Below are 112,159 nucleotides of genomic sequence, written 5' to 3' on the forward strand. Positions count from 1 at the left end.
TGGGCTGACGATCAGATCGCCCGAATTGCCCAGGGTGCCCGCCGTGATCACCACCGGCGCGAAAGACCCCACGGCGCGCAAGGTGGCCTTGCCCAGCCAACGCACGGGTTGCGGGCCATGGTCGCGCGTCAGTACCTTGTCGCCGGGTTGCAGGGTTTCGATCGGGCATTGCCGGCCATCGGCCAGCGAAATCATGGTGCCCCGGCCAAAGGACACGCAGACCAGATCAACCAGCGGCACCCGCTCAGGGGCGTCGTCAATGGCGACCAGCGTATAGTCAAGCTCTGCCCCCATGGGCGACAGGGGCAGGGCGACCGCTGCCCCGCTGTCAAGGCGCAGGAACAGCAGATCCACCGTCGTGGCATCAGGCGCCATCAAAGTATAGCGCCCGACCAGCGTCAGGGCCTCACCCGGCGTGCCGATCTGGCTGCCCGGTGCAATCCGCTCGCCCTGCACCCCGTGGGCCAAGACCAGCCGCAGGGGTTTTGCCTGATCTTCCAGCGTGTAAATATCGCCTTCGCACAGGTCGGCAGGGTTGCCCAAGCTGTCGCCCGCATTGACGCCATGGCTGACATAGATGGCATCCGCCTCAAACACTTGGCAGACATGGCCGGGCAGATTTTGACGTGGCACGGCTGTCATCTGGAATTCCTGTATCGGTCGCGGCTGATAATGTCGCAGGCATAATATAATTTTGGGTTCAGATAATCGTTGGTTTTTTCTGCGTCAATGTGGCTTGCCTTCAACTGTGTGATCAAGCCTGCTAAATGAATGGGGCAGCAGGATGGAGGACATGCGATGGATCTGGGGATCAAGGGGAAAACAGCGCTGGTTTGTGCGGGGTCCAAAGGGTTGGGGCGCGGTTGTGCGATGGCCCTGGCCGAGGCGGGCGTCAATCTGGTGCTGAACGCACGCGGAGAGCAGGCGCTGAATGCCACGGCACGCCAGATCCGCGACGCCTATGGCGTGACGGTGGTCACGGTGGCCGCCGATATCACCACCGAGGAGGGCCGCGCCAAAGTGCTGGCCGCGGCGACGGGCATCGATATTCTGGTGACCAACGCGGGCGGGCCACCGCCCGGCCTGTGGTCAGACTGGTCGCGCGATGATTTCATCAAGGCGATTGATGGCAACATGCTGACCCCGATTGCGCTGATGCAAGCGGCCCTGCCGGGGATGATTGCCAAAGGCTGGGGCCGGGTGGTCAATATCACCTCGGGTTCGGTCAAGGCGCCGATCCCGCAACTGGGCCTGTCAAACACAGCGCGCGCGGGCCTGACCGGCTTTGTCGCGGGAACGGCCCGGCAAGTGGCCGGGCATGGGGTGACGATCAACAATCTGCTGCCCGGCATTCACGATACTGACCGCGCCGTGGCGCTGGATACGGGCGTCACCAAGGCCGAGGGCATAACGATGGAGCAAGCCCGCGCCAAACGCGCCGCAACCATTCCGGCCGGGCGCTATGGCACGGCATCCGAATTCGGCGCGGCCTGTGCCTTTTTGTGCAGCCAGCATGCCGGGTTTATCGTGGGGCAGAACCTGCTGTTGGACGGCGGTGCCATCAATGCCACCCTGTGAAGGCTGGACGCTGTGGCGGGGGGCTGCTAGGGGATGCCTGAGAGAAACGCTAGGATACCCATGCCGCAAGATCGCCCCCCTGTTGCAGGCCCTCGTCTGATCGCCCGGCACCTGAGCCGCGCCTTTGGCGGCCGCAAGGTGGTGCAGGATCTGTCGCTGTCGGTGCTGCCGGGGCAGGTGACCTGCCTTTTGGGCCCGTCGGGCTGCGGAAAATCGACGACCCTGCGCATGATTGCCGGCGTGGAACGCGCGGATGAGGGCGAGGTGCTGATCGATGGCACGCTGGTCGAAGGGCCGGGCCTGCACCTGCCCCCGGAAAAGCGGTCGGTTGGCCTGATGTTTCAGGACTTTGCCCTGTTCCCGCATCTGACTGTGGCCGACAATGTGGCCTTTGGGCTAAAGGCCGACAAAGCGGCCAAGGCCGCGCGCGTGGCCGAGTTGCTGGAGCGGGTGAATCTGTCGGGGTTTGGCCCCAAACATCCGCATCAACTCTCGGGTGGAGAGCAGCAGCGCGTGGCGCTTGCCCGCGCCTTGGCCCCGCGCCCCAAAGTCATGCTGATGGACGAGCCGTTTTCGGGGCTGGACAACAGGTTGCGCGACGGCATCCGCGACACCACGCTGGAAATCCTGAAAGAGGAAGGCGCGGCAGTCGTTCTGGTGACGCATGAACCCGATGAGGCGATGCGGATGGCCGATGAAATCGTGCTGATGCGGGCGGGCCAGATGGTGCAGATGGGCGCCCCCTATAACGTCTATAACGCCCCGGTTGATAAGGCGGCGGCAGCATTTTTCAGCGATATCAATGTGATCCGTGGCGTGTCGCGCGGTGCGTTGACCGAAACCCCCTTTGGTGCCTTTCTGACGCCCGGCCATGCCGACGGCGGCAAGGTTGAAATCGTGATCCGGCCCCAGCATCTGAAGATCGATTTTGACAGGGCAGGCCGGGGGCCGAACCCCACACCGCAAGACGGCACGCCTGCGCGCGGCACCGTGACCCGCGCGCGCTATCTGGGGCGCGAAAGCCTGGTTGATTTCCGCATGGATTTCGATGGCTCGATCCTGACCGCCAGCGTGCCGGGGGTATTCTTGCCCAAGGCGGGCACGGCGCTGTGGCTGATGATCCGGCGCGACCGCTGCTTTGTGTTTCCCGCCCGCTGATCGCTAGCGGTCGGGCACGGGCTTGGCTTCCTGGTCCATATGGGCGCGATAGTCCTCTGGCCCGCGTCCCGGTTCTTGTGGATAGGGCTCGCCCGTTTCATCCAGCGCCACGATCCGATCCACGCGAAAGGCCCGGAAATCGCCCCGCGCCTCGCACCATGCCGCAAGCGTCCAGACCTTGCCCCAGAATTCAAGCTGCAAGGGGCGGATGTCGCGATGCGTTTCGCGGCCATCATGGTCGATATAGGTGATGGTCAGCCGCTCTTTTTGCCGCACGGCCTTGCGGATGGCAGGCAGATGGGGGGCGGCGCGTTTGGCCTCTTGGCCGGTGAACAGGAACAGGTCATCTTCATCGCCTTCGGGCGGGGCGGGGGTCACGCTGGCGATCTTGGTGGCCAGCAGCCGCGCCGCCCGCGACAGGCCCGGATCTTCGCCTTCGGCCACCAACCGCACCCCCAGGCGCAGCGCCTCTAACTCGGCCCCGGTCAGGATCATTGGCGGCAAGGTGATCGGCGCCCGCAGAATATAGCCCACACCGCGCTCGCCCTCGACCGGCAGGCCGCTGGCCATCAGCGTGGACATGTCGCGCCAGATGGTGCGCACGCTGACCCCCAGCTTTTCGGCCATCTCGCCCGCACGGTGCAGCCGCCCGTCGCGCAGGATCTGGATCAGGTCGAACAGGCGGTCAGTGCGTCGCATGGGGCCAAGGTGACCGGGCTTTGCACCGGCGTCAATCCATGGGCCCCGCAAACCGCCATCAGGGCTTTTGCGCCGGGGGCAACTGACATATAGCTGTCAGCTATCTGCCCCCCCGGCCAAGGGGGAAGGGTGGAATTGACCTAGGAAGTGCCCCAGATGAGGGGTAATGGAATGATCAGACGGGCAGCCCCCCTGCGGGCAAACCCCAGTGAGAGGATTTGACATGCTGAACAACATCGGCCTTCCCGGCCTTCTGCTTATCGCCGTCGTGGTGCTGGTCCTGTTCGGGCGCGGCAAGATTTCGGGCCTGATGGGCGAAGTTGGCAAAGGCATCACCGCCTTCAAGAAAGGCGTCAAGGATGGCACCGAAGAGATCGAGAATGCCTCGGCCACCACCGCCAAGGACGTGACGCCCGAGACCGAGAAAGACAAGGTCTAAGCCGTCTTATCGTCACAGCGCCCCTGAACGGAGCCTCATATGTTCGATCTCGGGATGTCCGAGCTTTTGGTCATCGGTGTTGTCGCGTTGATCGTGATCGGCCCGAAAGACCTGCCACAGTTGTTCCGCAGCTTTGGCAAGTTCACTGCCAAGATGCGGGCCATGGCGCGCGAATTCAGCAGCGCGATGGAAGCGGCCGCCGATGAGGCGGGTGTGAAAGACGTGGCCAAGGATCTGAAAGAGGCGACCTCGGCCAAGTCGATGGGCCTTGATAAGGTGCGCGAAGCGGCCGAGCGGTTCGAGAAATGGGATCCGGTCAAGAATGCCGCCCGCCCCTCGACGCCCAGCACGCCCGCCACCCCGGCCACCCCGGCCGCCGAAGACAAGCCGCGTGGCCCGGCGACTGCGGCGCTTGCCGAAAAGCAGGCCGCGCGCAAGGCCGCCGCCCTTGACGCCGCGGAAAAGCTGAAAGCGGCGGGTTCTGCCCCGGCCGCGCCCGCAACAGAACCCGAACCCAGCCCAGCCCCCGCGCCCGAACCCCCAAAGGCCCAAGCCTGATGAGCAACGATCACATTGACGACAGCGCGGCCCCGCTGGTCGAGCATCTGGCCGAATTGCGCAACCGCCTGATCTGGGCGGCAGCGGCCTTTATCGTGGCCATGATCCTGTGCTTTGTCGTGGCCGACCCGATCCTGCGCTTTCTGCTGCGCCCGATCGAAGATGCAATGCGCGCCTTGGGCAATCCCAATCCGGTGATGCAATATACTGCGCCGCAGGAATATTTCTTTACGCTGGTGCGGATCTCGATGGTGGGGGGGCTGGCGATTTCTTTCCCGGTGATCGGGTATCAACTGTGGCGTTTCGTGGCGCCCGGCCTTTATCGCAGCGAAAAGCAGGCTTTTCTGCCCTTCCTGATCGCCTCGCCCGCGTTGTTCATCCTTGGCGCGCTGTTTGCCCATTATGTCGTGACCCCGCTGGCGATGAATTTCTTTCTGGGCTTTGCCGATGCCGCATCGCTGCTCTCGGCGGTGATTCCGGCGCTGGTTGATACCCCCGCTGATGTGCCCCTGGCCGAGACGGCACCCGCGCTTCCGGCCGAAGGCATCAACATCATCTTTCAGGGCAAGGTGAATGAGACGCTGGATGTGTCGCTGAAGCTGATCATTGCCTTTGGCCTGTGTTTCCAGTTGCCGGTGTTGCTGACCTTGATGGGCAAGGCGGGGCTGGTGTCGTCCAAGGGTCTGGCGGGCATGCGCAAATATGCCATGGTCCTGATCCTGATCGTGGCCGCCTTGGTCACCCCGCCCGACGTCATGAGCCAGATGATCCTGTTTTTCGCAGTCTATCCGCTGTACGAAGTGTCGATCTTTCTGATCCGCCGGATCGAAAAGAAGCGTGAAGCCGAGTTGCGGGCGCAGGGCCTGTGGGAAGACGAAGACGAAGACGAGACTGCATGACCGACGATACCCTGACCCGGATTGCCGCCGCCCTTGAACGTCTGGCCCCGGCGCCAATGCCCGCCCCTGATTTTGACAGCGCGGATGCCTTTGCCTGGCACACCAGCCCCGACCGGCTGGAGCCGGTGGGCAAGGTCAGCCGGGTGGATCTGGCCTTGCTGGTGGGGGTGAATCGGTCGCGCGATACGCTGCTGGAAAACACCCGCCACTTCGCGCGCGGCTTGCCCGCCAACAATGCGCTGCTTTGGGGCGCGCGGGGGATGGGGAAATCAAGCCTGGTCAAAGCGGTGCATGCCGCTGTGGTGGCCGAGGGGCTGGCGCTGAAAATCGTGGAGCTCAGCCGCGAAGATCTGCCGTCGGTGCAGCGGTTGCTGGCCCATCTGCGGGCCAGTGCGTCGCGCTTTATTCTGTTTTGCGATGATCTGTCGTTCAGCCATGATGACCAGCATTACAAATCACTGAAAGCGGTGCTGGATGGTGGCATCGAGGGGCGGCCCGAGAACGTGCTGTTCTATGCCACGTCGAACCGACGTCACCTGATGCCCCGCGACATGATCGAGAATGAGCGGTCTTCGGCCATCAATCCCTCTGAGGCGGTGGAGGAAAAGGTGTCGCTGTCGGATCGGTTCGGGCTGTGGCTGGGCTTTCACCCCTGCAGCCAGGATGACTATCTGGACATGATCCGCGGCTATTGCGCCGCGCATGGGGTTGTGGTGGCCGAAGACAGGCTGCGTGCCGAAGCGATCGAATGGCAGGCCACGCGTGGCGCGCGGTCGGGCCGAGTGGCCTGGCAGTTCTTTTGCGATCTGGCCGCGCGTGAGGGCGTGCGGCTGTAGGGCATCGCCGCGCTGCCGGGGGGAGGGTATCAGGGGGCGCTGCCCCCTCTGGGCCTGCGGCCCATTCACCCCCGGAGTATTTGGGCCAAGATGAAGGGCAGCCGGGGCGATTTATCCTTGTGGCCCGGATTACTGCAAAAAGGCCATCGGGTCGGTGCTGTCGACGCCGCGCCGCACTTCGAAATGCAAGAAGCTGGGGGTGGCGGCGCGCACTTTGGCGATGGTCTGGCCCCGGCTGACGCTGTCGCCTTTCTTGACCGCAATTCCATCGACGCCGGCATAAACGGTCAGGATATTGTCCGCATGCCGGATCACGATGATCGGCGTTTGCTCGGTATCTTTGGTGATGGCGGCCACGGTGCCGGCGGCTGCGGCTTTGACCGCGCTGCCCGCGGGGGCGGAAATGTCGATCCCGTCGTTTTTGCCTTTGGCATAGGGGCGGATGATCGCACCGGCGACGGGCATTTGCATTTTCGACGTGCTGGCCGAGGTCTGCTGCTTGCCCAGATCGGGTGATGCCGGCGTTTCCTTGGGTTTCTGGGCCGCGGGTGTGGTCTTTTCATCGGGCAGCGGCTTGGTGGCCGAGGGCGGAACCGGGGTGGGAGATCCTGCCCCGGGGGCGGTGGTGCCTGCGGTTTGCGGGGGCGCTGCATTGGCGACCGGAATGATCAGATACTGGCCTTCGCGCACGTTCAGATCCGCGCCGAGCCCGTTCCATTCGCCCAAGGCCTTGGCCGAGACATTGTAAAGCCGGGCGATCGAAAAGGCGGTTTCGCCGCGCCGCACCTGATGGCGCACCGGCTCGCCCGAGGCGCGGGGGGTGGTGGTGGCGGGCGGGGTGGGGGTGCCCACCCGGTCAAGCGCTGTGGTGGCAATGGCCGACACATCGACAGCCCCCGGTGCTGCGCTGCTGCCCGCACCGGCAAGCCCCTGCACCTGACCCTGATCGGCCACCCGACGGGGCAGGGCCAGAACCTCACCCGCGCGCAGCGGATCGGTGGGCATCAGCGCGTTATAGCGGGCCAGTTCATCGGACGTCAGCCCCACACGGGCCGCGACCGAAGCCACGGTATCGCCACGGCGCGCCACCGCCACCTGATAGCCGGGGTAAGAGATGACACCGCGAGAATCGGGGCTGGGGCGGTTTTGGGTGGCCTGACGGGCCGCCTCGCTGGTGTCCAGCGCGCCGCCACCGCCGCGAAAATCCCAGTCCATCGTCTCGAACGGGCCTGTCGTGTTGCAGGCGGCCAGTGCCAGAACGCTGCAGCCCAGGCCAATGGCCCGCAGTCGGTAAGAGATATGGGTCATGCTCTGCCTCTTCGTTCTTGCCGGGCGGTATGCTCCGCCCCTTGTTGCAACCACGGGGACCGGCCCCTAATCATTCCCAAGCCCTTCGACCAGCGGCACGAACCGCACGGGACGCAATTCTTCGTAATCAAAGCCGCGTTCGCCGCGGGTGACCTTGATCAGGCTTTGCACTGTATCAGACTGGCCGACAGGCACCACCATGATACCGCCAACTTTCAGTTGCGCCAAGAGGGGGCCGGGCGGGTCTTCGGCGGCGGCGGTCACAATGATGCGGTCAAAGGGGGCCTGATCGGGCAGGCCAAAGCTGCCATCGGCGGAAAAGGCGGTGATGTTGACCAGCCCCAGATCGCGGAACACCCTTTGCGCATCGGCCACCAGTTTGCGGTGACGGTCCACCGTATAGACACGGCGGCACAGCAACGACAGCACCGCCGCCTGATAGCCCGAGCCTGTTCCCACCTCGAGCACCGTGTCGCGCGGCTGCACATTCAGCGCCTGTGTCATCAGCCCGACCACCGACGGCTGGCTGATGGTTTGCCCGCAGGCAATGGGCAAAGGCATGTCTTCATAGGCGCGGGCGGCGAAATGGCCGCGCACGAAATGGCCACGGTCCACCCGTTCCATCGCGGTCAGCACCCGGGCATCGGTCACCCCGCGCGAGCGCAAGGCATACAGAAAGCGCATCTTGCGTTCGGCGTCCGTTGCTTCGGGTGCGCCTTCCTCTGTCATGCCAACCGCGCCTCAAGCTCGGCCAGGGTGTCATGGGCGGTCAGATCGGCGCGCATTGGGGTGATGCTGATCCAGCCATCAAGGTTCACGGCGGCATCGGTGCCGGGCAAGGTGGGGCGATGCTGCGGCCCGCCCTTGATCCACAGATAGCGCCGCCCGGTGGGCGAGGTTTGCGGCTCGCACGAAAAGGCGGTGTCGCGGCGAAAGCCCTGGGAGGCAACTTTCATCCCCTTGACCAGATCGCCGGCCACAGGGGGGAAATTCACATTGTAGAACAAACGATAGTCATCTTGCGTCCACAGGCCCTTGTCCAGCAGCGCGCGCACCACGCGGGTGCCATGCTGGGCAGCGGCCTGAAAGGGGCTGTCCAGATCTTCGGTGCCACGGCCCAGAAACTGCGACAAGGCAATGGCCGGAACGCCTTGCAACGCTGCCTCCATCGCGCCGCCGATGGTGCCGGAATACAGCGTGTTTTCGGCGGCATTGTTGCCCCGGTTCACCCCTGACAGCACCAGATCGGGCTTGGCGCCATCCAGCACATCGTAAATCCCGGCCAGCACACAATCGGCCGGGCTGCCCTCGGCGGCATAGCGGCGGTCTGACAGGCGCGCGATCATCATCGGGTGGGTATAGGAGATGCAATGGCCGACGCCCGATTGCTCAAAGGCCGGGGCCACGGTCCAGACCTCACCCTTTGGGCCGGCGATGTCATGGGCGATGGTGGTCAGCACCGCAAGGCCCGGGGCATTGATGCCGTCGTCATTGGTGATCAGAATGCGCATATATTCACCCCTTTCCCTTTGATTAAACGAGGGGCGGGCAGGCGGCAAGGGCGGGTGTCGCCCAAGGCCAGATTCGCAGGGCGCGACCCTTGACTTGTGGCCCTGCCACGGCCTTGCATGGGGCCAGACCAGCACGGGGAACGCCGATGACCGACCTTTCACCCCTGATCGCCTTTCGCCATGCCCTGCACCGCCAGCCCGAACTTTCGGGCCAGGAAGAGCAAACGGCAGCGCGGGTGGCGCAGGCCTTGCGGGCGCTGAGCCCGGATCACCAGATCACCGGGCTTGGCGGTCATGGGGTGGCGGCGGTGTTTCAGGGCAGGGCCCCTGGCCCCACGGTCATGCTGCGGGCCGAACTTGATGCCTTGCCCATCCCCGAAACCTCGGGCGTTGGACACGCCAGCCGGGTGCCGGGGCGGGGGCATCTGTGTGGCCATGATGGGCATATGGCGATCTTGCTGGGCGTGGCCGTTGCCTTGGCGCAGGCGCGGCCCGCTGCGGGGCGGGTGGTGCTGATGTTTCAGCCCGCCGAGGAGGACGGATCAGGTGCCGCGGCGGTGCTGGCTGACCCGGCCTTTGCGCCGCTGCGCCCGGATTGGGCCTTTGCGCTGCATAACATGCCGGGGCTGCCGCTGGGGCTGGCGCAGGTGTCGGCGGGGCCTGCCAATTGCGCATCCGTCGGGGTGCGGCTGCGCTTTCTGGGGCGCACCGCCCATGCCGCCACGCCGCAAACCGGGGTCTCGCCGCTGCCTGCCCTTCAGGCGCTGATCCCGGCGGTTCAGGCCTTGGGGCCGGGTGGTGATCTGGGGCCGGATTTCCGCCTTGTCACCCTGACCCATCTGCGGATGGGAGAGCCAAGCTTTGGTATCGCCCCCGGAGAGGCCGAGATCTACCTGACCCTGCGGTGCCTGCTGGATGATCCGATGGCCGCGCTGAAGGCCCAGGTTGTGGCACTAGCTGAGGCCGCCGCGGATCAGGCCGGTCTGGTGCTGACCCTGTCGTGGCACGATGATTTCGCCGCCTGCCGCAATGATCCGCAGGCAGTGGCGCAGATCACGGCGGCGCTGCGCGCCACGGGCATCGCCTTTGGCCCGGCCAGCCCGATGCGCGCCTCTGAGGATTTCGGGCGCTTTGGTCAGCCCGGCACGGCCTCGGCCATGGTCTTGCTGGGTGCGGGCGAGGGGCACCCGGCGCTGCATGATCCGCGCTATGACTTTCCCGATGCGCTGATCGGGGTGGGGCGCGATGTCTTTCTGGCGATCTTGCGCAATCTTTTGGGCTGATCCGCGCATTCGTGCACAAGTCTCGCGCGGGGATGGGCGATGCATGGGGGGTGGTTTGCGCCTAGATTGGGGGCATCACAGCAGATGGAGGCCATGATGAGTTGGAACCCCGCGCTCGATCCGTCGATTCCCATCGGCGATGCCGTTGACAGCATCGAGACTGTCATCATCCCCCGTGCCCGCGATCTGGGCGGGTTTGAGGTGCGCCGGGCGCTGCCCTCGGCCAAGCGGCAGATGGTGGGGCCGTTCATCTTTTTCGATCAGATGGGCCCCGCCGAGTTTCTGACCGGGCAGGGCATTGATGTGCGCCCGCATCCGCATATCGGGCTGGGCACGGTGACTTATCTGATGCAGGGGCGCATTCACCACCGGGATTCGCTGGGCACGGATTCGTGGATCGAACCGGGGGCGGTGAACTGGATGCTGGCGGGCCAAGGCATCACCCATTCCGAGCGGCAGGACGGGGCACAGCGGCAGGGGCCGCATGGGCTGTTTGGCTTGCAGACCTGGCTGGCGCTGCCACTGGACCGCGAAGATGATCCTGCCGCCTTTTACCACGCCCCCAAGCAGGCCCTGCCGGTGCTGGAGGGCGAAGGCAAGGAGGTGCGGCTGATCCTGGGCGAGGCCTATGGCGCGGCGGCGCCGGTGGCGCTTGGGTTTGAAACCTTTTACGCCGATGCCCTGCTGCGGCCCGGCGCGGCGATTCCCTTGCCCGACAACCACGAAGATCGCGGGGCCTATGTCTTGCAGGGCGAGGTCGAGGTGGCGGGCCAGGTGTTCGAAGCGGGGCGCATGCTGATCTTTCGCCCCGGTGACCGGATCTCGCTGAAAGCGGGGGCGCAGGGGGCGCGGGTGATGTTGCTGGGCGGGGCCACGATGGAGGGGCCGCGGCATATCTGGTGGAACTTCGTCGCCTCATCGCGCGACCGGCTGGACGCAGCGCGCGAGGCGTGGCGGGCGGGGGATTGGGCGCATGGGCGGTTTCAATTGCCGCCGGGGGATGATGCCGAGTTCATCCCCGCACCTGAGCGCTAGAAAAACGTCACAGACCCGCTTGACGCCGCCTGCGGGCTTGTCTATCAGACGCCTCACGAAGATTGCGCGGTTGTAGCTCAGTTGGTTAGAGTACCGGCCTGTCACGCCGGGGGTCGCGGGTTCGAGCCCCGTCAACCGCGCCACTTCGTTCCTGAAAGGCCCCCACCGCTGTGTGGGGGCCTTTCGTGTTTCCGGGGGCGCCTTTGGGCGGCTGTTTCTGGCAGACACACTTTGGTTTTCGTTGAAAATCAGCGGCTTACTTTCAGATTTTAACCCGTTCTTCACGAATCGGCCCCGCAATCGGCATATTCTTTGGCCCGCGCAAAAGATTTGCCATTTCGCGCTTGACGCCCCTGCGCCCCCCGTTTATCAGCCCCCCATCGCGCGGTTGTAGCTCAGTTGGTTAGAGTACCGGCCTGTCACGCCGGGGGTCGCGGGTTCGAGCCCCGTCAACCGCGCCACTTTCCTCCATATGCAAAAGATTGCATGTCTGCTATCCGGTGCCCCAGAGCATCGGAGACATCATGACCCTGCTGGACCAAATTCCCCTGAACATTGCCATTCTGGCCGCCCTGACGCTGGGCCTTGCGCCGTTTTTTCCCGAACCGCATCTGGTGGAAAAACTGCGGATGCTGTTTGCCGGCACGTTGACGCGGCCGATGGATATTTTTGATCTGCTGATGCATGCGGCCCCCTGGCTGGTGCTGGGGGCCAAATTGCTGCGGATGGCGCTGGTGCGTTAACCCAGCAGGCGCGGATCGAACGGGTATTTCGTCAGATTCTCGTATCCCGTTTCGGTGATCAGCACCTGTTCTTCCAGCTTGATCGAGAAATCGCCGTCCTCGGGGCTGGCCAGAACCTCGACACACAGCACCATGCCCGCCTCGATCGGATAGTCAAAAGCGCCGTCGACCATGGCGTCGGGATAGGCGACCAGGGGCCATTCATCGCACAGACCCACCCCATGCATCATGCAGCCGTATTTCTGCTTTTGCAGATGATCAGGCAGGCGGTGGCACTTGCGTGACAGATCATTGATCATCACGCCGGGTTTCAGCATTTGCATATTATGTTCAATATGTTCCATGGCGATCTTCATAGTATCTATCATGTCTTGGCGGGGCTTTTTATCACCGATCCACCACGTGCGGCTGATGTCGATGCAGATGCCATAGCTGCCGACCAGGTCAGTATCAAAGGCCACGATTTCATTGTTCTGAACGATTCGCGGGCCGCATTCCTGAAACCACGGATTGGTGCGCGGACCAGACGACAGCAGACGGGTTTCGATCCATTCGCCCCCGCGCCGGATGTTTTCGGCGTGCAGCACAGCCCAGATGTCATCCTCGCTCATATTGCCCAAGGGCACGCCGGTGCGGGCGGCGGTTTCCATCTCGGCAATGGCAGATTCGCAGGCGTGATGGGCGCAGCGCATGGCCAGAATCTCATCCGGGCCTTTGATGCTGCGCACCTTTTCGGTCAGCTCCTCGCCGGGAATCACGGTAAAGCCCTGCGCCTCTAGTGCGCGCAGGCCGTGCAGCATCACCTTGTCGACGCCAAGGCGCATGTTGCCGCCCCCATGTTCGGCGATCAGGGCGCGCACCTCGCGGCTGAAGGCATCGGCGGCGACATCCACCTTGTCGCCACGGTCAAAATAGAACAGATCGGCGCCCGAGCGTTGTTCGCGCACCAAAGGGTTGAAGCGCGACAGGAACATGGCCTGTTTGTAATCCCAGACCACCATATAGCCATCGGCGCAGACAAGGCAGGCGCGAAAGGCGTTATGGGTGTTCCACAACTGCATATTGGTGCTGTCGGTTGCATAGCGGATGTTCAAGGGATCAAACATCAGGATGCCGCCGTAATCGCGGGAAACCACGCCCTGCACCAGCCGCGCCCACCGAAATTCGCGCATGGCGGCCAGATTTGGCAGGGTCAGCCCCGCCGCCTGCCATTCCTGCATGGCCAGTTGGGTTGGCCCGATCTCGACGCGGTCATTGTCATTCAGGCTGCCATCGTCAAGGCGCGCGCCCTTGGTCGGATCAATCTTGCGGCGTGCGACGTAATGGGTGTTCATGGCCGGCCCCCTGTTGATGTCGAAATCCTGAAAGACTGCGGGGATTGCGGCTGTTCTGATGGCGACATGCTTTTGTCGTTGTGCAGCTTTGCATCTGGAAAAGCCTGCGTTAGGCAGGGCTATGGACGTTATCTTGCAAAAAAGCCTGCCGTTTGCGCCCTGGGCCGACCCGCGGACGCGGCGTCTGCCGGGGATCTTGCCGCTGGATATGGCCGATTGGCTGCGGGTGGATGACGCCTATGCCGCGCAGATGGCGCTGCGGGCGCGGCTGCTGGCCGAGCGAGAGGCCGAGGTTGTGGCCGAACTGCCCGATGCTTCGGCGGCGGTCGAGGAGCTATATGCCTTTGTGCTGGCGCATCTGCCGCCGGGCTTTGCGCGGGCGGGCGATGTGGTCACGCGGCCCGACGGGGTGGCAGTGCGGCTGGACCCGGCGCGCAAGCTGTGGACGCTGGGCCATCTGGTGCAAGAGGATTTGTGCCTGATGCAAGAGGATGGCGCGGGCGAACATCTGCTGTCGGCGGCGCTGCTGTGCTTTCCTGCGGGGTGGCGGCTGGCCGAAAAGCTGGGGCGGGCGATGATGCGGATTCATGCGCCAGTGCCGAAATATACCGAAGATCTAGGGCGCAGGGTGCAGCGGTTGCTGGATGCCGTGCGGGTTGAGACGCCGCTGTGGCGGGCCAATGCGCATCTGTCGCGCGCGCCGCTGTTCAACCCGCTGTCCGAGGCGGCGGCAAAAGACACGGTTGATCAAGGCGAGATGCCCTATGTGCGGTCAGAGCGGCAATGTCTGATCCGGCTGCCGCAAAGCCGGGCGGTGCTGTTTTCGATACACACCTATGTGGTGCGGCGGTGTGATCTGACGGCGGCGCAGGACGCGGCGTTAGAGGCCTTTCCGATTCACCGGGCCGAATGACGGGACAAGAGGACCGGCTGTTCGGCAAAGTCAGCCGCGCCGATCAGTCCGAACAGGCCCTGCAGCGTTTGCGGCTGTTTGGCCAGATCAACCAGCGATTCGGCGGCACTGTCCTGCGCGGCCGTGGCCGGGCGCGCGCGACGGGCCCGAAGGCGGGCGGTGGCAGCAGAAAAAGAGATCACATTTGACATAGAATTACCTTTGGCCGGAACCGATGGGATGATCTTACCGCTGAATGTGCCGATTTCTGGGCGAATCTGGGCGAACTGGTGACAGTTACGGGTTTGGCAGGCAATTGTTTCGATTTTCCTAATAAATTGCGACAATCCCGCAACGGCTGAAAAAGGGCGCCCGAAGGCGCCCTTTCGTTACTCTGCCGATCAGCAGGAGTAATACATCGCATATTCGATCGGGTGGGGCGTATGCTCGTAGGCATAGACCTCTTCCCACTTGAGGGCGATATAGCCTTCAAGCTGGTCTTTGGTGAACACGTCACCGGCCAAGAGGAAGTCGTGATCCTTTTCCAGCTCTTCCAGAGCTTCGCGGAGCGAGCCGCAAACGGTGGGGATCGCGGCCAGTTCTTCGGGCGGCAGATCATAGAGATCCTTGTCCGAAGCCGGGCCCGGGTCGATCTTGTTCTTGATGCCGTCAAGGCCAGCCATCAGCAGGGCTGCGAAGGCCAGATAGGGGTTGGCGGCCGGATCGGGGAAGCGGGCCTCGACGCGCTTGGCTTTGGGCGATTCCGTCCACGGAATACGCACGCAACCCGAGCGGTTGCGGGCCGAGAATGCGCGCAGAACCGGGGCTTCGAAGCCGGGGATCAGGCGCTTGTAGCTGTTGGTGGACGGGTTGGTCAGCGCGTTCAGGGCCTTGGCATGCTTGAGGATGCCACCGATGAAATACAGCGCCTCTTGGCTCAGATCGGCATATTTGTCGCCTGCAAACAGCGGCTTGCCGTCTTTCCAGATCGACATGTTGACGTGCATGCCCGAGCCGTTGTCACCCTTCATGGGTTTGGGCATGAAGGTCACGGTCTTGCCGTAGGCGTGGGCCACGTTGTGGATCACATATTTGTATTTCTGGATGTTGTCGGCCTGTTCGACCAGACCACCAAAAATCATGCCCAGTTCGTGCTGGCAGGTCGCCACTTCGTGGTGATGCTTGTCGACCTTGATGCCCATGCGCTTCATGGTGCTCAGCATCTCGCCGCGGATGTCCTGCGCCTCATCGACCGGGTTCACCGGGAAGTAGCCGCCCTTGTGGGCTGCGCGGTGGGCCAGGTTGCCACCTTCCATCGGGGTGTCGGTGTTCCAGGCGGCGGCTTCGGCGTCGATCTGATAAGACACTTTGGCCGGAGTGACCGAATAGCGCACATCGTCGAACAGGAAGAATTCGGCTTCGGGGCCGAAATAGGCGGTGTCGCCGATGCCCGAGGCCTTCAGATAGGCTTCGGCCTTGGCGGCGGTGCCGCGCGGGTCACGGCTGTAGGCTTCGCCGGTGTCGGGTTCGACCACGTTGCAATGCACGCACAGCGTTTTTTCGGCGTAGAACGGGTCGAGATAGACCGAGGAGGCGTCGGGGATCAGTTTCATGTCGGACTGGTCAATCGACTTCCAGCCGGCGATCGACGAGCCGTCGAACATGAAGCCTTCTTCGAAGAAGTCTTCATCAACCAGATCTGCGACCAGGGTCACATGCTGGAGTTTGCCTTTGGGATCGGTGAAGCGAATATCAACATATTCGACTTCCTCGTCCTTCATCAGTTTCAGAGCCTTCGCAATCGCGCTCATCATGCTGCCTTTCGTTGGGGGTTTTTCGTTTGGCCCTGCACGGGGCAGGACCGGTGTTCAGGAAAAGGGGGACCGCCGCGTCTGTGATCAGACGGCGTCGTCACCGGTTTCGCCGGTGCGGATGCGGATGGCCTGTTCAACGGGGCTGACGAAAATCTTGCCGTCGCCGATCTTGTCGGTGCGCGCCGCTGCGATGATCGCCTCGATCGCAGCCTCGACCATGTCATCGGCAAGGATGACTTCGATTTTCACCTTGGGCAGGAAATCGACGACATATTCGGCGCCGCGATACAGCTCGGTATGGCCTTTCTGGCGCCCGAACCCCTTGACTTCGGTGACGGAAAGCCCTTGAACGCCTGCTTCTTGCAGGGCTTCTTTGACTTCATCCAGCTTGAACGGCTTGATGATCGCCTCGATCTTTTTCATGGGCCGACTCCCCCCGGTTTTTCAACTCTGTGCCTGTCTGACCACTTCACGCCGATGGGGGCAATTCGCTAGGGTTTTTCCAGCGGATTCCGGGGCGCGATTCCAGAGTGTGCGATTAAAAAATGTGCAAATAGCCGATGGAATGGGCGGTTTGTAAAGAATAGAGGCGCGAAAATGACCGAAGTTCTGATCTCTGCCCAAATGCGCGCCATTGAAGCGGCGGCGATGGCCAGCGGGGCTGTGACCGGTCTGGGGTTGATGGAGCGCGCGGGGGAGGGGGTGGTTCAGGCGATCTTTGCCCAATGGCCCGCCTTTGCCCCACCCCCCGGGGCGCTGCCCCGGACCCCGGAGTATTTGGGCCAAGATGAAGGGCGGCGCGCGGTTGTGCTGTGCGGGCCGGGCAATAATGGCGGCGACGGATTTGTCGTGGCGCGATTGTTGCGCGAAAGGGGGTGGCGTGTGCGGGTTCTGGCGGCCGCGGCCCCGGAGCGGATGCCGCCCAATGCCGCCGAGAATGCCCGCCGGTGGGGCCGGATGGGGGCGGTGGAGCCTTTGACGGCACAGGCGCTGCGTCGGGGGGGCGCCAGCGATCTTTATGTGGATGCCGTTTTCGGCACGGGGCTGTCGCGGCCGCCCGAGGGCGAGATTGCGGATGTTTTGGCGCATATCGGGGGCAGGAACGGCGATCGTGGCTATTATAGCCCTCGATTGGTGGCGATCGATGCGCCCTCGGGGCTGTGTCTGGACAGTGGGCGCAGTTTGATGGCGGCGGGGTATGTGCCGAAGGCACAACTGACGGTGACGTTTGACTGCCTGAAAGCGGGGCATCTGCTGGGGCAGGGGCCAGAGCTTTGTGGCCGGATGGCGGTGGTGGACATCGGGATTGCGCCGTGGCGCAGGTTTGATCGCCCGCGGTTTGTGGAGGGGCGTTGGGTGGGGGCTGTGCGGCCTGTCCGGCTGGGTCTGGTCGGCCCTATTTTGGAAAGTGATGCTTTCACGACCATGCAGCCGGGGGCAATTCGAGCCAAGATGATTGGCAAGGCGGGCTGGGTCGAGGATCATCGCGCCCATAAATTTACCCACGGCCACGCCCTTGTCCTTTCTGGCCCGTCCGGTCGCGGCGGGGCGGCGCGGCTTGCGGCACGGGGCGCGCTCAGGATCGGGGCCGGGTTGGTGACGGTGGGGTGCCCGCCCTCTGCGTTCGCCGAGAACGCCGCTCGCTTAGATGCGGTGATGCTACGGCAGGTGGCGGATGGCGCGGTCTTGGGTCAGGTGCTTGAGGACCGGCGGATCAACGCGCTGTGCCTTGGGCCGGGGATGGGGATCGGACTATGGGCGCAGAGGCTGCTTTTCAAAGCCCTCATGACACGGCGTTCGGGCGTTGTGCCCGATCATCTCGCTCATTTGCCAGAAAGTTTCCTTGCAACCTTTCAAAAGCGGGCCGAAACGCGGCTCTGCGTTGTTTTGGACGCTGACGCCCTCACGATCCTTGCGCAGAACTCCGCACTCTTCGAAACCCTTCATGAGGACTGCGTCCTCACTCCGCATGCAGGGGAGTTTTCACGCCTCTTCCCCGAAATCGCAGCGAAACTGGTGGCCCCCGCAACCAAAGGCCCCTCTTATTCCAAGGTCGACGCCACGCGCGAAGCCGCCGCCCGCGCCGGCTGCGTTGTGCTGTTCAAGGGGCCTGACACGGTGATCGCCGACCCCACCGGGCGCTGCGCCATCAACTCTGCCCATTATGACCGCGCGGCGCCTTGGCTGGCCACGGCCGGATCAGGCGATGTGCTGGCTGGCTTTATCACAGGACTGCGGGCGCGTGGGTTCAGCCCGTTTGACGCGGCCTGCATCGGGGCCTGGCTGCATGTGGAATGCGCGCTCAGCTTTGGCCCGGGCCTGATTGCCGAGGATTTGCCCGAAGCCGTGCCGAAGGTGTTGCGAGCGTTGGGGCTGTAGCGCACAGCAAAAGGCCGCCCGGTGGGCGGCCAGATGGCTTAGGCATTGGGCGGATCAGACCAGCGCATTCACCGGTTCGCAGATCAGCTCTAGCCCGTTGGCATAGATGATCTCGGTTTCGTCGAAATGCAGCGAGATCATCCAGACTTCGTCCACCGCGAGTTTGCGCACATATTCGCCATCGACCAGACGCGCGGCGGGGATCAGGGTCTGGCTGGTGCTGGCCAGCGCCTTGGCGCGCCAATCGCGGATCAGGATGGGTTGTTCGGGAGAGACAGAGATGTCTTGCTCGGGCCGATCTTTTGCAAGCACGCCTTCCGAGATGCGGACGACCTCGGCCGATTTTACCACCGAGATCTGCACCGAGCGGACGGTTCTGGCACCGCTGCGGGTGATCACACGGTCACCGGGGGCAATATATTCGACGAGAACGGCGCCCATCAGGGTCAGCACGTTGGACCCTGCGGCGATGGCACAGCGAGGCATCACATGGGATGCGCGGATTCCGCCAGCTTTTGTGCCAAAAGTCATCTCGACCATGGTGGTCTCCTCCACTGTGACGAACTGCCTCAAGTCTTTTTTATTACACGCCAGACTAAGGCAGAAACGGGGCGTGGGCGAGGCAATGTTGCGCCGACAGGGCTTAACAAACTCTGTCTGTTGCGACGCCGCCATAAAATCTGCCCGCAAGGCCCCGGGCGGCGAGCGGGGCCAAGGGGCGTTGCTTCGTCGCGGGGGGGCTTATTTTCCTCTCGCATATAGTTTGGGGCTTTGTTAGAAGGGCGCGGAATTTCAGGGCGCTTCGGCATCGGCCCTTGTGGCTGATGGGGGCGCTTTGATGAATTTGCGGGTGTGGCGGAATTGGCAGACGCACTGGATTTAGGTTCCAGCGCCGCAAGGCGTGGGGGTTCAAGTCCCTCCACCCGCACCAGGTTTGGATAAGAAGGACGACAATATGCAGGTCACCGAGACCCTGAACGAAGGCCTCAAGCGCGCCTACACCATCACGGTGACGGCAGCAGAACTGGACGCGAAGGTTCAGGAAAAACTGATCGAGGCACAGCCCGAGGTCGAACTGAAGGGCTTTCGCAAGGGCAAGGTGCCGCTGGCGATCCTGAAAAAGCAATTCGGTCAGCGTATCTTGGGCGATGCGATGCAGGATGCGATCGATGGCGCCATGAAGGACCATTTCGACAAGTCGGGTGATCGCCCGGCGCTGCAGCCTGAAGTCAAGATGGTGGGTGGCGAAACCTGGGCCGAAGGTCAGGATGTGGTCGTCGAGATGTCGTATGACTGCCTGCCGCCGATCCCGGAGCTGGATGCCAGCCAGATCACGCTGGATCGTCTGGTCGTCAAGGCCGATGACGCATCGGTTGAAGAGGCGCTGAAGAATCTGGCCGCGACGGCGCAGAATTTCGAAGACCGCAAGAAGGGCACCAAGGCCAAGGATGGCGATCAGGTTGTGATCGACTTCAAAGGCTCGGTCGATGGTGACTATTTCGAAGGTGGCACCGCCGAAGATTATCCGCTGGTTCTGGGGTCGGGTTCGTTCATTCCCGGCTTTGAAGAGCAACTGGTCGGCGTCAAGGCCGGTGAAGAAAAGAACGTCGAGGTCAGCTTTCCGGCGGAATATGGCGCCAAGCATCTGGCTGGTAAGGCCGCCGTGTTTGAATGCACCGTGAAAGCCGTCAAAGAGCCGAAGGCCGCCGAGATTGACGACGAGATGGCCAAGAAATACGGCGCCGAAGATCTGGCGGCCCTGAAGGCCCAGATCGCCGAGCGTCTGGAGGCCGAATACAAAGGCGCCAGCCGTGCCGTGATGAAGCGCGCCCTGCTGGATCAGCTGGACGGCATGGTCAAATTCGATCTGCCCGCCGCCTTGGTCGAAGCCGAGGCGAACCAGATTGCCCACCAGCTGTGGCATGAAGAGCACCCCGAAGAGCAGGGCCACAACCACGGCAACATCGAAGCCACCGATGAGCACAAGACCCTGGCCGAGCGCCGCGTGCGCCTTGGTCTGTTGCTGGCTGAAATCGGTCGCAAGGCCGAAGTGCAGGTCACCGATGCCGAGATGACCCAAGCCGTGCTGAACGCCGCGCGTCAGTATCCGGGCCAAGAGCGTCAGTTCTTTGAATTCGTTCAAAAGAACCCGCAGATGCAGCAGCAACTGCGCGCGCCCTTGTTCGAAGACAAGGTCGTTGATCACATCGTGGCCGGTGCCAAGGTGACCGAGAAGGAAATCTCGAAAGACGATCTGCAAAAGGCCGTCGAGGCGCTGGACGACATGTAATCCAAGGCCCTTTGGGCAAAGGATCGGGGGCCGCATCTTGCAAAAGGTGCGGCCCTTTTGCTTGCCATGCCCTTGGCCTAGATCGGGTCGGAATCGGCGGAAACGCGGTCAAAGGCGGGGGGCAGGTCGTTCACCTTTTCGCGCCACAGCACCATCAGGCCCGCCGCCATGATGATGCCGATGCCGATCCATGCGACAAGATCAGGCCATTCATCAAAGAACATCCAGCCCCAGACCACCCCCCACAGCATATAGCTGTATTCGAATGGGGCCACGGCGTTGCTGTCGGCGATGCGATAGGCCTGGGTCAGCAGCGTCAGGCCAAGGGCGGCGATGACGCCGCAGCCGCACATCAGCGCCGCATCGACAAGGCTGGGCCAGGCCCATCCGCGCAACAAGAAGGCAAGGGTGGGATGGCTGTCATTGGCATGGCTGCCGTCACCAAAGGCGACGGTCATGGCCAGCGCCATGATCAGAAAGACGAAGTTGCCCCAAAAGGCCATGGCCGCGGCGCTTTCTGTGGTGCCCAGCTTGCGCGCCGCGATCATGCTGGCGCCATAGGTCAGCCCCGACAGCAGCACCAGCATAGCGGCCCAGTCGAACAGATTGGCGCCCGGTCGCAAAATCACGATCACCCCGGCGAACCCCAAAGCCACAGCCGACCAGCGCCGCCAGCCCACCGTCTCTTTCAGCCAAAAGACCGACAGCACCGTGATGAACAGCGGGGCCGAGAAATACAGCGCCACCGTGGTGGCGATGGGCAAGGCGGGCAGGGCAAGGTAATAGGCGGCATAGGCCACAAACATCACAAATCCGCGCAGGATCATCCGCCCGGTGCCGGGGGTGAACAAACTGCCCAAACCGCCACTGCGCCAAGCCAGCAGCGCCAACAGCGGCATGGCCGTCAGCCCCCGCATCACCATGGCCTGACTCAGCGGGTAGCCATCGGACAAAAGTTTCAGGATCAGATCCTGAATCGAGAACAGGCCGACCCCCGCGCACAGCCACAAAATGCCAAGGGCGTTTTCATTGCGCGGGGTGATCAGGCTGGGTGTGGCTGTCATGGCGACCGGTCTTTTGCTTGGCCCCCAGTCAGCCACCAGTGCCGTGCCTTGTCCGCCCGGAACGCGACATCTGCATGTCGCGTTTCAGGGCGTTCTGTTGGGCGGGGGGCGAAAGCCGCTAGTTGCGGTCTTCGACCGAAACGAACTTGGCGCCTTTGCTGCCGATCATCGCCGGGGTGCGCGATGGCTGGCCCGTGCCGCCAAACGCTGCACCAAAGCCTTGCAGCTGTCGGTCGATATGGTCGGCTACCGCGGCCTGATCCAGCATGCCGTTGCGCACCTCGATCGGCGTGCCGTCGATGTTGATATCCTGATTCAGGATGTCCAGCGTCGCTGGCCCGCCGGGCGTGCCCGCGATAAAAGCCATGGCTTTGGCCATCAGCCCGTCCTGGGTGGTCTGGCCCATCAGGGCAGGCGAGGCCTGTGCGCGGGTCAGCATGTCGGTGCGCCAGGCAAAGACAAGGGCGGAAACGGTGATCGAAAGGGTCATCAGGATCAAACGCATGGCTTGGCCTTTCAGGGAACAGGACTGAATGGGTTAAACTTGGGGCGAGATGGTCAGAGCACAGGGGCCAGGCGACAGCGGGGCCAAGGCGCGCGCGCCGACGAGATGAAAGGGATTGGACAAAAAAAGCGGGCGCATCGGCAGGGTTCCGGTTGATTGGGCCATAAGGGTGCGCAGGAATTTGGGGCCAGAATGGGGCGTGCCAAAGAAAAAACCGCGCCAGAGGACTGGCGCGGTTTCAGATCGACCCGAAAGGGGGCGATTATTCGTCGCCGGCAGCGCCGCCCAAATCGTCGAACAGCTCGGCGATTTCGAAATCGGCAGCAGCTTCTGCTTCGGCGGCCAGATCCTGAATCGACTTGCCCGAAGCCTGAAGTTCGGCCTCTTCGTTCGAGCGGGCCACGTTCAGCGTCACGCGGGCTGCGACTTCGGGGTGCAGAACCACCGAAACGTCATGCAGGCCCAGGTCTTTGATCGGCTTGTCGAGCACAACCTGATTGCGGCCAACGGTGAAGCCCGCGGCCGTAGCGGCATCGGCGGCGTCACGGGTGGTGACCGAACCATACAGAGCACCCGAATCCGAAGCGGAGCGGATGATGATGAAGCTTTGGCCATCAAGCTTGGCAGCCACGGCTTCGGCTTCCTTGCGGGTTTCCAGGTTCTGCGCTTCAAGCTGGGCCTTGCGGGCTTCGAAACCTTTGATGTTGGTTTCGTTGGCGCGCAGCGCCTTGCCTTGGGGCAGCAGGAAGTTGCGGGCATAGCCGTCACGCACATTGACGACTTCGCCCATCTGGCCAAGCTTGGCCACGCGTTCCAGAAGGATCACTTGCATTGATGTGGCTCCTTACTTGACGGCATAGGGCAGCAGGGCGAGGAAGCGGGCGCGCTTGATGGCCTGAGCCAGTTCGCGCTGCTTCTTGGCCGAAACTGCGGTGATACGGGAAGGAACGATCTTGCCACGCTCAGAGATATAGCGTTGCAGCAGACGCGTGTCCTTGTAGTCGATTGCCGGTGCGTTGTCGCCCGAGAAGGGGCAAACCTTGCGGCGGCGGAAAAACGGTTTGTTCGCCATTTTTAGGATTCCTTTCCTTCAGGCCAAAATCAACGACGCGGGCCGCGATCGGGGCGCGGGCCACGATCACCAAAGCTGCCACGGTCGCCACGATCCCCACGGTCGCCGCGATCATCGCGGTCGCCACGGTCATCACGCTTTTGCATCTGAACCGACGGGCCTTCGCCATGCGCATCGACCTTGATGGTCAGAACGCGCATCACATCGTCATGCAGACGCATCAGGCGTTCCATTTCCTGAACGGCGGCCGAAGGCGCATCCGTTTTCAGAAAGGCATAGTGGCCCTTGCGGTTCTTGTTGATCTTGTAGGCCATCGTCTTGACGCCCCAGTATTCCGACTCGACGACTTTGCCGCCGTTGTCAGCCAGAACTGCGCTGAAGTGTTCGACAAGGCCTTCGGCCTGCGCGTTGGAAAGATCCTGACGCGAAATAAAGACATGCTCGTACAGCGGCATGTGCGTTCCTTTTCGTCTCGGGCGGCTTCAAAGACTGGGCAATCTCTTTCCACGGCCCAGAGTCACGAGAGGCATCGCCAATTCAAGTGAGTTGCGGAAAGATGGGGCCTTATACAGGCTTTGACCAAGGGTTCAAGCGCTATTGCCGGCAGGGCGGTGGGTGGCTGTGCAGGGGCGAACAGAATTTGTTCGGTTCTGGTCAATTGCGCACAGGGCCGGCAGGGCCCACCTTTAGGCCGGTGCAGCATGGCCATTGGGGCCGTGCCGAAAAGAAAGAGACAAAATGACCCGTTTTGCCGCCCTTGCCATCGCCACTGCCATCGTGGCCGCGCCCGCCTTTGCCGAAGCCGAAAAGTATACGCTGGATTCCAGCCACAGCCAGATCCTCTTTTCCTACAACCACCTTGGCTATTCGACGACCTGGGGCATGTTCTCGGGCTTTGCGGGCGAGATCATGTTTGATCAGGCCGATCCGGCGGCGTCTTCGGTCACCGTGTCCTTTCCGGTCAAGACCATGCTGACCGGCTGGGAAGAGCGGTTTACCCATTTCATGTCGGCTGATTTCTTTGGCGCCGCGGATGATGAGATGGTGACCTTTACGTCAACCGCCATTGAAGTGACGGGCGACACCACCGCCAAGATCACCGGCGATCTGACGCTGAATGAAGTGACCAAATCGGTGGTGCTGGATGCGGTTCTGAATCAGGTGGGCGATCACCCGATGATGAACAAGCCCTGGGCCGGGTTCTCGGCCACCACCACGCTGCTGCGCTCGGATTACAACCTTGGCCAATTCGCGCCCTTCGTGTCGGACGAGGTTCAAGTGCAGATCTCGGTCGAGGCGATGAAGGCCGAGTGACCTGAGGGCGCAAAGCCACAGCAAGACGCCAAAGAAAAAGGGCCGCCAGAGCACTCTGGCGGCCCGCTTCTTTTGCCACCCGCGCGCGTTACTGGGTGCGGGTGGCGGTCAGGGATACGGCAAGGGCGACCCCAAAGCCCACGCTGCTTTCGTCGCCATAGCTTTGGCCCATGCCAAAACTGCGGCGATCCAGTTGCGCGCGGCCGTCCATCGTGGCCCGGTCGCCCTGCACGGTCAGGCTGAAGGGCAGGTCCAGCGGCACGGTCACCCCCCGCAGCGTCAGATCGCCCCGCGCCACATAGCCCGCCCCATCGGCCAGAATCCGGGCGGCAAAGGTGGCTTGCGGGAAAGCTGCGCTGTTCAGAAACTCGGGGCCCGTGGCCTGATCGCTGACCGACCCAAGGCTGAGCGAGCCCGTGTCAACCGTGGCGGTGACAGTGCCGTGCTGGCCTGCGGTGGCGGTTTCGTCAAACTGGATCTCTGCGGCCCATGTGGCAAAGCTGCCCGTCACCGTCTGGCCCATCTGCGTTACGGTGATGGCAAGGGTGCCTTCTTCCACCTGCCAGTTCCCGGCGCCGGTGGCGGCAGGGGCGCTGGTCGCGGTTGCGGCCTCGCCACCCTTGGGTTGCGGCAGGGCCATGATCGCCCCGGCCAGGGCAAAGAGCAGCACTGCGGCAAGGCCCGGCACCAGCGTATGGCGCGGCGCAATCACTTGGGCCGGGGCCAGATCGCCGCGCGTCATCCGGCGCAAGGTGGCGTCGCGGTCCAGCAGATGGTGTTTCAGCGCGCCCGCGACATGCAAGATGATGGCAGCGGCCAGCAGTTTGGTGAAGATCCAGTGCATGCCTGCGGCAAGGCTGGCGACGGACTCGGATTTCGGGACAAAGGGCAGATCCTGACCAAAGGGCCACAGGATCGGGGCAAAACCCGTCACCGCGGCATGATGCACCCAGCCCGACAGCGGCACCACCAGCATGGCGATATACAGCATCCAATGCACCAGCCGGGCGGCGAACAGTTCCAGCTTGCGATCGGGGTGCAGCGGCACGGGATGCTCGCCCGTCAGCGCCCAAAGGATGCGCAACAGGGCAATCAGAAAGGCGGCCAGACCAAGGGTCTTGTGCACCGAAAACACTTGCGCCTTCCAGGCCAGCGTCTCGGCCGTGTCATAGGGCAGGTTGTTGGCATAAAGGCCCAGCGGGATGGCCGACAGGATCAGCAGGGCCGTCATCCAGTGAAACAAACGGGCCACCCAGCCATAGTGCTGGGCTGTGTTGTGCAGGGGCATCGAACTCTCCGGTCAGATCAGGCAGATGCGAACCTTAGCAGCGATGCGCGCCTGATCCATGCCCTGTCAGCGCACAGGGCCTGTGCAGCATGGCGCGCAGCGCATGGCAAGCGCCCTGAATGATTGCACTGGGCGGCCCTGCGCGCTATGCCCAAGCCAACACGAAAAGGGAGAAGGGCATGAGCCGCGCATTCGTATTTCCCGGGCAGGGCGCCCAGACCATTGGCATGGGCAAGGCCCTGGCCGAAGCCTATCCAGCCGCAAAAGCCGTCTTTGACGAGGTGGATGACGCCTTGGGCGAGCCGCTGTCAGCGCTGATCTGGGACGGCGATATTGCCGAACTGACGCTGACCCAGAATGCGCAACCGGCGCTGATGGCCACCTCGATCGCCGCGCTGCGCGCGCTGGAGGCCGAGGGCTTTGGCATGGATCAGTGCAGCTTTGTGGCGGGCCATTCTTTGGGCGAATATTCGGCACTGTGCGCGGCGGGGGCGCTGACGCTGCCAGACACGGCGCGTCTGCTGCGGATCCGGGGCCGGGCCATGCAAGAGGCGGTGCCCGTGGGGCTGGGCGCGATGGCTGCGATCCTTGGCCTTGATTTCGAGGCCGTGGCGGCCCTTGCGGCCGAGGCGGCCGGCGACGAAGTCTGTCAGGCCGCCAATGACAACGATCCTGCACAGGTGGTGATCTCGGGCCACAAGGCGGCGGTCGAGCGCGCCATGGGGCTGGCCAAGGAACGGGGCGCCAAGCGGGCGCTGCCTCTGCCGGTTTCGGCCCCGTTTCACTGCGCGCTGATGCAACCCGCTGCCGCCGTGATGTCAGAGGCCCTGGCGGCTGTGGTGATTTCCAAACCGGTCTGCCCGGTGGTGGTGAATGTGCGTGCCGAAGCCATCGAGGAGCCGGGCCGCTTTCGCGACCTGCTGATCGCCCAGGTTACCGGGGCCGTGCGCTGGCGCGAAAGCGTGCAATGGATGGAGCGCGCCGGCGTGACCGAATACTGGGAAATTGGGGCCGGCAAGGCGCTGTCGGGGATGATCAAGCGCATCGCCAGCGGGGCCGAAACCAAAGCCATTGGCGCGCCGGCAGATATCGCTGCACTGAAGGGCTGAGCGGGGCGGGGGGCTGTCTGCCCCCCAAAGGCATTTTGCTTGGGCAAAATGCCTTCCCCCCGAGGATATTTTTGAACAGATGAAGGCAGCCGGGTCTGCCAAAATGGAGTGGGACATGTTTGATCTGATGGGCAAGACGGCGCTGGTGACGGGGGCTTCGGGGGGCATCGGGGCCGATATCGCGCGGGCATTGCATGCGGCGGGGGCGACGGTGGGCCTGTCGGGCACGCGGGTCGAGCCGTTGGAGGCGTTGGCCGCAGAATTGGGCGGGCGGGCCCATGTGCTGCCGTGCAACCTGTCGAACCCCGATGAGGTGGAAGGTCTGGTCAAGCGCGCGGTCGAGGCGATGGGGTCGGTGGATGTGCTGGTCAACAATGCCGGGATCACCCGCGACGGGTTGGTGATGCGGATGTCGGATGCCGATTGGCAAAGCGTGATCGACGTCAACCTGACCGCCACCTTCCGGCTGTGCCGGGCCGCCATTCGCGGCATGATGAAGGCGCGCTGGGGGCGGATCGTGAATATCTCCTCGGTTGTCGGCACCACCGGGAATGGCGGGCAGGTGAACTATGCCGCCTCTAAGGCCGGGATGGTGGGCATGTCGAAATCGCTGGCCGCCGAAGTGGCCAGCCGGGGCATCACCGTCAACTGTGTGGCGCCCGGTTTCATCACCACCGCGATGACCGAAAAACTGAATGACGACCAGAAAGCCAAGATCCTGACGCAGGTGCCCGCGGGCCGGATGGGCGAGGCGGCCGAGATTGCCGCAGCGGTGCTGTATCTGGCCAGCCCCGAGGCAGGCTATGTCACCGGGGCCACGCTGCATGTGAATGGCGGCATGGCGATGATCTGATTTGGGGGGGGCTGACATTGGCACCGCCGTTAAGGAAAGCGTTTGCCATGTTGCACGGCGCTTGCTATAGGCGCGCTGGAAATCACCGGATATAACCGGTGTCGTCGCGACTTTCGCGGCGGGAATCGCCCCGAAGGCGGGGCAACGATAATAAGGCCGGGAACTCTCCCGCAACGTGAAAGAGGAAGTGACATGAGCGACATCGCTGACCGCGTGAAGAAGATCGTCGTCGAACATCTGGGCGTCGAAGAAGACAAGGTGACCGAGACCGCCTCGTTCATCGACGATCTGGGCGCCGACTCGCTCGACACCGTCGAACTCGTGATGGCTTTCGAAGAAGAGTTCGGCATCGAGATCCCGGATGATGCTGCCGAAACCATCCAGACCTTTGGCGATGCGGTGAAGTTCATCACCGAAGCGGCCTGATTTCTTTTCCCTTTGGGGATCTGGCTAGGGCGTCCCTCGGGGCGCCCTTTTGCATTGTGGCGGGCATGTGCGCAGCCGGGCTTTCGTGGTCAGGGTTGCAGGCCGTGCCGCACCGTTCGCGCCTAAGGTGCGTTTGCGCCCCCCGGCCCATAAAAGCGGTGATTTGCCCCCGAAACCATGGCAGAACCGATTGGTGGCCGCCGCATCGTCGGCCAAGTGGGCCTAATCCATGAGGGTGATGTGAAACGCGTTTTGGTGGCTGCGATTTCGGTTCTTTCTTTCGGTCAGCCTGTGCAGGCGACGGATCGTGTGTTGGGGCAGGCCAACAGCTTTCAAAGCTATAATGGCGTTGCCGAACGCTGCGTGCGCACCGCGCCGATGCCCTTGGCGCAATATGACAAGGGGGATCTCAAGGACGAAGCCGCGCTGTGCGGGATCGACCTTTACGATCTGAACGTGGCGCTTTGCCCCAAGATCTGGTCCACCAGCGTTGCCATCGTGTTCTACGATATTTCCGAAGGCCATTTCCAAGGCGATCGGGCCGGATTTCAGACAAAGATCTGCGCGGCCGGGCAAGTGGCGAAATATGTCGCCAAGGGCCAGATTGCGCGGCTGAAATTCTCGATCAATCAGGCCAATACCAGTGCGACCTACACGCCGTCGTCTTTGCTCTACTACCATTTTTCGCGGTATTTCGGCTTTTCCTCGGCGGTGCCGGTCGCGGTTTGGCGCAGCGTCGACAAATCGGTCTTGCTGAACGAGGTGGCCTTGGGGGGGCGCGATCTGACGGCCGGGCGGGCGGACCTGGCGGCAAATCACGCCGCATGGTCAACGCTGGTCGAGGCGATCCGGCAGCCGGAAAGTTATGCCAGACCGGGCAGCTATGGCAGCGCGATGGATTTTCTGACCGAAGACGGCACGGCGGCCTATGGCACGATCTATGATGGAGGCGGCACGCCTTACGGGCCTGAAATGAATGGCCGCAGTGTCGATAACACGGCCGAGGTGAATTACGCGGCGTTTCTGCAAAGCCCGGTGGTGGGGGCCCTGAACACCGATCTGCCGTTGGCCGATGCCATCCGCCAGACGCTGGAGCAGGGAGAGGCGCGCTTTACGCCCGAGGGCCGCCCGACCCAGCCGATAACGCCGGTGCAACTGGCGTTCTGGATGCGCGATATGGCCGAAATTCTGATGATCGACACCATCATGGGCCAGCAGGATCGGCCCGGAAACATTGACTACCGCGAATACTATCATTGGGTTGAAGACGGTAAAGTAAAGCGGGAGAGGGTGCGGGACCAAAGGCCCGGCGAGGGCGACATTCCGCATAATGCGCAAATTCTGCTGCGCACCCGATTGAATGACAATGATGCCAGCGGGCGTTGGGAATATGACAATCATCTGATGAAGATGCAGGCGGTGGAGCAGCTTCGCCATTTTGACGCGGGCCTGTATGACAAGCTGCAAGCGCTGGATCAGGATTTCCAAAGCCAAGGCCCCATCTTTCAATGGCTGCGCGACAGTTTGGGGCTGGAATTGCATCAGGCCGAGATGATCGTGGCAAATACCGCCCATGTGGCATCGGTGCTGAGAGAGGCTTATGCCGCAGGCCGGTTGAGGCTGGATCTGGATGCAGAGGCGTTTCTGATCGACGCGACACCGTAACGGCGCGACAGCGCCATGATCCCCTCACCACCGCGGTGGAAAGGGGCGTGTCATGGGCCGCCCGACAGGGGCGGCATCCGTCAGAACGGGATTTCATCATCCAGGTCAGACCGCCCGCCGCCACCCGACGGGGCGCGATCGCCACCGCGGCCACCGGATGCGCCGCCGCCGCCCGAGGGGCCCGAACCGTAATCGTCATAGCCGCCACGGTCATCATACCCGCCGCCACCGCCACCCGAGCTGCCGCCGCCATCACCCCGGCCCCCCAGCAAGGTCATGTTGCCCGAGTAGGGGCGCAACACCACTTCGGTTGAGTAGCGATCCTGACCGGATTGGTCTTGCCATTTGCGGGTTTCAAGCTGGCCTTCGATGTAAACCGTGCTGCCCTTGCGCAGATATTGTTCCGCAATCTTGGCCAGCGGTTCGTTGAAAATGGCAACCGAATGCCATTCGGTGCGCTCTTTCTTTTCGCCCGTATTCCGGTCGCGCCAGGTTTCAGATGTGGCGATGCGCAGGTTCACCACCTTGCCCCCGTTCTGAAAGCTGCGCACTTCGGGGTCGCGGCCCAGATTGCCAATGAGGATGACCTTGTTGACCGATCCCGCCATGTTCTACTCCCTGCTTTGGTCTTCCGGCAGCATTGCCGGGCTTGGTTAACAAAGGCTATACCGCCGCCGGCGCGCCCCTGCAACTGACCCGATGCCAGATTGGCCACTGGCGGAAACCTGCCGACGCGGGGCATGGAACTGCACGGGTGCAGAGGAGTCTGGTGCAGACGGGTGTTTTGAGTATAGTGGCGTCGTTTGGTTAAGCGGGACGATTGCATGAAACTTTTGCCAGTTTTGATCCTGTCGGCAGCCTGTTTTGGCGCAACATTGCCCCTGTCCGGCCCGGTTCAGGCCGAAGGTGTGGTTCTGTCGGGATCGTCCAAGAACCGTCTTTTGTTGTTCAAATCGCAGACAAAGCTGCTGGATGGGCGGCTGTCAAAACAGTATGAATCCTCGGTTCGGCTGACGCCCAAGGGCAAATCTGCCACGGGCACCGAGACGGCGGCCGTGCCGCGCTATACGGGCAAGTATAAGGGCGAGTATCTGGCCCATGCCAAGGCTGTGGCGCAAAAGCATGGCATCCCCGAAGATCTGTTCCTGCGGCTTGTTCAGCAGGAATCGGGCTGGAACCCAAGCGCGGTCAGCCACAAGGGGGCCACGGGTCTGGCGCAGTTGATGCCTGCCACGGCGCGCAAATTGGGGGTGGATATCAATGACCCCAAGCAGAATCTCGAAGGCGGGGCGCGGTATCTGAAAATGATGTATGCCAAATTCGGCAGTTGGCGGCTGGCACTGGCGGCCTATAACGCGGGGCCGGGGGCGGTGGAAAAGCACAATGGCATCCCGCCCTATGCGGAAACCAAGAATTACGTCAAAGCGATTCTGGGCTAAGCCCGAAATCTGCCGCGCAAATGCAAAACGCCCGCCTGACCACAGGCGGGCGTTTGCTTTTGCGCTGATCGGCGCGGCTATTCGGCGGCGATCTCGATCACCGGCTCCATCCGCTCAAGGATCTCGGCGGCAAGGTGGCATTTGATCTGATGCCCGCCGGCCAGCGTCCGCACGGGCGGCACATCCTTTTCGCACAGCCCCCCCGGCACCTGATCTTTCCAGCGACAGCGTGTCTGGAACGGGCAGCCCGGCGGTGGGTTCATCGCACTGGGGATATCGCCCTCCAACACGATGCGGCGCTTTTTCACGCGAGTGTCGGCAATGGGCACGGCCGACAGCAGCGCCTCGGTATAGGGGTGATAGGGGGGCGAAAACACCTGATCGGTGGTGCCCAACTCGACCACATGGCCCAGATACATCACCATCACCCGATCGGCGAGATAGCGCACGATCGACAGATCGTGGCTGATGAACAACAGCGTCGTCTTGTTCTTGCGCTGAATATCCATCAGCAGATCGGTCACAGCCGCCTGCACCGACACGTCCAGCGCGCTGACTGGTTCATCCGCCACCACGATCTTGGCCCCACCCGCAAAGGCGCGGGCAATGCCTACCCGCTGCTTTTGCCCGCCCGACAATTGGCGGGGCATCCGGTCGGCAAAGGCTCGGGGCAGTTTGACCAGATCAAGCAATTCCAGCATCCGCTCATGCCGCGCCGCATCTGAATCGCCCTCGCCAAAGACCTCTAGCGCGCGAATGATCTGGCGGCCCACCGACATCGACGGGTTCAGCGTGTCAAACGGGTTCTGGAACACCATCTGCAATTGCGAAACGGTATCCACCCCGCGCCGTTGAATCGGCGTATCCTGCACGTTTTCGTCAAACAGCATGATCTGGCCGCTGGTCGCCGTCTCAAGGCCCATCAGCACCTTGGCAAAGGTGGATTTGCCACACCCAGACTCGCCCACGATGGCCAGCGTCTCGCCTTCATGCGCCTCGAACGACAGGGTTTCATTGGCCTTGACCACTTTGGTCAGGCCCCCCCCAAAGGCACCGGACGAGACTTCGTAATATTTCTTCAGATCGTCCATCTTCAACACCACGGGGCCGATGGGGGCCTTTTCGGTGGTCTTGCGGGCCTTGGGCGGGGCGGCCCAGTCGATCTCTTGCCAGCGCAGACAGCGGGTTTCATGCCGTTCACGTCCCGGCACGTCATCCATCGGAATGTCACGCGCATTGCACTGACCATCGCTGAAATAATCGCAGCGCGGGCCAAAGTTACAGCCCTTGGGGCGTTCATGCGGCAGGGGGAAATTGCCCGGAATGGCGATCAGCGGGCTAGAGTTCTTGTCCGCCCCCGGCAAGGGGATCGAGCGGAACAGCGCCTGCGTATAGGGATGGCGCATCTTGTCAAACACTTCGCGCACATTGCCGGTTTCCACCGCCTCGCCCGAATACATCACACACAGCCGGTTGCAGACATCCAGCACAAGCCCAAGGTTGTGGCTGATGAACAGCATCGACGTGCCATATTTCGTGCCCAGTTCCTTGACCAGATCGACGATCCCGGCCTCGACCGTCACATCCAGTGCGGTGGTCGGTTCATCAAGGATCAAAAGCGCAGGTTTTGCCATCAACGCCATGGCAATGACGATGCGCTGCTGCTGCCCGCCCGAGAGCTGGTGCGGATAGGCCCCCAGAATGCGGTCGGGGTCAGGCAGGCGCACATCGGCCACGATCTGGCGGGCCAGTTTCAGCGCCTCGGCTTTCGCCATGCCCTGATGAATCATCGGCACTTCGGCCAACTGATCGCCGATCTTCATCGCCGGATTCAGGCTGGCCATCGGTTCTTGATAGATCATCGCGATTTCCGAGCCGCGGATATGGCGCAGCCCTTCATCGTCCATCGTGGTCAGATCCCGGCCCTTGAACTTGATCGTGCCGCCAACGATGCGGCCGTTCTTGCCCAGGTCGCGCATCACGGCAAGGGCGACGGTTGACTTGCCGCAGCCGGATTCGCCCACCAGTCCCATCGCCTCGCCCGGCATGACGGTGCAGGAAAAATCCATCACCGCCGGAATTTCGCGCAGGCGCGTGAAAAAGCTGATCGAGAGGTTCTCGATTTCAAGGATCGGTTTCGTTTCGTCCCAATCGGCCATTGTCGGCTCCTTTGGCTGCGGGTGGAACCGGGGGCGTTGCCCCCGGGCACCCGGGATATTTAGACCAAGATACAGGGGCAGGGGCGGGGCATCAGTCGCGCAGGCTTTCTTCGCGCAGGCCGTCGGCCAGCAGGTTCAGGCCCAGAACCAGACTCATCAGCGCAAAGGCGGGCACCACGGCCGGATGCGGGAAGATCGCAAGCAAGCGGCGACCGTCATCAATGGTCGATCCCCAATCCGGGCTTTCCGGGCTGACGCCAAGGCCGAAAAAGCCCAAGGTGCCCAGCAGAATGGTGGTATAGCCGATGCGCAGGCAGAAATCGACGATCAGCGGGCCGCGCGCATTGGGCAGCACCTCCCACAGCATGATATACCACGCGCTTTCCCCACGGGTCTGGGCCGCCGACACATAGTCGCGCGATTTCAGATCCATGACGATGCCCCGCACGATGCGGAACACAGTGGGCGAGTTCACAAAGACCACCGACACAAAGACGTTCAGCATGTTCGGGTCCATCGCCCAGACGCCCAAGGGATCGGCATTGAACGCGAGGCCGGAATAGGCCCAAAGGCCGATCACCAAGGCCAGGCCGACGTAAAGGTTGCGGCGCGCCGGCGTGGTGAAATAGCGGCTGTTCAGCAGGACCGAGACAAAGATCACCGGGAACAGGAACAAGACCGCCGCCAGCATGGTGGGAATGCCCGTCACCCGGATTTCCGGCGTGACCAGCAGGTAAAACAGCAAGATCACCGGAAAGGCCAGCACCAGATTGGCCAGAAAGCTAAGCCCGGTATCCAGACGACCGCTGAAATAGCCCGCAGGCAGGCCAAGCGTGATGCCCACCATAAAGGCAATGACAGTGGCCGCAGGGGCGATCTTCAGCACCTCGCGCGCGCCCATCACCATGCGGCTGAACACGTCGCGCGCCAGATTGTCGCCACCCAGCAGATAATAGGGAAAGGTGCCATCGGCCGCATTCTTGACGACCGAGCCGGGCAGGGCGTTCTTCATCCCCGACAACTGGCCCAAAGGATCATGGGTGATGATCCAGCCCGCGAAAAAGGCGGTGAACACCCAGAACATGACAATGCCAAAGCCGATCATGCCAACGGTTGAATCGAACAGCTTACCATAAAGGCCCAGCCGGCGCTTGAACTTGATGGATGCCAGAAACGTCACGCCCAGGGCCAGCCAGACCGGCAGGAACTGCGCGGCCATCTTGGCAAGGATCATGGTCCACGAAAGATCTTCCATAATCGGGCCTCCTCAGCTGAGCCGGATGCGGGGGTTGAGGAAGACATAGCCGATGTCCGAAATCAGCTGCGTCACAAGCACGACAAAGACCGCGACCACCGAACAGCCCAGCAAAAGCTGGATGTCGTTGTTGCCGGCGGCCTGCACCAGCGTCCAGCCAAAGCCCTTGTAGTTGAACAGGGTCTCGACGATCACGACGCCATTCAACAGCCAGGGAAACTGCAACATGATCACCGTGAAGGGGGCGATCAGCGCGTTGCGCAGGGCATGGCGCAGAATGATGGTGCGAAAGGCCACGCCCTTCAGCCGGGCGGTGCGGATATATTGCTGGGTCATCACCTCGGTCATCGAGGCGCGGGTCATGCGGGCGATATAGCCGATGCCGTAAAGCGCAATGGTGATCACCGGCAGGGCAAAGTTCCAGAAGGTGATCTTGTCCATCGCGCTGGTCGCGGTGCCCTGAAACAGGGTGCGCCCCTCGATCCAGCCCCATTCATACAAGATCGGCGACAGCCCCGCCGTGGCCGAGCCCAGAACCGCAATCAGGATCACGCCCGAAACATATTCCGGCGTGGCGGTCGAGGCGATGGCAAAGGTTGACAGCACCCGGTCAGTGCGCGTGCCCTCGCGCATCCCCGAAAGCACCCCCAGCAACAGCGAGGTGGGAACCATGACGATCATCACCCACAGCATCAGCCAGCCCGTGGCGCCAAGGCTGCGTGACAAGATCTCGGTCACGGGCTGCTTGAAGACCGTCGATTGCCCCCAGAACCCTTGCAAGATGCCACAGCGGGCGGGGGCGGTTGCCGCATCTTCGCCCCGCGCAATGCAGCGGCCGCTGATCGTGCCATCGGCGGCCTCATGCGTCCAGCCGGGCACCACGCCCAGCCATTCGCCATAGCGCAACGAGATGTGGCGCGAAAATCCATTGCGATCCAACCACAGGGTCACGTCTTCGTCCGACATGCGGACCGACCCTTCGGATTTGGCCAGCTTTTCCAGATTGGGCGGCAGGTTTGTCATGAAGAACACGACAAAGGTCAGCGCAAGGGCTGTCAGCAACATGACGCCAAGGCGTCGCAGGGTAAACAATAGCATGGCTTGTCCTATCCCGCCGGGGCAAGGGCTGGTTTCAGGTCTGCAGATGTGGATCACAGGGCAGCGGCGTGGCAGTGACTGCGGCTCAGACTGCGGGGTGGGGGCGCGGCTTCAACCGCACCCCCGGCCAGTTCGGCAGGCAGATCAGGCGTCGATCCACCACTTGTAGTGGTGATGTTCAAAGGTGGCATGCATCGGGGCATCCTGCACCTTCGGGTCACTGTGGCGATAGAGAGAGCGCCAGTAGGGCTGCACCATCACGCCTTCGTTCTGCATGATCGCCTCGATCTTGGCCATCACCTCACGACGCTTGTCCGCATCGGCAATCGACAGGGCCTCGCTCAGCAGCGTGTCGAATTCGGCATTGGCAAAGGCGCTTTCGTTCCATGCCTCGCCCGACCGATAGGCCAGTGCCAGAACCTGCACACCCAAGGGCCGCATGTTCCATTCGGTGGCCGAGAACGGATATTTGGTCCAGTCGTTCCAGAAGGTCGAGCCGGGCAGAACCGTCCGCTTGATGTTGATCCCGGCGTCGCGGATCTGCGCGGCAACGGCATCACAGGTCGCGGCCTGCCAGGCGTCGTCGATCGAGATCAGCTCGAACTCGAAATCGGCGCGGCCCGCATCGGCGATCATCTGCTTGGCCTTGGCCTGATCCACCACCAGCGGCGGCAGTTCGGCATATTCGGGGTGAATCGGGCAGACATGGTGGTTTTCCGCCACCGTGCCGCGGCCCGAATAGCCCAGTTCCAGAACCACGGCATTGTCCACGGCCATGGCCAGGGCGCGACGCACGTTCACATCCTTGTATTCTTCGGCAAGCTGGTTAAAGCGCACCGCCAAGGTGGCCGAGGTCACGGCCTCGCTGCGGTTCCAGCCCAGACCATCCAGCACATCGATGAATTCGCCGGTGGTCTGATAGGTGATGTCGATCTCACCCGAACCGGCCGCGGCCACGGCGGCTGCCGGGTCGGTGCCCAGATCGATATATTCGATCTTGTCCAGATAGGGGCCACCATAGACAGCCGTGCCCCACCAGGTGTGGTTCGGGTTCTTCACCAGAACCTGACGCACGCCCACTTCGTTCAGCTCGGGCAGATAGGGGCCGGTGCCAATCGGGTTCAGCGCTGGATCGCCATTGTCGTAAGACGAATGCACGATGGCGGCCGGATAGTCTGCCATGCCGACGATGATGGTGATGTCAGGCGCATTGCACTTCAGCTTGACGGTCAGCGGATCGACCACGGTGATCGCGCCTTCGGCGGCCTGCTTGGTCTCGGCATTCATCAGGCTGACCATGCGACCGGCCATCGAGTTGCCCTCGACATTGCCATCACACCAGCGGGCGATGTTGCGCGCCACATCTTCGGCGGTGAAATCGTCACCGTTGTTCCACTTGACGCCCGGACGCACCTTCAGCGTGAATTCGCTGGCATCATCATTGGCTTCCCACGATTCCAGCAGCATCCCGCGGATCGAGCCGTCGTTGTTGTATTCGGTCAGATATTCCAGCCAGCCGCGGGTAAAGTTGGCAATCTGGCTCCAGTCGGCGGTGCGCGGGTCTTTCAGGCCCTTGGTTTCCATTTCCATGCGCAGCGTGCCGCCCGCCTTGGCATGGCCCGCAGCCTGCGCCGGGGCCGACAGGCCCAACAGGCCATAGGCGGTCGGCGCCGCCACGCCCAAAGCCGTGGCCCGCACCAGAAATTCGCGGCGGCTCAGCGTGCCGGCAGTCACTTCGGCGGCATACATCTTGGCCGCCGGGTGCACCTTTGCGCTGGTGATATGAGTGTCGTTCATTCTCGTCTCCCTGTAAGGATATCTGCGGGCTTTGCCCTGTTCTTTTTGTCTTAGATCACCGACGGTTCTGGCCTTGGCGACATTTTCGCCCAGACCTTGACGCGGCGTCTCGCCCTTCTATACGGCATCAGATTGGCCCCGAGGTCAACGCCAATAGTCGGCATTTGCCGATGTAATTGCGACATTTGATGTTTCACCCAAGACATGGGCCCAAGCCACCAATGGCTGCGCAAACGGGCATCAGGGCCAAGGCGCCAGATCAGATCTCTTGCCGAAAGGCCGAGGGTGAGCGACCGGTAAGGTGCTGAAAACACCGGGTAAAATAGGCGGGCGATGAAAAGCCAAGCGCCTCGCCCACCTTGGCCACCGGCAGACGCGTTTCGGCCAGCATCCGGCGCGCTTCGAAAATGCGGCGGTCTTGCAGCACTTCGATCGCCGAGCGCCCGCAGGCCACCCGGCAACAGCGCGTCAGATGCGTGGGCGTCACGCCCAAGGCGGCGGCAAAATCGCCCACTCCTGTGCCCTTGCGAAAGTCCTGCTCCATCAGCGCGGTATAGCGCGCCACCAGCTTGCGCGCGGCATCCAGCTTGGGCTGGTCAGGCGCCCCCTTGACCGCCTGACGCTCCAGCCACACCCCCAGCAACCCCAGATAATGCTGCGTCGCCCGGTCATGGGCGGGGATGTCGCTGTCCATCTCGCGTTGCAGCGAGTCAAGGATGACATTCACCTCTTGCTGGGCATGCACTTCGCGGATGCGCAGATGCTGCGGCGTCTCGGGCAGGGTCAGGTCGCAATCCCGGCCAAAAAACACGGCTGTGCCAAACACTTGTGGCCCAACCTCAAAGCCATGCATCACGCCGGGCGGCAAAAAGACGGCATTATGGGCCGTATAGCCCCGCGTGCTGCCGGCAATGGTAATCCGGCCCTGTCCCTTGGTGAACCACAGCAAAAGCGGCTCGGAAATCGCGCGCATCGCCTCTACCCGCCAGCGACCGCCAGCGGCCAATCGGGGAATGGCAACGATGCGCAATTGCGACGGGGCACGAAGATCGTTCATGGGACAGTGCTCGTTTTTGATTGCAGTCAGACTAGCCTGCCCCTGCCATGCAACCCAAGCGAAAATATGGCACTATCCACAGATCATGCAGGGGGCTGTGGATAACTCTCGCCCAAACCGCCCCGCCGCCGCCGGTTCAGCCCATGGCAAGGGCAAATTCCCGCCAGTCGCGCATCCGGCTGCGAAACCAGGTGCGCTGACGCTTGGCATATTGGCGGCTTGCCAGCTTGGCAGCCGCGATTGCCTCGGCCAGCGTCAGCGTGCCGTCCAGATGCGCCATCAATTCGGGCGCACCGATTGCCCGGGCCCAAGGCCGGTCTGGCTGCCAGAATGGCCAAGCCGCCTGCGCCTCCTCCAGCGCCCCCGCCGCCATCATCTGATCAAAGCGCCGGTCGATGCGCGCATTCAGCCAGTCCGGCTCGGGGCGCAAGACCAGGGCTTCGGCCTGATCTTGCGGCAGATCGGGGGCAGGGGTCCTGGCCTGCCAGTCGGCCAGCCCCTGTCCGGTGGCCCGCAACACCTCCCACGCGCGCTGCACCCGCGCCGGGTTTGCCAGATCAATCCGCGCCGCCGTGGCCGCATCCAACCCGGCCACCATCGCCGCCAGATCATCGCGGCGCAGCGCATCGGCCTCGGCCCGCACCTGCGGTGAAATGGCGGGGATCTCGGCCAGCCCCTCGGTCAGCGCCAGAAAATACAGCCCCGTCCCGCCCACGATCACCACCGGCTTTGCCGCCAGCACCGCCCGCAGGTCGCGCAGCCAATGGCCCACCGAATAATCATCCTCCCGCCCGACATGACCATAAAGCTGATGCGGCACCGCCGCCTCATCCTCGGCCGAGGGCCGTGCCGTCAGCAGCCGCCAACAGTCATACACCTGCAAGGCATCGGCATTCACAATCACCCGGCCATCACGCGACGCCAATTCCATCGCCAGTGCCGACTTGCCACTGGCCGTCGGCCCCGCGATCAGGATCGGGCGCTCTCGCGAAATCTGGGAAAACCGGTCCACCTTCATCTGTTCCTAAATATCCCGGGGGGCGTGGTTTTGCAAAAACCACGAAGGGGGGCAGCGCCCCCCGCAAGGGTGCGGCGGCAAAGCTGCGACGTCAAAGGTTGAACCCGCCCCGATTTTCCGACATTTTGCGCCACAGTCAAATTCCGAAATTGAAATACGGGGATTCCCATGCCAAAGCCAGCCCTTGATCAAGGCGCCAAATACAGCCGCGTCATGCTGAAGATATCGGGCGAGGCGCTGATGGGCGATCAAGGCTATGGCCTGCACCCCCCAACCGTTGAACGGGTGGCGCGCGAAATCAAGGCGGTGCACGACCTTGGCGTCGAAATCTGCATGGTGATCGGCGGCGGCAACATCTTTCGCGGGTTGCAAGGCAGCGCCCAGGGCATGGAACGCACCACCGCCGATTACATGGGCATGCTGGCCACGGTGATGAATGCCCTTGCCATGCAGGCCGCGCTTGAGGCGCTTGGCGTCTTTACCCGCGTGATCAGCGCCATTCCGATGGATCAGGTCTGCGAACCCTATATCCGCCGCCGCGCCGTCCGCCACCTTGAAAAAAAGCGCGTCTGCATCTTTGCGGCCGGCACCGGCAACCCCTATTTCACCACCGACACGGCCGCCGCGCTGCGGGCCAGCGAGATGGCCTGCCAGGCCATCTTCATGGGCAAGAATGTTGATGGCATCTATGACAGCGACCCCAAGAAGAATGCCGATGCCAAGCGCTATGACAGCATCAGCTATGACGAGGTGCTGCGCGACAACCTCAAGGTGATGGATGCCTCGGCCATCGCTTTGTGCCGCGACAACAAGATGCCGCTGGTGGTGTTTTCCCTGAACGAACCGGGTGGCTTTCGCGGCATCATGGCCGGGCAGGGCACCTATACGCTGGTTCATGACTAAGCGCGGGGCCGGGGCTATACCCACGGCCCGGCATCGCTTATAGACCAAGAAAGACGCAAAAACCCGACCCCGCCAACCGGGGCAGCCAAAGGAACGACACGATGGCCGATGATTTTGAACTGGATACCGAAGACCTGACCCGCCGGATGGATGGGGCCATCAACGCGCTGCGCACGGAATTTGCCTCGCTGCGCACGGGCCGGGCCTCGGGGTCCATGCTGGAACCGATCCAAGTGGATGCCTATGGCCAGATGACACCGATCAACCAGTTGGGCACCGTCAACGTGCCCGAACCGCGCATGGTCACGATCAACGTCTGGGACAAGGGCATGGTCAGCAAGGTTGAAAAGGCGATCCGCGAGTCGGGCCTTGGCATCAACCCGCAACTGAACGGCACCATCATCATGCTGCCGATCCCCGAGCTGAACGAACAGCGCCGCAAAGAGCTGACCAAGGTCGCCGCGCAATATGCCGAACATGCCCGCGTCGCCGTGCGCAACCTGCGCCGGGACGGGATGGACCAGATCAAGAAGGCCAAGGCCGATGGCCTGTCAGAAGATGATCAGAAGTTCTGGGAATCCGAGGTGCAGGAGATGACCGACAAGTTCATCAAGCTGGTCGATCAGACGCTAGAGGCGAAACAGGCCGAGATCATGCAGGTCTGACCTTTCCGGCGCGCCCGCCGGGCGCGCCTTTGTTTGTTTTTTGTAGTCATTTTTCGGGGCCACCCAGCCGGGGCCAGCAGAACAAAAGGGGTGGGTCTTGGGCACCGCAGGCAGCACAACGTCACAGAACATCCGCCCGGCCGAGCATGTGGCCATCATCATGGATGGCAATGGCCGTTGGGCCACGCAAAAGGGCTGGCCGCGCCTTGTGGGGCACCGCAAGGGGGCCGAGCGTGTCAAGCAGATCGTCCGCGCCGCGCCGGATCTGGGCATCCGCTGGTTGACCGTCTATGCCTTTTCCACCGAAAACTGGAAACGCTCGACCGAAGAGGTGCTGGGCCTGATGTCGATCTTCGCCCGCTATATCGAGCGCGAGGCCGACCGCATGGCCGCCGAAGGCATCCGCATGCGCTTTATCGGCGACAGGTCGCGCCTTGATACCCGCCTGCGCGATCTGATGAACGGGATCGAGGACCGCACCAAGGGCTTTTCGCGTCTGAATTTCACCGTCGCCATCAACTACGGCGGGCGCGACGAAGTGTTGCGCGCCACCCGCGCGCTTGCCGCCGATGTGGCCGCCGGGCGTCTGGCCCCCGAGGCGATCACCGATCAGCTGATCTCGTCGCGTCTTGATACTGCCGATCTGCCCGACCCCGATCTGGTGATCCGCACCAGCGGAGAGACGCGGACATCGAACTTCCTGCTGTGGCAATCTGCCTATGCGGAATATGAATTCACCCCCACCCTCTGGCCCGATTTCACGCCAGATGAACTGGCCACCATCCTGTCGCGCTTTGGCAACCGGGACCGTCGCTTTGGTGGGGTCGCCACCGCATGACAGACCCAAAGCCAACAGCCGAACCCGTCGCCCGCTGGGGAGATCTGAAAAAGCGTCTGATTTCGGCGGCCTTCATGCTGGTGGTGGGTGTGTCTGAACTCTGGCTGGGCGGCACCTCCTTTGCCCTGCTGATCATCGCGCTGACCGGCGTTATGTTTTGGGAACTGGCCAATATGACAGCCCCGGGCCGGGTGCGCACGCCGCTGGCCATGGGTGTCTTTGCCGCCGCCTGTCTGGCGGGCGGGGTGCTGTTTCGCGATGATCTGGCCTCGACCCTGCTGATCCTGCCGGGCCTTGCCCTTGCGCTGACCCCGCGCCGCGACCGCCGCATCGCCACCGTTTACGGGATCGCCATCATGGTGGCGGGCTATGGCCTGATCGACCTGCGCAGCCCCGGCCTTCCGGCCATCCTGTGGCTGATCGCCGTGGTCATCGTTTCGGATGTGGCGGGCTATTTCGTGGGCCGCCTTGTTGGCGGTCCGAAATTCTGGCCCGCCATCAGCCCCAAGAAAACCTGGTCGGGCACAGTGGCGGGCTGGTTTGGGGCCGTGCTGGTGTCGCTGGTCTTTGTCTTTACCGGCCACGCGCCGTGGCTGACGGTGCTTTTGGCCCCGGTCGTGGCCTTTGCGGGCCAGTTGGGCGACATAGCCGAAAGCTGGGTCAAGCGCCGTTCGGGCGTCAAGGACAGCTCCAGCCTGATCCCGGGCCATGGTGGCTTTCTTGATCGCTTTGATGCGCTGATCGGCGCTGTGGTGCTGATCATGTTGCTGTCGCTGGCAGGCTCGTTGCCGATGCCTGCGCCGCTGGGGGGCTAGGGCATGCGCTCGATCTCTATCTTTGGGGCCACCGGCTCGATCGGGGAAAGCACCTTTGATCTGATCCGGCGCGCGGGCGGGGCTGACGCGTTTCGCACGGTGGCGCTGACGGGGGGGCGCAATGTGGCGCGGCTGGCCGAGATGGCCCGCGAATTGCGCGCCGAAATCGCCGTCTGCGCCGATGAAACCTGCCTGCCCGCGTTGCGCGATGCGTTGCAGGGCACCGGCATCGAAACCGCCGCCGGGGCAGGGGCGATCGCCGAGGCCGCCGACCGCCCCGCCGATTGGGTGATGAGCGCGATTGTCGGGGCCGCGGGCCTTGTGCCTGGCATGGCCGCCCTGCGGCATGGTGGCCTGCTGGCGCTGGCCAACAAGGAAAGCCTTGTCACCGCAGGCCCGCTGCTGATGCAAACCGCCGCCGCCCATGGCGCCACCATCCTGCCGGTTGACAGCGAACATTCCGCCATCTTTCAGGGGCTGGTGGGCGAAGACATCGCCACGGTGGAACGCATCATCCTGACCGCCTCTGGCGGTGCGCTGCGCGATTGGCCGCTGGACTCGCTGGCCCGCGCCACCGTGGCCGAGGCTTTGGCCCATCCGAACTGGGCCATGGGCCAGCGCATCACCATCGACAGCGCCAGCATGTTCAACAAGGCGCTGGAAGTGATTGAAACGCGCGAATTCTTTGGCATCGACCCCGACAAGATCGAGGTCATCATCCACCCCGAAAGCCTGATCCATTCCATGGTCGGCTTTCACGATGGCGCGATCATGGCCCATATGGGGGCGCCCGACATGCGCCATTCCATCGGCTATGCGCTGAACTGGCCCGAACGCCACCCGCTGCCGGTGGCGCGGCTGGATCTGGCGCAGATCGCCACGTTATCATTCCGCGCCCCCGACATGGCGCGCTATCCCGCCCTGCGCCTGTGCCGCGAGGTGATGCGCATCCGCGGCCTTGCGGGCAGTGCCTTTAACGCGGCCAAGGAAATCGCGCTTGATCACTTCCTCGACAACCGGCTTGGGTTCATGGACATGGCGGCCGTGGTCGAGGATACTCTGACCCAGTTGATGGCCGAGACGCGCCTTCAAATGGACGTAATCACCCTTGATGACATCCTGCAGGCAGACCATCTGGCACGGGTGCGCGCCACCGAAAGCGCGCGCCGCCGGTCGGCTGCCTGACCTGCTGCATGAAAAGACAAGACAAGGACGACCGCGTGGATCTGATCGGCTTCATCCCCAGCTTTGGCAATGCACTCTGGACGATTCTCGCCTTTGTGGTGGCACTGTCGATCATTGTCGCCATCCATGAATATGGCCATTACATCGTCGGGCGCTGGTCGGGCATTCATGCCGATGTGTTCTCTCTGGGGTTCGGGCCGGTGATCTATTCGCGCGTGGATCGCCGTGGCACCCGCTGGCAGATCGCCGCGCTGCCTTTGGGCGGCTATGTCAAGTTCAAGGGCGATGCCAATGCCGCCTCGGGCAAGGATGGCGCGGCGATAGAAGAGATGAGCGCCGAAGACCGCCGCCACACCATGCACGGCGCCCCCCTGTGGGCGCGCTCTGCCACCGTTGCGGCGGGGCCGATGTTCAATTTCATCTCGGCCATGATCATCTTTGCGGGCATGGCCTTCTGGTCGGGCGTCGCCACCGAAGAGCCGGTGATCAGCAATGTCAAACCCGTGCCATTCGCCGGGCAAACCCTGCAAGCCGGGGACCGGGTGCTGTCGATCAACGGCCAGCCCACGCCGGATCTTGAGACGCTGATCACCGTGGCCCATGAAACCGCCCCGGCCCCGACCGTGGCCTATCAGGTCACCCGCAACGGGCAGGACCTGTCCTTTGACGGCCCCCATCCCTATCCCCCCTATGCCTCGGCGGTGTCGGCCCATACGGCGGCTTATGACGCGGGCATGCAGGCCGGTGATGTGATCACCGCCATCGCGGGCCAGCCGATCTATTCGTTCAAGGAATTGCAGGCCGCCGTCACCGCATCCGATGGCGCGCCGGTGGCGTTGACCGTCTGGCGTGATGGTCAGTCGCTGGATCTGTCGCTGACCCCTCGCCGCTCGGACCTGCCTTTGCCCGATGGGGGCTTTGAAACCCGGTGGCTGATCGGCCTGTCGGGCGGCATCGGGTTTGAGCCGGAAACCCGCCTTCCCGGCCCGGTCGAGGCCGTGCAGATCGGCGCCCAGCAAACCTGGTATATCGCCAAAACCTCGCTGTCGGGCATCTGGCACATGATCACCGGCGCCATTTCCTCGTGCAACCTGCGCAGTCCCATCGGCATCGCCGAAAGCTCGGGCGCGGCGGCCAGTCAGGGCCTTGATGACTTTATCATCTTCATCGGCTTGCTGTCGGTGGCCGTGGGCCTGATGAACCTGCTGCCGGTCCCGGTGCTGGATGGGGGCCATCTGGTGTTTCACGCCTATGAGGCCGTGGCCGGCCGCCCGCCCACCGACAAGGCGCTGCGGGTGCTGATGGCCTCGGGCTTGGCCCTGATCCTGACGCTGATGCTGCTGGGTGTGTCGAACGACCTGTTCCTGTGCTGAAATTCCCACTAAGGCCGCAGGCAAAGCCATAATCGCGCCATAATCCGCGGTTATTCACACTTTAGCAAATTGTGGAGGTGTGACATGCAACTGGTCATGCAGGGCTATCGCGGGCTTTCATTTCTGGTCTGGTTGAATGCAGACCGGATTTTTACGTTCGGCACCGTGATCGCTGGCCTTCTGGCAGGGGCTTTTCTGGGCACGACCCTGATGCCGAACTAAAGACACAGCCCAATCCAAAGCTGTTCAAAGGCCCGGCGTCCTGCCGGGCCTTTTCACAAGACGTTGCATTGATCTGACACTGCTGCAAAACCCGGTGTCAACGCTTTGACAAGCCCCGCGCATGGCGCTAGTGAAGACACAAGGGATTGTTGAGGACAGGGCTTAGTCATGCACCATACAGCGTTTCACGTTGAAAAACCCAAGCGTGACTCCAGTACCCGCCGAATCCTGACCGCGCTTTTTCTTTCAACTGCAACGGCTTCGGGTGTGATCTTCACGCCGGTCGTCGCGCAAGACTACAGCTTTTCCGCGATCACCATCGAGGGCAACAGCACTGTTGATGCCGCGACGATCATCGGTCTTGCCAGAATCAAGCGCGGTGCGGCCCTGACCACGGCGCAACTGAATGATGCGTATCAGAACCTCGTCCGCTCGGGCCTGTTCGAAACGGTCGAGATCACCCCTGCCGGCAACACCCTTACCATCAAGGTGCAGGAATACCCGATCATCAATTTCATCAACTTTGAAGGCAACAAGCGCCTCAAGGATGAAGACCTTGCCGAGGTGATCGGCTCCAAGGTGCGCCGCGTTTACTCTCCTTCGCAAGCCGAAGCGGATGCCGCCACTTTGGGCGAATTCTACCGTGCCAAAGGCCGCATGGCTGCCACCGTTACGCCGCGCATCATTCGCCGCAGCGACAGTCGCGTCGATCTGGTCTTTGAAATCACCGAAGGCCGGGTGACCGAAATCGAACGCCTGGCTTTTGTTGGCAATCGCGCCTACAGCGACCGCCGTCTGCGTCAGGTGCTGGAAACCAAACAGGCAGGGTTCCTGCGCCAGTTGATCCAGCGCGATACCTTTGTGGGTGAGCGTCTTGAGGTGGATAAACAGCTGCTGCGCGATTTCTATCTGGCGCGTGGCTATATTGACTTTCAGGTCACCGATGCCTCGGCCGAAGTGGCGCGCGAACGCGACGCTGTTTTCGTCAGCTTTACCCTGCGCGAAGGTCGGCAGTTCCGCGTGGGCAAGATCAGCACGGTATCCGAGATTGACGGGTTGGATGCCTCTGAATTTGAAGCTGTCCAACGCATTCGCGAAGGCGTTGTCTATTCTCCCTCGGTGATCGAAAACAATATTGCCCGCATGGAAAATCTGGCCCTGCGCAAGGGGTTGAACTTCGTGCGTGTCGATCCGCGCATCACCCGCAATGATCGTGACGGCACGCTGGACCTTGAGTTCGCCATCGTCCGCGGCGACCGTATCTTTGTTGAACGCATCGACATCGAGGGCAACACCACAACACTGGATCAGGTGATCCGCCGCGAATTCAACAGCGCCGAAGGCGACCCCTTCAATCCGCGCGAAATCCGCCAGGCGGCCGAGCGTATTCGCGCCCTTGGCTTCTTTGCCAATGCCGATGTCAACGCCCGTCAAGGCTCTGCCGCCGATCAGGTTATCGTCGATGTGAATGTCGAAGAGCAGCCGACAGGGTCGCTCAGCTTTGGTGTCAGCTATGGGGCCATTTCGGGCGTGGGCCTGAATGTCGGGTTCTCGGAAACCAACTTCCTTGGCCGTGGGCAGGCTTTGTCGGTGAACGTCTCTTCGGGAACGGACAGCGTAAACAGCAGCGTCTCGTTCACTGAACCGGCCTTCCTTGGCCGTGATCTGGCGCTTTCGTTCGGGTTGTTCTACACTGAAACCGACAATGAATATGCCCAATATGACACGCGTTCTATTGGCACGAATATTGGCCTTGCCTTCCCGGTCGGTGATCTTAGCACGTTGCAATTGCGCTATGCGATCTCAGAAAACACCCTAAAGAATTACGACGGGCTGGACCTAAACTCTGATGGCGACACGCTCGATTTCGGTGAGCTTGACCCGACACTGGTCAAGGAGACCGCCCGAGATGCCGAGATCACCTCGGCCATCGGCTATACCTATAGCTATGACAACCGGATTGGCGGCTTGTCACCCGACCGCAGTTTCGTTTTCCGCTTCAGTCAGGATATCGCGGGCTTGGGCGGCGATGCGAAATACTTCAAGACCGAGGCCTTTGCCATGGCAGAGCGCAAGATCCTGAACGAGGAATTTGCCCTGCGCGCCATCTTTGAAGCGGGGGCCATCAACACCTATGGCAGCTATGAAACCCGTGTGAATGAACGGTTTTTTGGAAATGGTAAGATCCGCGGCTTTGAAAGCAACGGCATTGGCCCCCGGAACACGGTAAGCGACGACTCTCTGGGCGGTAATTACTATGCTGTAGCCCGGTTCGAAGCCGATTTCCCGCTTGGCCTGCCCGAAGAATATGGCATTACGGGTGGCCTTTTCATGGACGTTGGCTCGGTCTGGGGGCTTGATGGTGGCCCGCAGCAGCAGAACGAAACGACAGGTGTTCTCGAGTCGATTGACACAAGTTTCAACCCGCGCGCCACTGTGGGGCTGTCCTTTGTCTGGGAAGCACCGATTGGCCCGCTGCGCTTCAACTTCTCCAAGGCGCTGAAGAAAGAAGATTACGACAAAGAGCGTAGCTTCGACGTGTCAATCTCTACGAAGTTCTGATGCGCCTGAACCGCGCGACTGTGGTCTTTGCGGTGGGCTGTTTGGCTTTGGCTTTCGTTGTGCCTGCTGGGGCGCAGCAGGCCGCCGAGTCCGAAGCGGTTGCCACCCCCTCTGCGGGTGCGGTAAGTCGTTTTGCTGGTGCCGTCCTGACGCTTGACCGGGAACGGCTTTACACCGACTCTGAGCCGGGCAAGGCCGCACAGGCCCGGTTTGAACAGGCCAGCGCGGCTCTGGTTGCCGAAAATCGCACCCTCGAAGCGGCGCTTGAAGCGGAAGAGCGCAGCCTGACCGAATTGCGCGCCACCCTGCCAGCCGCCGATTTTCGCCGGCTGGCCAGTGAATTTGACACAAAGGTCGAAGAACTGCGCCGCGCGCAAGATGCCAAAAGCCGCGCCTTGACCCGCACCCGAGAAGACGAGCGTCAGACCTTTTTCGAGGCGGCCGTCCCGGTGCTGGGTCGTCTGATGGTCGATCTGGAGGCGGTGGCGATCATTGATCGCTCGGCCATCATCCTGATCTTTGACCAACTGGACGTCACCGATCTGGCGATCGAGCGGCTGAATGCGGAACTTCCGGCCACGGCCGTGCCCTTGCCTTCGCCCCTGCCGCAAGACGACGCCACCCCCGCCGAGCCGAAACCGCCAGCCCCCTGACCCGGCGTTCTTGCCGTGCGCTGGCAGAGTTGATAGCAAGACAAAAACGTCAAAAGCGCAGGGACGCCCCATGACCACAGACACCGTCGCCACCACCGAAGCCGATATCGCCCTGATCCAGCGGATCTTGCCGCATCGCTATCCCTTCCTGCTGGTCGACAAGGTGCGCGACATCGTGGTGAACGAAAGCTGCGTGGGCATCAAATGCGTCACGATGAACGAACCGCAATTCACCGGCCATTTCCCCGGCATGCCCGTCTTTCCCGGCGTGATGATCATCGAGGCGATGGCCCAGACCAGCGGCATCCTTGTCGGCCTGTCGATGGATCTGGTGGACAAGAACGCTGCGGTCTTCTTCATGGGGGTGGATGGCGTGAAATTCCGCCGCAAGGTCGTGCCCGGTGATGTGCTGGAACTGCATGTGCGGGCCCTGCGGGGCGGTGGCCGCGTCTGGAAGTTTGAAGGCCGCGCCATGGTGGGCGACGAATTGGCCTGCGAGGCCCAATTCACCGCCATGTTCGACGTGCCAAAGGCCTGATCCATGGCCGCCATTGCCCCCTCTGCCCATATCCACGCCTCGGCCATTGTCGAACCTGGCGCCACCATCGGCCCCGATTGCGTCATCGGCCCGTTCAGCATCATCGGCCCCGAAGTCACCCTTGGCCGGGCCGTCACGGTGAAATCCCACGCCGTCGTCACCGGCTGGACCCAGATCGGCGACGAGACCGAGATCTTTCCCTTCGCCACTGTGGGCGAGGTGCCGCAGGATCTGAAATTCAAGGGCGAACACACCCGCCTGATCGTCGGCGCCCGCTGCCGCATCCGCGAAGGCGCCACGCTGAACACCGGCACCGAAGGCGGTGGCGGCATCACCCGTGTCGGCGACGATTGCCTGATCATGACTGGCGCCCATGTCGGCCATGATGCCCAGATCGGCAACCGCGTCATTCTTGTCAATCAGGTCGCCATCGCGGGCCATTGCCATTTGGGCGATGATGTCATCGTCGGGGGCCTGTCGGGCGTGCATCAATGGGTGCGCATCGGGCGCGGCGCCATCATCGGCGCTGTCACCATGGTTACCAATGATGTGATCCCCTTTGGCCTTGTTCAGGCCCCGCGCGGCGAACTTGACGGCCTTAACCTTGTCGGCCTGAAACGCCGCGGCGTCGAGCGGTCGGAAATCACCGCCCTGCGCGCCGCCTATCAGATGCTGGCCCAGGGAGAGGGCAATTTCCTCGACCGTGCCCGCAAACTGTCAGATGAAACCGAAAGCCCGCATGTGCGCGAAATCACCGATTTCATCCTGGCCGCCAGCGACCGCAGCTTTCTGACCCCGAAATGACCCCCGAAGTGACCCCCGAAACGACCCGCGTCGCGATCATCGCCGGGGCAGGGGCCTTGCCCGCCGCCTTGGCCCCTTGCCTTGATCGGCCGCTGATCTGCGCGCTGGATGGCTATGCCCCGCAGGGCCTGACGCCGGACATGACCTTTCGCGTCGAACGGCTTGTGCCGTTTTTCGCCGCGCTGGAACAGGCCGGGGTCAACACCGTTACCTTTGCCGGGGCAGTGCAACGCCCGCGCCTTGACCCCGCGCTGTTCGACCCGGCCACGGCGCAACTGGTGCCACGGCTCTTTGCCGCGATGCAGGCCGGCGATGATGCCACCCTGCGCGCCGTCATCGCCCTGTTTGAAGAGGCTGGCTTTGCCATCACCGGCACCGCCGACATCGCCCCCGATCTGGTGCCCGCCGCCGGGCTGCTGACGGGCGCCCTGACCGATCAGGATGAAAAAGACGCGGACCGTGCAGCGGTGATCACACAGGCCTTGGGCGCGGTCGATGTGGGGCAGGGCTGCGTCGTGGCCCAGGGTCTGTGCCTTGCGACCGAGGCGCTGCCCGGCACCGATGCCATGCTGGCGCAGGTGGCTGATCTGCCCGCCGCTCTGCGGCCTGATCCGGGCCGCGGGCGCGGCTTGTTCTACAAGGCCGCCAAGCCGGGGCAAGATCTGCGCATTGACCTGCCCACCCTTGGCCCCGCCACGGTGGCCGCCGTGGCCCGCGCGGGCCTTGGCGGCATCGCTTGGCAGGCGGGCCATGTGATCTGCCTTGACCGCCCCGCGATGATTGCGGCCGCCGAACGGGCCGGGCTGTTCCTGTGGGCGCGCTGACCTTTTTCCTGATTGCCGGAGAACCCTCGGGCGACCGCCTTGGCGCGGCCCTGATGGCCGGTTTGAAAAGCCTTGCCCCCGACCTGCGCTTTCAGGGCGTGGGCGGCCCCTTGATGCAGGCCCAGGGTCTGACCAGCCTGTTCCCGATGGAGGAACTGTCGGTCATGGGCATTGCCGAGGTGCTGCCGAAATATCTGCATCTCAAACGCCGCATCCGCGAAACCGCCGCCGCCGTGCGTGACGCATCGCCCGATGCGCTGATCACCATCGACAGCCCGGATTTCTGCCTGCGCGTTGCGGGGCTTGTCAAAGCTGCCCAACCGGGCCTTAAGACCATTCATTACGTCGCGCCTTCGGTCTGGGCCTGGCGCCCCGGTCGCGCGGCGAAAATGGCCCGCGTCATTGATCATGTACTGGCCCTGCTGCCGTTCGAGCCGCCCTATATGACTGCCGCCGGCATGAGTTGCGATTTCGTCGGCCATCCGGTCGTGGCCGAACCGCTTGCCACGCCTGACGAACGCGCAATGATGGCTGGCCCCGGCCCGCTGATCCTGGCGCTGCCGGGCTCTCGTCGGGGCGAGGTGACGCGCCTGGCCCCGGTGCTGGGGCAGGTGATGGACCAGATCAAGGCCGCCCATCCCACGGCCCGCGTGGCCCTGCCCACGGTGCGCGGGGTGGCCGGTCTGGTGGCAGAGCTCACGCAAGACTGGGCCATTTCCCCGCAGATCATCCACGATCCCACCGAAAAGCGCGCGGCCTTTGCGGCGGCGGATGTGGCCATTGCCGCCTCGGGCACGGTCAGCCTTGAACTGGCGGCCAATGATTGCCCCATGGTCATCGCCTATGACATGCATCCGCTGACGCTGTGGCTGATGCGGCGGGCTGCGCTGATTGATACGGTGACACTGGTCAATCTGGTGTCCGACACCCGCGCCGTGCCCGAATTCATCGGCGAGCGCTGCCGCGCCGATCTGATCGCGCCGCAGCTCTTGGCGCTGCTGCAACAGGGGCCGGGCGCGCAGGCGCAGGCCATGCGCCTGACGATGCAGCGTCTGGGCAAGGGGGGCGAGGCCCCCGGCCTGCGTGCCGCCCGCTCGGTTCTTGCCCATCTATAGGAGAGAGTGGCCATGCAAGACGATGCCTTCAGCCGGTTCACCGCCGCCCTTGCCGCCGCCACCGACCCCATCGCCCCACTTGCCGCCCTGCACCAGTTGGTGTGCGACACGGTTGGCGCGCAGTTGGTCACCGTGACATCGGTCGAAGATCAGGGCCGTCTTGCCCGCCGCAGCTATTCCAGCCATCCGGTCGAATATCCGGTGTCGGGCATCAAGATCGTCGAGCCAAGCCGCTGGAACGACATCGTTCTGGTGGGGCGGCACTGCTTTGTCGCCAATGCGCTGGCCGAGATTGCCGAGGTGTTTCCCGACCATCAGCTGATCGGCTCGATGGGCCTTGGCTCGGTGGTGAACATGCCGGTCATCCTGCGCGGCCAGATCGGCACGACACTTAATCTGCTGGATGCGCCGGGCTATTACACGCCAGACCGCGTGGCCTTTATCACCCGCCGTCTGACCCTGCCCACCATGGCCGCGCAACTGGCCCATGATGCCTTGCGCGCGGCGTGATCGGTTAGGTTTTTGGTGGATGTGGCTGGCTAAGCCTTTGATCTTTGTGGGGCGTCGGGCTGTCTCTGGCAGAGACACCCGATCACCGCCCCCGCCAGATCCATCCGCCCCCAAAGATCCGTCCGCCTTCGGGCGCATAAAAGACACAAGCCTGCCCCGCCGACACCCCGTCCTCGGGGTCCAGCAACTCCACCTCGGCTTCGGTGGCTGACAGCGGCCGGATTACCGCAGGCCGCGGCGGCCGGGTCGAGCGCACCTTGACGTTCAGATGCCACTCAGCCCGGCTGTCAAACGGCGCGTCCCCCAGCCAGTTGATCTCGCGCACCGGAATGATCCGCGTGGCAAGCGACTCTTTCGGCCCCACGATCACCCGCCGCGTCTCTGGGTCCAGCCGCACCACATACAGCGGATCACCCAACCCCCCGATCCCCAGCCCCTTGCGCTGCCCGATCGTGTAGTGAATGACCCCGCGATGCTGGCCCAGCACGTTGCCGTCCAGATCAACGATCTCACCCGGATCTGCCGCGCCGGGCCGCAGCTTTTCAATCACCGCCGCATAGTTTCCGTTCGGAACGAAACAGATGTCCTGACTGTCCGGCTTGTCGGCCACCGGCAACCCATATTTGGCCGCCAGGGCCCGCGTCTCGGCCTTGCTGGCCAGATGCCCCAAGGGGAAGCGCAGGTAATCCAGCTGTTCTGGTGTGGTGGAAAACAGGAAGTAACTCTGATCCCGGTTCGCATCCGCTGCCGAATGCAACTCTGGCCCCGCCACCCCCAGCTTGCGCTGGATATAATGCCCCGTCGCCATGCAATCGGCATCCAGATCGCGGGCGGTGGCCAGCAGATCCTTGAACTTCACCCTCTCATTGCAGCGAATGCAGGGCACCGGCGTTGCACCGGCAAGATAGGCGTCGGCAAACTCCTCGATCACCGCCTCACGGAAGGTATTTTCATAATCGAGAACGTAATGCGGAAAGCCCATCGTCTCGGCCACCCGCCGCGCATCGTGAATATCGCGGCCCGCACAACAGGCGCCCTTCTTGGCCAGTGCGGCCCCATGATCGTAAAGCTGCAGGGTGACGCCGACCACGTCATAGCCCTCTTCGGCCAGCATCGCGGCCACGACCGAACTGTCGACCCCCCCCGACATGGCCACGACAACCCGCGTGGCGGATGGGGGCTTTGGCAGCCCCAGCGAATTCAGCGGGTGATCAAGCATAACAAAGCCTTTCCGGGATTAAGGGGAATATAAGAAAATGCGCGCTACTCTCAACCCCCGAAGTCACATCCGCTTCACCAGTGCTTAAGCCTGATGGTGAACCATGGGCGCACGGCAAGGGAAGAGGACTGAGCCCGCAATGTATCTGAAACGTGTCGATGGCCCTCGGCAGATCACCCTGCCGGATGGAACCATCCTAAGTCGGGCCGATCTGCCCGACCCCAAGACCCGCCGCTGGGTGGCCAGCCGAAAGGCCGTTGTTGTGAAAGCCGTGGTCTATGGCTTGATCACCGAAGCCGAGGCGCTTGAACGCTATGCGCTGTCTCAAGAAGAGTTTTCCTTGTGGCGGCAGGCCGTTGAGAAGCATGGCGACGCTGCCCTGAAAGTCACTTTAATTCAGAAATATAGACAACTTTAAGTTGATTATTGCGCAGCCTCTGGCAGAGTAACTTCGCGTTAACCAATCACATTCAATCTCGTTAACGCACCTGTATTCCTGGAGAGAGATTTATGCGCATCCTTTTGATCGAAGATGACCCCACGACATCGCGCAGCATCGAACTGATGCTGACCCATGCCAACCTGAATGTGTATTGCACGGATCTGGGCGAAGACGGGGTCGATCTGGCCAAGCTGTATGATTATGATCTGATCCTGCTGGATCTGAACCTGCCCGATATGTCGGGCCATGATGTTCTGCGGCAATTGCGCAAGGCCCGCGTTGAAACGCCCATTCTGATCCTTTCCGGGGATGATGATACCGAAAGCAAGCTGAAAGGCTTTGGCTTTGGTGCGGATGACTACATGACCAAACCTTTCCACCGTGAAGAACTGGTCGCGCGCATCCATGCGATCATCCGGCGGTCCAAGGGGCACAGCCAATCGGTGATTCGCACCGGCACGGTGAATGTGAATCTGGATGCCAAGACGGTGGATGTGGATGGCAAGTCTGTGCATCTGACCGGCAAGGAGTATCAGATGCTGGAACTGCTGTCTTTGCGCAAGGGAACCACCCTGACCAAAGAGATGTTCCTGAACCACCTTTATGGTGGGATGGATGAGCCAGAGTTGAAGATCATTGATGTCTTTATCTGCAAGCTGCGCAAAAAACTGGCCGAGGCGACCGGGGGGCAGAATTACATCGAAACCGTCTGGGGGCGGGGATATGTGCTGCGCGACCCAAGTGCCCGTGATCGGAAGATGGCCGCGACGGCTTGAACCTTTACCTTACCCGGATGGCCCCCTAAACCTTGGGGCAAAGACGGGAGTAGGGAATGAAGGCGACAGCGGTAGAGCTTTTGTCGGAAGATGCGGCGCGAGAGGAGCTTGCCCGGCTGGCTGAGGCCATTGCCGAGGCGAACATCGCCTATCATACGCAAGATGCGCCAAAGCTGTCGGATGCCGATTTTGACGCCCTCAAGCAGCGAAACGCGCTGATTGAGGCGCGGTTTCCGCATCTGAAACGGGCCGACAGCCCCAGTGATCAGGTGGGCGCGGCGGTGGCGGATGGTTTTGGCAAGGTCACGCATCGGGTGCGGATGCTAAGCCTTGAAAACGCCTTTTACCCCGAGGATGTGACCGATTTCGTGGATCGGATTCGGAAATATCTGAATTATTCCGGTGACCTGCGGTTCACAGCTGAACCAAAGATTGATGGTCTTTCGCTGTCCTTGCGCTATGAATTTGGGCAATTGGTGCAGGCAGCGACGCGCGGCGATGGCGAAACCGGTGAAAATGTGACCGAAAACGCCCGCACGATTGCCGATATTCCACAGCACTTGCGACAGGCGCCCGAGGTGCTAGAGGTGCGTGGCGAAGTTTACATGTCGCACGCCGATTTTGCGGCGTTGAACACCCGTCAGGCCAGCCGGGGCGGCAAGACCTTTGCCAACCCGCGCAACGCCGCCGCCGGGTCATTGCGTCAGCTTGACGCCCGCATCACGGCCGCGCGGCCCTTGCGCTTTTTCGCCTATAGCTGGGGCGATCTGTCGGCCCCGCTGGCAGAGACGCAACTGGGCGCGATTGGGCGTTTGGCGGAAATGGGCTTTCAAACCAATCCGTTGACGGCCTTGTGTGATGGCCCGGCCAGCCTGATCGCGCAGTATCGCAAGATCGAAAGTCTGCGGCCAAGCCTTGGCTATGATATTGATGGCGTGGTTTACAAGGTGAACGATCTGGCCTTGCAGGCGCGGCTTGGGTTTCGCTCGACCACGCCGCGTTGGGCGATTGCGCATAAATTCCCGGCCGAACTGGCCTGGACCGATCTTTTGGGTATCGACATTCAGGTGGGGCGCACGGGGGCTTTGTCGCCGGTGGCGCGTCTGGCACCGGTGACGGTGGGCGGGGTGGTGGTCAGCAATGCCACTTTGCACAACGAAGATTACATCGCGGGGCGGGACAGCAAGGGGGCCGAGATCCGCGGTGGCAAAGATATTCGCATTGGGGATCGGGTGCAGGTTTACCGCGCCGGCGATGTGATCCCCAAGGTGGCGGATGTGGATATCAGTTTTCGCAAGAGTGACGCGCAAGCCTATGAATTTCCAACGGTTTGCCCAGAATGCGGCAGCCCTGCCATGCGTGAGGAAGGCGATTCCGTGCGCCGGTGCACGGGCGGGTTGATCTGCCCGGCGCAGGCGGTTGAACGGTTGAAGCATTTTGTCAGCCGCAATGCCTTTGACATCGAAGGTCTGGGCGCAAAGCAGGTTGAGATGTTTTTTCACGACCCTGATCTGGCGGTGAAAACCCCGGCTGACATTTTCACCATCGCATCAAGAGACGCTGCTAATGGTCTGAAAAGGCTGAAAAACAGGGATGGCTTTGGTGAAACGTCAGTCGCCAAGTTGTTTGCGGCGATCGAGGCCAAGCGGAACATTCCGCTGGATCGGTTGATTTTTGCCCTTGGCATCCGCCATGTCGGCGAAGTGGCGGCGCAGGTGTTGGCCAGGCATTTCAGCACATGGGCCGCGTTTGAGGCTGCGGTTACCCAAGCCGAGGAGGGCAATGCCGCCTGGGACAGTCTGCTGGCGATTGATGGGGTGGGCAAGACCATGGCCAGCAGCTTGGTGGCCGCCTTTGCCAATGAACAGGAACGCGCGGCGATTGATGCATTGGTGGCGCAGTTGCAGGTGCAGCCGGTGGTGTGGAAGGCCGCGACCGACAGCCCGGTGGCGGGCAAGACGGTCGTCTTTACCGGCACGCTGGAGAAGATGACGCGGGCCGAGGCCAAGGCGCGGGCCGAGGCTTTGGGGGCCAAGGTGTCGGGAAGTGTCAGTGCCAAGACGGATCTGCTGGTTGCGGGGCCGGGGGCCGGCTCCAAGATCAAGGACGCTGCGCGGCTGGGGATCGAGGTGCTGGACGAGGAGGGCTGGCTGGCCCTGATCGGCCCGGCATGAGCAGGCCCGAAGTCCTTTACCCTCTGTTCGCCGATCTGGAGACGCTGGAGGGGGTGGGGCCGAAATCAGCCCGTGCTTTTGAAGGTTTGGGTGTCGAGCGGCCCAGGGATCTGCTGTTTTTGCTGCCACATTCGGGGGTTGACCGGGGGCGTAAGGAATCTGTCCGCGAGGTGGTGCCGCCGGTGACGGTGACGATAGAGGTTGAGGTGGGGGTGCATTTCCCGCCCCGGCGCAAGGGCGGCCCCTATCGGGTGATGGTGCGCGATGCGCAATTGGATTGGGCCTTGGTGTTCTTCCATGCCCGCGCTGATTATTTGCAGCGTCTTTTGCCAACGGGGCAGCGGCGCATCGTTTCTGGCAAGATCGAGATGTTCGACGGGATTGCCCAGATGGTGCATCCCGACCATGTTCTGCGCCCTGAAGATGCGGGTGAATTGCCCCCCTATGAGCCGGTGTATCCGCTGACGGCGGGCATCACGCAAAAGCTGGTGGCCAAAGCGGTTCAGGCGGCTTTGGCGCGGCTGCCCGATGTGCCGGAATGGATCGATCCGGGCCAGAAGGCGCGGGAAGGCTGGCCCGATTGGGCGGCGGCGGTGCGGGCGGTGCACAACCCTGCCGGCGCGGCACAGCTGGCACCGACCGACCCTGCGCGTGCACGGCTGGCCTATGATGAGCTGTTTGCCCATCAACTGACGCTGTCCCTGGCCCGGGCCTCGGCTCGGCGGCAAAAGGGGCTGGCCAGTGTCGGCACGGGGGTTCTGAGCGCCAAGGTGCTGAAAAGCCTGCCCTATGAGCCGACAGGCGCGCAAAGCCGCGCGATTGCCGAGATTGCCGCCGATATGGCGCAGTCGCAGCGGATGAACCGGTTGTTGCAGGGCGATGTCGGCTCGGGCAAGACGCTGGTGGCCTTTATGGCGCTGCTGACGGCGGTCGAGGCGGGCGGGCAGGGTGTGATGATGGCCCCCACCGAAATTCTGGCCCGCCAGCATTATGACGGCCTGGCCCCGCTGGCGGCTGCAGCGGGGGTGTCGCTGGTCTTGCTGACCGGGCGCGACAAGGGGGGCGAGCGGGCGGCCAAGCTGCGCGCGCTGCACCAGGGCGAAACGGGCATTCTGGTGGGCACCCATGCGGTGTTTCAAAAGGATGTCGTGTTTCACGATCTGCGGCTGGCGGTGGTGGATGAACAGCACCGCTTTGGCGTGGCGCAAAGGATGGAACTGGGGGCCAAGGGCCGGGCGGTGGATGTGCTGGTGATGACGGCCACGCCCATTCCGCGCAGCCTTGCGCTGGCCAGCTATGGTGACATGGATGTGTCGGTGCTGGATGAAAAACCGGCTGGGCGCAAACCGATCAAGACGGCGCTGATCGCCACCAGCCGGATGGATGAGGTGGTGGCCCATCTGCACCGGGCTGTGGCGGATGGGCGGCAGGCTTATTGGGTTTGCCCTTTGGTCGAGGATTCGGAAGTGGTGGATTACGCCAGTGCCGAGGCGCGGTTTGCCCAGCTTAGGGCGGCTTTTGGGGATGGCGTGGGCCTTGTGCATGGGCAGATGCCCCCAGCGGAAAAAGACGCCGCCATGGCCCGCTTCGTGCGCGGCGAGACACGGGTTCTGGTGGCAACCACGGTGATCGAGGTGGGGGTGAACGTGCCCAATGCCAGCATCATGGTCATCGAGCGGGCCGAGATTTTCGGGCTGGCTCAGTTGCACCAGTTGCGGGGCCGGGTGGGGCGGGGATCGGCCGAGTCGACCTGCCTGTTGCTGTATCAGGCGCCGCTGTCAGAAACGGGCGAACGGCGGCTGAAAACCATCCGCGACAGCGAAGACGGTTTCAGGATTGCCGAAGAAGATCTGTCGATGCGGGGGGCGGGTGATCTGATCGGCACAGCGCAATCGGGCCTGCCGCGCTTTCGCGTGGCTGATCTGGAACGGCAGGCGGGGCTGATGGCGGTGGCACAATCGGATGCGCGGGCGCTGTTGCAGATCGACCCGGGCCTGACCGGGCCGCGGGGCACGGCGGCGCGGGTGCTGTTGTGGCTGTTGGATCAGGATCGGGCGATCCGTCTGATCGGTGTGGGGTGATTCATCAAACGTTCCGAAATGTTCTTAAAAAGTTCTTTACAAGCCCCGTTGGGTTGTGAGAACAATTAGGCAACACGGATATGGAGGATGCCATGATTGCCCAAGCCAAAGAGATCGTCGCCAAGTCGCGCGGGATGCTGATGGAAGATCTGGCCGGGGTGACGGCCCTGTTTCTGGGCCTGTTCGCTGTTCTGAGTTTCTGACTGCCTGCGGTCTGATTTCCGGCGCTTTGCCGCATCTGTCCCCATGCCCTGCATGTGATGCCGCCTGTCCTGCGCCCAGACACGCCACTTGCGCCGCCGTCCTGTGACGTGCGGCGTTTTTTTTGGTCAGGCGGTCTTGCTGGCCTGCGCTGCTGCCGCCGCTTCGGCTGCGGCCTCGACCGCCAGCAAGATCGAGGCGTGGCGGTTCTTGTAGTCACGCGCGGGCAGCAAAACCTCAAACCCGTCAAACGGGGCGGCGGGCACCGGGCCGTTTTCTTTCAGCATGGCTTTCAGCGCATCGCGGGCCATGGCCAGTTCGGGCGCGGTGCGCCCCAGCACGGCGCCCCCCAGCACGGCAGCGGCGGCTTGGCCCAAGGCACAGGCCTTAACATCCTGCGCAAAGGCCACAACCTTGCCCTCGGCCATCTGCAGATCAACGGTGACAGACGACCCGCACAGGGGCGAGCGTTTGCGCACGCTGGCCTGCGGGCTGGCCAACCGGCCCAGATGCGGAATGTCAGCCGCCAGTTCCAGGATGCGGCCGGAATAGAGTTTGATCAGATCGCTGTCGCTCACGGGCTTTTCCTTTCGCTGTTGCTTAGATAAACCCCAAAACGCGGTCCGCCAAGGAGAAGCCCGATGTCATTTGATCCGGCAAGCCTAAAGTATGACGAAAACGGCCTGATCCCCTGCATCGCGCAACAAGAAGGGTCGGGCGAGGTGCTGATGATGGCTTGGATGAATGCCCAAGCGGTGGCCAAAACGCTGGAAACGGGGCGTGTGACCTATTGGTCGCGCTCGCGTCGCCAGTTCTGGATCAAGGGCGAAACCTCGGGCCATGTGCAGCATCTGGTCGATCTGCGGGTTGATTGCGACCGCGATTGCCTGTTGGCCGTTGTGCGCCAAGAGGGGCCAGCCTGTCACACCAACCGGCGCAGTTGTTTTTACACGGCCCTGCGCGATGGGGTTGAAGTCGAGCTGACAAAGCCCATGCTATAGGGAACCGTCGGGGTGGATGTGAGTTTGATCCCATGAACCCTTGACCTTGCCGCGATAAACCGAACTATCTGCGGCAACCCGATACAGCCGAGAAAGGATACCAAATGGCTTTTACCCTTCCCGATCTGCCCTATGCCCGTGATGCGCTGGCATCGCTGGGGATGTCGAAGGAAACCCTCGAATATCACCACGACCTGCACCACAAGGCCTATGTCGATAACGGCAACAAGCTGATTGCCGGCACCGAGTGGGAGTCGAAATCGCTGGAAGAGATCGTCGCTGGCACCTATCAGGCGGGTGCTGTGGCGCAGAACGGCATTTTCAACAATGCCAGCCAGCACTGGAACCACAACCTGTTCTGGGAAGTGATGGGGCCGGGCGAAGACAAGAAGATGCCGGGCGCATTGGAAAAGGCGCTGGTCGAGGCCTTTGGGTCTGTCGCCAAGTTCAAGGAAGATTTCGCGGCCGCTGGCGCGGGCCAGTTCGGGTCGGGCTGGGCATGGCTGGTCAAGGATAAGGACGGCTCGCTGAAGGTGACCAAGACCGAGAATGGCGTGAACCCGCTGTGCTTTGGTCAGACCGCACTGCTGGGCTGCGATGTGTGGGAACATTCCTACTACATCGACTTCCGCAACAAGCGCCCCGCCTATCTGACCAACTTCCTAGAAAAGCTGGTGAATTGGGAAGCCGTGGCAGCCAAGCTTTAAGGCTATTGGCAGATCAGATCAGGCCCGTGCGATCGGTCGCGCGGGCCTTTTTCGTGCCTGTGCCTAGCCAAAGGCCGCCGTCAGGGCGGTTTCCAGCTGCGCGGGGCTGTCGATCAGGCGGCTGTGATCCAGCAGGCTGTGATCGGCAAAGCCTTCGGCGACCACATGCTTTAGAAGCGCTGTCAGGTTTTCCCAGTATCCATCTGTATTCAATAGAAAAATAGGCTTCTGGTGCAGCCCGATCTGGCGCCAGGTCAGCACTTCAAAGAATTCATCCAGACTGCCAGCCCCACCGGGCAGCACCACAATGGCGTCTGAATTCATGAACATCACCTTTTTGCGTTCGTGCATGTCCTCGGTCACCACAAGCTGGGTCAGATCGCGTTTGCCGACTTCGCGGTTCATCAGGTGAATGGGGATTATGCCCATAGTGGCACCGCCTGCGACTTGGGTCGCGCGGGCCACTTCGCCCATCAGCCCGACATCTCCGGCACCATAGACCAGCCGCCAGCCGTTACGCGCAATCATCTCGCCCGTCTGGCGGGCGGCATCGGCATAACTGGGGCGGGCACCGTGGCGCGAGCCACAAAAAACGCAGACAGATCGAAGGGCTGACATGGGGTTCTCCGGCTGTTTTCAGTTGCCTTTGTCTGGGATTGGGGGTTCCTATGCAAGGGGAACTGGGCAGCGGTGAGAGCCGGACAAGCCTGTCAGGAACGGGGATGGGAATGGCGTCTGGAAACGCTAAGGGGGGCGTTGCCAAGGCAGCGGTCGTGGTGCTTGGGGGGCTTGGGCTGGCTGTTTTGGCCAGTTTCTTTTTGCGTAGTGGCGATCCGGGGCAGCCTGCGGCTTTGGTCTCGGCCCCGGCGGAACCTGCGCCACAGGTGGACGAACGCGCTGATCTGCCGCGCCTGACCATCGACAATTGGCGGGTCGAGGCGGATGGCGCAGGTCTGATTTCGGGGCGTGCTGTGGCCGTGGCACAGATTTCGGTTCTGCTGGATGGGGCCGATGTGGCCTTTGGCACGGCGACCCCAGCCGGGGATTATGTGATCCTGTTCAATCTGGCCCCGAATGACCAACCCAGCCTTCTGACGCTGCGGGCCGTTCTGCCCGATGGCACCGCTTTGGCCGCGCCCGAGGCCATTGCCCTGGCGCCCAATCCGGGCCCGGTGCTGGCCGCGGCCCGGCCGTCTGAGGCCCCGCAAGACCCTGAGTCCCCGCAAGTCGCTAAGCAAGATCAGGCCGCCCCTGCGCCACAGCCAGAGGTGCCGACGGCCGTTCTGGTGACAGACGCCGGTGCAAAGGTCGTCGCTGATGCAACCGGGGCCGCTGCAGGCAGCCCTGCGGCGCTGACGATTGCGGCCATTGCCTATACGCCCGACGATCAGGTGCAGCTTTCGGGAACGGGCGGGCCGGGGCAGGTGGTTCGGCTTTACCTGGATAACCAACAGGTCGCCGAGGCCCCGGTTCTGCCCGATGCCAGTTGGCAGACCCTGTTGGGTGGTATCGTGCCGGGCGTCTATACCCTGCGCGCCGATCAGATTGATGACACCGGCAAGGTGACGGCGCGGTTTGAAACCCCGTTCAAACGCGAAACACCCGAGGCTTTGGCCGCCTTGACCCAGCCTAAGGCAAAAGCCGCCGCCGCCCCCCCGGAACCAACCGAAGGGGACGCCCCAGCCCGCGCCGAGCCGGCTGCGCCCACACCAGACACGGCCCCTGCCTTGGCCGAAGTGGCGGGCGACACCGCGGCGGAAGGGGCATCTGTGCCCGCTGAGATCACCGCAGCACCCGAACCGGGGCGCGTGGCGACCAACCCGCCCCCGCCCGCCGCACCCCAGCCGGTTGCGGCGACGCCGGGCGCGGCAACACCAGCCCCCACCTTGGCCGAGCCAGCGGCTGAGGCCGTGCCCGGCGCAGTGCCGCAAACAGTGTCGATCACCGTGCAGCCCGGTTTTTCGCTGTGGCGCATCGCGCGCGATACCTATGGCGACGGTGTGCTTTATGTGCAGGTGTTTGAGGCCAACAAGGACAAGATCGGCGATCCCGATCTGATCTATCCGGGCCAAGTGTTTGAACTGCCTCGGCCCTAGCAGATGTCGGGCGCGCGCCTGTGGCACAGGGCAAGTGTCGTTTCGGCCTCTGGTCATCGCGGCACAATCCGCCTAGGAATGTCGGTGAAGTGAGGCCCTGATGACATCCCAGACTGAAAAACCCGCCACCGGCGTGCAAACCATCACCCGCGTGATCCCCTATCTTTGGCCCGCCGACAAGCCTTGGGTCAAACGGCGGGTGGTGATCTCGCTGTCGATGCTTGTCTTGGCCAAGATCATCTCGGTCTCGACGCCGTTTCTTTACAAGCAAGCCGTCGATAGTCTGGCAGGCGATGCGCCGGATGCGGCCACGCTGTTGGGGCTGTCTGCGGTGGGGCTGACGATTGCTTACGGGCTTGCGCGTCTGATGACCGTGGGCTTTCAGGAATTGCGCGACGCGGTTTTTGTGCGGGTGGGCCAGCGGGCCTTGCGGCAATTGGCGCTGGAGACCTTCACCCATATTCACCGCCTTTCGCTGCGCTATCACATCACGCGCAAAACGGGGGGGTTAAGCCGGATCATTGAACGCGGGGTCAAAGGTGTCGATTTCCTGCTGCGCTTCATGCTGTTGTCGATCGGGCCGCTGATCCTGGAACTGACCATGGTCTCGATCATCTTTGCGCTGGTCTTTGGCCCGGCCTATTCGGCGGTCGTGGTGGTGGTGATTTCGCTTTATGTGACCTTTACCTTCAAGGTCACCGAATGGCGGGTGCAAATCCGGCGCGAGATGAATGCGCAGGACACGGATGCCAACCAAAAGGCCATCGACAGCCTGCTGAACTTTGAAACTGTCAAATATTTCAATGCCGAAAGCATGGAAGCCCGGCGCTATGACGGTGCCATGCAGCAATACGAAAAAGCAGCTGTCAAAACCGGTTTGTCGCTGGCGTTTCTGAACTTTGGCCAGTCGCTCTTGATCACTTCGGGCCTTGTGATCGTGATGGTGATGGCCGCGCGCGGGGTGCAGGCGGGCACGCTGACGGTGGGCGATTTCGTCATGGTCAACGCCTATATGATCCAGATCACCATGCCGCTGAACTTTCTGGGCACGGTGTATCGCGAAATCCGGCAGGCGCTGACGGATATGGGCGAGATGTTTGGCCTGTTGGGCCAACCTGCCGAAGTGGTGGACACGCCGGGTGCGCCTGACCTGGTGGTCAAGGGCGGCGAAGTGCGGTTTGATGACGTGCGCTTTGATTACGACCCGACGCGCCCCATTCTGAAAGGCATCAGCTTTACGGTGGCCCCCGGTCAGCGCATCGCGTTGGTGGGGCCTTCGGGATCGGGCAAATCAACCATCGCGCGGCTGTTGTTCCGGTTTTATGATGTGACAGGCGGGGCGATCCGCATCGACGGGCAGGATCTGCGCGATGTCACCCAAACCTCGATCCATGGGCAGATCGGCGTGGTGCCGCAAGACACGGTGCTGTTCAACGATACGATCTATTACAACATCGCCTATGGCCGCCCCGAGGCCAGCCGGAAAGAGGTAGAGGCCGCCGCCAAGGCCGCCCGCATTCACGATTTCATCCTGTCGCTGCCCGAAGGCTATGACACCACGGTGGGTGAACGCGGATTGAAACTGTCGGGGGGGGAAAAGCAGCGGGTGGGGATTGCGCGCACGCTGTTGAAGAACCCGCCGATCCTGATTCTGGATGAGGCGACCAGCGCGCTGGACACCCAGACCGAGCGGGACATTCAGGAAAGCCTGCTGCGCATGGGCGAGGGCCGCAGCGTGATCACCATTGCGCACCGTCTGTCGACGATTGCCGATGCCGATCAGATCATCGTGCTAGAGGCTGGCACCATCGTCGAGCGGGGCACGCATGACGATTTGCTGGCCAAGGGGGGGCGCTATGCCGCGATGTGGGCACGCCAATCGGCAGAGGAAGAGGAAGAGGCGGCCTGAACGCCGCCTGGTCTACCGCGATGTGTCGTCCCACTGGATCAGTGGGCCGGTGATCTGGCTGGCGGCGCGTTCCAGCGCCAGATCGCGCGCCGCAGTGCTTTGCTTGCCATGGGTCAGCGCCGACAGCACCGCCATGCTGCGATAGGCCCCGGCCCAGAACCAGATCCGCAGCGCCAATAGGGCCGGGGTCAGCACCAGTGTCAGCACTGTGGCGATGCCAAGGCCAAAGACCACGGCGGTTGCCAGTTGTTTCCACCACAGGGCTGATGGCGCATCGACGGTGTAGCCGCCGCCCAGAAAATCGACCGACAGGCCGAACATCATGGGCGCAAGGCCCGCCATGGTGGTGATCGTGGTCAACAATACCGGCCGCAGGCGCTGTTCGGCGGTGCGGGCCACCGCCTCCAGCTTTGGCATATAGCGGCTGAATTCCTGATAGGTGTCGATCAGGATGATGTTGTTGTTCACCACGATGCCCGCCAAGGCCACCACACCGGTGCCCGTCATGATGATGGAAAAGGTCTGGTCCATCACCAGCATTCCGATCAGCACGCCCGTTGTGGACAGCGCCACCGCCAACAGCACCAGAACCGCGTTATAGACCGAGTTGAACTGTGCCAGCAGGATGATGAACATCAACCCCAAGGCCCCGGCAAAGGCCTGCGCCAGAAAGGCGCCCGATTCCGCCTGATCTTCCTGATCGCCGGTAAAGGCCCAGCTGACGCCCGATGGCAGCGGGTTGGTGTTCAGCCATTCTGTCAATTGCTCGATCCGCTCGGTCGCGGTGATTGGCACGCCGTCGTCGCGGCTCTGGCCCTCGGCCACATCGGCGCGCACGGTGTACACCCGGGCCTCATCCACCCGGTCAATCCGGCCCAGCTTGGCCACCGGGGTGCGGGTGACAAAGTTTGACAGGGGCACAAGGCCCGATTCAGTGCGCACCTTCAAACTGTCAAGGGTCGAGAGCACCCGATCAGCTTCGGGCAGGCGCACGCGGATTTCGATTTCTTCATCCGATGTGTCAACGCGCATCGTATCCAGCAGCACCCCGCGGGTCACCAGTTGCACCATGCCGCCCACAGTGGCGACATCGGCGCCAAAGCGGCCTGCACTGGCGACATCCACGCGAATTTCCCAATCGATGCCGGGCAGGGGGCGGGTATCTTCCACCCCGATGATCCCGGCCATGCCCGCCATTTGCGCCCGCACGGCCTGAACGCCAAGGTCAAGCTGGGTGAAATCGTCGCCCGACAGGCGCAGCTGAATCGGCTTGCCCGAGGCCGGGCCGCCCTCTTGCGACAGCACTTCGATCTCTAGCCCCGGCAACTGGCGCAGCTTTTGCGTGACCCGTTCGATGATCGTATCGCCCAGCAGGTCGGGTTTGCCTTCACGCTGCTCCCACGGGGCAAGTTCCAGTTGAATCTGGCCCACCGAATCCAGCGGGGCCTGCGCGCCGCCGGTATTGGCATTCAGCCCACCCGATCCGGCAAAGGAAAAGGTCGAGGCGATGCCCGGCTCGCCCACGATCAGCGCCTCGGCTTGGCGCAGCAGGGCGTCTTTTTCGGTCAGTGACAGATTGCCACGCGCCCGCACATAGATGATCGCCTGTTCGGGTTCGGTATCGACAAAGAATTCCACGCCTTTGGCATTTTCTGCGTAATAGCCAAAGACCGTCACCACCGTGGCGACCACAGCGGCGATGGTGACCAGGGGCATCACCGGATTGCCCGTCAGCGCCCGGATCACCCAGCCAAAGGCCGTGTGGCGATAGCCTGCGGTGACCGGCGCGCGGCGCTGTGGCTTGGCGGCCTCAAGACTGATCGAGGCGAGGAACCCGCCAAGGGCTGTCACCGCCACCCCCGGCACAAGGCCCGACGCGCCGCGCAAGCCCAGCATCAGCGCCACGCCGCCAAACAGCACCGCCAGAGACAGCGGCACAAAGACCAGACGCAGCCACAGGGGCAGGGGGCGCAGGCCCTGGGCGATATACCCCAACCGCCGCGACAGCCGCCCCGCCACCCCGCCCATCACCGGCAGATACAACAAGGCCACCAGCAATGCAGCCGTCAGCACGAAGATCAGCGTGATGGGCAGCATCCCCATGAACTCACCCGCCACACCGGGCCAGAACAGCATGGGCAGAAAGGCGCAAAGCGTGGTCGCGGTGGAACTGATGATGGGCCAAAACATGCGTTTGGCGGCCTCGGTATAGGCCGACATCGGGCCGCTGCCTTCCTCGATCCGCTTGTCGGCATATTCGACAACCACGATGGCACTGTCGACCAACATGCCAACCGCCAGGATCAGGCCGAACATCACGATATTCGACACGGTAAAGCCAAGGGCCGCGAAAAAGGCAAAGGTCAGCAAGAATGTGGTTGGTATCGCAAACCCCACCAGCAGTGCCGACCTTGTGCCCAAGGTTGCCAGCACCACCACCATCACCAAGGCAATCGCCGTCAGGACCGAGCCTTCAAGTTGTTTCACCATGCCTTCGACATTGGTCGATTGATCCAGGGACGCCGATACGCTGATGCCGTTGCGCAGCGGCTCGGGCCATTTGGCCACTTCCTCATCCACCACGCGGCGCACCAGTTTGGTGGCGTCGATCAGGTTAAAGCCCTTGCGCTTGACCACCTGAATGGCAACCGTGGTTTCGCCATTGAACCGCGCGGTGCCGGTTGCATCTTCGAATGTCAGCCGGATTTCGGCCAGATCGCCCAGCGTGATCACCCGGTCGCCATTCACCTTGATGGGCAGGGCATAGATATCGGCTGCGCTGGAAAAGCTGGAGGGCACCTTGACGGCAAAGGCCCCTGTGGGGGTTTCCACCTCTCCGGCCGCGATCAACTGGTTGTTGCGGGTGACAACGGTGATCAGTTCGCCCGCGGTGACGTTATAGGCCTCCAGCCGCAGCGGGTCGATCATCACCTCCAGCATCTCGTCACGATGGCCCGCCAGTTCGGCCTTCAGCACCGGTTCCAGGCTGGTGATGCGCTTTTGCAGGTCTTTGGCCGTGCGCAACAGCGTGCGTTCGGGCACATTGCCCGACAGGGTGATGACCAGAATGGGAAATTCGCTGAAGTTGATTTCGTTGATCGAGTATTTGTCGGCCCCGGATGGAAACTTGGCCTCGGCCGTGTTCATCCGGTCGCGCACATCGGCGATGGTTTCGGCCTTGTCCCAGCCAAATTCGAATTCCAGCGCCACGCCGCCATAGTTTTCTGCCGCCGTGCCGGACATGGTTTTCAACCCGTCAAGGCCCGACAGCTCTTGCTCCATCACCTGAACCAGCAGCTTTTCGCTGTCGATGGCCGAGATGCCCGGAAACGGCACCGAGACAAACAGGGCGGGAATGTCGATATCGGGTTCGCCCTCTTTTGGCAGGCTGACATAGGCCGTGACGCCCGCCAGCACCGACATGATGATCAGCGCCACCACATAGCGGGCGCGCGCGGCGGCCCAATCGATCAGGCCGGTCATTGCCCGGCCCCTGACGCCATGGGGGCTGGCGCGGCGCTGACGATCACCTGCGTGCCATCGCGCACATATTCTTGCCCCAGGGTGATGATCCGGGCCTGCTCGGGCAGGCCGGTCACATAGACGCCGGCCACGGTGTCGCGCAGCACGCTGACCGGGGCGAACAGCGCGCGGTTGTCATCGCCCACCAGCCGCAGGCCCAAGGCGCCGCTGTCATCCAGCGTCAGCGCCGAAGCGGGCACCAGATGGGCCATCGCCCCTTCAGAGGCGATCAGGATTTCGGCCGTTTGCCCGTCGCGGATGGACAAATCGGCGTTTTCAACGGTGATTTCCACACGAAACGTCCGCGTTGCGGGATCAGATGACCGCGAAAGAAAGGTCACGCGCCCGGCAATCTCGCGCCCCGTGATCAGCCGCGCCCCGGCCATGGCGCCCACGCTGACGCGGTCCACCTCGGTTTCGGGCAAAAAGCCCACGATCTTGATCGGATCCAGTTGAATGATGGTGGCGCAAGCGCCGCCGGGTTGCAGCAACGCGCCCAGTTCGGCGGTATCGGTTTCCAGCAGGCCCTGAAACGGGGCCGTCAGCGTCAGGCGGTCGATCTCGGTCGCGGCGACGGCAACGGCGGCTTCGGCAGCTTGCAGGCCTGCCCGCGCCGCCTCTAGCGCGGCCATGGCCGAGATGCGCCGCGTTTCGCTGGCAAAGCCGCCTTCGGTCAATTGGCTGGCGGTGTCGAAATCGTTCTGGGCCTGTGTCAGGCGCGCGCGCGCTTCGGACAGGCGGGCTTGGGCCTCGGCGGCCTGTGCCGCGCGGGTGCCGGGATCAAGGCGGCACAGAACCTGCCCTTCGGCAACGAAACTGCCCCTGCGCAAGGGCGGCGACACGATCAGCCCGCTGGTTTCCGATTGCACGGTGACCTGCCGCGCGGCCTCGGTTCGGCCCCGCGCCACGACGGCATTCGGCACGGCCACGGCGACCGAATCCATCGCCACAACCGAAATCGGCGGGTTTTCCGGCAGGGGCGCGTCCTCGGGCGACGATACCGCGGCATCATCTGCGGCTTCGGGGGCGAACAGGCGGTCACGCTCGAACACGGCTAGGTAAAGGGCAGTGGCGACGGCAAGTGCCGTGATCGGGGGCAGGATGCGCATGATGTCCTCGTGACCATTTTTCGGTCCGGTTTGCCCGACCCAAAACTTTAGCCCTTTGAAACTTAGGCCGCATCATGGGTGTCTGCAAGTCAGCGCAAATCCGGGCCCTGCTGTCAGAGCCTTTGGGGCAGGGCTTGGCAAGCGCTTGTGCTTGCGTGTAAGACAGTGCGCAAGTCGGCCCTGTCGGTGACCGGGCGAAACTCGGTTATGGGCGGAACTTTGGCCCGCAAGTGAAAGCGCAAGTAACGTGAGCAACCCTGAAAGTTTCATCGACGAGGTGACCGAAGAGGTCCGCCGTGACCGCCTGTTTGGCCTGTTCCGCAAATACGGCTGGATCGGTGTTTTGCTGGTGGCCGGTGTTGTCGGTGGCACGGCATATAACGAATGGTCGAAATCACGCGCCGAAATGCGGGCCGAAGCCTTTGGCGATGCGCTGTTGGATGCGCTGGATCTGGGTGGCCCGGACGAACGCCGCGCCGCCCTGACGGCGATTCCGGCCGATGCCAGCCAAAGGGCGGTTCTTGATCTGATCCTGGCCAGCGACCCGGATGAAAACCGCGAGCAAACCTTGCAAGCCCTGGCCAAGCTTGAGGCGGACAGTTCCCAGCCGCAGGCCTATCGTGATCTGGCCACCTTGCGCCGGGTGATCCTTGCCGGGGCGGACATGCCGGTGGCGGATCGTCGTGCGGCACTTGCGGGTATTTCTGCGGCAGGCCGGGCCTTCCGCCCATTGGCGCTGGAGCAAGAGGCCTATCTTTTGCTGGAAGAAGGCAAAGCAGATGAGGCCTTGGCGGTGCTGACAGCACTGACCGAAGACCAGCAGGCGCCTGTTTCGTTGCGGGGGCGTGTCGGGCAAATGATCACGGTTCTGGGCGGCGATCCGCAGCCCGCGGCTGTGCAAAACGAGGGCTAAGACCGCTTGACGGCGGTCTGGGCCGTTGTGAAAGTGGCGAGATGAAGGGCGTTTGGGGTGACACGGGTGGCAAAGTCTAAGCTGAACTTGGGGATCACGGCCTTGGCCTCGACCCTGTTCCTGATCGGGTGCGAGCGTGAGTTGATCTTGCAGGGCGAACGGTTTCCCGTGCGCGCCGATCTGCAAGCTTCGGTCCGCGCCGAAGGGGAACCCGCCCCGGTGGCCCCGCCCGACCGGCCGGAAAACCAGTCGGTCGCCATTGCGCTGCCCGCAGCTTCGGCCAATGCCGAATGGACGCATCGCGGCGGCAATGTGCAACATACCTCGCCCCACGGGCAATTGTCGGCCACGCCGCAGCGGATCTGGTCGGCCAATATCGGCACCGGCAGCAGCCGCAAGAATCGTGTGGCCGCCTCGCCGGTCGTGTCGGGCGGGCGCATTTTTACCATCGACAGCAAGTCCTTGGTGGTGGCCACAGGCAACAATGGGGCCACCCTTTGGAAGGCTGATCTGACGGCCAAGTTTGACCGCGGTGGTGATTTGTCGGGCGGTGGTCTGGCCTTTGGCGAGGGCGCCCTGTTCGCCGCAACAGCCTATGGCGAGTTGGTGGCGATCGAGCCGAGCACTGGCAAATTGTTGTGGCGGCAACGGCTGGACAGCCCCGTGGCGGGTGCCCCCACGGTTGACGGCGGCACGGTTTATGTTTCCACCCGCGATGGTGCAGGTTTTGCGGTTGATGCCAAAAACGGTCTGGTCAAGTGGACGATTGCTGGCGCCTCCAGCACGGCCTCGGTGATGGCGTCGGCATCGCCCGCGATCGTTGGGCGCAATGTGGTGTTCCCCTTTGCCAGCGGTGAATTGCTGGCGGCGTTGCGGTTGAACGGCACCCGTGTCTGGTCTGCCCCCGTGACAGGGCAGCGGCCGGGCCGGGGCTATCAGGGCCTGACCGATGTGACCGGTGACCCCGTTGTTGTGGGGGGCACGATTTATGCCGGCACCGCTGCGGGCCGCACGGCGGCGATTGATGCGGGCACCGGCGCGCGGGTCTGGACTGCCGTCGAAGGCGCGCTGAACCCGCCGCTTGTTGTTGGGGGGTCTGTTTTCGTCGTCAATGACGAGGCGCGTTTGGTGCGTCTTGATGCGGCAACCGGCGCGGTGATCTGGTCTGCCGAGATGCCCTATTTCGTCAAGGACAAGCCCAAGCGGCACAAGGCCATTCATGCCCATTACGGGCCGGTTCTGGCGGGCGGGCGTATTGCGGTGGTGTCGTCTGATGGGCTGCTGCGGCTGTTCAACGCGACCAATGGGGCGATGGTTCAAACCATTGAGATCCCAGGCGGTGCTGCTGCTGCCCCGGCCTTGGCGGGGGGTGTTCTCTATGTCGTTTCGGCCAGCGGGCAACTTCACGCTTTCCGTTGACGGCAATCCCCTGTAAAGGGGGCGGCTTGACAGTGACCCGGACAAAAGCAGGCATTCCACGGCCATGAGTTTTACCCTAGCCATCGTTGGCCGCCCGAATGTGGGCAAATCGACCTTGTTCAACCGACTTGTCGGGCGCAAGCTGGCGTTGGTCGATGACCAGCCGGGTGTGACGCGCGATCTGCGCGAAGGCGATGCCAAGATATTCGACATGCGCTTTACCGTGATCGACACTGCCGGTCTGGAAGAAGTGACAGACGACAGTCTTCAGGGCCGGATGCGGCGATTGACCGAACGCGCGGTCGATATGGCCGATATCTGCCTGTTTCTGATCGACGGGCGTGTTGGCGTGACGCCGACGGATCAGGTTTTCGCCGAGATCCTGCGCAAAAAGGCGGCGCGGGTGATCCTGGGCGTGAACAAGGCCGAGGGGCGTGCCGGTGAAGATGGGGCGCTAGAGGCGTGGAGCCTGGGCTTGGGCGAGCCTTTGCGCCTGTCGGCCGAGCATGGGGAAGGGATCGACGATCTTTACCATGTGCTGAAACCGCTTGAGGGCGAATTTGCCGAGCGTGAGGCGTTGAACGCGCCTTTGGTTGATCAAGACATCTCGGAAGAAGAGGCCGAGGCCGAGCCTGATGAAACTGCGCATCTGCCAACCGCAAAAAAGCCGTTGCAGATTGCCGTGATTGGTCGCCCGAATGCGGGCAAATCGACCCTGATCAACAAAATTCTGGGCGAAGATCGCCTGCTGACCGGGCCCGAAGCGGGGATCACCCGCGATGCCATTTCGGTGCGCAGCGATTGGATGGGCACTCCGGTGCGCATCTTTGATACGGCCGGGATGCGCAAAAAGGCCAAGGTCACGGAAAAGCTGGAAAAGCTGTCAGTGGCCGATGGTCTGCGGGCAGTGCGCTTTGCCGAAGTGGTCGTGGTGCTGCTGGATGTCGAGATTCCGTTCGAGACGCAGGATCTGCGGATCGCCGATTTTGCCGAAACCGAAGGCCGCGCCGTGGTGGTGGCCGTGAACAAATGGGATCTTGAGGACGAAAAGCAGGAAAAGCTGGCCGAACTGAAGGAAATGTTCGATCGCCTGCTGCCGCAGTTGCGCGGCGCGCCGTTGGTGACGGTTTCGGCCAAAACGGGGCGGGGCCTTGACCGGCTGCATGACGCCATCCGCCGGGCGCATGATGTGTGGAACCGCCGGATCTCGACCGCCAAGCTGAACACCTGGCTGGGCGCGATGACCGAGGCCCATCCGCCGCCAGCCCCCGGGGGGCACCGCATCAAGCTGCGCTATATCACCCAGGCCAAAACACGCCCGCCAGGCTTTGTCATCAAATGTTCGCGCCCAGATGAATTGCCAGAAAGCTACAAGCGCTATCTGGTCAATGGGTTGCGGGATCATTTTGATATGCCGGGCACCCCCATCCGCCTGTTCTTCCGCAGTCAGGCGAATGAGAACCCGTGGAAGGAACGCAAGTTCCACACCCCCAGCCGGTTGCGCAAGCACAAGGCAAAGAACACAGGCGAGTGAATCCGGGGCTGCCCCGTCTTTTCAACGCATCCAGTGCGTGCTAGTCACGCGCCGCAAATCATCACGAGGCAGGGCAGGTGCCCTGACCGCATTCAGGAGACGCCGAAATGGCCATCGAACGTACGCTTTCCATCATCAAACCCGACGCGACCAAGCGCAACCTGACCGGCAAGGTCGTTGCCAAGTTCGAAGAAGCCGGCCTGCGGGTTGTGGCGTCCAAGCGCATTCACCTGTCGCCTGCTCAGGCTGGCCAGTTCTATGCCGAGCACAAAGAGCGCCCCTTCTATGGCGAGCTGTGCAGCTTTATGGCGTCGGAACCGGTTGTGGTTCAGGTACTGGAAGGCGAAGGCGCCATTGCCAAGAACCGTGAAGTCATGGGCGCGACCGACCCGGCCCAAGCCGCCGACGGCACGATCCGCAAGGAATTTGCACTGTCCAAGGGCGAAAACTCGGTTCACGGATCCGACAGCCCCGAGTCGGCTGCGCGTGAAATCGCGTTCTTTTTCTCGGGTCTTGAACTGGTTGGCTGATCGCCAGCCCTGATCGTCGGGGTTTGGGGTTGTGCGACCCCTTCAGCCGCGCCGCTCGACCACGCCAAAGAACTGAAGGGCCGTCTCCAGATCGGAGCGGCCCTTTTCTGTTGTGCCGATCAAGCTGGCTTTGATCTGGTCAAACCGTAGCCGCAGGGCCTTTTTCTCTTCGCCCTTGCAGTCATTCCAGGGGCGGCCCTGCAGGCCCATCACCAAGACATAATAGCCGATGAAATGCGGCTGTGTGCCCGCCAGCAACAGCCGCCGATAGCCTTCGTCGGCACCCAGGGCGCGCAACTCGGCTGCGCTGTGGATGCCTGCCTTGGCAAAGGCCGCTTCGCTGGCCGGGCCAAGGTTGGGGATGGACGAGACGGGGTCAGACATGGGCGGCCCTTTTCTGCGGAACCCGTGAATCAAAACGGGGCCAGCGTGACCGCCGACCCCGGAAATGGCAAGAGATGTGCTTGCCTTGTTCGTTCTGTCAGATTGACGCCCAATCCTTGAACACGGTTGCGCCGCCTTGCTGTTGCTGCGGGGCGCTGCCGCCTTGTTGCTGCTGTTGCTGCCCGCCTTGCTGGCTGGGGGTCGAATTCTGTTGCGTGGCCAATTTCTGCTCCATCTGACCGTTTGCGATGCCCGTATCTTCAGCATTTGCGCGCAAAGTGGCTGGCGCAAGCCGAAATCATGACATTCGCGTGTCGCTTTACTGGCACCGTGCGCCAACAGCAACAGCCAACGCATCACAAGCCGAGTAGCGGGGGGATGCGGTCGGCGTCTTTCCGCCACAGCTGGTGGCCGGGGGTCGCATAACAAAAGCCCCCTGCGCGGATGGCACAGGGGGCTTTTGCATGTGTCTGGCGGCAGGCGCTTACAGCAGTGCTTTGGCCTTTGCCACGGCGGCTTCGGCGGTGATGCCGAATTCCTTATACAGCCGGTCATAGGGGGCCGAAGCCCCAAAGCTGGACATGCCAACGAAATCGGCTTTGGTGTCGCGGCCACGCTCTCCCAGCAGCCAACGATCCCAACCTTGGCGCACACCTGCCTCGATCGCGATGCGCACGGGGCCGCCCGGCAGCACTTTCTTGCGCCAGGCCTCGTCTTGCTGGGCAAACAGTTCCATCGACGGCATCGAAACAACACGGGTGCCGATGCCTTCGGCTTCAAGCATGTCACGCGCCTTGAGGGCGATTTCCACCTCGGACCCGGTGGCCATCAGAATGACCTGGCGCTTGCCGGTCGCCTCGGCCAGCACATAGGCGCCCTTGGCCGACAGGTTCTGATTGGTATGGGTCTTGCGCACGGTCGGCAGGTTTTGCCGCGACAGGGCAAGCACCGATGGCGTGGCAGTCTGTTGCAGCGCGACTTCCCAGCATTCGGCCGTTTCGACCAGATCGGCAGGCCGGAACACCAGCGTATTGGGCGTGGCCCGGCTGATGGCCAGATGCTCGACGGGCTGGTGGGTCGGGCCATCTTCGCCCAGACCGATGCTGTCATGCGTCATGACATAAACCACCGGAATGCCCATCAGGGCCGACAGGCGCATCGAGGGGCGGGCATAGTCGGTAAAGGCCATGAACGTGCCCGAATAGGGCCGCACGCCGCCATGCAGCGCCATGCCATTCATGGCTGCCGCCATGCCATGTTCACGGATGCCGTAATAGACGTAACGGCCCTTGCGGTCCTCGGCAGAGAACACGCCCAGATCGGCGGTTTTGGTGTTGTTCGACCCGGTCAGGTCGGCCGAGCCGCCCATGGTTTCGGGCATCACCGGGTTGACGACCTGCAAGACCTTTTCGCTGGCCGAACGGGTTGCCAGCTTGGGGGCATCAGCCACGGCCTGCTTTTTCAGGGTGCGGATCACATTGCCCAGCTTGGCCGGGGCCTCTCCGGCGAAAATGCGGGCGAATTCGGCCTGTTTGGCGGGGGACAGGGCCGCCAGACGCTCTTGCCAGGCGGCGCGCGCCTCGGCCCCCTTGCGGCCAACGCCTTCCCACCATGTCTTTACATCGGCGGGCACGTCGAACGGGCCGTGGTTCCAGCCATAGGCGGCCTTGGCGGCCTCAAGCTGCGCCTTGTCGGTCAGGGCGCCGTGACCCTTGGAGGTGTCCTGGGCGGCATGGCCGATGGCGATATGGGTTTTGCACGCAATCATGGCCGGGCGGGCCGAGGCTTTGGCGGCGGTGATGGCGCGGTCAATGTCTTCGGGGTCATGCCCATCACATTCGAACACATCCCAGCCCGATGCCGCAAACCGGGCCTTTTGATCGGTGATGTCGGACAGCGAAACCTTGCCGTCGATGGTGATGCCATTGTCATCCCACAGCACGATCAGGCGCGACAGTTGCAGTTTGCCCGCCAGACCGATGGCTTCCTGACTGACGCCCTCCATCAGGCAACCATCGCCTGCGATCACATAGGTAAAGTGGTCCTGGATCTTGGCCCCCCAGCGGGCGCGCAGGTTTTCTTCGGCAATGGCAAAACCGACAGCATTCGAGATGCCCTGGCCCAAGGGGCCGGTGGTGGTTTCGACGCCAGAGACATGGCCGAATTCGGGGTGCCCCGCCGTGATGGCGCCCCACTGGCGGAAGGCCTTGATCTGGTCAAGGGTGACATCGGCATAGCCTGTCAGATACAGCAGCGAATAGATCAGCATCGAGCCATGGCCCGCCGACAGGATGAACCGGTCACGGTCGGCCCAGCGGGGGGCCGAGGCGTCGAACTTCAGGTGGTTCGAAAACAGCACCGTTGCGACATCGGCCATGCCCATCGGCATGCCCGAGTGGCCAGAGTTGGCGGCGGCGACGGCGTCAAGCGTCAGCGTGCGGATGGCGGTGGCGCGCATCCAGTGATCGGGATGGCGGGCGCGTAGGGTCTGGATGTCCAAGGCCGTTTTCCTTGTGCTGCGAAAAGGGGTCGTGGGTTCCTTATCACCCCAAGCGCCAAGTTCAAGCAGACCTTGTGCTGAAAACCGCCAAGTGCTTGACAGATATGGGCGGTGAACCTTTGCCGATTGGGGTAAGATCGGGGTTGACGCCATCGGCTGCGATTCGCACTGTGGCATGGGGTGCGGCCTGTCAGGGTCGCCCAAAAAATGACCGGGACAACCGGGAAAGAGGGGGCATGGATAACATTGCCGAACTAGAGCGCCGGATCACGGCGGCTTTGATGCGGATTGATCGCGGGATCGACGCCCTGTCGCGCCCGCCTGTGGTGGCCGATGGGGCCCCGGTGGCCACGCTGGCCGATGGTGAGGCAGAGGCCGAGATTGCCCGCCTGAACGAAGCGCTGGATGACGAGCGTGTGGTTTCGGCGCAGTTGCAAGAACGGCTGCGCGCCTTGAAAGACAAGGAAACCGCGTTGACCCAGCCGCTGGAGGCCGAGGTGGACCGGTTGACCAAGCAGTTGGACGTGCAGGGGCTGGAAATGCAGCGTCTGAAAAAGACGGTCGTTCTGCTGCGCGAACAATTGCGTGCCATGACCGATGCCATGGCCGAAGACCGGGTAGAGCCGCATCTGATCAACAAGGCGATGCTGGCCGAGCTGGAGGCTTTGCGTGCCCTGCGCTCGGCCGAGACGGTCGAGTTGGACGAGATCATCTCGGCGCTTGACCCGCTGGCCGCACCTGCCGCGAAAGAGGGGGCCGAGACAGATGCCTGACGTCACGATTACAATCGGGGGCCGCGATTTTCAGGTGGCCTGCCAGACCGGGGAAGAACACTTTCTGCGCGCGGCTGCCGGGATGCTGAATGCCGAGGCTGATCCCTTGGTGCAACAGATGGGCCGTCTGCCCGAGGCGCGGATGCTGCTGATGGCGGGGCTGATGTTGGCAGACAAGACCGCCGCCGTTGAAGATGAGCTGCGCCAACTGAAAGCCCGGCTGACCGAGCTGGAGGCCCGCCCAGCCCCGCAGGCGGAAAAGGTTGAGGTGCCGGTCATCCCGCCGCAATTGCGTGAAACCCTTGCCGAAATCGCGGCGCGGGCCGAGGCGCTGGCAGATCGGGTGGATGACAAGGCTGACTAAAGGAAAACCCGCCCAAAGGCGGGTTTTTTCATGCTTTGGTCGGGATGGGTCAGCCGTTGTTGGCTTCGCGGATCTTGTCGGCAGCCTCTTTGTTAAAGGCGACACCGTTGGTTTCAAACAACTGATCCAGTTCGCCCGACAGGGTCATTTCCGTGACAATGTCACAGCCGCCCACGAATTCCCCTTTGACATACAATTGCGGAATGGTTGGCCAGTCGGAGAAATCCTTGATGCCCTGACGGATCTCTGGATCGGCCAGCACGTTCACATCGGCGAATTCCACGCCCATGTAGTTCAGCACCCCCGCAACGCGAGACGAGAACCCGCATTGCGGCATCATCTTGGTGCCTTTCATGAACAAAACGACGTCGTTCTTTTCAACGGTTTCGCGGATCTGGTCCAAAGCGGTCATGTCTGTTTCCTTTTTGCGGCTTTCCAACGGTCGATCTGGCGCATACGTCGCCACCCCGCCGGGCCATGTTTGACAAAAAAGGCCACTTCACCGCAAATATCAAGCGCGTCCCAAAGGCGCAGCAGGATATCCAGCGGGCCCGTGACCATCGGGTCAGTCGGGGGCCTTGGTGGTCAGGGCCAGGGCATGCAATTCGCCGTTTGACCCATCCATCTTGCCCTTAAGCGCGGCATAGACGGCGCGCTGTTGTTGCACGCGGTTCATGCCCTTAAAGCTTTCGTCAATCACTTCGGCCGCGAAATGGGCCCCGTCATCGCCTTGCACCGTGATCTTGGCTTTGGGAAAAGCCTCTCGGATCAGGGCTTCGATATCATGGGCTTCAATCGCCATGGCTACATGCTCCGCTGTGGTCTTTGGCTAAATCTAGGTGTGTCCCGGGGCGGCTGCAAGGCCATGCCCCGGGGCAGAAGAGGATCAGAGCCCGATTTTCGCGGCAAAGGCGTTGCGATACAGCGACGACAGATCGCCAAGGGGCGCCGACTGGCCGCCAAGTGATACGTCATTGCCGCCGAATCTGCCCACCGATGCCAAGGGAACGCCTGCCTTTTTCGCCGCTTTTTCAAGGGCTTCCAGCGCCGATGCGGGGATGGCAACCAGATAGCGGGCCTGATCTTCGCCAAACAGGAAGCCAGTATTGGCGCTGTCCAGCGTCAGGCCCGTTCCTGCGCTCTCGGCCATTTCGAACGCCGCAAGGGCAAGGCCGCCATCGGACAGGTCGGTGCAGGCGCGGAAGGTTTTGGCATGGGCGCGAATGAAATCGCCGTTGCGCTTTTCTTCGGCCAGATCGACAGGGGGGGCGTCGCCGGTTTCAAGGCCAAATGCCTCGGCCAGCAGGGCGGACTGGCCCAGATGGCCGCGCGTTTCGCCGATCAGAACCGCCAGATCACCCGATTTTGGCTGGCCATGGATCACATCATCCACCGAGGCCAGCAGGCCCACCGCGCCGATGGTGGGTGTTGGCAAGATCGCCTTGCCATCCGTTTCATTGTAAAGCGACACGTTGCCCGAAACGATGGGCATATCCAGCGCCGCCACGGCCGCGCCGATGCCTTTGATCGCACCGACGAACTGGCCCATGATCTCGGGCTTTTCGGGGTTGCCGAAGTTCAGGTTGTCGGTGGTGGCAAGGGGCAGGGCGCCCATGGCCGTCAGGTTGCGATAGGCTTCGGCCACGGCCTGCTTGCCGCCCTCGAACGGGTTGGCTTTGACATAGCGGGGCGTGACATCACTGGTAAAGGCCAAGGCCTTGTTGGTGCCATGCACCCGCACCACACCTGCGGGCAGGCCAGGCGTCACCACGGTATCGGCCCCGACCTGGCTGTCATACTGCTCCCACACCCAGGCTTTGTGGGCATAGGTCGGGCTACCGATCAGGGCGCGCAACCCGTCAAGCGGGGCAACGGCGGGCAACGCGCCCAAGGGGGCCGCCTTGGGCGTTTCAACCCAAGGCCGGTCATATTCGGGCGCGGTGGACGACAGTTTGGACAGCGGCAGGTCGGCCTTCACCTCATTGCCATGCAGGATCAGGAAGCGGTCTTCGGGAATCGTCTCGCCGACGATGGCGAAATCCAGATCCCATTTCACAAAGATCGCGCGGGCGACGTCTTCCATCTCGGGCTTGAGAACCATCAGCATGCGCTCTTGCGATTCCGACAGCATCATCTCATAGGCGGTCATCTCGGACTCGCGCTGGGGCACATGATCCAGTTGCAACCGGATGCCCAGACCGCCCTTGTCGCCCATCTCGACCGCCGAGCAGGTCAGGCCGGCGGCACCCATATCTTGGATCGAAATCACCGAGCCCGAGGCCATCAGTTCCAGACAGGCTTCCAGCAGGCGCTTTTCGGTAAAGGGGTCGCCGACCTGTACGGTGGGACGCTTTTCTTCGATCGTGTCGTCGAATTCGGCACTGGCCATCGTGGCGCCACCGACGCCGTCACGGCCGGTTTTCGCCCCCAGATAGACGACAGGCATGCCCACGCCCGAGGCCGCCGAATAAAAGATCTTGTCAGCATCGGCCAAGCCCGCGGCAAAGGCATTGACAAGGCAGTTGCCGTTATAGGCGCGGTGAAACCGCACTTCGCCGCCGACGGTCGGCACGCCAAAGGCATTGCCATAGCCGCCGATCCCTTCGACGACGCCCTTGACCAGATGAGCGGTCTTGGGGTGGCTGGGTTCACCGAAGGACAGCGCATTCATGGCCGCAATCGGGCGTGCGCCCATGGTGAACACATCGCGCAGGATACCGCCCACGCCCGTGGCCGCCCCTTGATGGGGTTCGATATAAGAGGGGTGATTGTGGCTTTCCATCTTGAAGATGACAGCCTGACCATCGCCAATATCGACCACGCCCGCATTTTCACCCGGGCCGCAGATCACCTGAGGGCCGGTGGTGGGCAGGGTGCGCAGCCATTTCTTCGACGACTTGTAAGAACAATGTTCGTTCCACATGGCCGAAAAGATACCAAGCTCGGTAAAGGTGGGTTCACGCTCGATGATGCCCAGAATGCGCTGGTATTCATCGGGTTTGATCCCATGCTTGGCAATCAGTTCCGGGGTGATGGCGGGTTCGGTCATGACGAAAATCCCCTAAGCTTTGCGGGGCTTTTATGCCGTGCGGCCGAGGGTGAAAAGCCGGAAAATGCCAAAACTGCCGCAAGGGGGGGGCAGCCCTGTCTTTGCGCAACCGCCGTGACCCGCCAGACCCAGGCCCGCATGCCGCGGCCTGCCCGCGGCGCCAGACAGCCTGGGCGGTGCGACGAATCGTTTAAGGCGGGGCAGATGGTGCTGGCGGGCGGGCCGTGCGTTCGCGCTGTGCCCAATTGCCGACCAGAGCGGGGGCGGGATGAGGAAAATTCTTGCACCAAGGCGCAAATGAAAAAAAAGGCCGAGCAGAAGCTCGGCCCAAGTCCAACAGGGAGGTATGAGGGAAGCAGGATTGCTCGACTGCTGCCCTCATGACCGCATTTAGGTGTGGGGCTGAGTCGCGGCAAGCCTTTTTATGCTGCATTTGCAGCAAAGCCGCCATGCGTTTTGCGCATGGCTTATTCCGTTTGCCGACTGCGGCGAAACGCGAAAATCTCGTCCGTGACGAAATCGCGAAATGCCGCCACCCGTTTTGAATGGCGCAACTCCTCGGGGTAGGCCAGAAACACCGGCACCTCACCGCTTTCCAGATCGGGCATAACCCGTTGCAGATGCGGAAAATCCTCGATGATGTAATCGGGCAGGACGCCAATGCCCAGATGGTTCAGCACACCTTGCAGGACGCCAAAATAGTTGTTTACCGTCAGGGTCGAGGCGACCGCATGGGTCATCAACTGGTTCACCAACTCGGCCCCCGCCGCCACCTGGGCAGCGCCTGCCTGCTGGCAAATCAGTCGGTGGTTGCCAAATTCATCCATCGTGCTGGGCGTGCCGTGTTCGGCAAGGTATTCCGGCGATGCATAAAGGCGCATGCGAATATTCATCAGGCGCCGCCGGATCAGATCGGCCTGACTGGGTTCTTTCATGCGGATCGCCACATCGGCTTCACGCATCGGCAGATCAAGAACCCGCTCTTCCAGCATCAGGTCAATCTTCAGGCTGGGGTAATTCTTATAGAGATTGGCCAGACGCGGGGCCAGCCAAAGCGTGCCAAAACCGGTGGTGGTGGTCACCCGCAACTCTCCGAACACGCCATCTTCACTGTCGCGGATGCGCGCGGCCGTGGCCTCAAGCCGTTTGACCATTTGCTGGGTCGCATCGAACAGCAATTCACCTTGCTCGGTCAGGATAAGGCCGCGCGCATGGCGGTGAAACAGCGTCACGCTGAGTGATTCCTCCAGCGCCCTGATCTGACGGCTGACCGCGGACTGGCTGAGATGCAGAACATCACCCGCATGTGTCAGGCTGCCTTTTTCGGCAACCGAATGAAAAATCCGCAGTTTATCCCAGTCCATCGTCCCACCCAAAACCATCACTCCACGCTAACACAGCCGCCCTGATGTGGGGAGGATGATTTGCAAGTAAATGCCTGCGCAGGGTTTTTTGAGCCATTATGGGCGGTTTGGCTGCATTGTCATCGCCGTGTTGCGAAATCTGGATAAAAAATCGCCGATAGCGTAAGGCATCCGGGTTTGGTGGGCGAGGCTGAGAATGCGGCACGATGTGACACAAGATATTTCCTATGCCTCGTCGGCTTCGGGCCCGATTGGGGCGGCGTTGATCCGGGTTTTGGAAAACACGACGGGGCGGTTGTCGCTGATCCGCAGGGCCGCAGGCTATGAGCAGGATGTGGCCCGGGGGCGCAGTTTCTGGGATGTTCTGCCCGAGCGTTTTGGCCTGAACCTGGAGGTGATCGGTGGTCGGCTGGAGAATATTCCCGCGAACGGGCCGCTGATTGTCATCTCGAACCACCCTTATGGCATTCTGGACGGCCTGATGATGGGCCATGTGCTGGATAAGGTGCGGGGTGATTTCCGTATTCTGGCCAATTCGGTGTTTCGCCGGGCCGAGGCTTTGAACCGGGTTGTGTTGCCGATCAGCTTTGATGACACCAAAGAGGCGGTCAAGCAGAACCTTGCCACGCGGGCTGCGGCGCTTGATTATCTGGGGCAGGGTGGGGCGATCGGGGTGTTTCCGGGTGGCACGGTTTCAACCAGCGCCAAACCGTTTTCCCAGCCGATGGATCCGGGCTGGCGGAATTTTACCGCCAAGATGGTGGCAAAGTCGGATGCCACAGTGGTGCCGATTTTCTTTGCCGGTCACAACTCGCGCTTGTTTCAACTGGCCAGCCATGTGCATTCGAATCTGCGTCTTGGGTTGTTGATCAAAGAGTTTCGCGCCCGCGTGGATGAGCCGGTCAAGGTGGTGATCGGCGAGCCATTGGCCGCCGCGCAATTGCAGGCATTGAAAGCTGATCCTGCGCGGATGATGGAATACCTGCGCCGCGTCACCTATGACCTTTCGCCCGCGCCGCAACGGTCTTATGATCTGGGCTATGAGTTTGAGGCCAGATACAAGACGCGCTGACCGGCTGGCCCGGCACAGGGCGCGGGCAAGGGGGCGGTATGGCAGTTGGCGTGTTCGATTCCGGGCTGGGGGGGCTGACGGTGCTGGAGGCCGTTCGCAAACGACTGCCCGATGTTCCGTTTGTCTATCTGGGTGACAACGCCCATGCGCCCTATGGTGTGCGCACATCGGATGATATTTTCAACCTGACCTGTGCCGCGGTGGAACGGTTGTGGGCCGAAGGGTGTGATTTGGTCATTCTTGCCTGCAACACCGCCTCGGCTGCTGCGCTAAAGCGCATGCAGGAAACCTGGATCCCCAAGGACAAGCGCGTTTTGGGGGTGTTCGTGCCGTTGATCGAGGCCCTGACCGAACGGCAGTGGGGTGACAACTCTCCGCCGCGTGAAGTCGCCGTCAAGCATGTGGCGCTGTTTGCCACCCCTGCCACAGTGGCCAGCCGCGCGTTTCAGCGCGAACTGGCCTTTCGCGCCATCGGCGTCGATGTCGAGGCGCAGCCCTGCGGCGGTGTGGTGGATGCGATCGAGCAAGGCGATGAAATTCTGGCCGAAGCCCTGGTGCGCAGCCATGTCGAGGCGTTGAAGCGCCGAATGCCACATCCTCAGGCCGCCATCCTGGGTTGCACGCATTACCCTCTGATGGAGGCGGCGTTTCAAGATGCGCTTGGCCCCGAGGTCAAGGTGTATAGCCAGGCCAATCTGGTGGCTGACGCCTTGGCCGATTACCTGCAACGGCGGCCCGAATTTTTGGGGCCGGGCACGCAGTCGCGGTTTCTGACAACGGGCGATCCCAAGGCTGTGTCCAACAAGGCCACACTTTTCCTGCGTCACAAGATCACGTTCGAGGCGGCCTGAGATTGCTTTGCCCGCCACTCTTCGCCGCACCCCCCTCGACAAATCGGGGGGTAATGGTCACATTATGGGCAAAGTTGAAAGGATCCGATCATGGCAGGCATGAAGGGGCTGAAAAAGCAGCGGCGCATTCAGATCATCGTTCTGGCCTTTGTGGCGATGGGCGTTTCAACCGCGCTGATTGGTTATGCCATGAAAGACGGGATCAACTTTTTCCGCAGCCCGACCCAGGTTTTTGAAGCCCCGCCCAGTGAGGGTGAGGTGTTTCGGATCGGCGGCTTGGTCGAGGACGGCAGTCTGGTGCGCGGGCAGGGTGAAACGGTCAGCTTTCGGGTGACCGACACCAACCAGACGGTGCCCGTTACCTTTACCGGAATTCTGCCTGATCTGTTTTCGGAAGGTCAGGGCATGGTCGGCACCGGATCAATGGAGGCTGGGGTTTTCGTGGCCACCGAGATTCTGGCCAAACATGACGAAACCTATATGCCCAAGGAAGTGATCGACGCCCTGAAAGAGCAGGGCGTTTATCAAGAGGCGGCGCCGGGCAGCTAAGCCCCGCGCGGCGGATTACTGCGGCATTAACCTGAAATCGGCAGCCTGACCCCGGGGGAGAGTTCCACCCTTGGGGATGCTTATGAAAACTGTCAGGGAAATTGCCGAAGAAATTGTCGCCCGTGAGGGCGGCTTTGTGAACGATCCCGATGATCCGGGCGGGGCCACCAATCATGGGGTGACGATCCATACCCTGCGCCGGCTGGGGTTGGATATCACAAAGGACAGCCGCATTGATGTGGCCGATGTGCGCGCGCTGACCCGTGCGCAGGCCATTGACATTTATGTCGAGCATTACTTCAAACGGCCGGGCCTTGCCGCCTTGCCCGAGCCGGTTCAGGCGTCGGTGTTTGATATGTATGTCAATGCCGGGATGAACGCGATCAAGGTCTTGCAACGGTTGTGCACCAGTATGGGCTTTGCCTGTGATCCTGATGGCATGGTGGGGCCGCAGACCATCCGGGCAGCGCAAATGGCCCATGACGCCGCACCCACCCATTTCGCCGATGCCTATGGGATTGCCCGGCGCAATTATTATTACGGGCTGGCCGATGCCCGCCCGCAAAGCCGCAAATATGCGCGCAGGCGCGATGGGGGCAAAGGCGGCTGGATCGTGCGGGCCGAAGAATTCATCGCCCCGCGCTATCACCTGAGCGAGGCGCAACATCGCCAGCGGGTGGCAGCATGGGGATGATTGATCGCGTTCTGGGGGGGGCAGGGGCGGTTGGCGCACTGGGCACGGCGGCCAAAGGTGTGGCCGAGGTATTCGTGCCTTCGGCCACGCGCCGGATGGAGTTGTCGGCCGATGCGCAAATGGCAGCCTTGCAGCAGTTGGGCGAGGAATATGGCCAGCCGTCGTTCGGGCTGTTTGACCGTATCGTGAACGGCCTGAACCGATTGCCACGGCCCTTGCTGGCCTTTGGCACTCTGGGGCTGTTTGTCTTTGCCATGATGGAACCCGAAGCCTTTGCCCGCCGCATGGTGGGGCTGAATGCGGTGCCCGAACCGCTGTGGTGGCTGCTGGGGGCAATCGTGGCCTTTTACTTTGGCGCGCGCGAAACCTATTACTTCCGCCACCGCAGCGTAACAAATCCGTTTCCGGCGGCAGAAAATGCGTCGGAAACGAATGCAGCGCTTGAGGATTGGCGCTCGGGCGCATGAGCTGAACTTGACCTGACTTGCGCCCTCTGGCATGGCCTAGGGCGCAAGACAGGATTTGATCAGATGAACCTCTTCGCCGATATTCGCAGCCTCGTCATCGACGCGCTGACCGCGATGCAAGCCGAAGGCGCATTGCCCAACGGTCTCGATTTCTCGAATGTTGCAGTAGAACCCCCGCGCGATGCGGCCCATGGCGACATGGCCACCAATGCCGCCATGGTTCTGGCAAAGCCCGCTGCCCTGCAACCCCGCACCATTGCCGAGGCTTTGGCTGCCAAGCTGATGGCCGATCCGCGGATCGAAGGCGCCGATGTTGCGGGCCCGGGCTTTTTGAACATGCGCTTGTCGCCTGCGGTGTGGCAGTCAATCGTGCGCGCCGCCCTGATCCATGGCACCGAATTCGGGAAATCCGATATGGGGGCCGGGCAAAAGGTGAATGTCGAATTCGTCTCGGCCAACCCGACGGGCCCGATGCATGTGGGCCATGTGCGGGGGGCGGTGGTGGGCGATGCCCTGGCCAATCTGCTGGCCTTTGCCGGCTGGAGCGTAACCCGCGAATATTACATCAACGACGGTGGCGCACAGGTCGATGTGCTGGCGCGGTCAGCCTATGAGCGTTACCGCGAAGCGCATGGGTTGGAGCCCGAGATCCGCGAAGGCCTGTATCCCGGCGATTACCTGATCCCGGTGGGTGAGGCGCTGAAGGCCAAATACGGCGACAGCCTGCTGGACAAGGGCGAGCAGGTCTGGCTGGCCGATGTGCGCGACTTTGCCACCGAGATGATGATGGCCCGGATCCGCGAGGATCTGGCGGCGCTTGGTGTGTCGATGGATGTCTATTCGTCGGAAAAGGCGCTGTATGGCACGGGCCAGATCGAGGCCGCAATCCAGACATTGCGCGACATGGACCTGATCTACGAAGGAGAGCTGGAGCCGCCAAAGGGCAAAGAGCCCGAAGATTGGGAGCCGCGGGTGCAGACCCTGTTCCGCAGCACGGCCTATGGCGACGATGTGGATCGCCCGGTGAAAAAATCAGACGGGTCATGGACCTATTTCGCGCCGGATATTGCGTATCACTATAACAAGGTGCAGCGCGGTTTCGATCAGTTGATCGACATTTTCGGCGCCGATCACGGCGGCTATGTCAAGCGGATGAAGGCGGCCGTTGCGGCCCTGTCGCAGAACCGGGTGCCGCTGGACATCAAGCTGATCCAACTGGTCAAGCTGTGGAAAAACGGCGAACCGTTCAAGATGTCAAAGCGGGCAGGCACCTTTGTCACCCTGCGCGATGTGGTGGAAATGGCGGGCGCTGATGTGACCCGGTTCATCATGCTGACGCGCAAGAACGACGCCGCGCTGGATTTTGATTTCGACAAGGTGCTGGAGCAGTCAAAGGACAATCCTGTCTTTTATGTGCAATATGCCAATGCCCGTGTGAATTCGATCCTGCGCAAGGCGGCCGAGGCCGGTCTTGATGTGTCTGATGCGCTGTTGCAGGGGGCCGATCTGGCGAAATTGGATCACGCGGCCGAGATTGCCGTGGCCAAGAGGATCGCCGAATGGCCGCGGTTGGTTGAAATTGCGGCCCGCAGCAATGAACCGCATCGGGTGGCCTTTTACCTTTATGAACTGGCCTCTGATCTGCATGGGCTGTGGAACCGGGGCAATGATGACCCGTCTTTGCGCTTTATTCAGGATGATCCGGCCACAAGTCAGGCGAAAATCGCCCTTGTCCGTGCCGTGGGCGTTGTCATTTGTTCAGGGCTTGGTATCTTGGGCGTGACTCCGGTAGAGGAAATGCGCTGATCCACAAGCGCCCTGCCGAAGACAGAAACAACAGGCGCGGGGCAAACCCGCCGATCGAGGCAGAGCATGGCGGATATCGACTTTGATGAATACGGGGGGACTCCTCGTTTTTCGGGCGATCAGGCAAAGCGGCTGGTCAATATCGCGGGCGCGGTTTGTTCTGTTGGTTTGCTGGTCGGGGTGGGCATCTGGGGGTATAATCTGGCGGTGCGCGATGTGGCCGGTGTGCCGGTGATCAAGGCCGCCGCGGGCCCGATGCGCGTGGCCCCCGCCAATCCGGGTGGCGAGATTGCAGACCATCAGGGCATGGCGGTCAATGCCGTGCCCGAGTTGCGCCCCGCGGATTCCATGCCCGACGAGATCGTTCTGGCCCCGGCCCCCGTTACGCTGTCGGTTGAAGACACGCCGGGACTGTCAACGATTGCCGATGAAGAAATGGCCGTGGCCCCGCCATCTTTGCCGGTGGCCCTGCCGCTTGAGGCGCAGCGCGCCCGCGAGGCCGAGGTGGCCGTCACCTCGACCGATGATGCGGTGGCCCTGGCCCTGGCCGAGGCTTTGGGGCAAGATGTGGAGCCGCTTGCCGATCTGATGCCACTGGACGAAGACCAGCCCATCAGTGTGCAGGACGATGGCGGCGACGGCCTTGCGCGGTCACTGCGCCCCTTGGCGCGCCCGGCCCGGTCTGACCTTGCCGTTGTTCAGTCTGTGTCCGCCCCGGCTGTGCCAAGCCTGAATGAAATTGATCCGGCCACATTGGCGCAAGGCACCCGTCTGGTGCAGCTTGGGGCGTTTGATACCGATGCGCAGGCGCGTGGTGAATGGGCCAAGCTGACCCAAAGGTTTGGCGATCTGATGAGCGGCAAGGCCGTGGTCATTCAAACCGCCGATTCGGGAGGGCGCACCTTTTACCGGTTGCGTGCCCATGGCTTTGATGGCGAAGATGATGCGCGGCGCTTTTGTGCGGCCTTGCTGGCCGAAGATGCGGCCTGCATCCCGGTTGCCCATAGATGAGCGCGCCCGCAACCGGGCGGCTTGCCGCGATCTTTGGCTGCCTTGGGCCTGAACTTTCACCGCAAGAGCGCGCCTTTTTTCGGGATGCCGATCCGTTTGGCTTTATCCTGTTTGCCCGCAATGTCGAAACGCCGCAACAGCTGCGCCGCCTGACTGCCGAGTTGCGCGAGGCCGTGGGGCGTGATGCGCCGATCCTGATCGATCAGGAAGGGGGGCGGGTTCAACGCCTGCGTGCGCCACACTGGCGCGAATGGCTGGCGCCGCTGGACATGGTCTCTCAGGCGGGGGATGCGATCCGTGCGATGTGGTTGCGCAGCCGGATCATCGCGCATGAATTGCGGGGCGTGGGGATTGATGCCAATTGCGCGCCCTGTGCCGACATCGCCACCGAAAGCACCCATCCCTTTCTGAAAAACCGGTGCTATGGCTTTGATACTGATACAGTTTCGCAGATCGCCGCCGCTGTGGCCGATGGGCATCTGGCAGGCGGGGTCTTGCCGGTGATCAAGCATTTGCCGGGCCACGGGCGGGCCACGGCAGATTCGCACAAAGACCTGCCCACAGTCACCACCGCGCGCGCCGACCTGCAGCGCCATGACTTTGCGCCCTTTCGCAGCCTGAACGACCTGCCCATGGCGATGACGGCGCATATTGTCTTTACCGCTTATGATGCGCAGCATCCTGCCACGCAAAGCCCGGTGATGATTGATGTCATCCGCCGCGAGATTGGCTTTCAGGGCCTGTTGATGACCGATGATCTGAACATGCAGGCGCTGGCGGGCGATCTGGCCAGCCGGACGGCGGCAGCGATGGCCGCGGGCTGTGATCTGGCGCTGCATTGCAAGGGCGACATGGCCGAGATGCTGGCCGTGGCCGGGGCCTGTGGGGGGCAAACCGCCGCCACCCAGGCCCGCGCGGGGCGCGCCCTTGCCGCGCGTCGGACGCCCGATCCGGTTGACATCGAGGCGTTGGAGGCCGACCTTCGGCATGTGATGGCCGATCGCGGCCACAAGCCGATGGCAGAGGCGCATGTCTGACACGATTGCCGATGATTGGGGCGACAACCGCATGGCACCGTCTGAACGGATGGCGGCCGAGGCCCTGATTGTGGATGTGGACGGGTTTGAAGGCCCGCTTGATCTGCTACTGATGCTAAGCCGCACCCAAAAGGTTGATCTGCGGCGGATTTCTGTTCTGGGGCTGGCGGAGCAATATCTGGCCTTTGTCCAGCGCGCGCAGGCGCTGCGAATTGAACTGGCTGCCGATTATCTGGTGATGGCGGCGTGGCTGGCCTTTCTGAAATCGCGCCTGTTGCTGCCGCCTGAACCGGGCGAAGATGGCCCCAGTGCCGAAGATCTGGCCGCCCATCTGGCCTTTCAGTTGGAACGTCTGCAAGCAATGCGCGAGGCGGCGGCGCGGCTGATGGCGCGCGATCAACTGGGCCGCGATTTCTTTGCCCGTGGCCTGCCCGAAGATGTGACGCGCCACCGCAAGGTGGAATACAGCGCCAGCCTGCTTGATCTGATGCGCGCCTATGCCCGCATTCGCACCAAGGATGAATTCCGCCCCTTTGTGATGGACCGTAACCATGTCTTCACCATGGAACAGGCGCTTGAACGGATGCGTGGGCTGATCGGCTTTGTCGGGGAATGGTCTGATCTGACCAGCTTTTTGCCCGAAGGGTGGGAAATCAACCCGATGCGGCGTCGGTCCTCGACGGCGGCGCATTTTGCTGCGGTGCTGGAAATGGCCAAGCGGGGGCAAGTTGAGTTGCGGCAGGGCGAAACCTTCGCCCCGATCCAGATCCGGCGGAAAGACCCATGACCGACAGCCCGCAGACTACGCGTCCCGATCCGATCGAGAAAAGCCTGTTCGACGCCCCCCCGATGGGCGAGCAAGAGCGGATGGCCGAAGCCATCCTGTTCGCCAGTGCCGAACCGGTGACTGTGGCTGAGCTGGTGGCGCGGATGCCGCATGGCTGCGATCCGGCCGAAGCCTTGGTGCGGTTGCGCAAACGCTATGACGGGCGGGGGGTCAATCTGGTGCGGGTGGGCGATGCCTGGGCCATGCGCACCGCCCCCGATCTGGGCCAGTTGATGCGCAAGGAAACGGTCGAGCAGCGCAAATTGTCGCGCGCGGCCATCGAGACTTTGGCCATCGTGGCCTATCACCAGCCCGTCACCCGCGCCGAGATCGAGGAAATTCGCGGTGTTGCCGTCAGCCGGGGCACGATTGATCAGTTGATGGAACTGGATTGGATCAGGTTTGGCCGTCGCCGCATGACGCCGGGTCGCCCGGTGACTTTTGTGGTGACCGAGCATTTCCTTGATCATTTCGGGTTGGAATCGGCGCGCGATCTGCCGGGTATCAAGGAATTGCGCTCGGCGGGCCTGTTGGACAACCGCCCGCCGCCGGGTATCCTGAAATCTGGCGAGGATGACGAAGACGAGGCCACCACCGGCCAGAGCGAGCTTTTTGAGGATTGAGATGAACCTGAACCAGATCTGGAACATGGTTGTGCGGATGTTCGTGCGCAAAGGCGTGAACTGGGGCATCAACAAGGGCGTCGATTATGCCGCGCGCCGCGGCAAGGCGCCCGGCAAGATGACACAGGCCGATCACGCGCAGGCCAATTCGGCCCGCGATCTGGCCAAGCGCGCCCGCAAGGCCGCCCGCATCACCCGCCGCATCGGGCGCTAGGCGGACAGCGTTGTCAGATTGCCATCGAAATCGATCAGGGTGATCTGACGCATCCCCCGCAGGCGCGGCATCATCGCGGCCAATTGGCTGCGGGTGAAAAACACCGCTGCGGTTGAAAAGCCATCTGCCAGAACGGCCCGATCCGCCTCGACACTGACCGAGGACCACAATGGCGGCAGGCCGCGCGGATGCATCAGATGGGGCTGGCCATTGATCAGCGTGGCCAGGGGCGAAGATGTGGCGATTGCCCCGGCGGTCAGGCTGCGGTGGGCCAGAATGCCGTAACGCGGATCGGCGATGCCAATCTGCCACGGCCCCTTCAAGGCCCGCGCCTCGCCCATGTCGATCAGGGCTTTGTCAAAGCCATGTCGGGCCAAAAGGCTGGCAACAGCATCGGCGGCAAAGCCTTGGGCGATGCCGTTGAACGTCAGCCGCGTGTCTGGGGGCAGGGTGATCTGACCGTCGTGATGGCGGACGCGGTCGAACCCCGCGGCCAGCGCCGGGATACCTGTCTGACGCGACTCCCACAGGGTTTGCACCGTGGGGTCAAAGGCACCATCGGTGGCCTGCCAGATCAGCAGGGCCCAATCCATCACCGCCTCAAACATCGGGCTGGGATGCAGCTGGCCTTGGGTGTTCAGCCGCGACAGTGCGGATTGCGGATCATAAAGGCTGAACTCACCCTCGATGCGTGCCAGCAGCGCGGGCAGGGCAGCCAGCACCGCCTGCCGGTCGCCGTGCCCCGCAAGTGTCAGCGACACATCGGCGCCAAGCCCCTGTCCGCGCCAATCTGGGGCCGCCTGCACCGGCAAACCAAAACCTGCACTGGCAGCGCAAAGCTGCAAAAAGCGGCGACGCTGGATCATTCGGCAGCCTCCAACCGGGTGCGGCCCTTTGCGGCCAGGATCAGCGGCACACAGCGGGCGGTGTCATTATGGATGGAAACACAGTCAAGGCATTGGAAACATTCAGAGTAAGCGACTTTTCCAGATTTTTCGATGGCCCCATAACGACAGCGCACCTTGCACAGCTGACAGGGCGATCCGCATTCCTTGCGCCGGGCAATCCAGTCACGCCCGCGCAACACACCGCCAATCGCCATCAAGGCACCCAAGGGGCAGACATAGCGGCAAAAGCCCTTGAACATCACCATGCCCAAGCCCAGCCAGAACAAGGCATAGGCCGCAAACCACCATTCACGCAGGAAAAACGTGGTGATGGCGGTTTTGAACGGCTCTACTTCGGCCACGTCGTCGATATGATCGGGGCTGAAGATAACCGTGCCGACCATCCCTGCCAGCAGCACATATTTCACCGCCTTCAACCGCTTGTCCCAAAGCGTGCTGGGTGTCCATTCAGGCAGGCGCAGCAGGCGGCCCAGATGATGGGCGAATTCCTGCAAGGCACCAAAGGGGCAAAGCCAGCCGCAAAACAACCCCCGGCCCCACAGCACAAAGCCAACAATCGTTGCGCCCCAGATCAGCAGTGAAAACGGATCATACAGCAGATAGGCAAAACTGCCGCCTTCGATCGCGGTGCGCAATGTGGCCAAAGGGGTAACGATCGACAACTGCCCCTGGCCCCACCAGCCGACAAAGCCCAGCACAAAGGCCAGCAGCGCCAGCCGGATGGGCGTGAACAGCGCCAAGCCGGCCAGCCAGTCTTGCCCCGGGCCCAACAGCGCCAGCAACACCACCAGCAGCGCCGACAGGATCAGAAGATCGGGCAGACGGTTCAGGATGGCCTCTTTCCAGGGGGGCAGCTTTTCCACCACGGTGGGGCGCAGAAAAAACCGCTCTGGCGTGGCTGCGGTCAGCGTGAAATGCGCCGAACCGATTTCCGGCTGAAACATGCCGTGTTCGCGCACGGCCTGCGCGCTGAGAACCCAGTCGCGGGCCGGATCAAAGCCAAGGCGGCGGTCGGTGCGCAAGATCATGGCGGTGCCTTCGGGCACATCATCTTTCAGCGTGAACAAAAGATCGGCATCGCGCAGTTGCAGCGGCAGCCCATCTTGTTCGGCCGCCAACCGGTCTGGCGCGGTGTTGCGCACAAATTCGGTGCTGACCAGCCCATGGCGGCCCGCATCAATCACCAACAGCGGCTCGTCACTGGCAGAAACGGCCATGAAGCGCTGCAAGTCGGCAAAGCTTTCGTCATCCAGCACTGCCCGCGCCAGCGACGGGGGCCCCAGATCAACCACCCACAAATCAAGGAACAAGTCATCGGGGGCGGCGGTGGCCTCGGGGTCGTCATCGGCCCAGACCGTGCTGGCAAAGGCCGCATCGACCTGCGCATTCGTCACCTGCAAATTCCGCGCCATGCCCTGATCCACCAGATCGGCCCATGACAGATCTTCGCTGACCTCGGGGTTGGGAAAGGCGGGCGGGGCGGTGCTGATGCCTTGCATCTTTTCGCGCGCCACCTGCAACGTGGCGGCCAGCAGCGATTCATGCGCGATCCGCACCGATGCCGTGGCCTTGGTCACACCATCCAGATAAACTAGATCAGACCCGGCCCCCGCCGCCCCATAGGGCGACCCGACGACCAGCGGTTCGTTGATCGAATGGCCGCGATATTGTTCAAAGAACTTGTGGAACGGCGCTTCGCCCAGGCCCGAGACGAAAATCGGCTCGTTATGGCTGATCAGCCGCACGTCGATGAACGTGCCCTGCAAATCCAGCATCACCAGAATATTGATCGGCGCACCCGAAAAGCCGGGCAGTGGCGCCATGGGTTCGGTTTCAAACACATAGCCCGCCTCGGCCCCGCCCGAGTTCAAAAGGCTCCAGACCCCTTTGTCGTTCAGGGCCTCGCCCAAGGCATAGGGGGGCACGACAAAGGGCGCGATCTGTTCGCGCAACAAGGGGTCGGCCCGCAGTTGCAGGGGCAAAAAGAGGATCATCAAAAGGAGCAAAAGAACGCGCATGGCGGCAGATTAGGCAAAGGCCGGGCCATCGTGCCATCCGACCAAAGTGGGGGCGCGGAAGGACTTGGGCTGGGCTAGGCTGCGCGCATGGCCATTCCGTCCTCTGTTCGCAAGACTGACCGCAATCCGATGATCTCTGCGCTGTCTTTGGCGGGGTTCATCGTGTTTTGGGCCGTCTTGTCCGAGTTGCGGGCTGATCCGCGTATTCTGCCGGGCCCGGTGCAGGTGGCGCAGGCGATCTGGGCCGAGGCGGCCAAGGGCGCGCTGTGGTTGCATGTGTCGGCCACGCTGGCGCGGGTGGCGGTGGCCTTTACGCTGGCCATGATCATCGGCGGGGCCCTGGGGGCGGTGCTGGGGCGGTCGCGCGGGTTGGACCGCTGGGCCGATCCTTGGGTTGTGGTGTTTCTGAACATTCCGGCGCTGGTGGTGATCGTGCTGTGTTATCTGTGGATCGGCCTGAACGAGGTGGCGGCCATCACTGCGGTCACGCTGAACAAGGCCGCGATGGTTCTGGTGACGGTGCGCGAAGGCGCGCGGGTGATGGACCCCAAGCTGGATGAAATGGCGGCTGTGTTTCGTCTGTCGCGGCGCGACCGGTTCTTTCATCTGATGGTGCCGCAATTGGCCCCCTATCTGGCGGCAGCGGCGCGCAATGGCCTTGCGGTGATCTGGAAGATCGTTCTGGTGGTCGAGTTTCTGGGCCGTTCGACCGGGGTTGGCTTTCAGATCCACCTCAAGTTCCAGCTGTTCGATATTCCGGGGGTGATGGCTTATGCCTTTACCTTTGTCGCGATCATGCTGGTGATCGATTACGCGCTGATCCAACCGGCGGAACAGCATGCCCGCCGCTGGCGCCGCCGCGCGGCGTAACGCGTCTGACTTTCACACCTGTGTCACTTTCCTGTGCAACCACTGCGCCATGGCACCGGGATGATATGCCACAGGTCGTAGGGGGCTTGTCAGGCTGCAAACGCCAGATATAGTCCAAGTGATCAGGGCGGCTCTGCCCGCCTTGGTGCCGCAGGCAACGGGGTGGGGTGGGAGTCCTTGAACCAGATGGACGGCGATTTCAGAACGAACTTTGTGCGCGATCCGGCGGCACTCAAGCATTTTCCGTCTTTGGTGCTGAATGCCGATTATCGCCCGCTAAGCTATTACCCACTGAGCCTGTGGCCCTGGCAAGAGGCAATCAAGGCCGCCGTGTTGGACAGGGTGCAGATCGTCGCCGAATATGACGAAACCGTCCGAAGCCAGAGAGCCGTGTTTCGGATACCTTCGGTTGTGGTGCTGAAAGAATTTGTAAGACCCCAAAAGCGCGTGGCCTTCACGCGCTTTAATCTTTTCTTGCGGGATGAGTTTTGTTGCCAATATTGCGGCGCGCGTGGCGATCTGACGTTTGACCACGTCGTGCCGCGCGCCCGTGGCGGTGTGACCAGTTGGCAAAATGTGGTGGCCGCCTGCAGCCCATGCAATTTGCGCAAAGGATCGAAAACCTTGCGGCAGGTCGGCATGCAGTTGCGCCGCCCCCCCCGGCAGCCATCGGCCGAGGAAATGCAGGCCCATGGCCGCAAGTTTCCGCCGAATTTCCTGCATGAAAGCTGGATGGATTACCTGTATTGGGATGCCGAACTGGATGCCTGAATGCCGGCCACAACACGGCAGATCGGTAAAGAGGCTTTGCGAACAGGCAAGGCCCCGCTAGCCTAGCGAAAAAGCTGGGGATGCAGATGTTTGCGGGACTTGAACTGGCGGCGGTCAATCTGATGGTGGCCTTGGTCTGTGGCGCCCTGATCGGATCAGAGCGTCAGGTGCGCCAGCGTATGGCGGGCCTGAGGACAAATGCGCTGGTGGCTTTGGGTGCGGCCAGCTTTGTCGTGTTTTCAAGCCTTTACCCGGCCGAGGTCAGCCCGACGCGGGTTGCTGCGCAAATCGTTTCGGGGATCGGGTTTCTGGGCGCGGGCATCATTTTTCGCGATGGGTTCAACATTCACGGCCTGAACACTGCTGCAACCTTGTGGTGTTCGGCTGGGGTGGGGATGATGGCCGGATCGGGGCATTGGCCCTATGCCCTGCTGCTGACCGGGATGGTGATGTTCATCAATCTGGGCCTGCGGCCGGTCGTGCGTTGGATCAAGCGCAAGACCAAGGCAGGCATGCCCCTAGCGCGGTCGTGGCGGGTGATTGTTACCGGCCATGCCCGTGCCGAAGGTGACTTGCGCAGTCTTATTCTGCGCACCCTGGCCATTGGCGGGCTGCATATTTCCGAAATATCGGCCCGGGCTGCGGAAACGGGGGATGGGCTTGATCTGTTGGTAACCGTCACAGCCGAGGGTCAGCCCGACAGTCTGCTGGAACAGGCTGTCCATCGCCTTGCCGCCGAACCGGGGTTGATCCGGGTGCGTTGGGATATTCTTGAGGAAGGCTAGGCCAAGGCTTCAATGCGTGCCAAGGCAGTGCTAGACTTCGGATTGCGACAGGGTTAGAAGACGTGCGTTAGCGCTAACGGCGCCCTGTAATGAAGGACAAGCCATGGTTTCGCGTGTCATTCCGGTCGAAGATTTCGACCTTGTGGTTTTTGGGGGAACGGGTGATCTGGCCCGTCGCAAAATCCTTCCGGGCCTATATCGCCGCTTTCTGGCCGGGCAGATGACGGCAGAATGCCGGATCATCGGTGCCGCGCGGGGCGAGCTGAGCGATGATGATTTCCGCGCGATGATTGCCGAGGCAATCGCCGAATTCGTTCCGGCCGAACGGCAAGATGCCGAGGCGATTGCCGGCTTTTTGGCGCGGCTGCGGTATGTGGCGATCGATGCCAAGGGCGATGGCGGCTGGGGCGAGCTGAAGGCGCTGATGCGCCGCGATGTGGTTTGTGCCTTTTACTTCTCGGTCGCGCCCAGCCTGTTTGGCGATATTGCCCTGCGCCTAAAGCAGTTTGGCATTGCCGATGACAATGCCCGGATTGTGGTGGAAAAACCCTTTGGTCGCGATCTGGCATCGGCCAAGGCGTTGAATGCGACATTGGCCCAGCATTTCCATGAAAGCCAGATCTACCGGATCGACCACTATCTGGGCAAGGAAACGGTGCAGAACCTGATGGCTGTGCGCTTTGCCAACATCTTGTTCGAACCGTTGTGGAAGTCGGAATATATCGACCATGTGCAGATCACCGTGGCCGAAACCGTAGGGGTTGAAGGGCGCGGGGCCTATTACGACAAATCGGGCGCGATGCGGGATATGGTGCAAAACCATATGATGCAGCTGTTGTGCCTGATCGCGATGGAACCGCCCTACCACTTTGACCCCGATGCCGTGCGCGATGAAAAGCTGAAAGTGATCCGCGCGCTGGACCCGGTTTTGCCGCAAGACATCGTGCGGGGGCAGTATCTGGCCGGAAACGGGCAGGGGGGCTATGTCGAACACAGCGAAAACCCGCAAAGCCGCACCGAAAGCTATGTGGCGCTAAAGGCCCATATCTCGAACTGGCGCTGGAAGGGCACGCCATTCTATTTGCGCACCGGCAAGCGGCTGCGTGCGCGGGCCAGCGAAATCGCCATCACCTTCCGCGAACCCCCCCATTCGATCTTTGACGATGCGACAGGCTGGCGCGAAAATGTTCTGGTCATTCGGCTGCAACCGGATGAAGGCATGAACATGATGGTCATGATCAAAGAGCCCGGTCCCGGTGGCATGCGCCTGACCCAGGTGCCGCTGGACATGACCTTTGCCGATGCCTTGGGCCCCGAGGCCGAGGATGTGCCCGATGCCTATGAACGGCTGATCATGGATGTGATCCGCGGCAATCAAACGCTGTTCATGCGTGGCGACGAAGTCGAGGCCGCCTGGGCCTGGACCGATCCGATCATCGCCGGGTGGGAATCGCGGGGCGACAAACCGCAGGGGTATGATTCCGGTTCGTCCGGGCCCGAAGACGCATTGATGCTGATGCATCGCGATGGCCGTCGATGGAGGGATATTCGCTGATGGAGTTCAAGTCTTATCCAGATGCCGATCTGATGTTTCTGTCTCTGGCCGATCAGATCGCCAGTGAACTGGCCGATTTTCTGCGCCGCAATGGCAAGGCTTCGCTGTGCGTTCCCGGTGGCACAACGCCGGGGCCGATCTTTGATACGCTCTCAGGCGTTGATCTGGATTGGGCCAATGTGGCGGTGTTTCTGAATGACGAACGCTGGGTGCCCGAAACCAGCCCGCGCTCGAACACCCGCCTGTTGCGCGAACGGCTGATCCGGGGCAAGGCGGCGGCGGCGCAGCTGGTGCCGCTTTATGCGCCCGCCGATCAGCCCGAAGATCAGTTGCAGGCCCTGTCTGACGGGCTGAAGCCGCATCTGCCGATTTCGGTTTTGCTGCTGGGGATGGGCGCGGATATGCACACCGCCAGCCTGTTTCCCGGCGCCGACAAGCTGGATCAGGCCCTTGCCGCCGATGCCCCGGTTCTGATGGCGCTGCGCGCTGATGCCGCCGGAGAGCCGCGCATCACCCTGACAGCGCCCCATCTGAAAGCGGCATTCTGCACGCATATCGTGATCCGTGGCGCTGAAAAGCGCGCCGCGCTAGAGCGTGCAGCCAACCTTTCCCCGTCCGAGGCACCCGTGCGCGTGGTGCTGGATCATGCAACCGTTCATTGGGCCGAGTGATATGCAACAGCAATGGGCTGCCTTGAAAGACCACCACGCCGCCGTGCAAGCGCGGCGCATTCTTGACCTGTTCAAGGATGAAACCCGCGCCACCGGCTTTTCGGCGCAGGCCGATGGCATGTTGTTCGATTATTCCAAGACGAATATCGACGCCCATGGCCGTGATCTGTTGCTGGCCTTGGCCAAGGCCTCTGGCCTGGCGGAAAAGCGCGCTGCCCTGTTTTCGGGGGCAAAGATCAACGAAACCGAAGGCCGCGCGGTTTTGCACACTGCGTTGCGCAACCTCGATACCCCCGTTCTGGTAGATGGCAAGGACGTGATGCCCGAGGTGCGCGCCACCTATGCCCGAATGCAAGGCTTTGCCCGTGATGTGCGCGAAGGCCGCTTTGTGGGGCAGGGCGGCAAGATCACCGATGTGGTCAATATTGGCATCGGCGGGTCTGACCTTGGCCCGGTGATGGCCTGCATTGCGCTGTCGCCCTATGCCGACGGGCCGCGCGCGCATTTCGTGTCGAATATTGATGGCGCGCATATCGCAGACGTTTTGCAGGGTTTGAACCCTGAAACCACGCTGATCATCGTGGCCTCCAAAACCTTTACCACCATCGAGACGATGACGAATGCCCAAACCGCGCGGGCCTGGATGGCGGCCAAAGTGGCGCATCCGGCCAGCCAATTCGCCGCTGTCAGCACCGCGGCCGACAAGACGGCGGATTTTGGCATCGACGCGGCCCGCGTTTTTGGCTTTGAAGACTGGGTTGGCGGGCGCTATTCGATGTGGGGCCCGATCGGTCTGTCACTGATGCTGGCCATCGGCCCCGATGATTTCGCCGAATTCCTGCGGGGTGGGGCGGCGATGGACGCCCATTTCCGTCAGGCCGAGATGATCGACAACCTGCCGGTTCTGCTGGCGCTTGTTGGCATCTGGCACAATCAGATCTGCGGTTATGCCACCCGCGCCGTTTTGCCCTATGACCAGCGCCTGTCGCGGCTGCCCGCCTATCTGCAACAGCTGGAAATGGAGAGCAACGGCAAGCGCGTGGCGATGGACGGCAGCGATCTGCCCTATCACTCGGGCCCGGTGGTCTGGGGAGAGCCGGGCACCAACGGCCAGCACGCCTTTTACCAGTTGATCCATCAGGGCACGCGGGTGGTGCCTTGCGAATTCCTGCTGGCGCGGCAGGGGCATGAACCTGATCTGGCCCATCAGCACTTGCTGTTGGTGTCAAACTGCCTTGCCCAGTCCGAGGCCCTGCTGCGGGGCCGCACTCTGGCCGAGGCAACGGCGATCATGGCCAAAAAGGGCCTGACGGGCGATGAGCTGGAGCGTCAAGCCCGCCACCGCGTCTTTCCGGGCAACCGGCCCTCGACCACACTGGCCTATCCCAAGCTGACGCCCTTCGTTCTGGGCCAGATCATCGCGCTTTACGAACATCGGGTCTTTGTCGAAGGCGTGATCCTGGGCATCAATTCCTATGACCAATGGGGCGTGGAATTGGGCAAGGAACTGGCGCTGGCCCTGCAACCGGTGCTTGAGGGCAAGGCCGGGCTGGAGGGCAAGGACGGATCAACCGCGCAACTGGCTGAATGGTTCAGGGGGTAAATCGCCCGATCCCGAAATTGACAAGACCGGCCCCAAAGGCCGGTCTTGCCGTCTGATGGGTGGTCTTATTTCAGCGCCGCCGTCACGATCACTTCAACGCGGTAGTCTGGCGTTGCCAGCTTGGCCTCGCCCGTTGCGCGGGCCGGGGTGTGGCCTTGGGGCACCCAGGCATCCCAGACGGCGTTCATCTCGGCGAAATCGGCCATGTCGGCCAGCCAGATCTGGGTCGAGAGGATGCGCGTCTTATCGGTGCCCGCTGCGGCCAGAATGCGATCAACTTCGGCCAGACAGGTGCGGGTCTGTTCGGCCACCGACTCGCCGGGGTTGCCCACTTGGCCAGCCAGCCAGATGATGCCGTTATAGCAGACGCCTTCGCTCATCCGGGCGCCGGTGCCGATGCGGGTGATATCGTTGTTCATGGAAAATCCCCTTGCTTTGGATGGCGCTTGCCTAGCCTTGGCCGCGCCCAAAGAAAAGGGGTCAGTTGACGGCCGTGCAGGTGAAGCTGTCGCCAGAAACCGGGGAAAACCATGCCAGCGTGCCGTCTGCGTTCTTTGAAACCGAAAGCTGGTAATCGTCTTCAAACGTCAAGACATAGCCATCGCCTTCAGCGGCGATATCGGTGATCACCATGTTTTCAGAGCCGTTGTTATAAATCTCATCCGAAAAGCTGAACACGGCAACGCCGCAATCCCATGTGCCGTTAAAGGGATAAGACTGGGCAAGGCCCGGGGCGGCACAGACCGACAGGGTCAGGGACAAGATGGTTCTGCGCATGACCGACCCCCAAAGAAAGGATGGAGCGGGTGAAGGGAATCGAACCCTCGTCATCAGCTTGGGAAGCTGCGGCTCTACCATTGAGCTACACCCGCGTCGAGGATGAGTTAAGCGAAGGCGGGGCCGTCGTCAAGTAGGGGCCCCACCTTTGATCTTTGCGCCCGGCGGTTGTCAGGGCGCGGCCACTGTAATCTCTGTCCTTTCGCCGGCGGCGACGCTGGCCGGGGTTTCGGCCTTCACCTCATCGCGTTCCGTGACCACGATGTAATCGCCGGGCGGAAACACCAGGTTCATCGACTCGCCATATTCAAAGCGCAGCGATTTGCGCGTCCCGTCGATGGCTTTTTTGGCCTGGAACACCTCAATCGAGCGTGCCCCCGGTGCCTCTACCGCCAGCACACCTGCATTCAGAACGACGGCGATGGCGACCCGTTCATTGGGTTTTACGCTAAAGGCCAGCTCGGCCTCGGCCTCATCCTTTTTGGCATAGGCCAGATAATCGCCGGGGGGCAGGGTAAAATCCTGCGCGGCCCCATATCCGCCTGCAACCGACGTTCGGCTGCCGTCAAGTGCGGTTTTGGCTTCAAAAACCTCAATCCACTGGCCGCTGTTATCCATGATCATATCTGCGGTGTAATAGGTGTCGATCACCGCCACCCCCACCGAAACGATGGCATCTTGTGTGACGGTCTTGCCAGCCTCGACCATGATGGTGCCTGCGACTGTGCCTTTGCCGATCTCGACGCTGTAGTCATAGCTGCCGGCGGGCAACAAGCGGGTATCAAGACCGTAGTGAAAGATCTCGGCCCCGTCGCGGCGCAGAGTGACGCCGGCATTGCCCACCACGTCCCCGCCTGCTTCGGTGACGGGGCGCAGGTTCAGATAGCCGGCATTCAGCACCAGATCGGGCTGGGCCGTGGCCTCGGCGCTGAGGGTGATCTTGGTTTCCAGTTCGGCTTCATCCCTGTCGATCACCAGCAGATAGGTTCCAGGCTCTATCTGCATCGGGTGCAGGCCATATTGCTGGTAGATACCTTCGCCACGGCTGCCATCGGAATTTATGGCGTAAAGTTCGACTGATGCTGGAAAATCAACAGGTTCGGCGGGCGCATCGGCGGCAAGGCGCACCACAGGGGCCAGATTGAATTCAACCGCGGCCGGGGCGGGCGGCGCCGGTGGGGGGCTGGGTTCTGGCTCTGGTTCGGCTGCGGCCACGGTGGTCTGCAAGGCCTCGACCAAAGCGGGGGCGTTGCTGGCCTCAATATACTTGCCACCAGTGTTTTCGGCCAGACAGGCGACTTGCTGGCCTTCTTCCTTGGTCAGGCCAAAGCCAACCACATGGGCCGTGAAATCAACCCCTGCCGCTTCCAGTTCCAGGCCAAGGGCACAAGGGTCGGCATTACAAGTCTCGATCCCATCGGTGATCAGGATGACGGTCGCCTTTTCCTCGGTCGAGCGCAGTTCGGTTGCTGCCCGGCGCACCGCTTCGGAAAGTGGGGTTTTGCCCAGAAACGACATGGCCTTGGCCGCGTCAGAAATGGCGCCAGCAGTGCCTGCGGCCGGGGGCACGATCATCTGAATGTCGTCGCACGACCCTTTTTCGCGGTGGCCATAGGCCATCAGCCCCAATTCGGTCTCTGCGGGCAGGCCCTGCAACACCTGATCCAACGCCTCGCGCGCAATCTCCAGCTTCGGCCGCCCCTCGATCTGGCCCCACATCGAGCCCGAGCCGTCAAGGACGATGATCGACTTCCCCTGGGCCAAAGCCGGGCCTGCCAGCAGGGCCAGCGTAAGGGGGAAGGCATGCAGTGCTTTGTAAACTGACATGGCAATTCCTGTTGTTGCGAATTGCAAACAGGCTAGGCAGGGCGCACCCATCTGGCAAGTCAGGACTCATTGACGCAGGGTAAGGAATTCCGCAGCCTGCGCCCAGGTCGCTGTGTCGCGGGTGATGTCGCCCGGTGCATCGGCCACCCCATGCAGCGCCCCACACCACGGCATCTTCAGCCAAAGCGCCGTGCGGGCCATCGTCGCCTCGACCGGGGCGGGCACGTCGGGGTCGGGGTCAGCGCGGGTGGTGATCAGCCACAACCGCTTGCCCGCCATCATGGCCGCAAACCCCAGATCCGGGTCATCCAGCCAGCCTGACCAGTGATCCAGCAACAGTTTTGCCGGGGCGGGCAGGGCATACCAATAGACAGGGGCCACAAAGACCAGATCATCAGCCGACCGCATTTGGGCCAGCACCCCCGCCACGACAGGCGCAAGTGGGGGTGGCGGGGCCGGGCGGGTGTCGTGAAAGGGGGGCAGGCCCAAAGTGGCCAGATCAAGCCAGTGGCAAGCGGCCCCCGCAGGCGCGGCACGGCGCGCCAGCCGGGCGCTGTTGCCATCGGGCCGCGAGGAAGAAAGCAGGAACAGGATCTGGCGCATGGGCCGCACAACATCACGGCTTGAGGAAAATGAAAATCCCCCCGACCCTTGGGGCCGAGGGGAGAGCGGGTTGGTGTGACAGGCCGCTGGGGACGAAATGGCACCGCGACCAACCCATTCCCCGAACCGGCGGCACAAACGCTGCCGGTTGGGGATGCCATGGGCCTTACATAGCCGGCAGCAGAACCGTGTCGATCACATGGATCACGCCGTTCGATTGCTTGACATCGGCAATGGTGACATTGGCGATATTGCCCTGACCATCCTTGATCATGATCTTGTCGCCTTCATACATCGCCGTGAATTCACAGCCGCCCACCGTGGTCACCGGATGCGCGCCCTTGTCATCATCCACCATCTTCATGATCGCATCCGACAGGGCATTGGCAGCGACGACATGGCAAGTCAGGATCTTGGTCAGCTGATCCTTGTTTTCCGGCATCAGCAGGGTTTCCACCGTGCCTGCGGGCAGCTTGGCAAAGGCGTCATTCGTGGGGGCAAAGACAGTGAACGGGCCTTCGCCCGACAGGGTTTCCACCAGACCGGCGGCCTGAACGGCGGCAACCAGCGTGGTATGATCGGCCGAGTTCACGGCGTTTTCGATGATGTTCTTGTCCATGAACATCGGCGCGCCACCCACGTCAGGGTTGGCATGGCCCTCGGCCATGGCAAAGCCGGTGGTCAGCGCAAGGATCGAAGCTGCAAGAGCGAATTTCATCAGTGATCTCCCATTCTTCTGTTCGGGCAGGATCATCCTGCCTTCAGGGAGAGTTACGAGACCGTTTCGCAGCAAGTTGCAGCGAGGCGAAAAAAATTATGCGCCGATTTCGGCGGTCAGGATGACAGGGCCTGTCGGTGCCCCGGTCGGCGACCCGCCCGCGGGTTCAACCGACACCGCCAGCACCCAGCCTGCCGGGGGGGCCGGGTATTCCACCTGCAAAGCCTGATCGCCCAAAAGACCCAGCGACACCGGGGCCGCATTGGGGGCGATGATCCACAATTCATGGTCTTGGCCCGCAGCGGGGCCGGTGCCGGCAATGCGGGTGATGCGCAGCATCTGGCCGTCATGACGGGCCTCATAGGCAAGGCCGGTTTCCGTGCTGCCCAGTTCGGCCACGATTGTATCGGTGGCAGGCGGGGCGAACAGAACCACCGCCAGCCCCAGGGCCGCCGCCGCCAGGCCGCCAAACGCCCAGCCCAGCCAGCGACGCTGCGGCCTGGGGGCGGGCGGGAACAGCCGTGCCTCGATCTGGCCCAGCAGATGCGCAGGCGGTGTAACCGGTGCGAAGCCGTCGTTCAGCCCGTCAAAGCGGGCTTCCCACCGCGCCACGGCAGCGGCAAAGGCAGGGTCACGCTTGATCCGCGCCTCGGCGGCCAGGCGTTCGGGCAACGCCAGCACGCCCAAGACATATTCGCCAGCCAACGCATCCAGTTCTTCGGTCGGGGTCAAAGGTGTGTCGTCTGTCATTGGTCCAGACACTCCTTCAGTTTCAAAAGGCTACGGCGAAGCCATGTGCGCATGGTGTTCAGCGGCACGGCAAACCGTTCGGCCAGATCCTGATACGATTGCCCATCAAGATACGCCCCGCGCACCGCAGCGGCACGGTCCGGCTCTAGTGCATCAAAACACAAGGCAACGCGGCGCGCCTCGCCCATCGCCACCAGCCGGGTTTCGGCGCGCGGGCTGGTGTCTGCCACCCTTTCGGCGGCCTGATCGTCGGATTGCTCGGGCTTGCGGCTGCGCAGACGGTCAATCGCATGGTTGCGGGCAAGGGCGATCAGCCAGGTCATCCCGGCACCCTTGGCAGGGTCATATCGCCCTGCCTTGACCCAAACCCTGGTGTAAACCTCTTGCAACGCATCCTCCGCTTCGGCGCGATTGCCAAGGATACGCAAGGATACCCCCAGAAGTTTCGCAGCCGTCTGGGCATAAAGCTGCGCAAAGGCCGCACGGTCCTGTGCGGCACAGCGTTGGATAAGGGGGGCTATGGGATCATCCATCGCGGGCAAGCTAGGCCATGCCCCCTGACTTGGCAAGTCAGCCCCGCCGCCGCCGCCGCCCCCCTTCACCGCCACTGCCACCTGCGTTGAACGACACATGCGGCAGTGTCACGATCGCAGAAAGTTCGGGAAAGGTGTCAACGGCATGGGGAATGGCGTTGGCATTTACGAAATGCTCTTGAAAGCGGGGTTCGATGGCGGTTTCAACCTTGTGAATCTGATGCACCGTCGCTTCAATCTGATTGCGCGCAGCCACATTGCACAGGGCGATGCGCGCCCCAGTGCCCGCCGCATTGCCGGCACTGGTGACATGGTCCAGCGGCGCATCCGGGATCATGCCCAGAACCATCGCGTGTTTGGGGCTGATATGGGCGCCAAAGGCCCCGGCCAGCGTCACCCGGTCAACCTTTTCCACACCCATTTCATCCATCAGCAGCCGTGCGCCGGCATACAGCGCCGATTTCGCCAGCTGGATGGCGCGAATGTCGCCTTGGGTGACCAGAATGCGTGGCCCGCCGTCGGCGCTGCCATCATGCAGCATATAGCTGTGGGTGCGGCCTTCGGGCAGGCAGCGCGGGGTGCCTGTCTGTTCGGCGCTGCCGATCAGCCCACCCGGATCAACCAGCCCAGCCATACGCATTTCGGCCACGGCCTCAATGATGCCCGACCCGCAAATGCCGGTGATGCCGCTGGCAGCCGTGGCTTTGGCGAACTCTGGATCATCCGACCACAGATCACTGCCGATCACCCGAAAGCGTGGCTCTTTCGTCACCGGGTCGATCTGCACCCGCTCAATCGCACCGGGGGCGGCGCGCTGGCCGCTGGAGATCTGGGCACCTTCAAAGGCAGGGCCGGTGGGTGACGAACAGGCCAGCACACGCGTCTTGTTGCCCAAAAGGATTTCGGCATTGGTGCCGACATCGACGATCAAGACCATGTCATCCGACTGGTTGGGCTGTTCCGACAGCGCCACGGCGGCGCAATCGGCACCCACATGTCCCGCGATGCAGGGCAGCACATAGACGCGGGCCGAAGCGTTCAGATGGGTCAGGTCCAGTTCGTGCGCATCGAGCGAAAGGCTGCTACTGGTGGCCAGCGCAAAGGGGGCCTGTCCCAGTTCCACCGGGTCGATCCCCAACAGCAGGTGGTGCATCACCGGGTTACAGACAAAGACCACCTCATAGATCGCGGTCGAAAGCGTGTTCGCCTCGGTCGCGATTGACGCCGCCAGCGCATTGATCGCCTCGCGCACAGCGCGGGTCATTTCCACATCACCGCCCGGATTCATCATCGCATAGGACACGCGGCTCATCAGATCTTCGCCAAAGCGGATCTGCGGGTTCATCAGGCCCGATGAGGCCAGCACCCGACCATCGGTCAGATCGCACAGATGCGCCGCAATGGTGGTTGACCCAAGGTCGATGGCAAGGCCAAGGATCGGGCCTTCGTGAAAACCGGGCCAGATATCAAGGATGCGGGCGTGGTCATCGTGGTTGCCTTTGTGCAGGGCCACGGTGACCTTCCAGTCGCCCTTGCGCAGGGCCGGTTGCAGACGGCGCATCAGGTTCAGATCGGCCGTTACATCCTCGACCTGCCATTGATCGCGCAAGGCGATGGCCAGACGTTCGAAATCGCCGGTGGGTTCGTGCATGTCGGGTTCCTGCACCTCGACCAGCAGCAGCCGTGTGGCAGGGTCCATCGCGATGACGCGTTCGGTTGCAGATTTGCGGATGACCTGCTTGTGCACCTGGCTTTCGGGCGGCACGTCGATCACCACATCGCCCATGACCTTGGCCTGACAGCCCAGACGGCGGCCATCAATCATCCCGCGCTTCGACTTATACCGTTCTTCGACGCTGTTCCATTCGGTCAGCGCATCCTGGGCCACATGCACGCCATGTTTGGAAAATTCGCCATAGCCCGGCGTGATCTGGCATTTCGAGCAGATGCCACGCCCGCCACAGACCGAGTCAAGATCGACGCCCAGTTGCCGGGCGGCAGTCAAAACGGGGGTGCCAAGGGCAAAGCGGCCCCGCTTGCCCGAAGGGGTGAAGATCACAAGTGCATCATCGGCCATGGAAGTCTCCTGTTCGCCCTGTTGTTCTAGGGCTTGCAGGCGCAGGCGCAATGCCTGTTCGCGGCGTCTTTCTGTCAGCTACCGTCAAGCCATGCCAGAATGGCCTCTCGATCGGCATCCAGACGCGGGGCCGGGCCGCGCTGATCGGCTTCGGGCAGGCCCGACATCTTGATCGGATTGCCGGGCGCGGTAAAGACGGGGCCCCCCGGATTGGCCTGCACCGGCAACACCATGTTGCGCGCCAAAATCTGCGGATCGCGCAAGACTTGCGCCATGTCCTGCACCGAAGCCGTGGGCAGGCCAGCGCTCTCTAGCACACTGATCCAATGGGCAACGGTCTGGCCCAGTGTCACCGCCTCGATCAGCCGTTTCAGCAAGGCGTGATGATCGCAGCGCGCCGCATTGGTGGCAAAGCGCGGATCATCGGCAAGGGGCAGGGGCAGGGCGGCACACAGCGTGCGAAACATGGCGTCATTGCCGGCTGCGATCACAAAGAAACCGTCGCTGGCGCGATAGGTGGAAAAGGGGGTGATCGTGGGGTGCCGGGCCCCGGTGCGACCGGGCGCTGTGCCGGTGGCGGCTGTGATTGCAATGGCATGTTCCTGAATGGCCAACTGGCTGTCCAGCATCGCCACATCAATCTTTCGGCCCAAACCCGTGCGCGCCCTGTCAAACAGGGCCGCAAGCACGCCTTGGGCCAGATACATGCCTGCCACGATGTCGCCGATACTGGCCCCCACGCGCACCGGTGGGCCGCCTTCTTCGCCGGTGATGCTCATCACGCCGCCGCGCGCCTGCACCACCATGTCATAGGCGGGCTTTGCTGCCTCGGGGCCGGTGTGGCCAAAGCCTGACACGGCCCCGTAGATCAGTTTCGGATAGCGGGCGTGCAACGCCTCCCACCCAAAGCCCAGCTTCTCCATCACGCCGGGGCGATAGTTTTCCAGCACCACATCCGATGTGGCCAAAAGCTGATCAAAGACATCCCGGTCACAAGGCGACTTCAAATCCAGCGCGATGGATTGCTTGCCCGCATTCAGCGCCGCGAAATAGGCACTTTCGCCCTGCACAAAGGGCGGAAAGGCGCGCGTATCGTCGCCCGTTCCCGGCCGTTCCACCTTGATGATCCGTGCCCCCAGATCGGCCAGCGTATGCGAACAAAAGGGGCCAGCCAGAACATGGGTCAGGTCCAGAACGACAATGCCTTCTAAAGGTGCGGTCATGAAACGGCCTCCTTTTTCGCCTTCATCACAAACCGGACCAGGGTGAAACACAAGCCCAAGCTTGCACGGCAGTGATCCTGAGCGGGACACTGCCAAAAGAGAAAGGCCCGCAATCACGCGGGCCTGTTCCGAAAAGATGTGGTCAAGCGGTGGAGTTAGCCGCGGGCCCGACGCCCGCCGCGCCGCCCCGAGGCCGCCTGCGATTGTGCGGCCGAGGCTTCGGCAAAGGACATGCCGCCTTCGACGGCTTCCAGCACCTTGGCGAAGCGAATCCACTCACCACCATTGGGATCGTGGTTCATCAGGAAGTTGGCGGCGCGGATCGCCTCCATTTCCTGCTGGCGGACGGGGTTCATGATCGCGCTGGTCATGCCCGCGCCCATGGCCATGGGCAGGAAGGCGCCATTGATGCCGTGGCGGTTTGGCAGGCCAAAGCTGATGTTTGACGCCCCGCAGGTGGTGTTGACCCCCAGTTCATCGCGCAGACGGCGCACAAGGGCAAAGACCTGTTGGCCGGCGCTGGCCATGGCCCCAACCGGCATCACCAGCGGGTCAACCACGATGTCATGGGCGGGAATGCCAAAGTCTGCGGCGCGCTCGACAATCTTCTTGGCAACGGCAAAGCGCACATCCGGGTCGGGCGAAATGCCGGTGTCGTCGTTTGAAATGGCCACAACGGGCACGTTGTATTTCTTGACCAGCGGCAGCACCAGTTCCAGACGGTCTTCCTCGCCCGTGACCGAGTTCAGGAGTGGGCGCCCCTCACATGCGGCAAGGCCGGCTTCCAGCGCGGCAGGAACCGAGCTGTCGATGCACAGGGGCACATCCACTGTCTGCTGAATGATCTCGATCAGCGCTTTCATCAGCGGCGGTTCGACAAAGTTGTTGTCGGCATAGCGCGGGTCTTCTGCCATCTTGTTGGTAAAGACAGCCCCCGAATTCACATCCAGCACGGTGGCGCCGCAGGCGACCTGCTCCAGCGCGTCACGGATGACCGTTTCGTAATTGCCAGCCTCCAACTCGCCTGCAAGTTTCTTGCGGCCGGTGGGGTTGATCCGCTCACCGATCACGCAGAACGGCTCGTCAAAACCGATGATTACGGTTTTTGTCTTTGATTCCAGAACGGTGCGGGTCATTGTTCAACCTTTTTGTAAAGTTCAGGCGGCACGCGCAGGCTTGCCTGCTGCGCCGCCGTTTTCGGTTACCCATTGGGCATTGGTCTTGATGCCGCCCAGCGGGAAGAAGTGGACCTGTTCAATGCCAAAGCCGGGATTTGCGGCCTTGTGCGCAGCCAGATCAGCCAGAAAATCAGTCGGCTCATAGGGCAGCAGCAGCTTGGACACATCCATGGCCCGCTTTTGCAACACCTTCAGCGACGGGCCGACCCCGCAGGCGATGGCGAATTTGATCAGCGTTTGCAGTTTGGCGGGGCCCGCCACACCGATGTGAACCGGCAAGTTGATGCCCTCGGCCTGCAAGCGGTTGACCCAGTCAATCACCGGGCCTGCCTCAAAGCAGAATTGCGTGGCCATCGCCATCTTGGCATCAGTGCGCTCGGCAAAGGCCGATTTCCAGCGTGCCGCCTCCATCACCATCTTGTCCGATCCGTCGGCGTCAATGTCCTTGTTGCCTTCGGGGTGGCCGGCGACATGCAGGCGGTCAAACCCGTCAAAGGCCCCCGACTCCAGCAGTTGCATCGACGTGTGATAGTCGCCATGCGGGGTGGCAACGCCGCCCGCCAGCAGCAACCCTTGGCGCACACCCACATCGCGGTAGCGCGCGACCCAGTCTTGCAGCGTGGCCTTGTCCTTGATGATCCGCGCCGGAAAATGCGGCATCACGGTAAAGCCTTCGTCGCCGATCCGCTTGGCGGTGGCGACCATTTCTTCAATCGGCGTGCCCTCGATATGGGCGATGTAGACGCGGGTGCCCGTGGGCAGCAGCGCGCGGAAATCATCCACCTTTTCGGCGGTGCGCGGCATCACCTCGATCGAATAGCCGGTCAGGAATGCCTCAAGCGAGCCACCTGAGGTTGCGGGGGCCGCGGCCTTGGCGCGGAAGTTGAACAGTGCCATCAGTGTCTCCCTCAGTGACATCGCGGTCAGGCTTTTGCCCAGCCTTCGGCCTCTATCAGGGCTTTCAGGCGGGCCGTGTCGAATTCTGCATCCAGTCGGGCGGCCTCGCTGCGCGCGACCTCATCCTGATCGCCCTCCACCTCATAGGCGGGGGCTTTGCGCCATTCGGCCAGATAGGCATCGGCATCCTTGGCGCCGATCTTCATGGCGCAGCGGTCAATCGCCTGTTCAAAGCGTTCGGGCAATTGCACCTTGGCCCCGCGCCGCCCCTTGCCCACGATCACCTGGGCGGGAAT

111 protein-coding genes and 4 tRNA genes (2 of these 115 running past the window's edge) are annotated in these 112,159 nt (G+C 62.4%); 66 read left to right on the forward strand and 49 right to left on the reverse strand.

Going from position 1 to position 112,159, the window contains the following annotated elements; genetic code table 11:
- Window positions 1-642, reverse strand: the 5' portion of a protein-coding gene (locus V3C85_RS09970) for a Hint domain-containing protein (protein ID WP_331794935.1). 375 nt of this gene lie to the left of the window's left edge; only the first 642 of its 1,017 coding nucleotides appear in the window; the start codon lies at window positions 640-642; its stop codon lies off the left edge, out of view.
- Window positions 643-798: 156 nt separating this feature from the next.
- Here V3C85_RS09970 and V3C85_RS09975 point away from each other — a divergent pair, with 156 nt between their 5' ends.
- Entirely contained in the window at window positions 799-1,578 is a 780-nt protein-coding gene (locus tag V3C85_RS09975) for an SDR family oxidoreductase (protein ID WP_331795277.1), read from the forward strand.
- Window positions 1,579-1,638: 60 nt separating this feature from the next.
- The gene (locus V3C85_RS09980) at window positions 1,639-2,736 is read left to right on the forward strand and encodes an ABC transporter ATP-binding protein (protein WP_331794936.1); all 1,098 of its coding nucleotides are present in this window, start codon (window positions 1,639-1,641) and stop codon (window positions 2,734-2,736) included.
- Window positions 2,737-2,739: 3 nt separating this feature from the next.
- On the opposite strand, the gene V3C85_RS09985 is transcribed toward V3C85_RS09980, so the two are convergent.
- Window positions 2,740-3,435, reverse strand: coding sequence for a helix-turn-helix transcriptional regulator (locus V3C85_RS09985; RefSeq protein WP_331794937.1), 696 nt, complete (start codon window positions 3,433-3,435; stop codon window positions 2,740-2,742).
- 223 nt (window positions 3,436-3,658) lie between these two features.
- Between V3C85_RS09985 and V3C85_RS09990 the strand changes: the two genes are divergently transcribed.
- Genes V3C85_RS09990 through V3C85_RS10005 form a run of 4 tightly spaced genes read left to right on the forward strand, consistent with a single transcriptional unit; the run spans window position 3,659 to window position 6,167 of the window.
- Complete coding sequence (locus V3C85_RS09990) at window positions 3,659-3,874, forward strand: twin-arginine translocase TatA/TatE family subunit (protein ID WP_331794938.1); 216 nt, start codon at window positions 3,659-3,661, stop codon at window positions 3,872-3,874.
- Between the two features lie 39 nt (window positions 3,875-3,913).
- The gene (gene tatB, locus V3C85_RS09995; protein WP_331794939.1) at window positions 3,914-4,432 is read left to right on the forward strand and encodes a Sec-independent protein translocase protein TatB; all 519 of its coding nucleotides are present in this window, start codon (window positions 3,914-3,916) and stop codon (window positions 4,430-4,432) included.
- Window positions 4,432-5,331, forward strand: coding sequence for a twin-arginine translocase subunit TatC (gene tatC / locus V3C85_RS10000; protein ID WP_331794940.1), 900 nt, complete (start codon window positions 4,432-4,434; stop codon window positions 5,329-5,331). The genes tatB and tatC overlap by 1 nt, the downstream gene beginning before the upstream one ends.
- Entirely contained in the window at window positions 5,328-6,167 is an 840-nt protein-coding gene (locus V3C85_RS10005) for an ATP-binding protein (RefSeq protein ID WP_331794941.1), read from the forward strand. Before tatC ends, V3C85_RS10005 begins: the two co-directional genes overlap by 4 nt.
- A gap of 129 nt (window positions 6,168-6,296) precedes the next feature.
- Here V3C85_RS10005 and V3C85_RS10010 read toward each other — a convergent pair whose 3' ends face one another.
- The 3 genes from V3C85_RS10010 to surE all read right to left on the reverse strand — a co-directional run bounded on the left by V3C85_RS10010 (window position 6,297) and on the right by surE (window position 8,986).
- Entirely contained in the window at window positions 6,297-7,475 is a 1,179-nt protein-coding gene (locus V3C85_RS10010; protein ID WP_331794942.1) for a peptidoglycan DD-metalloendopeptidase family protein, read from the reverse strand.
- 66 nt (window positions 7,476-7,541) lie between these two features.
- Window positions 7,542-8,204, reverse strand: a complete 663-nt coding sequence (locus tag V3C85_RS10015) for a protein-L-isoaspartate(D-aspartate) O-methyltransferase (RefSeq protein WP_331794943.1) — start codon at window positions 8,202-8,204, stop codon at window positions 7,542-7,544.
- Window positions 8,201-8,986 carry a 5'/3'-nucleotidase SurE gene (gene surE / locus V3C85_RS10020; protein ID WP_331794944.1) on the reverse strand — a complete coding sequence of 262 codons (786 nt, stop codon included), beginning with the start codon at window positions 8,984-8,986 and terminating at the stop codon, window positions 8,201-8,203. Before surE ends, V3C85_RS10015 begins: the two co-directional genes overlap by 4 nt.
- Before the next feature lie 146 nt (window positions 8,987-9,132).
- Between surE and V3C85_RS10025 the strand changes: the two genes are divergently transcribed.
- From V3C85_RS10025 to V3C85_RS10045, 5 genes are all read left to right on the forward strand, one after another.
- The gene (locus V3C85_RS10025) at window positions 9,133-10,269 is read left to right on the forward strand and encodes an amidohydrolase (RefSeq protein WP_331794945.1); all 1,137 of its coding nucleotides are present in this window, start codon (window positions 9,133-9,135) and stop codon (window positions 10,267-10,269) included.
- A 96-nt stretch (window positions 10,270-10,365) separates the two neighbouring features.
- Complete coding sequence (locus tag V3C85_RS10030) at window positions 10,366-11,304, forward strand: pirin family protein (RefSeq protein WP_331794946.1); 939 nt, start codon at window positions 10,366-10,368, stop codon at window positions 11,302-11,304.
- Window positions 11,305-11,370: 66 nt separating this feature from the next.
- Window positions 11,371-11,447, forward strand: a tRNA-Asp gene (locus V3C85_RS10035).
- Between the two features lie 241 nt (window positions 11,448-11,688).
- Window positions 11,689-11,765, forward strand: a tRNA-Asp gene (locus tag V3C85_RS10040).
- Window positions 11,766-11,828: 63 nt separating this feature from the next.
- Entirely contained in the window at window positions 11,829-12,047 is a 219-nt protein-coding gene (locus tag V3C85_RS10045) for an RND transporter (protein ID WP_331794947.1), read from the forward strand.
- On the opposite strand, the gene dddP is transcribed toward V3C85_RS10045, so the two are convergent.
- Complete coding sequence (dddP, locus tag V3C85_RS10050) at window positions 12,044-13,381, reverse strand: dimethylsulfonioproprionate lyase DddP (protein WP_331794948.1); 1,338 nt, start codon at window positions 13,379-13,381, stop codon at window positions 12,044-12,046. The two genes, V3C85_RS10045 and dddP, sit on opposite strands and share 4 nt — an antisense overlap.
- 121 nt (window positions 13,382-13,502) lie before the next feature.
- Between dddP and V3C85_RS10055 the strand changes: the two genes are divergently transcribed.
- On the forward strand, window positions 13,503-14,294 hold the full coding sequence (locus tag V3C85_RS10055; RefSeq protein WP_331794949.1) for a heme-dependent oxidative N-demethylase family protein: 792 nt from the start codon (window positions 13,503-13,505) through the stop codon (window positions 14,292-14,294).
- Here V3C85_RS10055 and V3C85_RS10060 read toward each other — a convergent pair.
- From V3C85_RS10060 to V3C85_RS10070, 3 genes are all read right to left on the reverse strand, one after another.
- Window positions 14,279-14,620, reverse strand: a complete 342-nt coding sequence (locus tag V3C85_RS10060) for a hypothetical protein (protein ID WP_331794950.1) — start codon at window positions 14,618-14,620, stop codon at window positions 14,279-14,281. The two genes, V3C85_RS10055 and V3C85_RS10060, sit on opposite strands and share 16 nt — an antisense overlap.
- A 54-nt stretch (window positions 14,621-14,674) precedes the next feature.
- The gene (gene glnA, locus V3C85_RS10065) at window positions 14,675-16,084 is read right to left on the reverse strand and encodes a type I glutamate--ammonia ligase (RefSeq protein ID WP_331794951.1); all 1,410 of its coding nucleotides are present in this window, start codon (window positions 16,082-16,084) and stop codon (window positions 14,675-14,677) included.
- Window positions 16,085-16,171: 87 nt separating this feature from the next.
- Entirely contained in the window at window positions 16,172-16,510 is a 339-nt protein-coding gene (locus tag V3C85_RS10070; protein ID WP_331794952.1) for a P-II family nitrogen regulator, read from the reverse strand.
- A 174-nt stretch (window positions 16,511-16,684) separates the two neighbouring features.
- Here V3C85_RS10070 and V3C85_RS10075 point away from each other — a divergent pair, with 174 nt between their 5' ends.
- Window positions 16,685-18,466, forward strand: a complete 1,782-nt coding sequence (locus tag V3C85_RS10075; RefSeq protein ID WP_331794953.1) for an NAD(P)H-hydrate dehydratase — start codon at window positions 16,685-16,687, stop codon at window positions 18,464-18,466.
- A gap of 54 nt (window positions 18,467-18,520) precedes the next feature.
- On the opposite strand, the gene V3C85_RS10080 is transcribed toward V3C85_RS10075, so the two are convergent.
- Complete coding sequence (locus tag V3C85_RS10080; RefSeq protein WP_331794954.1) at window positions 18,521-19,006, reverse strand: Hint domain-containing protein; 486 nt, start codon at window positions 19,004-19,006, stop codon at window positions 18,521-18,523.
- Between the two features lie 306 nt (window positions 19,007-19,312).
- On the opposite strand from V3C85_RS10080, the gene V3C85_RS10085 reads away from it, so the two are divergent.
- Window positions 19,313-19,397: transfer RNA gene (locus V3C85_RS10085), tRNA-Leu, on the forward strand.
- A 24-nt stretch (window positions 19,398-19,421) separates the two neighbouring features.
- Window positions 19,422-20,756, forward strand: a complete 1,335-nt coding sequence (tig, locus tag V3C85_RS10090; protein WP_331794955.1) for a trigger factor — start codon at window positions 19,422-19,424, stop codon at window positions 20,754-20,756.
- Between the two features lie 77 nt (window positions 20,757-20,833).
- Here tig and V3C85_RS10095 read toward each other — a convergent pair whose 3' ends face one another.
- From V3C85_RS10095 to rpsF, 5 genes are all read right to left on the reverse strand, one after another.
- Entirely contained in the window at window positions 20,834-21,820 is a 987-nt protein-coding gene (locus tag V3C85_RS10095; RefSeq protein ID WP_331794956.1) for a DMT family transporter, read from the reverse strand.
- 118 nt (window positions 21,821-21,938) lie between these two features.
- Window positions 21,939-22,325 carry a hypothetical protein gene (locus tag V3C85_RS10100; RefSeq protein ID WP_331794957.1) on the reverse strand — a complete coding sequence of 129 codons (387 nt, stop codon included), beginning with the start codon at window positions 22,323-22,325 and terminating at the stop codon, window positions 21,939-21,941.
- A 262-nt stretch (window positions 22,326-22,587) separates the two neighbouring features.
- A complete protein-coding gene (rplI, locus tag V3C85_RS10105) occupies window positions 22,588-23,157 on the reverse strand; it encodes a 50S ribosomal protein L9 (protein ID WP_331794958.1) in 570 nt (189 codons plus the stop codon).
- A 12-nt stretch (window positions 23,158-23,169) separates the two neighbouring features.
- Window positions 23,170-23,397: a 30S ribosomal protein S18 gene (gene rpsR, locus V3C85_RS10110; protein WP_103256213.1), complete on the reverse strand. Its 228-nt coding sequence runs from the start codon at window positions 23,395-23,397 to the stop codon at window positions 23,170-23,172.
- Window positions 23,398-23,426: 29 nt separating this feature from the next.
- A complete protein-coding gene (rpsF, locus tag V3C85_RS10115) occupies window positions 23,427-23,852 on the reverse strand; it encodes a 30S ribosomal protein S6 (protein WP_331794959.1) in 426 nt (141 codons plus the stop codon).
- A gap of 283 nt (window positions 23,853-24,135) precedes the next feature.
- Here rpsF and V3C85_RS10120 point away from each other — a divergent pair, with 283 nt between their 5' ends.
- Window positions 24,136-24,711: a YceI family protein gene (locus tag V3C85_RS10120; protein ID WP_331794960.1), complete on the forward strand. Its 576-nt coding sequence runs from the start codon at window positions 24,136-24,138 to the stop codon at window positions 24,709-24,711.
- Window positions 24,712-24,799: 88 nt separating this feature from the next.
- Here the strand turns inward: V3C85_RS10120 and V3C85_RS10125 are convergent, their stop codons facing one another.
- Window positions 24,800-25,999 (reverse strand): cytochrome b/b6 domain-containing protein, encoded by a 1,200-nt coding sequence (locus V3C85_RS10125; protein WP_331794961.1) that lies wholly within the window; start codon window positions 25,997-25,999, stop codon window positions 24,800-24,802.
- 179 nt (window positions 26,000-26,178) lie between these two features.
- Here V3C85_RS10125 and fabD point away from each other — a divergent pair, with 179 nt between their 5' ends.
- The 4 genes from fabD (at window position 26,179) to V3C85_RS10145 (ending at window position 30,052) form a co-directional block, all read left to right on the forward strand.
- A complete protein-coding gene (fabD, locus tag V3C85_RS10130) occupies window positions 26,179-27,108 on the forward strand; it encodes an ACP S-malonyltransferase (protein WP_331794962.1) in 930 nt (309 codons plus the stop codon).
- 115 nt (window positions 27,109-27,223) lie between these two features.
- A complete protein-coding gene (gene fabG / locus V3C85_RS10135; protein ID WP_331794963.1) occupies window positions 27,224-27,961 on the forward strand; it encodes a 3-oxoacyl-[acyl-carrier-protein] reductase in 738 nt (245 codons plus the stop codon).
- Between the two features lie 192 nt (window positions 27,962-28,153).
- A complete protein-coding gene (locus V3C85_RS10140) occupies window positions 28,154-28,387 on the forward strand; it encodes an acyl carrier protein (protein ID WP_013067402.1) in 234 nt (77 codons plus the stop codon).
- 177 nt (window positions 28,388-28,564) lie between these two features.
- Window positions 28,565-30,052 carry a hypothetical protein gene (locus V3C85_RS10145; protein ID WP_331794964.1) on the forward strand — a complete coding sequence of 496 codons (1,488 nt, stop codon included), beginning with the start codon at window positions 28,565-28,567 and terminating at the stop codon, window positions 30,050-30,052.
- Between the two features lie 80 nt (window positions 30,053-30,132).
- On the opposite strand, the gene ssb is transcribed toward V3C85_RS10145, so the two are convergent.
- The gene (ssb, locus tag V3C85_RS10150; protein WP_331794965.1) at window positions 30,133-30,660 is read right to left on the reverse strand and encodes a single-stranded DNA-binding protein; all 528 of its coding nucleotides are present in this window, start codon (window positions 30,658-30,660) and stop codon (window positions 30,133-30,135) included.
- Window positions 30,661-30,876: 216 nt separating this feature from the next.
- On the opposite strand from ssb, the gene V3C85_RS10155 reads away from it, so the two are divergent.
- Window positions 30,877-31,491: a lytic transglycosylase domain-containing protein gene (locus V3C85_RS10155; protein WP_331794966.1), complete on the forward strand. Its 615-nt coding sequence runs from the start codon at window positions 30,877-30,879 to the stop codon at window positions 31,489-31,491.
- A 77-nt stretch (window positions 31,492-31,568) separates the two neighbouring features.
- Here V3C85_RS10155 and V3C85_RS10160 read toward each other — a convergent pair whose 3' ends face one another.
- The 6 genes from V3C85_RS10160 to miaA all read right to left on the reverse strand — a co-directional run bounded on the left by V3C85_RS10160 (window position 31,569) and on the right by miaA (window position 39,875).
- Entirely contained in the window at window positions 31,569-33,650 is a 2,082-nt protein-coding gene (locus V3C85_RS10160) for an ABC transporter ATP-binding protein (RefSeq protein WP_331794967.1), read from the reverse strand.
- A 91-nt stretch (window positions 33,651-33,741) separates the two neighbouring features.
- Complete coding sequence (locus V3C85_RS10165) at window positions 33,742-34,905, reverse strand: ABC transporter permease (protein ID WP_331794968.1); 1,164 nt, start codon at window positions 34,903-34,905, stop codon at window positions 33,742-33,744.
- Window positions 34,906-34,917: 12 nt separating this feature from the next.
- Window positions 34,918-36,003, reverse strand: a complete 1,086-nt coding sequence (locus V3C85_RS10170; RefSeq protein WP_331794969.1) for an ABC transporter permease — start codon at window positions 36,001-36,003, stop codon at window positions 34,918-34,920.
- A gap of 144 nt (window positions 36,004-36,147) precedes the next feature.
- Complete coding sequence (locus tag V3C85_RS10175; RefSeq protein ID WP_331794970.1) at window positions 36,148-37,800, reverse strand: ABC transporter substrate-binding protein; 1,653 nt, start codon at window positions 37,798-37,800, stop codon at window positions 36,148-36,150.
- 259 nt (window positions 37,801-38,059) lie between these two features.
- On the reverse strand, window positions 38,060-38,857 hold the full coding sequence (locus tag V3C85_RS10180) for a helix-turn-helix transcriptional regulator (protein WP_331794971.1): 798 nt from the start codon (window positions 38,855-38,857) through the stop codon (window positions 38,060-38,062).
- A gap of 136 nt (window positions 38,858-38,993) precedes the next feature.
- Window positions 38,994-39,875: a tRNA (adenosine(37)-N6)-dimethylallyltransferase MiaA gene (gene miaA / locus V3C85_RS10185; protein ID WP_331794972.1), complete on the reverse strand. Its 882-nt coding sequence runs from the start codon at window positions 39,873-39,875 to the stop codon at window positions 38,994-38,996.
- A gap of 168 nt (window positions 39,876-40,043) precedes the next feature.
- Here miaA and pyrH point away from each other — a divergent pair, with 168 nt between their 5' ends.
- The 14 genes from pyrH (at window position 40,044) to V3C85_RS10255 (ending at window position 52,882) form a co-directional block, all read left to right on the forward strand.
- On the forward strand, window positions 40,044-40,778 hold the full coding sequence (pyrH, locus tag V3C85_RS10190; RefSeq protein WP_331794973.1) for a UMP kinase: 735 nt from the start codon (window positions 40,044-40,046) through the stop codon (window positions 40,776-40,778).
- A 101-nt stretch (window positions 40,779-40,879) separates the two neighbouring features.
- Window positions 40,880-41,443 (forward strand): ribosome recycling factor, encoded by a 564-nt coding sequence (gene frr, locus V3C85_RS10195; protein ID WP_331794974.1) that lies wholly within the window; start codon window positions 40,880-40,882, stop codon window positions 41,441-41,443.
- A gap of 97 nt (window positions 41,444-41,540) precedes the next feature.
- Window positions 41,541-42,281, forward strand: a complete 741-nt coding sequence (uppS, locus tag V3C85_RS10200) for a polyprenyl diphosphate synthase (protein WP_331794975.1) — start codon at window positions 41,541-41,543, stop codon at window positions 42,279-42,281.
- Window positions 42,278-43,096 (forward strand): phosphatidate cytidylyltransferase, encoded by an 819-nt coding sequence (locus V3C85_RS10205; protein WP_331794976.1) that lies wholly within the window; start codon window positions 42,278-42,280, stop codon window positions 43,094-43,096. Before uppS ends, V3C85_RS10205 begins: the two co-directional genes overlap by 4 nt.
- Window positions 43,097-43,099: 3 nt before the next feature.
- Complete coding sequence (gene dxr / locus V3C85_RS10210; RefSeq protein ID WP_331794977.1) at window positions 43,100-44,281, forward strand: 1-deoxy-D-xylulose-5-phosphate reductoisomerase; 1,182 nt, start codon at window positions 43,100-43,102, stop codon at window positions 44,279-44,281.
- Window positions 44,282-44,316: 35 nt separating this feature from the next.
- The gene (gene rseP, locus V3C85_RS10215; protein ID WP_331795278.1) at window positions 44,317-45,654 is read left to right on the forward strand and encodes an RIP metalloprotease RseP; all 1,338 of its coding nucleotides are present in this window, start codon (window positions 44,317-44,319) and stop codon (window positions 45,652-45,654) included.
- Window positions 45,655-45,738: 84 nt separating this feature from the next.
- Entirely contained in the window at window positions 45,739-45,876 is a 138-nt protein-coding gene (locus V3C85_RS10220) for a hypothetical protein (protein WP_331794978.1), read from the forward strand.
- Between the two features lie 168 nt (window positions 45,877-46,044).
- Window positions 46,045-48,438 (forward strand): outer membrane protein assembly factor BamA, encoded by a 2,394-nt coding sequence (gene bamA, locus V3C85_RS10225; RefSeq protein WP_445942004.1) that lies wholly within the window; start codon window positions 46,045-46,047, stop codon window positions 48,436-48,438.
- Window positions 48,438-49,091 carry an OmpH family outer membrane protein gene (locus V3C85_RS10230; RefSeq protein WP_331794980.1) on the forward strand — a complete coding sequence of 218 codons (654 nt, stop codon included), beginning with the start codon at window positions 48,438-48,440 and terminating at the stop codon, window positions 49,089-49,091. Before bamA ends, V3C85_RS10230 begins: the two co-directional genes overlap by 1 nt.
- Window positions 49,092-49,161: 70 nt before the next feature.
- On the forward strand, window positions 49,162-49,629 hold the full coding sequence (gene fabZ, locus V3C85_RS10235) for a 3-hydroxyacyl-ACP dehydratase FabZ (protein ID WP_331794981.1): 468 nt from the start codon (window positions 49,162-49,164) through the stop codon (window positions 49,627-49,629).
- Window positions 49,630-49,632: 3 nt separating this feature from the next.
- A complete protein-coding gene (lpxA, locus tag V3C85_RS10240; protein WP_331794982.1) occupies window positions 49,633-50,433 on the forward strand; it encodes an acyl-ACP--UDP-N-acetylglucosamine O-acyltransferase in 801 nt (266 codons plus the stop codon).
- Entirely contained in the window at window positions 50,430-51,257 is an 828-nt protein-coding gene (locus V3C85_RS10245; RefSeq protein WP_331794983.1) for an LpxI family protein, read from the forward strand. The genes lpxA and V3C85_RS10245 overlap by 4 nt, the downstream gene beginning before the upstream one ends.
- Window positions 51,254-52,372: a lipid-A-disaccharide synthase gene (lpxB, locus tag V3C85_RS10250; protein WP_331795279.1), complete on the forward strand. Its 1,119-nt coding sequence runs from the start codon at window positions 51,254-51,256 to the stop codon at window positions 52,370-52,372. Before V3C85_RS10245 ends, lpxB begins: the two co-directional genes overlap by 4 nt.
- Before the next feature lie 12 nt (window positions 52,373-52,384).
- Window positions 52,385-52,882, forward strand: coding sequence for a GAF domain-containing protein (locus tag V3C85_RS10255; protein WP_331794984.1), 498 nt, complete (start codon window positions 52,385-52,387; stop codon window positions 52,880-52,882).
- 82 nt (window positions 52,883-52,964) lie between these two features.
- Here V3C85_RS10255 and mnmA read toward each other — a convergent pair whose 3' ends face one another.
- Window positions 52,965-54,101, reverse strand: a complete 1,137-nt coding sequence (mnmA, locus tag V3C85_RS10260) for a tRNA 2-thiouridine(34) synthase MnmA (RefSeq protein WP_331794985.1) — start codon at window positions 54,099-54,101, stop codon at window positions 52,965-52,967.
- A gap of 139 nt (window positions 54,102-54,240) precedes the next feature.
- Here mnmA and sciP point away from each other — a divergent pair, with 139 nt between their 5' ends.
- From sciP to recG, 4 genes are all read left to right on the forward strand, one after another.
- Entirely contained in the window at window positions 54,241-54,519 is a 279-nt protein-coding gene (sciP, locus tag V3C85_RS10265) for a CtrA inhibitor SciP (protein WP_331794986.1), read from the forward strand.
- Window positions 54,520-54,611: 92 nt separating this feature from the next.
- Complete coding sequence (ctrA, locus tag V3C85_RS10270) at window positions 54,612-55,319, forward strand: response regulator transcription factor CtrA (protein WP_331794987.1); 708 nt, start codon at window positions 54,612-54,614, stop codon at window positions 55,317-55,319.
- 56 nt (window positions 55,320-55,375) lie between these two features.
- Complete coding sequence (gene ligA / locus V3C85_RS10275) at window positions 55,376-57,493, forward strand: NAD-dependent DNA ligase LigA (RefSeq protein WP_331794988.1); 2,118 nt, start codon at window positions 55,376-55,378, stop codon at window positions 57,491-57,493.
- Window positions 57,490-59,574 carry an ATP-dependent DNA helicase RecG gene (gene recG, locus V3C85_RS10280; protein WP_331794989.1) on the forward strand — a complete coding sequence of 695 codons (2,085 nt, stop codon included), beginning with the start codon at window positions 57,490-57,492 and terminating at the stop codon, window positions 59,572-59,574. The genes ligA and recG overlap by 4 nt, the downstream gene beginning before the upstream one ends.
- A 329-nt stretch (window positions 59,575-59,903) precedes the next feature.
- Here recG and V3C85_RS10285 read toward each other — a convergent pair whose 3' ends face one another.
- Window positions 59,904-60,353, reverse strand: a complete 450-nt coding sequence (locus tag V3C85_RS10285) for an iron-sulfur cluster assembly scaffold protein (RefSeq protein ID WP_331794990.1) — start codon at window positions 60,351-60,353, stop codon at window positions 59,904-59,906.
- A gap of 63 nt (window positions 60,354-60,416) precedes the next feature.
- Here V3C85_RS10285 and hisI point away from each other — a divergent pair, with 63 nt between their 5' ends.
- Window positions 60,417-60,776: a phosphoribosyl-AMP cyclohydrolase gene (gene hisI / locus V3C85_RS10290; protein WP_331794991.1), complete on the forward strand. Its 360-nt coding sequence runs from the start codon at window positions 60,417-60,419 to the stop codon at window positions 60,774-60,776.
- 104 nt (window positions 60,777-60,880) lie between these two features.
- The gene (locus tag V3C85_RS10295; RefSeq protein WP_331794992.1) at window positions 60,881-61,483 is read left to right on the forward strand and encodes a superoxide dismutase; all 603 of its coding nucleotides are present in this window, start codon (window positions 60,881-60,883) and stop codon (window positions 61,481-61,483) included.
- Between the two features lie 63 nt (window positions 61,484-61,546).
- Here the strand turns inward: V3C85_RS10295 and V3C85_RS10300 are convergent, their stop codons facing one another.
- Window positions 61,547-62,101: an LOG family protein gene (locus V3C85_RS10300; protein WP_331794993.1), complete on the reverse strand. Its 555-nt coding sequence runs from the start codon at window positions 62,099-62,101 to the stop codon at window positions 61,547-61,549.
- Window positions 62,102-62,211: 110 nt separating this feature from the next.
- On the opposite strand from V3C85_RS10300, the gene V3C85_RS10305 reads away from it, so the two are divergent.
- Window positions 62,212-63,579, forward strand: coding sequence for a LysM peptidoglycan-binding domain-containing protein (locus V3C85_RS10305; protein ID WP_331794994.1), 1,368 nt, complete (start codon window positions 62,212-62,214; stop codon window positions 63,577-63,579).
- A gap of 100 nt (window positions 63,580-63,679) precedes the next feature.
- The gene (locus tag V3C85_RS10310; RefSeq protein ID WP_331794995.1) at window positions 63,680-65,488 is read left to right on the forward strand and encodes an ABCB family ABC transporter ATP-binding protein/permease; all 1,809 of its coding nucleotides are present in this window, start codon (window positions 63,680-63,682) and stop codon (window positions 65,486-65,488) included.
- Between the two features lie 12 nt (window positions 65,489-65,500).
- Here V3C85_RS10310 and V3C85_RS10315 read toward each other — a convergent pair whose 3' ends face one another.
- The gene (locus V3C85_RS10315) at window positions 65,501-68,971 is read right to left on the reverse strand and encodes an efflux RND transporter permease subunit (protein WP_331794996.1); all 3,471 of its coding nucleotides are present in this window, start codon (window positions 68,969-68,971) and stop codon (window positions 65,501-65,503) included.
- Window positions 68,968-70,119 carry an efflux RND transporter periplasmic adaptor subunit gene (locus tag V3C85_RS10320; RefSeq protein ID WP_331794997.1) on the reverse strand — a complete coding sequence of 384 codons (1,152 nt, stop codon included), beginning with the start codon at window positions 70,117-70,119 and terminating at the stop codon, window positions 68,968-68,970. Before V3C85_RS10320 ends, V3C85_RS10315 begins: the two co-directional genes overlap by 4 nt.
- 247 nt (window positions 70,120-70,366) lie before the next feature.
- On the opposite strand from V3C85_RS10320, the gene V3C85_RS10325 reads away from it, so the two are divergent.
- The 4 genes from V3C85_RS10325 (at window position 70,367) to ndk (ending at window position 74,515) form a co-directional block, all read left to right on the forward strand.
- Window positions 70,367-71,032: a hypothetical protein gene (locus V3C85_RS10325; RefSeq protein WP_331794998.1), complete on the forward strand. Its 666-nt coding sequence runs from the start codon at window positions 70,367-70,369 to the stop codon at window positions 71,030-71,032.
- Window positions 71,033-71,089: 57 nt separating this feature from the next.
- Window positions 71,090-72,451, forward strand: coding sequence for a PQQ-like beta-propeller repeat protein (locus V3C85_RS10330; protein ID WP_331794999.1), 1,362 nt, complete (start codon window positions 71,090-71,092; stop codon window positions 72,449-72,451).
- Between the two features lie 64 nt (window positions 72,452-72,515).
- Complete coding sequence (gene der / locus V3C85_RS10335; protein WP_331795000.1) at window positions 72,516-73,985, forward strand: ribosome biogenesis GTPase Der; 1,470 nt, start codon at window positions 72,516-72,518, stop codon at window positions 73,983-73,985.
- 107 nt (window positions 73,986-74,092) lie between these two features.
- Entirely contained in the window at window positions 74,093-74,515 is a 423-nt protein-coding gene (ndk, locus tag V3C85_RS10340) for a nucleoside-diphosphate kinase (RefSeq protein WP_331795001.1), read from the forward strand.
- A 42-nt stretch (window positions 74,516-74,557) separates the two neighbouring features.
- Here ndk and V3C85_RS10345 read toward each other — a convergent pair whose 3' ends face one another.
- Together V3C85_RS10345 and tkt are read right to left on the reverse strand one after the other, a co-directional pair.
- A complete protein-coding gene (locus V3C85_RS10345; protein ID WP_331795002.1) occupies window positions 74,558-74,899 on the reverse strand; it encodes a TfoX/Sxy family protein in 342 nt (113 codons plus the stop codon).
- A 484-nt stretch (window positions 74,900-75,383) separates the two neighbouring features.
- The gene (gene tkt / locus V3C85_RS10350) at window positions 75,384-77,399 is read right to left on the reverse strand and encodes a transketolase (protein WP_331795003.1); all 2,016 of its coding nucleotides are present in this window, start codon (window positions 77,397-77,399) and stop codon (window positions 75,384-75,386) included.
- A 236-nt stretch (window positions 77,400-77,635) separates the two neighbouring features.
- Between tkt and V3C85_RS10355 the strand changes: the two genes are divergently transcribed.
- Together V3C85_RS10355 and V3C85_RS10360 are read left to right on the forward strand one after the other, a co-directional pair.
- Window positions 77,636-78,172 (forward strand): hypothetical protein, encoded by a 537-nt coding sequence (locus V3C85_RS10355; RefSeq protein ID WP_331795004.1) that lies wholly within the window; start codon window positions 77,636-77,638, stop codon window positions 78,170-78,172.
- Window positions 78,165-78,536: a cell division protein ZapA gene (locus tag V3C85_RS10360; RefSeq protein WP_331795005.1), complete on the forward strand. Its 372-nt coding sequence runs from the start codon at window positions 78,165-78,167 to the stop codon at window positions 78,534-78,536. The genes V3C85_RS10355 and V3C85_RS10360 overlap by 8 nt, the downstream gene beginning before the upstream one ends.
- A 49-nt stretch (window positions 78,537-78,585) precedes the next feature.
- On the opposite strand, the gene grxD is transcribed toward V3C85_RS10360, so the two are convergent.
- From grxD to V3C85_RS10380, 4 genes are all read right to left on the reverse strand, one after another.
- A complete protein-coding gene (gene grxD / locus V3C85_RS10365; RefSeq protein WP_331795006.1) occupies window positions 78,586-78,948 on the reverse strand; it encodes a Grx4 family monothiol glutaredoxin in 363 nt (120 codons plus the stop codon).
- 153 nt (window positions 78,949-79,101) lie between these two features.
- On the reverse strand, window positions 79,102-79,338 hold the full coding sequence (locus V3C85_RS10370) for a BolA/IbaG family iron-sulfur metabolism protein (RefSeq protein WP_331795007.1): 237 nt from the start codon (window positions 79,336-79,338) through the stop codon (window positions 79,102-79,104).
- An 84-nt stretch (window positions 79,339-79,422) separates the two neighbouring features.
- Window positions 79,423-81,585 carry a phosphoribosylformylglycinamidine synthase subunit PurL gene (gene purL, locus V3C85_RS10375; protein ID WP_331795008.1) on the reverse strand — a complete coding sequence of 721 codons (2,163 nt, stop codon included), beginning with the start codon at window positions 81,583-81,585 and terminating at the stop codon, window positions 79,423-79,425.
- A gap of 467 nt (window positions 81,586-82,052) precedes the next feature.
- The gene (locus V3C85_RS10380; protein WP_331795009.1) at window positions 82,053-82,949 is read right to left on the reverse strand and encodes a LysR family transcriptional regulator; all 897 of its coding nucleotides are present in this window, start codon (window positions 82,947-82,949) and stop codon (window positions 82,053-82,055) included.
- Window positions 82,950-83,139: 190 nt separating this feature from the next.
- Here V3C85_RS10380 and V3C85_RS10385 point away from each other — a divergent pair, with 190 nt between their 5' ends.
- From V3C85_RS10385 to V3C85_RS10435, 11 genes are all read left to right on the forward strand, one after another.
- On the forward strand, window positions 83,140-84,021 hold the full coding sequence (locus V3C85_RS10385) for a lysophospholipid acyltransferase family protein (RefSeq protein ID WP_445942013.1): 882 nt from the start codon (window positions 83,140-83,142) through the stop codon (window positions 84,019-84,021).
- Window positions 84,022-84,059: 38 nt separating this feature from the next.
- The gene (locus V3C85_RS10390; protein WP_331795011.1) at window positions 84,060-84,872 is read left to right on the forward strand and encodes a glutamate racemase; all 813 of its coding nucleotides are present in this window, start codon (window positions 84,060-84,062) and stop codon (window positions 84,870-84,872) included.
- 99 nt (window positions 84,873-84,971) lie between these two features.
- Entirely contained in the window at window positions 84,972-85,421 is a 450-nt protein-coding gene (gene ccmE / locus V3C85_RS10395) for a cytochrome c maturation protein CcmE (RefSeq protein WP_331795280.1), read from the forward strand.
- 82 nt (window positions 85,422-85,503) lie between these two features.
- Window positions 85,504-86,115, forward strand: a complete 612-nt coding sequence (locus tag V3C85_RS10400) for a holin-associated N-acetylmuramidase (RefSeq protein ID WP_331795012.1) — start codon at window positions 85,504-85,506, stop codon at window positions 86,113-86,115.
- Window positions 86,106-86,582, forward strand: a complete 477-nt coding sequence (locus V3C85_RS10405; protein ID WP_331795013.1) for a holin family protein — start codon at window positions 86,106-86,108, stop codon at window positions 86,580-86,582. The genes V3C85_RS10400 and V3C85_RS10405 overlap by 10 nt, the downstream gene beginning before the upstream one ends.
- 63 nt (window positions 86,583-86,645) lie before the next feature.
- Window positions 86,646-88,388, forward strand: a complete 1,743-nt coding sequence (gene argS, locus V3C85_RS10410) for an arginine--tRNA ligase (RefSeq protein ID WP_331795014.1) — start codon at window positions 86,646-86,648, stop codon at window positions 88,386-88,388.
- A 66-nt stretch (window positions 88,389-88,454) separates the two neighbouring features.
- On the forward strand, window positions 88,455-89,399 hold the full coding sequence (locus V3C85_RS10415; RefSeq protein ID WP_331795015.1) for an SPOR domain-containing protein: 945 nt from the start codon (window positions 88,455-88,457) through the stop codon (window positions 89,397-89,399).
- Window positions 89,396-90,436, forward strand: coding sequence for a glycoside hydrolase family 3 N-terminal domain-containing protein (locus tag V3C85_RS10420; protein ID WP_331795016.1), 1,041 nt, complete (start codon window positions 89,396-89,398; stop codon window positions 90,434-90,436). Before V3C85_RS10415 ends, V3C85_RS10420 begins: the two co-directional genes overlap by 4 nt.
- Window positions 90,429-91,223 carry a segregation and condensation protein A gene (locus V3C85_RS10425; RefSeq protein ID WP_331795017.1) on the forward strand — a complete coding sequence of 265 codons (795 nt, stop codon included), beginning with the start codon at window positions 90,429-90,431 and terminating at the stop codon, window positions 91,221-91,223. Before V3C85_RS10420 ends, V3C85_RS10425 begins: the two co-directional genes overlap by 8 nt.
- Window positions 91,220-91,885 (forward strand): SMC-Scp complex subunit ScpB, encoded by a 666-nt coding sequence (scpB, locus tag V3C85_RS10430; protein ID WP_331795018.1) that lies wholly within the window; start codon window positions 91,220-91,222, stop codon window positions 91,883-91,885. The genes V3C85_RS10425 and scpB overlap by 4 nt, the downstream gene beginning before the upstream one ends.
- Before the next feature lies 1 nt (window position 91,886).
- Window positions 91,887-92,099 (forward strand): hypothetical protein, encoded by a 213-nt coding sequence (locus V3C85_RS10435; RefSeq protein WP_331795019.1) that lies wholly within the window; start codon window positions 91,887-91,889, stop codon window positions 92,097-92,099.
- On the opposite strand, the gene V3C85_RS10440 is transcribed toward V3C85_RS10435, so the two are convergent.
- Both V3C85_RS10440 and V3C85_RS10445 read right to left on the reverse strand, forming a co-directional pair.
- The gene (locus tag V3C85_RS10440; RefSeq protein ID WP_331795020.1) at window positions 92,096-92,965 is read right to left on the reverse strand and encodes an FAD:protein FMN transferase; all 870 of its coding nucleotides are present in this window, start codon (window positions 92,963-92,965) and stop codon (window positions 92,096-92,098) included. The genes V3C85_RS10435 and V3C85_RS10440 overlap by 4 nt on opposite strands.
- Window positions 92,962-95,025 (reverse strand): 4Fe-4S binding protein, encoded by a 2,064-nt coding sequence (locus V3C85_RS10445; RefSeq protein WP_331795021.1) that lies wholly within the window; start codon window positions 95,023-95,025, stop codon window positions 92,962-92,964. Before V3C85_RS10445 ends, V3C85_RS10440 begins: the two co-directional genes overlap by 4 nt.
- 87 nt (window positions 95,026-95,112) lie before the next feature.
- On the opposite strand from V3C85_RS10445, the gene V3C85_RS10450 reads away from it, so the two are divergent.
- From V3C85_RS10450 to pgi, 6 genes are all read left to right on the forward strand, one after another.
- Window positions 95,113-95,895 (forward strand): ABC transporter permease, encoded by a 783-nt coding sequence (locus V3C85_RS10450; RefSeq protein WP_331795022.1) that lies wholly within the window; start codon window positions 95,113-95,115, stop codon window positions 95,893-95,895.
- A 186-nt stretch (window positions 95,896-96,081) separates the two neighbouring features.
- Window positions 96,082-96,666, forward strand: a complete 585-nt coding sequence (locus V3C85_RS10455; protein WP_331795281.1) for an HNH endonuclease — start codon at window positions 96,082-96,084, stop codon at window positions 96,664-96,666.
- Between the two features lie 86 nt (window positions 96,667-96,752).
- Window positions 96,753-97,451, forward strand: coding sequence for an MgtC/SapB family protein (locus V3C85_RS10460; RefSeq protein ID WP_331795023.1), 699 nt, complete (start codon window positions 96,753-96,755; stop codon window positions 97,449-97,451).
- A gap of 103 nt (window positions 97,452-97,554) precedes the next feature.
- Window positions 97,555-99,006, forward strand: a complete 1,452-nt coding sequence (gene zwf, locus V3C85_RS10465) for a glucose-6-phosphate dehydrogenase (protein ID WP_331795024.1) — start codon at window positions 97,555-97,557, stop codon at window positions 99,004-99,006.
- Window positions 99,006-99,677 carry a 6-phosphogluconolactonase gene (gene pgl / locus V3C85_RS10470; protein ID WP_331795025.1) on the forward strand — a complete coding sequence of 224 codons (672 nt, stop codon included), beginning with the start codon at window positions 99,006-99,008 and terminating at the stop codon, window positions 99,675-99,677. Before zwf ends, pgl begins: the two co-directional genes overlap by 1 nt.
- A 1-nt stretch (window position 99,678) precedes the next feature.
- A complete protein-coding gene (pgi, locus tag V3C85_RS10475) occupies window positions 99,679-101,280 on the forward strand; it encodes a glucose-6-phosphate isomerase (RefSeq protein ID WP_331795282.1) in 1,602 nt (533 codons plus the stop codon).
- Between the two features lie 65 nt (window positions 101,281-101,345).
- Here pgi and V3C85_RS10480 read toward each other — a convergent pair whose 3' ends face one another.
- The 13 genes from V3C85_RS10480 to V3C85_RS10540 all read right to left on the reverse strand — a co-directional run.
- Window positions 101,346-101,699, reverse strand: a complete 354-nt coding sequence (locus V3C85_RS10480; protein ID WP_331795026.1) for a RidA family protein — start codon at window positions 101,697-101,699, stop codon at window positions 101,346-101,348.
- A 61-nt stretch (window positions 101,700-101,760) separates the two neighbouring features.
- Complete coding sequence (locus V3C85_RS10485; RefSeq protein ID WP_331795027.1) at window positions 101,761-102,057, reverse strand: hypothetical protein; 297 nt, start codon at window positions 102,055-102,057, stop codon at window positions 101,761-101,763.
- A gap of 21 nt (window positions 102,058-102,078) precedes the next feature.
- Window positions 102,079-102,152 (reverse strand) — tRNA-Gly (locus V3C85_RS10490).
- A 76-nt stretch (window positions 102,153-102,228) separates the two neighbouring features.
- Window positions 102,229-103,884 carry a vWA domain-containing protein gene (locus V3C85_RS10495; RefSeq protein WP_331795028.1) on the reverse strand — a complete coding sequence of 552 codons (1,656 nt, stop codon included), beginning with the start codon at window positions 103,882-103,884 and terminating at the stop codon, window positions 102,229-102,231.
- Window positions 103,885-103,950: 66 nt separating this feature from the next.
- A complete protein-coding gene (locus V3C85_RS10500) occupies window positions 103,951-104,487 on the reverse strand; it encodes a flavodoxin family protein (protein ID WP_331795029.1) in 537 nt (178 codons plus the stop codon).
- Window positions 104,488-104,653: 166 nt separating this feature from the next.
- Window positions 104,654-105,205 carry a fasciclin domain-containing protein gene (locus V3C85_RS10505; protein WP_331795030.1) on the reverse strand — a complete coding sequence of 184 codons (552 nt, stop codon included), beginning with the start codon at window positions 105,203-105,205 and terminating at the stop codon, window positions 104,654-104,656.
- Between the two features lie 96 nt (window positions 105,206-105,301).
- Window positions 105,302-105,955 (reverse strand): anti-sigma factor, encoded by a 654-nt coding sequence (locus V3C85_RS10510; protein ID WP_331795031.1) that lies wholly within the window; start codon window positions 105,953-105,955, stop codon window positions 105,302-105,304.
- Window positions 105,952-106,488: a sigma-70 family RNA polymerase sigma factor gene (locus V3C85_RS10515; protein WP_331795032.1), complete on the reverse strand. Its 537-nt coding sequence runs from the start codon at window positions 106,486-106,488 to the stop codon at window positions 105,952-105,954. Before V3C85_RS10515 ends, V3C85_RS10510 begins: the two co-directional genes overlap by 4 nt.
- A 37-nt stretch (window positions 106,489-106,525) precedes the next feature.
- Window positions 106,526-108,565, reverse strand: a complete 2,040-nt coding sequence (locus tag V3C85_RS10520) for an ASKHA domain-containing protein (protein ID WP_331795033.1) — start codon at window positions 108,563-108,565, stop codon at window positions 106,526-106,528.
- A gap of 74 nt (window positions 108,566-108,639) precedes the next feature.
- Window positions 108,640-109,788 carry a CaiB/BaiF CoA transferase family protein gene (locus V3C85_RS10525; protein WP_331795034.1) on the reverse strand — a complete coding sequence of 383 codons (1,149 nt, stop codon included), beginning with the start codon at window positions 109,786-109,788 and terminating at the stop codon, window positions 108,640-108,642.
- A 155-nt stretch (window positions 109,789-109,943) separates the two neighbouring features.
- Entirely contained in the window at window positions 109,944-110,924 is a 981-nt protein-coding gene (locus tag V3C85_RS10530; RefSeq protein WP_331795035.1) for a methyltetrahydrofolate cobalamin methyltransferase, read from the reverse strand.
- Window positions 110,925-110,945: 21 nt separating this feature from the next.
- Window positions 110,946-111,863 (reverse strand): methylenetetrahydrofolate reductase, encoded by a 918-nt coding sequence (locus V3C85_RS10535; protein ID WP_331795036.1) that lies wholly within the window; start codon window positions 111,861-111,863, stop codon window positions 110,946-110,948.
- A 26-nt stretch (window positions 111,864-111,889) separates the two neighbouring features.
- A protein-coding gene (locus V3C85_RS10540; protein ID WP_331795037.1) for a virulence factor crosses the window boundary here: on the reverse strand, window positions 111,890-112,159 show its 3' portion. Its footprint extends 33 nt past the window's final position; only the last 270 of its 303 coding nucleotides appear in the window; the start codon falls outside the window, past its right edge; the stop codon is at window positions 111,890-111,892.

This window comes from Pseudotabrizicola sp. L79, assembly GCF_036553525.1.
Lineage (GTDB): Bacteria > Pseudomonadota > Alphaproteobacteria > Rhodobacterales > Rhodobacteraceae > Pseudotabrizicola.

Coding starts and splice junctions, on each gene's coding strand:
- V3C85_RS10005 (WP_331794941.1), top strand. CDS start 5,328: ATGACCGACGATACCCTGACCCGGATTGCCGCCGCCCTTGAACGTCTG.
- dddP (WP_331794948.1), bottom strand. CDS start 13,381: ATGAACACCCATTACGTCGCACGCCGCAAGATTGATCCGACCAAGGGC.
- V3C85_RS10180 (WP_331794971.1), bottom strand. CDS start 38,857: ATGAACGATCTTCGTGCCCCGTCGCAATTGCGCATCGTTGCCATTCCC.
- V3C85_RS10030 (WP_331794946.1), top strand. CDS start 10,366: ATGAGTTGGAACCCCGCGCTCGATCCGTCGATTCCCATCGGCGATGCC.
- hisI (WP_331794991.1), top strand. CDS start 60,417: ATGTCATTTGATCCGGCAAGCCTAAAGTATGACGAAAACGGCCTGATC.
- V3C85_RS10510 (WP_331795031.1), bottom strand. CDS start 105,955: ATGACAGACGACACACCTTTGACCCCGACCGAAGAACTGGATGCGTTG.
- dxr (WP_331794977.1), top strand. CDS start 43,100: ATGCGCTCGATCTCTATCTTTGGGGCCACCGGCTCGATCGGGGAAAGC.
- V3C85_RS10175 (WP_331794970.1), bottom strand. CDS start 37,800: ATGAACGACACTCATATCACCAGCGCAAAGGTGCACCCGGCGGCCAAG.
- V3C85_RS10445 (WP_331795021.1), bottom strand. CDS start 95,025: ATGCGCGTTCTTTTGCTCCTTTTGATGATCCTCTTTTTGCCCCTGCAA.
- V3C85_RS10120 (WP_331794960.1), top strand. CDS start 24,136: ATGACCCGTTTTGCCGCCCTTGCCATCGCCACTGCCATCGTGGCCGCG.
- V3C85_RS10420 (WP_331795016.1), top strand. CDS start 89,396: ATGAGCGCGCCCGCAACCGGGCGGCTTGCCGCGATCTTTGGCTGCCTT.
- V3C85_RS10370 (WP_331795007.1), bottom strand. CDS start 79,338: ATGGCGATTGAAGCCCATGATATCGAAGCCCTGATCCGAGAGGCTTTT.
- V3C85_RS10360 (WP_331795005.1), top strand. CDS start 78,165: ATGCCTGACGTCACGATTACAATCGGGGGCCGCGATTTTCAGGTGGCC.
- V3C85_RS10305 (WP_331794994.1), top strand. CDS start 62,212: ATGGCGTCTGGAAACGCTAAGGGGGGCGTTGCCAAGGCAGCGGTCGTG.
- surE (WP_331794944.1), bottom strand. CDS start 8,986: ATGCGCATTCTGATCACCAATGACGACGGCATCAATGCCCCGGGCCTT.
- V3C85_RS10320 (WP_331794997.1), bottom strand. CDS start 70,119: ATGCGCATCCTGCCCCCGATCACGGCACTTGCCGTCGCCACTGCCCTT.
- scpB (WP_331795018.1), top strand. CDS start 91,220: ATGACCGACAGCCCGCAGACTACGCGTCCCGATCCGATCGAGAAAAGC.
- argS (WP_331795014.1), top strand. CDS start 86,646: ATGAACCTCTTCGCCGATATTCGCAGCCTCGTCATCGACGCGCTGACC.
- V3C85_RS10145 (WP_331794964.1), top strand. CDS start 28,565: ATGGCAGAACCGATTGGTGGCCGCCGCATCGTCGGCCAAGTGGGCCTA.
- grxD (WP_331795006.1), bottom strand. CDS start 78,948: ATGACCGCTTTGGACCAGATCCGCGAAACCGTTGAAAAGAACGACGTC.
- bamA (WP_445942004.1), top strand. CDS start 46,045: ATGCACCATACAGCGTTTCACGTTGAAAAACCCAAGCGTGACTCCAGT.
- V3C85_RS10440 (WP_331795020.1), bottom strand. CDS start 92,965: ATGATCCAGCGTCGCCGCTTTTTGCAGCTTTGCGCTGCCAGTGCAGGT.
- V3C85_RS10095 (WP_331794956.1), bottom strand. CDS start 21,820: ATGACAGCCACACCCAGCCTGATCACCCCGCGCAATGAAAACGCCCTT.
- V3C85_RS10535 (WP_331795036.1), bottom strand. CDS start 111,863: ATGGCACTGTTCAACTTCCGCGCCAAGGCCGCGGCCCCCGCAACCTCA.
- V3C85_RS10165 (WP_331794968.1), bottom strand. CDS start 34,905: ATGGAAGATCTTTCGTGGACCATGATCCTTGCCAAGATGGCCGCGCAG.
- V3C85_RS10220 (WP_331794978.1), top strand. CDS start 45,739: ATGCAACTGGTCATGCAGGGCTATCGCGGGCTTTCATTTCTGGTCTGG.
- V3C85_RS10355 (WP_331795004.1), top strand. CDS start 77,636: ATGGATAACATTGCCGAACTAGAGCGCCGGATCACGGCGGCTTTGATG.
- V3C85_RS10055 (WP_331794949.1), top strand. CDS start 13,503: ATGGACGTTATCTTGCAAAAAAGCCTGCCGTTTGCGCCCTGGGCCGAC.
- sciP (WP_331794986.1), top strand. CDS start 54,241: ATGTATCTGAAACGTGTCGATGGCCCTCGGCAGATCACCCTGCCGGAT.
- V3C85_RS10010 (WP_331794942.1), bottom strand. CDS start 7,475: ATGACCCATATCTCTTACCGACTGCGGGCCATTGGCCTGGGCTGCAGC.
- tatC (WP_331794940.1), top strand. CDS start 4,432: ATGAGCAACGATCACATTGACGACAGCGCGGCCCCGCTGGTCGAGCAT.
- lpxA (WP_331794982.1), top strand. CDS start 49,633: ATGGCCGCCATTGCCCCCTCTGCCCATATCCACGCCTCGGCCATTGTC.
- V3C85_RS10100 (WP_331794957.1), bottom strand. CDS start 22,325: ATGCGTTTGATCCTGATGACCCTTTCGATCACCGTTTCCGCCCTTGTC.
- V3C85_RS09985 (WP_331794937.1), bottom strand. CDS start 3,435: ATGCGACGCACTGACCGCCTGTTCGACCTGATCCAGATCCTGCGCGAC.
- V3C85_RS10455 (WP_331795281.1), top strand. CDS start 96,082: ATGGACGGCGATTTCAGAACGAACTTTGTGCGCGATCCGGCGGCACTC.
- pyrH (WP_331794973.1), top strand. CDS start 40,044: ATGCCAAAGCCAGCCCTTGATCAAGGCGCCAAATACAGCCGCGTCATG.
- V3C85_RS10300 (WP_331794993.1), bottom strand. CDS start 62,101: ATGTCAGCCCTTCGATCTGTCTGCGTTTTTTGTGGCTCGCGCCACGGT.
- V3C85_RS10515 (WP_331795032.1), bottom strand. CDS start 106,488: ATGGATGATCCCATAGCCCCCCTTATCCAACGCTGTGCCGCACAGGAC.
- V3C85_RS10015 (WP_331794943.1), bottom strand. CDS start 8,204: ATGACAGAGGAAGGCGCACCCGAAGCAACGGACGCCGAACGCAAGATG.
- V3C85_RS10245 (WP_331794983.1), top strand. CDS start 50,430: ATGACCCCCGAAGTGACCCCCGAAACGACCCGCGTCGCGATCATCGCC.
- rpsR (WP_103256213.1), bottom strand. CDS start 23,397: ATGGCGAACAAACCGTTTTTCCGCCGCCGCAAGGTTTGCCCCTTCTCG.
- V3C85_RS10255 (WP_331794984.1), top strand. CDS start 52,385: ATGCAAGACGATGCCTTCAGCCGGTTCACCGCCGCCCTTGCCGCCGCC.
- rplI (WP_331794958.1), bottom strand. CDS start 23,157: ATGCAAGTGATCCTTCTGGAACGCGTGGCCAAGCTTGGCCAGATGGGC.
- pgl (WP_331795025.1), top strand. CDS start 99,006: ATGGAGTTCAAGTCTTATCCAGATGCCGATCTGATGTTTCTGTCTCTG.
- V3C85_RS10485 (WP_331795027.1), bottom strand. CDS start 102,057: ATGCGCAGAACCATCTTGTCCCTGACCCTGTCGGTCTGTGCCGCCCCG.
- V3C85_RS10045 (WP_331794947.1), top strand. CDS start 11,829: ATGACCCTGCTGGACCAAATTCCCCTGAACATTGCCATTCTGGCCGCC.
- V3C85_RS10295 (WP_331794992.1), top strand. CDS start 60,881: ATGGCTTTTACCCTTCCCGATCTGCCCTATGCCCGTGATGCGCTGGCA.
- V3C85_RS10205 (WP_331794976.1), top strand. CDS start 42,278: ATGACAGACCCAAAGCCAACAGCCGAACCCGTCGCCCGCTGGGGAGAT.
- V3C85_RS10400 (WP_331795012.1), top strand. CDS start 85,504: ATGAAAACTGTCAGGGAAATTGCCGAAGAAATTGTCGCCCGTGAGGGC.
- purL (WP_331795008.1), bottom strand. CDS start 81,585: ATGACCGAACCCGCCATCACCCCGGAACTGATTGCCAAGCATGGGATC.
- V3C85_RS10230 (WP_331794980.1), top strand. CDS start 48,438: ATGCGCCTGAACCGCGCGACTGTGGTCTTTGCGGTGGGCTGTTTGGCT.
- V3C85_RS10525 (WP_331795034.1), bottom strand. CDS start 109,788: ATGACCGCACCTTTAGAAGGCATTGTCGTTCTGGACCTGACCCATGTT.
- ligA (WP_331794988.1), top strand. CDS start 55,376: ATGAAGGCGACAGCGGTAGAGCTTTTGTCGGAAGATGCGGCGCGAGAG.
- V3C85_RS10505 (WP_331795030.1), bottom strand. CDS start 105,205: ATGAAATTCGCTCTTGCAGCTTCGATCCTTGCGCTGACCACCGGCTTT.
- ccmE (WP_331795280.1), top strand. CDS start 84,972: ATGAAGGGGCTGAAAAAGCAGCGGCGCATTCAGATCATCGTTCTGGCC.
- frr (WP_331794974.1), top strand. CDS start 40,880: ATGGCCGATGATTTTGAACTGGATACCGAAGACCTGACCCGCCGGATG.
- V3C85_RS10450 (WP_331795022.1), top strand. CDS start 95,113: ATGGCCATTCCGTCCTCTGTTCGCAAGACTGACCGCAATCCGATGATC.
- V3C85_RS10460 (WP_331795023.1), top strand. CDS start 96,753: ATGTTTGCGGGACTTGAACTGGCGGCGGTCAATCTGATGGTGGCCTTG.
- zwf (WP_331795024.1), top strand. CDS start 97,555: ATGGTTTCGCGTGTCATTCCGGTCGAAGATTTCGACCTTGTGGTTTTT.
- V3C85_RS10080 (WP_331794954.1), bottom strand. CDS start 19,006: ATGGTCGAGATGACTTTTGGCACAAAAGCTGGCGGAATCCGCGCATCC.
- glnA (WP_331794951.1), bottom strand. CDS start 16,084: ATGAGCGCGATTGCGAAGGCTCTGAAACTGATGAAGGACGAGGAAGTC.
- V3C85_RS10160 (WP_331794967.1), bottom strand. CDS start 33,650: ATGGCCGATTGGGACGAAACGAAACCGATCCTTGAAATCGAGAACCTC.
- miaA (WP_331794972.1), bottom strand. CDS start 39,875: ATGAAGGTGGACCGGTTTTCCCAGATTTCGCGAGAGCGCCCGATCCTG.
- mnmA (WP_331794985.1), bottom strand. CDS start 54,101: ATGCTTGATCACCCGCTGAATTCGCTGGGGCTGCCAAAGCCCCCATCC.
- tatB (WP_331794939.1), top strand. CDS start 3,914: ATGTTCGATCTCGGGATGTCCGAGCTTTTGGTCATCGGTGTTGTCGCG.
- rpsF (WP_331794959.1), bottom strand. CDS start 23,852: ATGCCGCTGTACGAGCATGTCTTTATTTCGCGTCAGGATCTTTCCAAC.
- fabZ (WP_331794981.1), top strand. CDS start 49,162: ATGACCACAGACACCGTCGCCACCACCGAAGCCGATATCGCCCTGATC.
- fabD (WP_331794962.1), top strand. CDS start 26,179: ATGAGCCGCGCATTCGTATTTCCCGGGCAGGGCGCCCAGACCATTGGC.
- V3C85_RS09975 (WP_331795277.1), top strand. CDS start 799: ATGGATCTGGGGATCAAGGGGAAAACAGCGCTGGTTTGTGCGGGGTCC.
- V3C85_RS10500 (WP_331795029.1), bottom strand. CDS start 104,487: ATGCGCCAGATCCTGTTCCTGCTTTCTTCCTCGCGGCCCGATGGCAAC.
- ctrA (WP_331794987.1), top strand. CDS start 54,612: ATGCGCATCCTTTTGATCGAAGATGACCCCACGACATCGCGCAGCATC.
- V3C85_RS10405 (WP_331795013.1), top strand. CDS start 86,106: ATGGGGATGATTGATCGCGTTCTGGGGGGGGCAGGGGCGGTTGGCGCA.
- V3C85_RS10425 (WP_331795017.1), top strand. CDS start 90,429: ATGTCTGACACGATTGCCGATGATTGGGGCGACAACCGCATGGCACCG.
- ssb (WP_331794965.1), bottom strand. CDS start 30,660: ATGGCGGGATCGGTCAACAAGGTCATCCTCATTGGCAATCTGGGCCGC.
- V3C85_RS10075 (WP_331794953.1), top strand. CDS start 16,685: ATGACCGAAGTTCTGATCTCTGCCCAAATGCGCGCCATTGAAGCGGCG.
- V3C85_RS10025 (WP_331794945.1), top strand. CDS start 9,133: ATGACCGACCTTTCACCCCTGATCGCCTTTCGCCATGCCCTGCACCGC.
- V3C85_RS09990 (WP_331794938.1), top strand. CDS start 3,659: ATGCTGAACAACATCGGCCTTCCCGGCCTTCTGCTTATCGCCGTCGTG.
- V3C85_RS10155 (WP_331794966.1), top strand. CDS start 30,877: ATGAAACTTTTGCCAGTTTTGATCCTGTCGGCAGCCTGTTTTGGCGCA.
- V3C85_RS10435 (WP_331795019.1), top strand. CDS start 91,887: ATGAACCTGAACCAGATCTGGAACATGGTTGTGCGGATGTTCGTGCGC.
- V3C85_RS10495 (WP_331795028.1), bottom strand. CDS start 103,884: ATGTCAGTTTACAAAGCACTGCATGCCTTCCCCCTTACGCTGGCCCTG.
- V3C85_RS09980 (WP_331794936.1), top strand. CDS start 1,639: ATGCCGCAAGATCGCCCCCCTGTTGCAGGCCCTCGTCTGATCGCCCGG.
- der (WP_331795000.1), top strand. CDS start 72,516: ATGAGTTTTACCCTAGCCATCGTTGGCCGCCCGAATGTGGGCAAATCG.
- V3C85_RS10170 (WP_331794969.1), bottom strand. CDS start 36,003: ATGCTATTGTTTACCCTGCGACGCCTTGGCGTCATGTTGCTGACAGCC.
- ndk (WP_331795001.1), top strand. CDS start 74,093: ATGGCCATCGAACGTACGCTTTCCATCATCAAACCCGACGCGACCAAG.
- V3C85_RS10140 (WP_013067402.1), top strand. CDS start 28,154: ATGAGCGACATCGCTGACCGCGTGAAGAAGATCGTCGTCGAACATCTG.
- V3C85_RS10125 (WP_331794961.1), bottom strand. CDS start 25,999: ATGCCCCTGCACAACACAGCCCAGCACTATGGCTGGGTGGCCCGTTTG.
- V3C85_RS10380 (WP_331795009.1), bottom strand. CDS start 82,949: ATGGACTGGGATAAACTGCGGATTTTTCATTCGGTTGCCGAAAAAGGC.
- V3C85_RS10315 (WP_331794996.1), bottom strand. CDS start 68,971: ATGACCGGCCTGATCGATTGGGCCGCCGCGCGCGCCCGCTATGTGGTG.
- recG (WP_331794989.1), top strand. CDS start 57,490: ATGAGCAGGCCCGAAGTCCTTTACCCTCTGTTCGCCGATCTGGAGACG.
- V3C85_RS10520 (WP_331795033.1), bottom strand. CDS start 108,565: ATGGCCGATGATGCACTTGTGATCTTCACCCCTTCGGGCAAGCGGGGC.
- V3C85_RS10390 (WP_331795011.1), top strand. CDS start 84,060: ATGGCAGTTGGCGTGTTCGATTCCGGGCTGGGGGGGCTGACGGTGCTG.
- V3C85_RS10480 (WP_331795026.1), bottom strand. CDS start 101,699: ATGAACAACGATATCACCCGCATCGGCACCGGCGCCCGGATGAGCGAA.
- V3C85_RS10415 (WP_331795015.1), top strand. CDS start 88,455: ATGGCGGATATCGACTTTGATGAATACGGGGGGACTCCTCGTTTTTCG.
- V3C85_RS10070 (WP_331794952.1), bottom strand. CDS start 16,510: ATGAAAAAGATCGAGGCGATCATCAAGCCGTTCAAGCTGGATGAAGTC.
- V3C85_RS10310 (WP_331794995.1), top strand. CDS start 63,680: ATGACATCCCAGACTGAAAAACCCGCCACCGGCGTGCAAACCATCACC.
- fabG (WP_331794963.1), top strand. CDS start 27,224: ATGTTTGATCTGATGGGCAAGACGGCGCTGGTGACGGGGGCTTCGGGG.
- V3C85_RS10530 (WP_331795035.1), bottom strand. CDS start 110,924: ATGACCCGCACCGTTCTGGAATCAAAGACAAAAACCGTAATCATCGGT.
- V3C85_RS10345 (WP_331795002.1), bottom strand. CDS start 74,899: ATGTCTGACCCCGTCTCGTCCATCCCCAACCTTGGCCCGGCCAGCGAA.
- tig (WP_331794955.1), top strand. CDS start 19,422: ATGCAGGTCACCGAGACCCTGAACGAAGGCCTCAAGCGCGCCTACACC.
- pgi (WP_331795282.1), top strand. CDS start 99,679: ATGCAACAGCAATGGGCTGCCTTGAAAGACCACCACGCCGCCGTGCAA.